Annotated in this window: 97 protein-coding genes and 1 riboswitch (1 of these 98 running past the window's edge); of the genes, 44 read left to right on the top strand and 53 right to left on the bottom strand. The window is 44.3% G+C overall.

The features are described 5' to 3' along the window. The 3 genes from ACTD55_RS03245 to ACTD55_RS03235 all read right to left on the bottom strand — a co-directional run. A protein-coding gene (locus tag ACTD55_RS03245) for a GMC family oxidoreductase N-terminal domain-containing protein (protein WP_438862870.1) crosses the window boundary here: on the bottom strand, nucleotides 1-926 show its 5' portion. It extends 802 nt beyond the left edge of the window; 926 of the gene's 1,728 nt are visible here — the first part of the coding sequence; it begins with the start codon at nucleotides 924-926; its stop codon lies off the left edge, out of view. 67 nt (nucleotides 927-993) lie between these two features. Continuing rightward, nucleotides 994-1,599 carry a hypothetical protein gene (locus tag ACTD55_RS03240; RefSeq protein ID WP_438862869.1) on the bottom strand — a complete coding sequence of 202 codons (606 nt, stop codon included), beginning with the start codon at nucleotides 1,597-1,599 and terminating at the stop codon, nucleotides 994-996. Between the two features lie 134 nt (nucleotides 1,600-1,733). Continuing rightward, a complete protein-coding gene (locus ACTD55_RS03235) occupies nucleotides 1,734-2,789 on the bottom strand; it encodes a hypothetical protein (RefSeq protein WP_438862868.1) in 1,056 nt (351 codons plus the stop codon). Between the two features lie 148 nt (nucleotides 2,790-2,937). Between ACTD55_RS03235 and ACTD55_RS03230 the strand changes: the two genes are divergently transcribed. From ACTD55_RS03230 to ACTD55_RS03220, 3 genes are all read left to right on the top strand, one after another. Further along, a complete protein-coding gene (locus ACTD55_RS03230; RefSeq protein WP_438862867.1) occupies nucleotides 2,938-4,158 on the top strand; it encodes an MDR family MFS transporter in 1,221 nt (406 codons plus the stop codon). Nucleotides 4,159-4,360: 202 nt separating this feature from the next. Further along, nucleotides 4,361-5,029 (top strand): DUF6064 family protein, encoded by a 669-nt coding sequence (locus ACTD55_RS03225; protein ID WP_438862866.1) that lies wholly within the window; start codon nucleotides 4,361-4,363, stop codon nucleotides 5,027-5,029. A 58-nt stretch (nucleotides 5,030-5,087) separates the two neighbouring features. After that, nucleotides 5,088-6,716, top strand: a complete 1,629-nt coding sequence (locus ACTD55_RS03220; RefSeq protein WP_438862865.1) for a diacylglycerol kinase family protein — start codon at nucleotides 5,088-5,090, stop codon at nucleotides 6,714-6,716. 9 nt (nucleotides 6,717-6,725) lie between these two features. Here ACTD55_RS03220 and ACTD55_RS03215 read toward each other — a convergent pair whose 3' ends face one another. Next, the gene (locus tag ACTD55_RS03215; RefSeq protein ID WP_438862864.1) at nucleotides 6,726-8,069 is read right to left on the bottom strand and encodes a sigma-54 interaction domain-containing protein; all 1,344 of its coding nucleotides are present in this window, start codon (nucleotides 8,067-8,069) and stop codon (nucleotides 6,726-6,728) included. A 279-nt stretch (nucleotides 8,070-8,348) separates the two neighbouring features. On the opposite strand from ACTD55_RS03215, the gene ACTD55_RS03210 reads away from it, so the two are divergent. Then, complete coding sequence (locus tag ACTD55_RS03210) at nucleotides 8,349-8,810, top strand: hypothetical protein (RefSeq protein WP_438862863.1); 462 nt, start codon at nucleotides 8,349-8,351, stop codon at nucleotides 8,808-8,810. A gap of 93 nt (nucleotides 8,811-8,903) precedes the next feature. Here ACTD55_RS03210 and ACTD55_RS03205 read toward each other — a convergent pair whose 3' ends face one another. From ACTD55_RS03205 to ACTD55_RS03195, 3 genes are all read right to left on the bottom strand, one after another. After that, on the bottom strand, nucleotides 8,904-9,455 hold the full coding sequence (locus tag ACTD55_RS03205; protein ID WP_438862862.1) for a BON domain-containing protein: 552 nt from the start codon (nucleotides 9,453-9,455) through the stop codon (nucleotides 8,904-8,906). Nucleotides 9,456-9,936: 481 nt separating this feature from the next. Beyond that, nucleotides 9,937-10,131: a hypothetical protein gene (locus ACTD55_RS03200; RefSeq protein WP_438862988.1), complete on the bottom strand. Its 195-nt coding sequence runs from the start codon at nucleotides 10,129-10,131 to the stop codon at nucleotides 9,937-9,939. 61 nt (nucleotides 10,132-10,192) lie between these two features. Next, nucleotides 10,193-10,369, bottom strand: a complete 177-nt coding sequence (locus ACTD55_RS03195; RefSeq protein ID WP_438862861.1) for a DUF1328 family protein — start codon at nucleotides 10,367-10,369, stop codon at nucleotides 10,193-10,195. 307 nt (nucleotides 10,370-10,676) lie between these two features. Between ACTD55_RS03195 and ACTD55_RS03190 the strand changes: the two genes are divergently transcribed. The 3 genes from ACTD55_RS03190 to ACTD55_RS03180 all read left to right on the top strand — a co-directional run bounded on the left by ACTD55_RS03190 (nucleotide 10,677) and on the right by ACTD55_RS03180 (nucleotide 13,956). Further along, entirely contained in the window at nucleotides 10,677-11,618 is a 942-nt protein-coding gene (locus ACTD55_RS03190; protein ID WP_438862860.1) for an SPFH domain-containing protein, read from the top strand. Between the two features lie 3 nt (nucleotides 11,619-11,621). Then, nucleotides 11,622-12,092 (top strand): NfeD family protein, encoded by a 471-nt coding sequence (locus ACTD55_RS03185; RefSeq protein WP_438862859.1) that lies wholly within the window; start codon nucleotides 11,622-11,624, stop codon nucleotides 12,090-12,092. 175 nt (nucleotides 12,093-12,267) lie between these two features. Beyond that, complete coding sequence (locus ACTD55_RS03180) at nucleotides 12,268-13,956, top strand: NAD-dependent malic enzyme (RefSeq protein WP_438862858.1); 1,689 nt, start codon at nucleotides 12,268-12,270, stop codon at nucleotides 13,954-13,956. A 1-nt stretch (nucleotide 13,957) separates the two neighbouring features. On the opposite strand, the gene ACTD55_RS03175 is transcribed toward ACTD55_RS03180, so the two are convergent. From ACTD55_RS03175 to ACTD55_RS03160, 4 genes are all read right to left on the bottom strand, one after another. Then, nucleotides 13,958-16,387, bottom strand: a complete 2,430-nt coding sequence (locus tag ACTD55_RS03175; protein ID WP_438862857.1) for an efflux RND transporter permease subunit — start codon at nucleotides 16,385-16,387, stop codon at nucleotides 13,958-13,960. After that, the gene (locus tag ACTD55_RS03170) at nucleotides 16,365-17,192 is read right to left on the bottom strand and encodes an MlaA family lipoprotein (protein WP_438862856.1); all 828 of its coding nucleotides are present in this window, start codon (nucleotides 17,190-17,192) and stop codon (nucleotides 16,365-16,367) included. The genes ACTD55_RS03175 and ACTD55_RS03170 overlap by 23 nt, the downstream gene beginning before the upstream one ends. 129 nt (nucleotides 17,193-17,321) lie before the next feature. Then, nucleotides 17,322-18,353 (bottom strand): recombinase RecA, encoded by a 1,032-nt coding sequence (gene recA / locus ACTD55_RS03165; protein WP_438862855.1) that lies wholly within the window; start codon nucleotides 18,351-18,353, stop codon nucleotides 17,322-17,324. A gap of 146 nt (nucleotides 18,354-18,499) precedes the next feature. Next, nucleotides 18,500-18,997: a CinA family protein gene (locus tag ACTD55_RS03160; protein WP_438862854.1), complete on the bottom strand. Its 498-nt coding sequence runs from the start codon at nucleotides 18,995-18,997 to the stop codon at nucleotides 18,500-18,502. 344 nt (nucleotides 18,998-19,341) lie between these two features. On the opposite strand from ACTD55_RS03160, the gene mutS reads away from it, so the two are divergent. Beyond that, nucleotides 19,342-21,906: a DNA mismatch repair protein MutS gene (gene mutS / locus ACTD55_RS03155; protein WP_438862853.1), complete on the top strand. Its 2,565-nt coding sequence runs from the start codon at nucleotides 19,342-19,344 to the stop codon at nucleotides 21,904-21,906. Between the two features lie 26 nt (nucleotides 21,907-21,932). Here mutS and ACTD55_RS03150 read toward each other — a convergent pair whose 3' ends face one another. Beyond that, nucleotides 21,933-22,883 carry a DMT family transporter gene (locus ACTD55_RS03150; RefSeq protein WP_438862852.1) on the bottom strand — a complete coding sequence of 317 codons (951 nt, stop codon included), beginning with the start codon at nucleotides 22,881-22,883 and terminating at the stop codon, nucleotides 21,933-21,935. Between the two features lie 126 nt (nucleotides 22,884-23,009). Between ACTD55_RS03150 and ACTD55_RS03145 the strand changes: the two genes are divergently transcribed. From ACTD55_RS03145 to ACTD55_RS03120, 6 genes are all read left to right on the top strand, one after another. Further along, nucleotides 23,010-24,455 (top strand): PLP-dependent aminotransferase family protein, encoded by a 1,446-nt coding sequence (locus ACTD55_RS03145; protein ID WP_438862851.1) that lies wholly within the window; start codon nucleotides 23,010-23,012, stop codon nucleotides 24,453-24,455. Between the two features lie 29 nt (nucleotides 24,456-24,484). Continuing rightward, complete coding sequence (locus tag ACTD55_RS03140) at nucleotides 24,485-24,916, top strand: FKBP-type peptidyl-prolyl cis-trans isomerase (RefSeq protein WP_438862850.1); 432 nt, start codon at nucleotides 24,485-24,487, stop codon at nucleotides 24,914-24,916. Between the two features lie 254 nt (nucleotides 24,917-25,170). Further along, on the top strand, nucleotides 25,171-25,641 hold the full coding sequence (locus ACTD55_RS03135) for a Dps family protein (RefSeq protein WP_438862849.1): 471 nt from the start codon (nucleotides 25,171-25,173) through the stop codon (nucleotides 25,639-25,641). A gap of 243 nt (nucleotides 25,642-25,884) precedes the next feature. Next, nucleotides 25,885-27,516, top strand: coding sequence for a CTP synthase (locus ACTD55_RS03130; protein ID WP_438862848.1), 1,632 nt, complete (start codon nucleotides 25,885-25,887; stop codon nucleotides 27,514-27,516). Between the two features lie 56 nt (nucleotides 27,517-27,572). Then, nucleotides 27,573-28,865 carry a phosphopyruvate hydratase gene (gene eno / locus ACTD55_RS03125; RefSeq protein WP_438862847.1) on the top strand — a complete coding sequence of 431 codons (1,293 nt, stop codon included), beginning with the start codon at nucleotides 27,573-27,575 and terminating at the stop codon, nucleotides 28,863-28,865. 44 nt (nucleotides 28,866-28,909) lie between these two features. Further along, entirely contained in the window at nucleotides 28,910-29,557 is a 648-nt protein-coding gene (locus ACTD55_RS03120; RefSeq protein WP_438862846.1) for a hypothetical protein, read from the top strand. Nucleotides 29,558-29,567: 10 nt separating this feature from the next. Here ACTD55_RS03120 and ACTD55_RS03115 read toward each other — a convergent pair whose 3' ends face one another. Further along, complete coding sequence (locus tag ACTD55_RS03115) at nucleotides 29,568-29,795, bottom strand: hypothetical protein (protein ID WP_438862845.1); 228 nt, start codon at nucleotides 29,793-29,795, stop codon at nucleotides 29,568-29,570. 155 nt (nucleotides 29,796-29,950) lie between these two features. Here ACTD55_RS03115 and ACTD55_RS03110 point away from each other — a divergent pair, with 155 nt between their 5' ends. Then, nucleotides 29,951-31,441: a putative bifunctional diguanylate cyclase/phosphodiesterase gene (locus ACTD55_RS03110; protein WP_438862844.1), complete on the top strand. Its 1,491-nt coding sequence runs from the start codon at nucleotides 29,951-29,953 to the stop codon at nucleotides 31,439-31,441. Nucleotides 31,442-31,468: 27 nt separating this feature from the next. On the opposite strand, the gene ACTD55_RS03105 is transcribed toward ACTD55_RS03110, so the two are convergent. The 9 genes from ACTD55_RS03105 to ACTD55_RS03065 form a co-directional block, all read right to left on the bottom strand. Further along, nucleotides 31,469-33,853 carry a family 20 glycosylhydrolase gene (locus ACTD55_RS03105; RefSeq protein WP_438862843.1) on the bottom strand — a complete coding sequence of 795 codons (2,385 nt, stop codon included), beginning with the start codon at nucleotides 33,851-33,853 and terminating at the stop codon, nucleotides 31,469-31,471. A gap of 13 nt (nucleotides 33,854-33,866) precedes the next feature. Continuing rightward, nucleotides 33,867-35,351 carry a sodium:solute symporter family protein gene (locus ACTD55_RS03100; protein WP_438862842.1) on the bottom strand — a complete coding sequence of 495 codons (1,485 nt, stop codon included), beginning with the start codon at nucleotides 35,349-35,351 and terminating at the stop codon, nucleotides 33,867-33,869. A 33-nt stretch (nucleotides 35,352-35,384) separates the two neighbouring features. Further along, nucleotides 35,385-35,771: a RidA family protein gene (locus ACTD55_RS03095; protein ID WP_438862841.1), complete on the bottom strand. Its 387-nt coding sequence runs from the start codon at nucleotides 35,769-35,771 to the stop codon at nucleotides 35,385-35,387. After that, the gene (locus ACTD55_RS03090) at nucleotides 35,768-37,252 is read right to left on the bottom strand and encodes an N-acyl-D-amino-acid deacylase family protein (protein ID WP_438862840.1); all 1,485 of its coding nucleotides are present in this window, start codon (nucleotides 37,250-37,252) and stop codon (nucleotides 35,768-35,770) included. Before ACTD55_RS03090 ends, ACTD55_RS03095 begins: the two co-directional genes overlap by 4 nt. Before the next feature lies 1 nt (nucleotide 37,253). Continuing rightward, entirely contained in the window at nucleotides 37,254-38,105 is an 852-nt protein-coding gene (locus tag ACTD55_RS03085; RefSeq protein ID WP_438862839.1) for a MurR/RpiR family transcriptional regulator, read from the bottom strand. 17 nt (nucleotides 38,106-38,122) lie between these two features. Beyond that, nucleotides 38,123-39,376 carry an amino acid deaminase gene (locus ACTD55_RS03080; protein WP_438862838.1) on the bottom strand — a complete coding sequence of 418 codons (1,254 nt, stop codon included), beginning with the start codon at nucleotides 39,374-39,376 and terminating at the stop codon, nucleotides 38,123-38,125. Between the two features lie 165 nt (nucleotides 39,377-39,541). Then, entirely contained in the window at nucleotides 39,542-39,799 is a 258-nt protein-coding gene (locus tag ACTD55_RS03075; protein ID WP_438862837.1) for a hypothetical protein, read from the bottom strand. Nucleotides 39,800-39,982: 183 nt separating this feature from the next. Further along, nucleotides 39,983-42,595: a bifunctional aconitate hydratase 2/2-methylisocitrate dehydratase gene (acnB, locus tag ACTD55_RS03070; protein WP_438862836.1), complete on the bottom strand. Its 2,613-nt coding sequence runs from the start codon at nucleotides 42,593-42,595 to the stop codon at nucleotides 39,983-39,985. Nucleotides 42,596-42,816: 221 nt separating this feature from the next. Next, nucleotides 42,817-43,662, bottom strand: a complete 846-nt coding sequence (locus ACTD55_RS03065) for an HDOD domain-containing protein (protein ID WP_438862835.1) — start codon at nucleotides 43,660-43,662, stop codon at nucleotides 42,817-42,819. Nucleotides 43,663-43,961: 299 nt separating this feature from the next. Between ACTD55_RS03065 and ACTD55_RS03060 the strand changes: the two genes are divergently transcribed. Further along, complete coding sequence (locus tag ACTD55_RS03060; RefSeq protein WP_438862834.1) at nucleotides 43,962-45,035, top strand: alpha/beta hydrolase; 1,074 nt, start codon at nucleotides 43,962-43,964, stop codon at nucleotides 45,033-45,035. A 1-nt stretch (nucleotide 45,036) separates the two neighbouring features. Next, entirely contained in the window at nucleotides 45,037-45,759 is a 723-nt protein-coding gene (locus ACTD55_RS03055; protein ID WP_438862833.1) for a hypothetical protein, read from the top strand. Here the strand turns inward: ACTD55_RS03055 and ACTD55_RS03050 are convergent. From ACTD55_RS03050 to ACTD55_RS03030, 5 genes are all read right to left on the bottom strand, one after another. Then, the gene (locus tag ACTD55_RS03050) at nucleotides 45,731-45,976 is read right to left on the bottom strand and encodes a DUF1289 domain-containing protein (protein ID WP_438862832.1); all 246 of its coding nucleotides are present in this window, start codon (nucleotides 45,974-45,976) and stop codon (nucleotides 45,731-45,733) included. The genes ACTD55_RS03055 and ACTD55_RS03050 overlap by 29 nt on opposite strands. Nucleotides 45,977-46,001: 25 nt before the next feature. After that, nucleotides 46,002-49,121: an efflux RND transporter permease subunit gene (locus ACTD55_RS03045; protein WP_438862831.1), complete on the bottom strand. Its 3,120-nt coding sequence runs from the start codon at nucleotides 49,119-49,121 to the stop codon at nucleotides 46,002-46,004. Between the two features lie 10 nt (nucleotides 49,122-49,131). Next, complete coding sequence (locus ACTD55_RS03040) at nucleotides 49,132-50,355, bottom strand: efflux RND transporter periplasmic adaptor subunit (protein ID WP_438862830.1); 1,224 nt, start codon at nucleotides 50,353-50,355, stop codon at nucleotides 49,132-49,134. Nucleotides 50,356-50,414: 59 nt separating this feature from the next. Beyond that, a complete protein-coding gene (locus ACTD55_RS03035; RefSeq protein WP_438862829.1) occupies nucleotides 50,415-50,810 on the bottom strand; it encodes a hypothetical protein in 396 nt (131 codons plus the stop codon). 114 nt (nucleotides 50,811-50,924) lie between these two features. Beyond that, a complete protein-coding gene (locus ACTD55_RS03030) occupies nucleotides 50,925-52,988 on the bottom strand; it encodes a M13 family metallopeptidase (RefSeq protein WP_438862828.1) in 2,064 nt (687 codons plus the stop codon). Nucleotides 52,989-53,225: 237 nt separating this feature from the next. On the opposite strand from ACTD55_RS03030, the gene ACTD55_RS03025 reads away from it, so the two are divergent. Beyond that, on the top strand, nucleotides 53,226-53,786 hold the full coding sequence (locus tag ACTD55_RS03025; protein WP_438862827.1) for a phosphoribosyltransferase: 561 nt from the start codon (nucleotides 53,226-53,228) through the stop codon (nucleotides 53,784-53,786). A gap of 59 nt (nucleotides 53,787-53,845) precedes the next feature. Here the strand turns inward: ACTD55_RS03025 and ACTD55_RS03020 are convergent, their stop codons facing one another. The 6 genes from ACTD55_RS03020 to ampE form a co-directional block, all read right to left on the bottom strand. Then, entirely contained in the window at nucleotides 53,846-55,141 is a 1,296-nt protein-coding gene (locus tag ACTD55_RS03020) for an NCS2 family permease (RefSeq protein WP_438862826.1), read from the bottom strand. Nucleotides 55,142-55,281: 140 nt separating this feature from the next. Further along, nucleotides 55,282-56,703 carry a dihydrolipoyl dehydrogenase gene (lpdA, locus tag ACTD55_RS03015; RefSeq protein ID WP_438862825.1) on the bottom strand — a complete coding sequence of 474 codons (1,422 nt, stop codon included), beginning with the start codon at nucleotides 56,701-56,703 and terminating at the stop codon, nucleotides 55,282-55,284. Nucleotides 56,704-56,818: 115 nt separating this feature from the next. Further along, nucleotides 56,819-58,513, bottom strand: coding sequence for a dihydrolipoyllysine-residue acetyltransferase (gene aceF, locus ACTD55_RS03010; protein WP_438862824.1), 1,695 nt, complete (start codon nucleotides 58,511-58,513; stop codon nucleotides 56,819-56,821). 25 nt (nucleotides 58,514-58,538) lie between these two features. Beyond that, nucleotides 58,539-61,214 carry a pyruvate dehydrogenase (acetyl-transferring), homodimeric type gene (gene aceE / locus ACTD55_RS03005; RefSeq protein ID WP_438862823.1) on the bottom strand — a complete coding sequence of 892 codons (2,676 nt, stop codon included), beginning with the start codon at nucleotides 61,212-61,214 and terminating at the stop codon, nucleotides 58,539-58,541. A gap of 145 nt (nucleotides 61,215-61,359) precedes the next feature. Continuing rightward, entirely contained in the window at nucleotides 61,360-62,106 is a 747-nt protein-coding gene (locus ACTD55_RS03000; RefSeq protein ID WP_438862822.1) for a GntR family transcriptional regulator, read from the bottom strand. Nucleotides 62,107-62,273: 167 nt separating this feature from the next. Further along, entirely contained in the window at nucleotides 62,274-63,098 is an 825-nt protein-coding gene (gene ampE / locus ACTD55_RS02995; RefSeq protein ID WP_438862821.1) for a beta-lactamase regulator AmpE, read from the bottom strand. A gap of 315 nt (nucleotides 63,099-63,413) precedes the next feature. On the opposite strand from ampE, the gene ACTD55_RS02990 reads away from it, so the two are divergent. The 8 genes from ACTD55_RS02990 to yacG all read left to right on the top strand — a co-directional run bounded on the left by ACTD55_RS02990 (nucleotide 63,414) and on the right by yacG (nucleotide 69,537). Next, complete coding sequence (locus ACTD55_RS02990; RefSeq protein WP_438862820.1) at nucleotides 63,414-63,935, top strand: retropepsin-like aspartic protease family protein; 522 nt, start codon at nucleotides 63,414-63,416, stop codon at nucleotides 63,933-63,935. Nucleotides 63,936-63,938: 3 nt separating this feature from the next. After that, nucleotides 63,939-64,778: a carboxylating nicotinate-nucleotide diphosphorylase gene (gene nadC / locus ACTD55_RS02985; protein ID WP_438862819.1), complete on the top strand. Its 840-nt coding sequence runs from the start codon at nucleotides 63,939-63,941 to the stop codon at nucleotides 64,776-64,778. 238 nt (nucleotides 64,779-65,016) lie between these two features. Next, entirely contained in the window at nucleotides 65,017-65,451 is a 435-nt protein-coding gene (locus ACTD55_RS02980) for a pilin (protein WP_438862818.1), read from the top strand. Nucleotides 65,452-65,544: 93 nt separating this feature from the next. After that, a complete protein-coding gene (locus tag ACTD55_RS02975) occupies nucleotides 65,545-66,765 on the top strand; it encodes a type II secretion system F family protein (RefSeq protein WP_438862817.1) in 1,221 nt (406 codons plus the stop codon). A gap of 179 nt (nucleotides 66,766-66,944) precedes the next feature. Then, nucleotides 66,945-67,832 carry a prepilin peptidase gene (locus tag ACTD55_RS02970; protein ID WP_438862816.1) on the top strand — a complete coding sequence of 296 codons (888 nt, stop codon included), beginning with the start codon at nucleotides 66,945-66,947 and terminating at the stop codon, nucleotides 67,830-67,832. Beyond that, entirely contained in the window at nucleotides 67,829-68,443 is a 615-nt protein-coding gene (coaE, locus tag ACTD55_RS02965) for a dephospho-CoA kinase (RefSeq protein ID WP_438862815.1), read from the top strand. The genes ACTD55_RS02970 and coaE overlap by 4 nt, the downstream gene beginning before the upstream one ends. A gap of 61 nt (nucleotides 68,444-68,504) precedes the next feature. Beyond that, complete coding sequence (gene zapD / locus ACTD55_RS02960; protein ID WP_438862814.1) at nucleotides 68,505-69,257, top strand: cell division protein ZapD; 753 nt, start codon at nucleotides 68,505-68,507, stop codon at nucleotides 69,255-69,257. A 49-nt stretch (nucleotides 69,258-69,306) separates the two neighbouring features. After that, nucleotides 69,307-69,537 (top strand): DNA gyrase inhibitor YacG, encoded by a 231-nt coding sequence (gene yacG, locus ACTD55_RS02955; protein ID WP_438862813.1) that lies wholly within the window; start codon nucleotides 69,307-69,309, stop codon nucleotides 69,535-69,537. Between the two features lie 145 nt (nucleotides 69,538-69,682). On the opposite strand, the gene ACTD55_RS02950 is transcribed toward yacG, so the two are convergent. Further along, entirely contained in the window at nucleotides 69,683-70,207 is a 525-nt protein-coding gene (locus ACTD55_RS02950; RefSeq protein WP_438862812.1) for an NUDIX domain-containing protein, read from the bottom strand. Between the two features lie 69 nt (nucleotides 70,208-70,276). On the opposite strand from ACTD55_RS02950, the gene ACTD55_RS02945 reads away from it, so the two are divergent. The 4 genes from ACTD55_RS02945 to prsT all read left to right on the top strand — a co-directional run bounded on the left by ACTD55_RS02945 (nucleotide 70,277) and on the right by prsT (nucleotide 74,982). Further along, nucleotides 70,277-70,915, top strand: a complete 639-nt coding sequence (locus tag ACTD55_RS02945) for a TonB family protein (RefSeq protein WP_438862811.1) — start codon at nucleotides 70,277-70,279, stop codon at nucleotides 70,913-70,915. 52 nt (nucleotides 70,916-70,967) lie between these two features. Continuing rightward, entirely contained in the window at nucleotides 70,968-71,525 is a 558-nt protein-coding gene (locus ACTD55_RS02940) for a sigma-70 family RNA polymerase sigma factor (RefSeq protein WP_438862810.1), read from the top strand. Further along, on the top strand, nucleotides 71,518-72,123 hold the full coding sequence (locus tag ACTD55_RS02935; RefSeq protein ID WP_438862809.1) for a hypothetical protein: 606 nt from the start codon (nucleotides 71,518-71,520) through the stop codon (nucleotides 72,121-72,123). Before ACTD55_RS02940 ends, ACTD55_RS02935 begins: the two co-directional genes overlap by 8 nt. Before the next feature lie 114 nt (nucleotides 72,124-72,237). Beyond that, nucleotides 72,238-74,982: an XrtA/PEP-CTERM system TPR-repeat protein PrsT gene (gene prsT, locus ACTD55_RS02930; RefSeq protein ID WP_438862808.1), complete on the top strand. Its 2,745-nt coding sequence runs from the start codon at nucleotides 72,238-72,240 to the stop codon at nucleotides 74,980-74,982. Nucleotides 74,983-75,141: 159 nt separating this feature from the next. On the opposite strand, the gene ACTD55_RS02925 is transcribed toward prsT, so the two are convergent. Together ACTD55_RS02925 and ACTD55_RS02920 are read right to left on the bottom strand one after the other, a co-directional pair. After that, nucleotides 75,142-76,086, bottom strand: a complete 945-nt coding sequence (locus ACTD55_RS02925; RefSeq protein WP_438862807.1) for a nucleoside hydrolase — start codon at nucleotides 76,084-76,086, stop codon at nucleotides 75,142-75,144. Further along, complete coding sequence (locus ACTD55_RS02920) at nucleotides 76,083-76,979, bottom strand: ribokinase (protein ID WP_438862806.1); 897 nt, start codon at nucleotides 76,977-76,979, stop codon at nucleotides 76,083-76,085. Before ACTD55_RS02920 ends, ACTD55_RS02925 begins: the two co-directional genes overlap by 4 nt. 148 nt (nucleotides 76,980-77,127) lie before the next feature. Here ACTD55_RS02920 and ACTD55_RS02915 point away from each other — a divergent pair, with 148 nt between their 5' ends. Further along, nucleotides 77,128-77,463 (top strand): PadR family transcriptional regulator, encoded by a 336-nt coding sequence (locus ACTD55_RS02915; RefSeq protein WP_438862805.1) that lies wholly within the window; start codon nucleotides 77,128-77,130, stop codon nucleotides 77,461-77,463. 2 nt (nucleotides 77,464-77,465) lie between these two features. Then, nucleotides 77,466-78,419, top strand: coding sequence for a hypothetical protein (locus ACTD55_RS02910; protein WP_438862804.1), 954 nt, complete (start codon nucleotides 77,466-77,468; stop codon nucleotides 78,417-78,419). A gap of 57 nt (nucleotides 78,420-78,476) precedes the next feature. On the opposite strand, the gene mobA is transcribed toward ACTD55_RS02910, so the two are convergent. Together mobA and moaA are read right to left on the bottom strand one after the other, a co-directional pair. Next, nucleotides 78,477-79,007 carry a molybdenum cofactor guanylyltransferase gene (mobA, locus tag ACTD55_RS02905; RefSeq protein ID WP_438862803.1) on the bottom strand — a complete coding sequence of 177 codons (531 nt, stop codon included), beginning with the start codon at nucleotides 79,005-79,007 and terminating at the stop codon, nucleotides 78,477-78,479. Nucleotides 79,008-79,043: 36 nt separating this feature from the next. Further along, nucleotides 79,044-80,012, bottom strand: a complete 969-nt coding sequence (gene moaA / locus ACTD55_RS02900) for a GTP 3',8-cyclase MoaA (protein WP_438862802.1) — start codon at nucleotides 80,010-80,012, stop codon at nucleotides 79,044-79,046. Beyond that, nucleotides 80,009-80,215, bottom strand: a riboswitch (molybdenum cofactor riboswitch). It overlaps the preceding gene by 4 nt. 180 nt (nucleotides 80,216-80,395) lie before the next feature. Between moaA and ACTD55_RS02895 the strand changes: the two genes are divergently transcribed. Then, nucleotides 80,396-81,355, top strand: a complete 960-nt coding sequence (locus ACTD55_RS02895) for a GGDEF domain-containing protein (protein WP_438862801.1) — start codon at nucleotides 80,396-80,398, stop codon at nucleotides 81,353-81,355. Here ACTD55_RS02895 and ACTD55_RS02890 read toward each other — a convergent pair. Genes ACTD55_RS02890 through nirB form a run of 4 tightly spaced genes read right to left on the bottom strand, consistent with a single transcriptional unit; the run spans nucleotide 81,352 to nucleotide 86,148 of the window. Continuing rightward, nucleotides 81,352-82,350, bottom strand: a complete 999-nt coding sequence (locus tag ACTD55_RS02890; protein WP_438862800.1) for a glycosyl transferase family protein — start codon at nucleotides 82,348-82,350, stop codon at nucleotides 81,352-81,354. The two genes, ACTD55_RS02895 and ACTD55_RS02890, sit on opposite strands and share 4 nt — an antisense overlap. Before the next feature lie 12 nt (nucleotides 82,351-82,362). Continuing rightward, nucleotides 82,363-83,241 (bottom strand): uroporphyrinogen-III C-methyltransferase, encoded by an 879-nt coding sequence (cobA, locus tag ACTD55_RS02885; protein WP_438862799.1) that lies wholly within the window; start codon nucleotides 83,239-83,241, stop codon nucleotides 82,363-82,365. Next, complete coding sequence (gene nirD / locus ACTD55_RS02880) at nucleotides 83,242-83,580, bottom strand: nitrite reductase small subunit NirD (RefSeq protein WP_438862798.1); 339 nt, start codon at nucleotides 83,578-83,580, stop codon at nucleotides 83,242-83,244. It lies immediately after the preceding gene. A gap of 9 nt (nucleotides 83,581-83,589) precedes the next feature. Further along, nucleotides 83,590-86,148, bottom strand: a complete 2,559-nt coding sequence (nirB, locus tag ACTD55_RS02875; protein ID WP_438862797.1) for a nitrite reductase large subunit NirB — start codon at nucleotides 86,146-86,148, stop codon at nucleotides 83,590-83,592. A gap of 519 nt (nucleotides 86,149-86,667) precedes the next feature. Here nirB and ACTD55_RS02870 point away from each other — a divergent pair. Both ACTD55_RS02870 and ACTD55_RS02865 read left to right on the top strand, forming a co-directional pair. Continuing rightward, nucleotides 86,668-88,134 (top strand): NarK family nitrate/nitrite MFS transporter, encoded by a 1,467-nt coding sequence (locus ACTD55_RS02870; RefSeq protein ID WP_438862796.1) that lies wholly within the window; start codon nucleotides 86,668-86,670, stop codon nucleotides 88,132-88,134. A 47-nt stretch (nucleotides 88,135-88,181) separates the two neighbouring features. After that, entirely contained in the window at nucleotides 88,182-89,894 is a 1,713-nt protein-coding gene (locus tag ACTD55_RS02865; protein WP_438862795.1) for a protein kinase domain-containing protein, read from the top strand. On the opposite strand, the gene recD is transcribed toward ACTD55_RS02865, so the two are convergent. The 3 genes from recD to recC are packed head-to-tail and all read right to left on the bottom strand — an operon-like array spanning nucleotide 89,880 to nucleotide 98,631. Then, nucleotides 89,880-91,781: an exodeoxyribonuclease V subunit alpha gene (gene recD / locus ACTD55_RS02860; RefSeq protein WP_438862794.1), complete on the bottom strand. Its 1,902-nt coding sequence runs from the start codon at nucleotides 91,779-91,781 to the stop codon at nucleotides 89,880-89,882. The two genes, ACTD55_RS02865 and recD, sit on opposite strands and share 15 nt — an antisense overlap. Further along, nucleotides 91,778-95,377, bottom strand: coding sequence for an exodeoxyribonuclease V subunit beta (gene recB, locus ACTD55_RS02855; protein ID WP_438862793.1), 3,600 nt, complete (start codon nucleotides 95,375-95,377; stop codon nucleotides 91,778-91,780). Before recB ends, recD begins: the two co-directional genes overlap by 4 nt. Continuing rightward, complete coding sequence (recC, locus tag ACTD55_RS02850; RefSeq protein ID WP_438862792.1) at nucleotides 95,374-98,631, bottom strand: exodeoxyribonuclease V subunit gamma; 3,258 nt, start codon at nucleotides 98,629-98,631, stop codon at nucleotides 95,374-95,376. Before recC ends, recB begins: the two co-directional genes overlap by 4 nt. A 265-nt stretch (nucleotides 98,632-98,896) precedes the next feature. On the opposite strand from recC, the gene ACTD55_RS02845 reads away from it, so the two are divergent. The 4 genes from ACTD55_RS02845 to ACTD55_RS02830 all read left to right on the top strand — a co-directional run bounded on the left by ACTD55_RS02845 (nucleotide 98,897) and on the right by ACTD55_RS02830 (nucleotide 100,909). Beyond that, nucleotides 98,897-99,238 carry a PDZ domain-containing protein gene (locus ACTD55_RS02845; protein WP_438862791.1) on the top strand — a complete coding sequence of 114 codons (342 nt, stop codon included), beginning with the start codon at nucleotides 98,897-98,899 and terminating at the stop codon, nucleotides 99,236-99,238. A 33-nt stretch (nucleotides 99,239-99,271) separates the two neighbouring features. Continuing rightward, on the top strand, nucleotides 99,272-99,628 hold the full coding sequence (locus ACTD55_RS02840; protein ID WP_438862790.1) for a Fis family transcriptional regulator: 357 nt from the start codon (nucleotides 99,272-99,274) through the stop codon (nucleotides 99,626-99,628). Nucleotides 99,629-99,706: 78 nt separating this feature from the next. Then, a complete protein-coding gene (locus tag ACTD55_RS02835) occupies nucleotides 99,707-100,456 on the top strand; it encodes an SDR family oxidoreductase (protein WP_438862789.1) in 750 nt (249 codons plus the stop codon). Between the two features lie 132 nt (nucleotides 100,457-100,588). After that, the gene (locus tag ACTD55_RS02830; RefSeq protein WP_438862788.1) at nucleotides 100,589-100,909 is read left to right on the top strand and encodes a hypothetical protein; all 321 of its coding nucleotides are present in this window, start codon (nucleotides 100,589-100,591) and stop codon (nucleotides 100,907-100,909) included. A 139-nt stretch (nucleotides 100,910-101,048) separates the two neighbouring features. Here ACTD55_RS02830 and ACTD55_RS02825 read toward each other — a convergent pair whose 3' ends face one another. Continuing rightward, the gene (locus ACTD55_RS02825; protein ID WP_438862787.1) at nucleotides 101,049-101,897 is read right to left on the bottom strand and encodes an EamA family transporter; all 849 of its coding nucleotides are present in this window, start codon (nucleotides 101,895-101,897) and stop codon (nucleotides 101,049-101,051) included. Nucleotides 101,898-101,900: 3 nt separating this feature from the next. Then, on the bottom strand, nucleotides 101,901-102,371 hold the full coding sequence (locus ACTD55_RS02820) for a CreA family protein (RefSeq protein WP_438862786.1): 471 nt from the start codon (nucleotides 102,369-102,371) through the stop codon (nucleotides 101,901-101,903). A 142-nt stretch (nucleotides 102,372-102,513) separates the two neighbouring features. Here ACTD55_RS02820 and ACTD55_RS02815 point away from each other — a divergent pair, with 142 nt between their 5' ends. The 3 genes from ACTD55_RS02815 to ACTD55_RS02805 all read left to right on the top strand — a co-directional run bounded on the left by ACTD55_RS02815 (nucleotide 102,514) and on the right by ACTD55_RS02805 (nucleotide 104,958). Next, a complete protein-coding gene (locus tag ACTD55_RS02815; RefSeq protein WP_438862785.1) occupies nucleotides 102,514-103,464 on the top strand; it encodes an alpha/beta hydrolase in 951 nt (316 codons plus the stop codon). 98 nt (nucleotides 103,465-103,562) lie between these two features. Beyond that, nucleotides 103,563-104,651: a hypothetical protein gene (locus ACTD55_RS02810; RefSeq protein WP_438862784.1), complete on the top strand. Its 1,089-nt coding sequence runs from the start codon at nucleotides 103,563-103,565 to the stop codon at nucleotides 104,649-104,651. 184 nt (nucleotides 104,652-104,835) lie between these two features. After that, nucleotides 104,836-104,958: a hypothetical protein gene (locus tag ACTD55_RS02805; protein ID WP_438862783.1), complete on the top strand. Its 123-nt coding sequence runs from the start codon at nucleotides 104,836-104,838 to the stop codon at nucleotides 104,956-104,958. Between the two features lie 74 nt (nucleotides 104,959-105,032). Here the strand turns inward: ACTD55_RS02805 and ACTD55_RS02800 are convergent, their stop codons facing one another. From ACTD55_RS02800 to ACTD55_RS02785, 4 genes are all read right to left on the bottom strand, one after another. Then, nucleotides 105,033-105,428: a hypothetical protein gene (locus tag ACTD55_RS02800; RefSeq protein WP_438862782.1), complete on the bottom strand. Its 396-nt coding sequence runs from the start codon at nucleotides 105,426-105,428 to the stop codon at nucleotides 105,033-105,035. Between the two features lie 157 nt (nucleotides 105,429-105,585). Then, nucleotides 105,586-107,901, bottom strand: a complete 2,316-nt coding sequence (locus tag ACTD55_RS02795; protein WP_438862781.1) for a S9 family peptidase — start codon at nucleotides 107,899-107,901, stop codon at nucleotides 105,586-105,588. 190 nt (nucleotides 107,902-108,091) lie between these two features. Further along, nucleotides 108,092-108,406 (bottom strand): pyrimidine/purine nucleoside phosphorylase, encoded by a 315-nt coding sequence (locus ACTD55_RS02790; protein WP_438862780.1) that lies wholly within the window; start codon nucleotides 108,404-108,406, stop codon nucleotides 108,092-108,094. Nucleotides 108,407-108,517: 111 nt separating this feature from the next. Next, nucleotides 108,518-108,880 carry a glutaredoxin family protein gene (locus ACTD55_RS02785; RefSeq protein ID WP_438862779.1) on the bottom strand — a complete coding sequence of 121 codons (363 nt, stop codon included), beginning with the start codon at nucleotides 108,878-108,880 and terminating at the stop codon, nucleotides 108,518-108,520. A gap of 203 nt (nucleotides 108,881-109,083) precedes the next feature. On the opposite strand from ACTD55_RS02785, the gene ACTD55_RS02780 reads away from it, so the two are divergent. After that, nucleotides 109,084-110,826, top strand: a complete 1,743-nt coding sequence (locus ACTD55_RS02780; RefSeq protein WP_438862981.1) for a DUF885 domain-containing protein — start codon at nucleotides 109,084-109,086, stop codon at nucleotides 110,824-110,826. 194 nt (nucleotides 110,827-111,020) lie between these two features. On the opposite strand, the gene ACTD55_RS02775 is transcribed toward ACTD55_RS02780, so the two are convergent. Further along, nucleotides 111,021-113,198, bottom strand: a complete 2,178-nt coding sequence (locus ACTD55_RS02775) for a malate synthase G (RefSeq protein WP_438862778.1) — start codon at nucleotides 113,196-113,198, stop codon at nucleotides 111,021-111,023. Between the two features lie 121 nt (nucleotides 113,199-113,319). Between ACTD55_RS02775 and ACTD55_RS02770 the strand changes: the two genes are divergently transcribed. Beyond that, entirely contained in the window at nucleotides 113,320-114,840 is a 1,521-nt protein-coding gene (locus ACTD55_RS02770) for a DUF3612 domain-containing protein (RefSeq protein WP_438862777.1), read from the top strand. 60 nt (nucleotides 114,841-114,900) lie between these two features. On the opposite strand, the gene ACTD55_RS02765 is transcribed toward ACTD55_RS02770, so the two are convergent. Then, the gene (locus ACTD55_RS02765; RefSeq protein ID WP_438862776.1) at nucleotides 114,901-115,269 is read right to left on the bottom strand and encodes an iron chaperone; all 369 of its coding nucleotides are present in this window, start codon (nucleotides 115,267-115,269) and stop codon (nucleotides 114,901-114,903) included. Nucleotides 115,270-115,343: the final 74 nt, after the last annotated feature.

The following is a 115,343-nucleotide window of genomic DNA, read 5'->3' as shown; positions in this document are numbered from 1 at the left end:
TGATATATATCACGGCAACGCAATAACAACTCGTTCGTACCCAAGGTTCCTGCAGAGACAACCACTCGTTGACTGGTGGCGCTGCACTGCACCTTATTGTTATTCAGATCCAGCCAGTAAACTCGATAGCCATGTGCTCCTTTTTCTTGTGGAGCGTCATTGCCCTGTTCATCTAAGGGCACTATTTTCTCGGCCAGCATTGCCGTTTTAATCTGCGCTTGATAACGTTGTTCTGCCACAAATAAATAATTTAAATCAGTGGTATTTTTAGAGTGAGTATTACACCCAACATCACACTCAGCACAATACACACAAGAGGTTTGTATCGCCCCATAACGATTTTTTTGCTGTACCCCAATATCCAGTGGCTGCTCAAAATCATTACCAAAGAAAACATTAATATCTACCAGCTCAGAATCACGACCTTCATGTTGAGCAAACTGCTTAAATAATTCCGTACGAATGATCTGACGACGAGGGTCATCATTTTGTGGAATAGGTCTGGCTCCTAAAACCGATTTAGCCGCTTTATAATAGGGCTGTAAGTCAGCTTTTTTACAATTTTGTGGCCAGCGCTGATCGAATACCTCATCGGGTGGCTGCAAAAAAACATTTGCATAGATCAGCGACCCTCCACCTAATCCTGCACAAGCAACGGCATCCATATGCTTAAAATGCTGAATATCAAACAAGCCATCCATATCTTTTCCACGAATATTTGCGGGACGAGAGCGAGATTGATGGGCGACATTCCAAAAATTGTTCGCCATATCATGAGGGGTGCGCGGGAACGATCCCATCGGATAGCGTTTACCCCGCTCCAATAACATTACTTTAGCCGGCCATTTTTTAGCGAGGCGACATACATTAACGGCCCCACCAAATCCACTACCAATTACAATTGCTTCAAAATCATATTGAGCCATAACATTCTCCTGTTATATGGCCTGATTGATCCGTTTTGATCTGGATACATTCCAACAAGGACAACATTTAAAAGTGCTTGGCGTAGGTATCCCACAGTTCGCCCATAAAAAAGTGACCAAACTTGCCCACTGTTTTTAATTTATCAGCGCCTGATTCTGCATTTAACACTTTGATGGTAGACACCAGTTTAATTAAGTCGGTGACACCTAAACTCAGAATCCCCGCCCCCACTACCGGGGCGGTTTTATCAGTACCTTGATGCAAGTTGGTGTATAACGTTGTAGTGTCTGACCATAGATCAAACCCCGTATCATCACGCACTTCTTTTTTACCGGCTAAATAATAGTCTTGATCGGCATGGTTAAATCCTAATTCATACACCATCAATTTGGTGGTGGGATCTTCGCTAGGATAAAACAAATTAAATACACCACTGTGGGCTTGCATGGCTTTCCCCATCGGGGGAAAATCGATACTACCGGACAGCCTGCCAGCATGCCCTCTATCTGCAATAAATTGGTCAATGTCATCAATATCCACTTGAGCATGCATGGATAACTCGGTTCCCGCCCATTGGCCCTGATCACAGCCAACTTTATAATCGGTGGCCGATAATGAGAATCCGCCCGTCATGGTTTCTCTGAATTGAATACCTGATTTGCATGTTGTCATTAATTTACTTCAGGATTTAACCATCCTGCTCCTGTAACAATAATCCTCCGACTGTGGAGGGATGAAATAATTTCCACCGACAACAAACTAACAATGGAAGTGCATCAAGCGTTTGTTAATTGCTAATCCATAACTTAGTCAGCTTTGGCCAACTCGGCAAGCATTAACGGAAAAGTATCCTGAGCAGCATTTTTTCCCATAAAAACATCAAGATGACTGTAATTATCAATTAAATTCAATGAATGTTTGCCAGGTTGTATTTGATTAAAGTACTGATAACTGTTGATCTGACTCTGCGGCAAAAAGCACAAATTATCCTGACCGGCAAAAAAAGCGAATCGCGCATCGGTTTGGGGTTCACCGTCCACAAAATCTTTAGGTAATCCGGGTAAGCCTTGTACTGATAACAGGTGGCCTTTTTGAATGCATTTCGCCATCTGGCTAAAAAAACTCATCGGCACAGCAGCAAATTCATCTGATAGCCACTGGTGAGTTTGGTGGTTTAGGTTTTCATGATTCCACAAAGCAGGAAATCCACTACCATAGGTAAAACTAATTTGCTTGCAAACATCATTGTCACATTCGTGATGCGTCAGTCTGATGAACCAGGAAATTATTTTGGCGGTCAATGTCGGCGCTTCAATTCCCCACTGAGGATTCAGGTAATCAGTCAAGCGTTTTACCATGGGCAATAAAACCGACATTTTAAAGTTAGACCATTTAGGCACCACAGGATGTAACAATACCCCGTTGCTAATAATCACCGACACTTGCGGAACGAGGCCAGCGACAGCTGACATCGCGAAACTGGTCGAGCCCTGACAATGAATAATGGCCTTAATATTCGCATAGCCGGTTTGCTCGGTTATCGCCTTTACTGCGGCCGGATGATCGTAACGAGCGGCTTGATCCAGCGTCCACTGTCTGGCATTAAAATCAATACTGGCACGCCAGTTTTCCAGCCAAACGTCGTAACCTTCAGCGATCAGTGCATCAACAATATCAACTTCTACGGGAGCTCTAAAAATATTGGCTCTGACCCCCGCGCCATGCACTAACAATACCGGACATTTATCCGGTGTCTGGTGTCCCCGCACATTAATTAGATTTAACGTTAGCCCGTCTTCAGTGTGGAAGGGAACAACCTTTTGCCGATAGTGTTTACTGGCAACTGATGACTCAACTGTCATGTTACTCTCCTTGCAATTCTCCGATGCCTAAATTCAGTAGCAATTAATCAAAAATAACCGCCCGGTTGTTAGTATTCGATTGTCGATAAAACACTAGTTATATAATCTTAGTACTTTATTTAGCGACTGTATTGGCTAGGCTCACCGAATGTTTTTAACTTGGTTACGCCACTTTCCTGCTTTGATCTGGATCTTGATTATTGGTGTATTTTTTTCACGAGGCACCTTCTTCATGGTGTGGCCTTTTATGGCCATTATTTTATATCAGCAATTCGGACTGAATGAGTGGCAAATTGGCCTGATGCTCACCGTCGCCGCCACCGTGGCGATATTCATCGGCTTTTACAGTGGAGCACTCACCGACAAGTTCGGGCGAAAAAATATGTTATTGGTCGCAGGTTTACTGTCCATTGTAGGCTTTACACTACTCGCCGAAGCCGAACATTTATACCTGTACGGAATTAGTATGATTTTGTGCTCTGTTAGCAAAGAGATATGGGATCCGGCGGCAAAAGCCTTAATCAGTGATTTGTTACCTCAGATGGATATTCGTGAGTTTGCCCTGCAAGTCCGCTATTTTGCCATCAACGTCGGTGCGGCAATTGGCCCATTAGTGGGGGTCTGGTTAGGCATTACAGCGCGGCAAACCACCTTCTACGCAACAGCATTGGTGTTTTTAATCCTAACTCTGACCGTACTATGGGGATTTAAGGCCAGGCCGGGACTCGACAAACAATTTATCAAAAATCCTTTTAGCTTACGTAAAACACTGGGCTTACTCGCCAGAGATCAAATGTTTTTGTTATTGGTGCTAGCCAACATATTGGTGTTGTACATATACGCTCATATGGATACGTCACTGATCCAGTATCTAAATCATGCAGGTATGCCTGAAGTAGTCGAGCTTATTAGTGCCATTATCCTGACTAATGCCCTGACCATCATTATCTTTCAATTTATATTGCTTAAATTGCTGGGCAGATACAGTCTTAATCAGCGTATCTGTTTTGGTATATTGCTATTGGCTACGGGTCAATTCTTGTTGGCAATCAATCCAATCAATCTTTATTGGGGCTGGATTACGGCAATTTTTGTGATGAGTTTAGGGGAAGCTATTTTATTTCCAACCATGAATATTCAGGTGGACAGATTGGCTCCCAATCATATGAAAGGCGCTTATTTTGGGGCGGCTTCGTTATTTTCACTCGGCTTTGCTTTTGCCCCTTATATTGGTGGACTGATATTGAAACGGTGGGATGGACCTACTTTATTTTATTCTAATCTGCTGCTCTGTTTAGCGGTGTTGCTGCTTTATTATCTGAGCAAATTTGCGTACCGCCCCCACTTTTCAACCCAACAAGGTAAATGAATCTCCCCATCAGTAAAGTATCACTATCTCTTTGATTTTTGGCCTGTTTATTGCTTTATATTAGTTGAGTTTAACTTTACCGAACGAAAATGCCGTTTGTTTTTCGTACCTCAATGCTGATGTTAATAACCCATTTATCACCCTTGTTACTTATGTTGTGCCTCATCAAGGCGGTAACCGAAAATGAAGCGGAGCTAAAATTGTGACGGAACCATCAAGTACAATACTGTCAGCTTTTTTTACATTAAAAGGCGATAATTACCTCCAATTTGTGACTGATTTCAATCGACAAAGTTGGCCTTTACAAATATCGTCGCTAATCCTGTGCATGTGGCTATTATGGCTGTTACATCAGAACAATCGCAGTAAGACTATCACCCGAATTTTTGCAATTTGCTGGATTTGGGTTGGCTGTTATTTTCATTACCATTTTTATACCTCTTTAACACCTATGGCGGTTTTTGATGCCATCGCTTTTGCTGTTCAGGGATGCTTATTTTTTCTGCTGTCCGGCAAGATCCAATTCCATTCTCCATACCATGACCGCAACAGCAAAATAGGCTATGCGGGTTTAGCCGCCTGTATGTTATTGCCCACCCTCGCAGCCTCTTTCAGCGGACAAAGCTGGTGGCAAATTTCCTTGGTTGGCATGATGCCAACCCCAACAGCGTTAGCAACGTTAGCCTTACTATTACTCACTACGTCAAAGTATCGGTTCCTCTTGGCTGTGATACCTTTTGGCTGGTGTATTATCGCCGGAGTGACACATTTAAACATCGGAATGCATGACTGGTTTGTCGCTCCGCTAGTGGCGCTGATAGCCTGCGGACTGATGATGTCAGAACACCGTAAAGTAACATCGCAATCTTAAGCCGTTCGGGTAGACTAGTTATTGTCTCCTCGAACAATCAATGCACCCTAAGGATGATATGTTTATTATAAAGTACTATCTCATCGCTTCCCTTCTTAGTCTGACCGCAGCATTTTTGATCCCGAATATTTATTTTAGCCTGTTGCTTGGCTGGATTGGACTCTCCTTATTCTGTGTCAGTGCAGCTTATGTATTTAATGCACCACAGCTGTTTCGTAAAAAACAAAATGGCAGTATTCCCTTTTATATTCGTTGGCTATTTATTCCTTATCTGCTTGGTATCCATTTTTATAATGCCTGGGCAAGACGTACCGACAAAGTGCCACCTATTCAAAAAATTAAACATAATTTATTTCTGGCCTGTCGTTTATTTCCCTCTGATGTAGAAAAACTGACACAACTAGGTGTTAAAGCAATAGTGGATGTAACGGCTGAATTTGATGGATTAGACTGGACCGCCCAATCGGAAGATCTTGCTTATTTAAATGTCCCCGTACTCGATCATCAAAGTCCCTCCGTTAGCCAATTAACCAAAGCCGTCCATTGGATTGAAAACCAGCGTCGGGCCGGGAAAGGCGTGGTCGTTCATTGTGCATTAGGTAGAGGACGTTCAGTGTTAGTGGTCGCAGCCTACTTGCTAAGTAAAAATATGAACCTGTCAGTTCAACAAGCGTTGCATACCATTCAGGGCGTTCGAAAAACGGCTGGATTAAATAAATATCAACTCAAAGCGCTGAGTAAAATACATCAACATAAACATCTCGATTTGCGCGATAAAGCTTGGTTAATTGCTAATCCAGTATCTGGCGGTGGCAAGTGGTCGCAATATCGTGAAGAAATTGAACAACGTCTTAGTCCTTATTTGCAACTTAACATCGTCGAAACAACCAAAGAAACGAGTGCTCGACAATTAGCTCGTGAGGCGAAAGATCATCATGCCAAGACCATTATCGCCTGTGGTGGCGATGGCACATTAACGGATGTTGCCCATGAACTGATCGATAGTGATCTGATTTTAGGTATAATTCCCATGGGTACTGCAAATGCACTCGCCCATGTTTTGCTTGGTTCCAATAGTAAAATAATGCCTATCGAAGTAGCCTGTGAAAATATCATTGAAGGCTCAGTAAGACGTATCGATACGGCTAATTGCAATGATCAATTGATGCTATTGGTGGCTGGTATTGGTTTTGAACAAAAAATGATTGAACTGGCTAACCGTGAACAGAAAGATCAATCTGGACAATTGGCCTATTTACAAGGGCTATGGCAAGCCATGAACCTTAATCAAACCCTGCATTTCCGGATTAAAATTGATGACCAAGAGCAACAAAAAATAGACGTTTGTAGCTTGGTTATTGCCAATGCAGCGCCATTTACCACCGTTTTGGCGCAAGGCGGTGGCCAACCTGATGTGGAAGATGGTTTACTGGATGTTACTTGGCTTCCCCCCAGTACGGGCATTGGTGAAAACGTGTTTAGTTTATCCGAGCTGGCTTTATCCGGCATATCCTCAGAATATCGGTCAGAACATGTTAAGCATACCCATGCACGCAGAATCCTGATTGAATCGGATCAAACTATCGAATTTGTTGTTGATGGTGAAACTTATTCCGCTGAATCTTTGACAATTGAAGTCAACCCATCCTCATTGAATGTATTAGCGCCCCACAAAGAACAAAAGTAATAGAGGAGCTCAACTATCCTGATATTTTTCCAACTTGTTGTAGAGTGTTTTTACACTAATACCTAACTGTTCGGCAGTATCTGATTTATTGCCGTTATTTTCCTCAAGTGTATTTTCAATCGCAATTTGTTCAATTTCATGTAACGGCATTCCAGTTGGAATATCAGCATTAACATGCGCTCCATGACTATCGACCACGTCTTCCAGGATTAGATGTTCCGGCAAAATAATCTCGTCAGCCAAAATATAGGCTCTTTCGATCACATGTTTTAATTCCCTAACATTACCTGGCCAATGATAGGAAGCGAGTCGATTCAGTGCCGTATCAGCAACTTGTTTTACGTGATTTTCTTTGGCGTTTCGATAAGCCAGAAAATGTTTGGCTAACCCCACGATATCACCACCTCTTTCACGTAAAGAAGGCACGCTAATTGGAAACTGAGATAACCTAAAGTATAAATCCTCACGAATAAACTGACCGGCAATTGCTTCAGCAGGATCGCGGTTGGTTGCAGCGATAATACGGACATCAGACTCTATCATTTTACTGCTGCCAACAGGCCGAAATTCTCCCGCTTCTAACACACGAAGTAACTTAACCTGATGCTCCAGTGGCATTTCAGTAATTTCATCCAGTAACAACGTGCCACCTCTGGCTTGCTCAAATACGCCTTGATGATCTCGATGAGCCCCCGTAAATGAACCTTTTACATGACCAAACAGCTCACTATCGACTAATTCCGGACTCAACGCTCCGCAATTAATGGCTAAAAATGGTCCTTGACTACGGTGACTCGCTAGGTGGATGGTATTGGCGACTAACTCTTTACCCGCCCCACTTTCACCAATTAATAAAACACTGGACGACGTTATCGCCACTTTTCGAATAGTACGGTACAACTTACGCATTGGTTTTGATGAACCCACTAACAAGCCAAATTGGTTTAATTCACTGGTTTCAATTTTTTGCGTATTGGCATAAGAGTCGGTTAAGTCCTCATATAAATCAGCAATGGTTTCTTCGATAATCGATAACTCATAAGGACTGCGAAAGTGGTAACTTATCCCTTTAAACATGGCATTATCAATAAAATCATTTGGCTCACCATTACTCAATAAAATCACTTCGGTCTGATTTAATGCCTGACAATCCAGCAAGCACTGGTAATCTTTTTGAGTAAAGGATGCCACTTCAATCAGTGCCACATCCGCCTGAACAACCTTAAGTTGCTCGATCCAACTATCACTATGGTCGCTTTTAGCTAATAAATATTTTTTAGCAATACTAGAAGCCAATATGGACTGTTCAATAGCGTTTTGATGTAAATGAAAAAAAAGTCTGGGACGTGGCATTCAGTAAACATCCTGTTTCGCGGACGAAAAAAGTAAAAAAGCAATCATCATTGCCGAAGATAAGAACCCTGTTTTAATATTTATTCAAGCGATAATTTACTCTGTTAACGAATAATACACATCATGGTTTTACATTATTGCTATGTAAAAATTACCTGTCAGTTCCTAAACTTAGTGCCAAATAAAAAATAAAACGTTATTAATCATAATGTTAACAACATGGCGTAAAGCTTGTATGTAGTAATTGTTATCACTATTCCCCATACCAGAGGAGCTATCATGCTAGATGTATCATCTCACTCATATACGCATATGGATGAAATATCAGCAACCTATTTACTCGCGGTATGTCGCGATGGCAAGTTGTTTTATAGCCATGCCGCAGAATCGGTAGAAAACTATTCCATTAAGCGGGCTTTACAGCAAATGGCCATTACCCGCCAAGAACTGCTGAAGGAAGTTTCAGCCAAACTGGCTATTGATATGCCTGACAACCAACATGATCCTCACTTGGATGGCATTAAATTATGGTATACCGATGCCATCGATCAGGCGTGGGATTTCTCCGATATGATGGTGTTGAGCAAACTGCGGGCACTTGAAAGTAAAAATTTGGACTCACTTATTCAAGCTATAAAAAAAACATCAAACCAATATAGCCGGGAATTAATGTCAAACGTGGCAGCCCGTTTTCAATTATGCCTTGATTTACTTGATAGTATTATTGCCAAACAAAGCTAAACCTCATATCGGCAGTTATTCCTGCTGCTTTCATTCTGTGCTGTGAAAAATGAAAAACCGTTCTCAATATTGAGAACGGCTGATATTTACAGGTTAACTGATCACTGTAAGTTTATTATTCACTTTTGTAACATCGTTGGTATTTTTCGCAATAGCGCCCGCCAAATCACGTTCAGCATCACTATTCACCTTACCGGTTAACGTGACCACGCCATCTTTGACTTCAACTTCTATATCCAGTCCACTGACTTCAGATTCAAACAACAAACGGGTTTTAACTACCGTCTCAACCTTTGAGTCGTTTAGCTTTTTCATCATCTTACCGTCTTTTTCTTGATTCTTTGAGTCATTGACGGTGAGTTGATTATCGACGTCCGTTACTCCATCCAATGATGCAACCAATTCTGACGCCAGTGCTTTGTCAACTTCACTTTCTACTTTACCAGTCAGCGTTACCACGCCATTTTTAACATCGGTATCGATAGTAAATGAATTAAGATTTCCGTTTAGTAACAAGGTGGTTTCTGCTTTCCCATCCAACCACGCATCTTTTGCTGTATCTTTCCATTGATTATCAGCGCTAGCTGATAATGCAACACTACCAAGAACAACTGCGATGACGATAGAAATTAATGAACGATTCATAATGATCTCCTTTTATTAAAGTTCACTATGACTATTGCGAGAACAATGCCAACTTTTAAACAATTGAATTTAAAGGATTATTTTTAACATATTCCATAAACCTGGAATATATCGCCTAAAATCCTCAATAAATGTAATGGATCACAGACAGTTGTAAGTAAGTGAACACTAACAATTAAAAAATTTATAAACCGATACCAAGCTATACAGGGGCTAAAGCGTAAAGACACTATCAAATAACGCTCTGATGCTAACTAGCGACGCATTATTGAAGGTGTTATTCAAAATAGTCTGGATGACCTTGATTGGTAAGATTTAGGGGGAATTAATTTCTAGAAGAATAAGGATAAATATGAATTTTCTGTCTGGTGAGTACCATTCTTACAGATCTACTCACCTATAAATCCGCAAGCAATCTTATTTAGACACAAAAAAAGGGGTTTCCCCCTTAATTTGATAGACATGCTAGCACTGACGCAAATTAACAATCTTTATCTTTGGCATCAACGCTTTCTTTAACGTCTTCACAGGCATCTTCAACTGCGTTGCCTGCATCAGTCACGACTTCGTCAACTTTTTCACCAGCCTCTTCTGCACTATCATCACCGCAAGCTGTCACCAGTGTGAAAGATGCAACCATTACAACAATAGCCATTAATTTTTTTAGAAAATTCATGTATTTCTCCTTGCGATTTAAATTAAGTAAAAGTCACTTTTACTTGTTGATTTAGGTTTAACTAAAGTTTCGGGGCTCTGCCACGTAATGCATTCACCACTAACGACAACAACAACAGTACGACGAAGACAACAAAAATAATTTTTGCGATGCCAGCTGCTGCACCAGCAATTCCACTAAAGCCAAGTACCGCAGCGATAAGTGCGACAACTAAAAAAGTAAGTGCCCAACCTAACATAACGATCTCCTTTGTTTGTATACGAGTGTGTCCATTTCACTAAAGCGATAATCATGCCAACCTATAATTAAATCGTATACCATTGATATTTATGCATTTATTTTCATTTCGAGTAATTTAGCTTTCTTTGCCTAAAAAATACTGATGCAAATCTTATACACTGACTATGTATAAGTTACACATTCATTGCCACTTACCTATCGGGGATAACTGATAGTTAATGATAAAATTGACAAGACTAGGTGAATCGCTATAGAACTAAGCATTGGATTTTTCACTCGGCTGAAATCAGCTAACAGGACATCGCATGTCAATTGAACAGCTCACTAATATTATCTTTAGTTATCAGATGGCCATTATTATTCTGGCTATTGTATTACTTAAATCCTCCGTCAAATTTGTTCCGCAGAACCGGGCGTTCGTCATTGAGCGGTTTGGTAAATTTAATCGAACCTTAGAAGCGGGCTTAAATTTTATTTTACCCTTCATTGATGATGTCGCTTATGACCGCACATTAAAAGAACAGGCAATTGACGTTCCCAGCCAAGGAGCGATCACCAGAGACAATATTTCACTAACCGTCGATGGCGTGTTGTATCTCAAAGTACTGGATCCCTATAAAGCATCCTACGGGGTTGATGAATACAGCTTTGCCGTAACTCAACTAGCACAAACCACTATGCGTAGTGAAATTGGTAAAATGGAGCTGGATAAAACCTTTGAAGAGCGTGACAGCTTAAATGTCAATATTGTCAACGCAATCAACGAAGCCGCGATCCCATGGGGAGTGCAGGTACTTCGCTATGAAATAAAAGATATAGTCCCACCCCATTCGGTGATGGAAGCGATGGAACGGCAGATGAAAGCCGAACGTGAAAAACGTGCCCAAATTCTAGAGTCTGAAGGAGACAGACAGGCCGCAGTCAATGTCGCAGAAGGTCAAAAACAGGCTATTGTATTAGCGGCACAAGCAGACAAAGAGCAACAAATTCTCAAAGCCGAGGGTGAGGCCACCGCTATTTTGCGCGTTGCCGAAGCGCGTGCCGAAGCACTTGAGAAAGTGGGTAACGTCGCAAAAACCGAGGAAGGTCAAAAAGCGATTCAACTTGATCTCGCTACATTGGCCATTGAGGCCAAACAAGCCATAGCCAAAGAATCTTCCGTCGTATTGTTACCGGACTCTGCCACCGATATTTCCTCGGTAGTGGCGCAAGCGACCAGCATTGTCAACACTCTGAATAAAGGCTAAAACATGGAGCTGTTCAGCGAAAATTTACCTGAAACATTAATCGCATTCGGCATTTTAGCTATTGCGATTGAAGCTGGAATAATGGGGTTTGCAACCCTGTTCTTATTCTTTTTAGGTCTTGGCACTTTACTCACCGGTATCGCGATGAACGTTGGCTTACTGGAATCCAATCTGACTAGTGCCTTGATCAGTATCGGATTAAGCTCTGTTGTACTGGCCATTATTGCCTGGCGACCGATGCAGCAATTGCAAGCCAAAGTGCAGCCGCAGGGACAAACGTCCGATTTTATCGGATTAACGTTTACCCTCACCAGTGACTTATCCGCCGAACGACTCTCCTCATATCGCTATTCAGGCATCGTGTGGGCAGTCAAACCCGGTGTCACGTTAAAACAGCCATTAACTCAAGGTACTAAAGTTGTAGTGACGGCAGTTGAAGTGGGGGGATTTTATGTCGCCCCTGCCGAGGAATAACACTAACCTTGTCGATTGCCGCATTTTAGTGCGGCAACTGCTCCGATGTCCTTTAAAAATAGACAATTTTACAATTACATCGTCAGTTTGTGCTGTGCTGAGCTAGTTAAACTGGCAAAATACCGGAATAAATAATTCTGTGTCCTACAACACAATTTTTAAACCGGATAATACAATGATAAAAAAATCGACCAAGCGCCCTCTTTATATCCATCATGCTGGTCCTTCCCTGCTTGAAACGCCACTGTTGAATAAAGGTGCTGCGTTTACCAAGGAAGAGCGGGCAGCATTTAACCTTGCCGGACTGATCCCCCCGCGCTACGAAAATATCGAAGAGCAGGTTGAACGTGCTTATATGCAATATTCCAGCTTCTTGGCGCCCATTAACAAGCATATTTATTTACGCAACATTCAGGACAATAACGAAACGTTGTTCCACCGTTTGGTACAAGAAAACCTCGAAGAAATGATGCCCATTATCTATACCCCTACGGTGGGCGATGCGTGTGAACAATTTTCCGATATATACCGCAGTAATCGAGGACTATTTATTTCCTGGTCGGAACGCGATCAAATTGACGATATTCTGCATAATGCCACCAAACAAAAGGTTAAAGTCATTGTGGTTACTGACGGTGAACGGATTCTGGGCTTAGGGGATCAAGGAATTGGCGGCATGGGCATTCCCATTGGCAAGCTCTCTTTATATACCGCCTGTGGCGGCATTAGCCCAGCGTATACCATGCCGATTATGTTGGATGTAGGCACGAATAACGAAAAGCTCCTTAACGATCCGATGTATATGGGAGCAAGGCATAAGCGTATTGGCCAACAGGATTATGACGAATTTATCGAGCTATTTATTAATGCCGTTAAACGACGCTGGCCTCAAGCAATGCTGCAATTTGAAGACTTCGCCCAACCCAACGCGATGCCTATATTAGAAAAATATAGGGAAAAACTATGCTGTTTTAATGACGATATTCAAGGTACCGCGTCAGTTACGGTTGGCACCTTGTTAGCCGCCTGCTTGCATAAACAACAAAAACTGTCGGAACAAAACATCGTCTTTGTCGGTGCAGGTTCTGCGGGGTGTGGTATCGCGGAACAAATAATTTGCCAAATGATGTCTGAGGGCTTATCCGAGCAACAAGCTCGTCAGCAAGTCTTTATGGTGGATCGCTATGGTTTACTGAGTGATAAAATGACAGGCTTGCGGGATTTCCAACAAAAACTGGTACAGCGCCAAAGTCATTTACAAAACTGGCAGTATACCGATGAATATCCCAATTTGGTCGACGTAATGCATAACGCTAAACCCGGTATCTTAATCGGTGTATCAGGACAACCCGGCCTATTTAGTGAAGAAGCAATTAAAACGATGCATCAATACTGCAGTCGGCCAATTATTATGCCGCTCAGTAATCCCATTAAACAAATCGAAGCACATCCTGAAGATGTAATAGCATGGACGGATGGAGATGCCATTATTGCCACTGGTAGCCCATTTAAACCTATCGAATATAAAGGTCAGCGTTACCCTATCGCTCAATGTAACAATGCCTATATTTTCCCCGGAATTGGTTTAGGCGTGGTGGCGGGAAAAATAAGTCAGATCACCAATGAGATGCTTATTGCGGCCAGTGAAACCCTGGCACAATCGTCACCCGTTAGCACTACGGGTGAGTTACTGCCGCCGTTAACGAAAGTCGCGGAACTCAGCAGAAAAATTGCGTTTGCGATTAACAAAGTTGCTCAACAACAAGGACTGGCACTAGAGATTAGCGACGAAACGTTACAGAACAATATCGAGGCTAATTTCTGGAAACCTGCTTATCGCGAATATCGACGGGTAAGCTGGTAAGTTAGCTGTGAGTGGGTGCTTTGCGGGCACCCACAAATTTATTCAGCATCGCTGGCAGTAAAGTCAAATCCGTTAATAACGCAATTAACATGGCCAATCCCGTCAACAACCCAAACATCACACTGGGAATAAAGTCTGAAAAGCCCAACATACCAAAACCAGTAGTAATAATGATGGTAGTAAATAACATCGCAAATCCCACACTGTGGTATGTGGCTCTTACCGCTTCGTCTTGAGATTGTTGCTCTACACTTTTTAAATAATGGTGCACAAAATGAATCGTATCATCGACTGCGATGCCCATCGCGATAGCGGCAATAGTAATGGTCATTAAATCCAGTGGAATACCAAACCACCCCATTAAACCCAGGATCATCATGGTTGAAATTATATTGGGAATGATGGCGATAATTGCCACCTTGAATGACCGAAATACCGCTAGCAATACCAATGTCAGCGCCAAATAAACCAAACCTAATGTACTCACCTGAGAGTCAAATAAGCGTTGTAAAATATCCTGATAAAGCACAAACAAATTAGTCAGTTGATAGGAGTCGGATGCAATTCCGAGTCCTTCAATATCGCCTCTTAACTGTTGCAAAAAGTCCGCGCGATTAAAGCCTTCTGTACTGTCTTTTATTCGGGTACTAATGCGTAACTGATGATGTTCAGGTGAAAAATACGCCCCCAACAGTTGCTCTGATAGTTCTTTATCTAATAAATGATAAACCGCGGTTAACTCATATTCGGTCAATGGCTTGCCATGATTGAGTTTTTTAGCCAGCTGGGTAAAGTTAACAATCGACATTTCCTTGCCAATAACCGGATATTGATTCATGACATGCTGAATTTTTTGCAACGTCTGTACTGTTTCAGCGTTCAGCACTAAATCCGTATCTTGCTGCTCAGATTTGACGGTGTAGACAAAATCGAGCGGCGTGGAGCCACCGAATTGTTGGTCAATAAATTCAAGTTCCTTACGTACTTTGGTGGATTCACTAAAGTAATGAATAAAGCTATTTTCAACGTCCAGTTTAAGTGCCCCAACCGCACTAGCGGCTAATAAACCGGCTGCGATAAAAAACACCAACACTTTATGTCCCAATATCATGTCAGTCAGCCAACTCATCACTTTAGAGGTGTGCTCACTTTTTGCTGTTACCGGTTTTAGCGGTAATAAATTCAGCAACGCAGGGAACAGCAGTAAACTCACCAAAGTCGACACCAACATCGCAACAATCATCATCCAGCCAAATGCAATAACCGGCTGAATATGACTAAATATCAATGACGCAAATCCTACCGAGGTGGTTAAACCGGCATAAAAACAAGGTGCAATTTTGCTGCTTATGGTTTCTTCTACCAACTGCTGCTGGCTATAGTCGCTGTGTTTTTGCGCCAACTGGCGAAACTGCACGATAAGGTGAATGACAATGGCTAAAGTTAAAATCAGCTGTAAAGCGATGAAATTGGACGATATAACAGTGGTACGCATATCCAGCATACCGAACAAACCAACGGTCGTTACCACACTACCTGCGCAGCAAATAATAGGTAGAAAAACCCAGCGCCACTGGCGAAATAACGCGAATAGCAAAACACAAATGACCAACGCGATCGCACTACCAAATACGAGTAAATCATTCTTGATGATCTTAATTAATTGGTAAGCTAATACCTGGCCACCGCCCAAATAGATCGATGCCCGGTCCTCAACTTGATCAGCAATTTGGTAAATCTTGTCTATTTCTTGCTGACGAACCTTATTTAAGCGTAATTTAATCGGATCCGCTTGTTGACTAAGCTGTTCAATCTCTGCTTTATCCTGTTCACTAAATTCATTGGTCAGATGCTTTTTTTGCAATTCAGTAATTTTATGTTCAATTTTCTCCAGTTCAGGATCAGCTTTAAACAAGATTTGGATAGCAGTGGCGCTTTGCTGTTGATTGACCAATAAATCCGTATAAATAGGGTGATCAGATAACACGTCCTGCATTTGTTCCGGACTATAGTGCTTCGCTTGCCATGTCCAGTCACTGGCTTTCAGACCTGGCTCAAGTCCATCCATAAAAGAAATCAATGGAACATTTAGAATAGAAGTAACCGCTTCAACCCGATCAATTTGCTTAAACTGTTCACTTAACTTGGTAATGTCGCTGAAAGTCTGCTGGCTAAAGAGCGGGCCTTGCTTAGGTTGATAAGCCACCAGAATGAACTCTTGAGGAGAAAAGCGGCTATCCATAATCTGCGTCTGGATGTACAGCTTATTATTTTTTAGCAGTAATGTTTCGGCTGACGCATCAATTCTGAAATTTTTACTAAACCATCCCGCCAACGCAATTAATACAATGAAGCAGGCGATTACAGCCTTGGAATAGCCACTGACCAGTCTGGCCAACCAGATGCCTTTATTCTTCTTTGTATTGCTCATCTCTTAACAATCCTTCTAAATACAAATTTCTAAAAAACAGATATTTATCTTCGCTTTCTGTCGATAGTTTTTCATAGGTTTCTGCTTGAGGCGCAAAATCATGAAAACCACCATAAGCTTGAATATATAGTGTTTGAGGATCATCAGTAATGTTGTTGAGCGGACTTGCAACACTTTCGACAATAGTAGAAAACCCGTTGCGAGTATCGGAAGAGCCTAATAAAGGTAAGACCAAATAAGCCCCATAATCCGCACCATAGCTATGCAACGTGTCACCCAAAGTTGATTTATGCTCTTCAATATCAAACCACGCAGTGGCAGGATCAAAAAAGCCTAACAGCCCCACGGTACTATTAATCACGAAGCGAGCCAGGCTTTTTAGCATATATCCACCATTAGCCTGAGCCAAATGGTTAATAGCATTGAGTGGTTCGCGAATATTGGCAAAAAAATTGGAGACTGATTGTTGCGCAGGTTCCGGCATAACCTTTAAATACCCCTTAGCAGCAGGGATCAAGGCATAACGATAAACCACATCATTAAAAGCAAAAATAGGCCGGTTAATTGATTCCAAAGGATCATCAAAGGTTTTGGGTTGATAGCCGACAACCGTTGGCTCAATGACATCTTCACCATGGGAACTGCTAACAACCATAGGATCCGCTGCGGTCGATTCAGTAATGGCCGATTCATGTTCCTGAACGACCTTTTCGGGCTGGCTGGCGCAACCGGAAAGGCCAAGCAGTAACGATATTACCAAACACTTAATCCATCCTTGCACAGGAAAGTCGCCATGGTTACGCATAATATTCCTTTTAGACAGCATCAATCCGATCATCCTAGCACATCATTATCAACTGTTAACGTCTTTGCGGATGCCGAAAATAAAAAGGAGCCCTAAGGCTCCTTCAAAAAATAAACGTTTTACCGCAGATTACAGCACATCTTCCGATACCGGGGCTTCATCCGCCACTGTTTTGGCCAGCAATAATTTATCACGAAGCTTTTGTTCAATATCTTGTGCCATGGCCACATTATCTTGTAAATACTTAACCGAGTTAGCCTTACCCTGACCAATTCGTTCACCATTACAGCTGTACCAAGCTCCTGCTTTTTCAACAAATTTGTGGGCAACACCCAAGTCAATCAACTCGGCTTCTTTACAAATTCCCGCGCCATACATAATCTGGAATTCAGCCTGTTTAAACGGTGGCGCAACCTTATTTTTGACCACTTTGACCCGGGTTTCATTACCCACCACTTCGTCGCCTTCTTTCACCGCTCCGATGCGACGAATATCCAAACGAACGGAAGCATAGAATTTAAGAGCGTTACCACCTGTGGTGGTTTCTGGCGAGCCAAACATAACGCCAATTTTCATCCGAATCTGGTTAATGAAAATAACTAGGGTATTAGAACGTTTGATATTAGCAGTTAACTTACGCAAAGCTTGTGACATCAAACGCGCTTGTAAGCCCACGTGAGAGTCGCCCATATCACCTTCGATTTCAGCTTTCGGGGTCAGGGCAGCAACAGAGTCTACAATGACCACATCAACTGCGCTGGAGCGAACCAGCATGTCACAAATTTCCAACGCTTGTTCACCGGTGTCAGGCTGAGAAACCAATAGATCGTCAACGTTAACCCCCAATTTACCGGCATAAACCGGATCGAGCGCATGTTCAGCATCAATGAAGGCACAAGTTTTGCCTTTCTTTTGCGCCTCAGCAATAACTTGCAAGGTTAACGTCGTTTTACCTGATGATTCCGGACCATAAATTTCAACGACCCGGCCACAAGGTAAACCACCAATACCTAAAGCAATATCAATGCTTAACGAGCCTGTAGAAATAGACTCAATATCTAACGCCTGACTGTCACCCAGGCGCATAATTGTGCCTTTACCAAATTGCTTTTCAATTTGCCCTAATGCGGCAGACAGGGCTCTTGATTTATTCTCATCCATTTCTCGCTCCTCAACTTTGAGCTTCTATACAGTAGTTAACAACAGTATACTGTACAACCATACAGTTACAAGTGCTAAATTAAATTATTTTCCCGACCCACTATTCTATTGGCCTAATGGAAGATCAGTAAAGCCTAATTAGTCGTTTAACCAATACTATGCAGCATTTTTATACAGTAGTTTAATGCATGATTGATTGCTTGTTCCCGCACCTGATGCCGATTCCCCTGAAAGGATTGCATATCACTGATGGTGGTAGATTTAATGGTTAAACCAAACCACACTGTTCCTACCGGCTTGTCATCACTCCCCCCGTCCGGTCCGGCAATACCGGTAATGGCAATCGCAATGTCAGAATTAGCTTGTTGGCTGGCCCCCAATGACATCTGTTCCACCACTTGAGAAGATACGGCTCCAAATTGTTGCAAGGTTTTAGCCTTCACATTTAGCAACTCTATTTTAGCTTGATTAGAATACGTCAGGAAACCTCTTTCAAACCATTGGGAGCTACCGGCAATACTGGTAATGGCATAGCCTAGTCCACCTCCGGTACATGACTCTGCACAACTAATTGTCCAGTTATTCAAGACCAGAAGTTTGCCTAATTGCTCAGCCAAAACGGTACTTAACTCAGGTAATATCATGGCTTGTCCTTAAAAATGCCAATAGCTAATGATAGGGGCTGTATGTCGTTGAATGTTGAGCATTGTTGATCAATCATAATTCCCGCCCGTGGGACAAACAGTATAGTTGAGTCACTTAAATAAGTCTGTTTGTCGACTGTACTTAATCCCCAATGGGCATGAAATATTGTCAGATTCCGACGGTGCTTAGCGCAACGCATTTTGCGTTTTTATTCGAATAGAAACAACTCCATCAAGGCAAAAATACTGGCCAGTCCGATTGCTCTTAATGGTGCAGATTTGTTACTCTGTTAGGCCGTTCATCCCGAACAGTCCACCAGCATACTAACAATAAAGAAATAATAATGAGTTCATCACAATCTCAGGCACCACACACTCCCATGATGCAACAATATTTGCGGATTAAAGCCGAACATCCGGATATTTTGCTGTTTTATCGAATGGGCGATTTTTATGAGCTGTTTTTTGATGATGCTAAACGGGCGGCGGAATTATTAGGTATTTCACTAACCGCTAGAGGTAAAAGTGGTGGTAATGCCATTCCAATGGCGGGCGTTCCCTATCATGCGGTGGATAATTATTTAGCTAAACTCGTTAAACTTGGCCAATCGGTGGCAATCTGTGAACAAATTGGCGATCCCGCCACCAGCAAAGGCCCGGTAGAACGCAAAGTAGTACGTATCGTTACACCAGGTACTGTCACCGAAGAATCCTTGTTGGATGATAAACAGGATAACGTATTAGCCGCCCTCGTGTGTCACAAAGAGCAATTCGGATACGCCACGTTGGATTTAAGCAGCGGTCGTTTTGCCATCAGTGAACCACAAGATCATGATGCCTTATTGGCTGAAATTCAGCGTACCCAGCCGGCAGAATTACTGTATCCGGATAATTTTGAACACCTTCATTTAATTGAACAACGCCGAGGATTACGCCGTCGTCCAGAATGGGAGTTTGAACAACAAACTGCTATTAATCAGCTAAACCAGCAATTCGGAACCCTTGAACTCAGTGGTTTTGGGGTAGATAAAGCGTTACTGGGATTACGTGCCGCTGGCTGTATTATGCAATATGTCAAAGATACCCAACGCTCAGCGCTACCACATATTCGTCAAATTCAATTAGAAAGGCTCGATGATACTGTCTTAATGGATGCCGCTACTCGACGGAATTTAGAACTCACTCATAACCTGTCCGGTGGCACCGACAATACGCTAATAGCCGTATTGGATAAAACCAGTACGGCCATGGGAAGTCGTTTGTTACAACGCTGGTTACACCGGCCTTTAACCAACGTTAGCCTGTTACAACAACGCCAACAATCTATCGGTGCATTACTGGAACATGATTTCAGTGAACTACAACAATACCTAAAACAGATAGGCGATATAGAACGCATACTAGGCAGACTCGCCTTGCGCTCGGCTCGTCCCCGAGACTTTGCCCGTTTACGGCAAGCATTCGGCCAACTCCATGCGGTTCAACAATTTATTGGCAGTATGGATAATCCATTGTTAATCAGCCTGGCTAAAGAAATCAGCGAGTTTCCCGATTTTCTCACGCTGTTGGAACGAGCCATCATTGACAATCCTCCGGTACTAATCCGCGATGGCGGTGTGATTGCTGAAGGATTTAATTCTGAGTTGGATGAATTGCGTAACTTAGCCAAAGGCGCTACCGATTATGTAGAACAGTTGGAAGAACGGGAAAAACAGCGCACCGGTATTCCCACTCTCAAAGTGGGCTACAACAAAGTACACGGCTTTTTTATCGACATCAGTCGCAGCTATGCCGATCAAGTGCCGGTAGACTATATTCGTCGACAAACCCTGAAAAATAACGAACGCTATATTATTCCCGAGCTTAAAGCGCATGAAGACAAAGTGCTTACCAGCCAAAGCCGTGCCTTGGCCTTAGAAAAGCAACTTTATGACCAACTGTTCGATACCTTACTGCCCCAATTAGCCGAATTATTTACCAGTGCTAATGCCCTGGCAGAGTTGGATGTTCTGACCAACTTGGCCGAACGCGCCGAGACCTTGCAATATCATTGTCCACAATTTAGTTCTAACGTGGGTTTACATTATGATCGCGGCCGCCATCCGGTAGTAGAACAAGTCATGCAACAACCTTTTATCGCAAACCCTATTGCCATGAATCATCAGCGCCGGATGCTCGTCATCACCGGTCCTAACATGGGGGGTAAATCAACCTATATGCGCCAAACTGCATTGATTGTATTACTCGCCTATATTGGCAGTTATATTCCGGCAGAAAATGCCCAGATAGGCCAGATTGATCGCATATTTACCCGGATTGGTGCCTCGGATGATCTCGCTTCCGGACGTTCGACCTTTATGGTCGAAATGACCGAAACCGCCAATATTCTTAATAATGCCACCGCCAATAGTTTGGTGTTGATGGATGAAATCGGTCGAGGAACCAGCACCTATGATGGCTTATCGCTTGCCTGGGCTTGTGCCGAATATCTGGCGCAAAAAATTAACGCCTTTACCCTGTTTGCTACCCATTACTTTGAGCTGACCCAACTAGCAGAGCAACTACCGGAATTAGCCAATGTACATTTGGATGCCGTCGAACATGACGACACCATTAGCTTTATGCACGCAGTTCAGGAAGGCGCAGCCAATCGCAGCTTTGGTTTACAAGTCGCTCAATTAGCCGGTGTGCCCAGAGCGGTTATTCAGGCTGCCAAACATAAACTAGCCGATTTGGAAGCCGGGCAAATGACACCAGTTGCACCGGCACAACGCACAGAAACCCAGTTGGATTTTATTCAAATGAGTGATCCGCTAACAGAAGCCATCGATAACATTGAGCCCGATGAATATACGCCCAAACAAGCATTAGACGCGTTATATAAATTAAAAGCCCTGACACAAAAATAGCAATCGCGCTGGTTTCGCTTGGCAAATCAGCTCGATGACTGTGAGTGTTGACGTGCCAAGCGGACACTTTTGTTACCCAATGCCACTACCGCAATAATTAAGATGGCAAACAACCAGGTCCAGCCATTCAGATGTTCGCCAAACAGCATATCGGCAATCAGCAGCGAAAAGAAAATCTGCAATAATTGCGTTTGGCTAACTAGCGCAATCCCGCCCAAGGCCATCGCTGAATTCCACAAAAAGAATCCCAATAACTGACTGATAATCACCAGATAAGCAAAGGCGATCCAGATGCCCCACTCAATCTGCGACGACTCAGCCGGAAACAAGATAGCTGTCGGCAACCAAAATAACGGCATAACTAATACCAACGTCCAACTAATTACCTGCCACCCCGGCATTTCTTTAGATAATTTCCCCCCCGTTGCATAACCAAACCCGGCAGATAACACCGCCATTAATAATAAAAAATCGGCCCACTGAGGACCTGAACTTTGCTGGGATGCGGTAAACACAAAGACCAACAAAGCTCCCACTAACGCGAACAACCAAAACGATTTTGGCATCCTCTCTTTGGCTAAAATGGCGCCAATAACAGCAGTGGCTAATGGCAATACACCAATCACGATAATCCCCCGCGACGATTCAGTTAAACTCATCGCCAGAGAAATACAAATGGGGAAACCTAAGGTGATCCCCAATGAGCTTAACAGCAGCCATTTAATTTGCTGACGCGTCGGTATCGAAACCCGTTTTTTCCATAAAATTGCGGCGGCCAACACGCCCCCAAAAGCGGTACGCCCCATGCCCACAAACCAAGGGTCGAGCCTTTGCGTCACATAATGACTCAACGGCAACGTAAAACTAAATAACATCACAGCTACCATCCCAAGCACCAGTCCTTTAGTTTGAGCACTCCAGGCATAGCTGATTTTTCGATAAGGCTGAGCTAGAAACGTTTGATACCATTGCTGCATAAGTGATTCCCGTTAATCATTATTTAGTCGCTAAGATTAACGCTTTTAAAAAAGCATAACAGATTCACTTTTTTATAAAAAAACCAGTACAATGATGATTCTTAACCCGTAACTGCTGAGTACATTGTGGCATTTAAATATCAACAACTCGCCCAACAAATTGTCACGGAAATACACAGTGATAAATTAAAGGCGGGCGATCCTTTACCTGCCTTGCGTAAATTTGCACATCAACATCAAGTCAGCCTGACCACGGCTAATCAAGCCTATGAATGGTTACAACGGCAGGGACTAATTGTTGCCAAAGCCCAATCCGGTTTTTATGTTAAAGGACAGCCCAATTCCTTACCCTTAAGTGCCCCGACGCCCAAATCCATCTCCATCCACCATGATCCATCGGATGTGATTTTCGATATTATGCAAAACGCGTTGACTTATGATCGTATCGGGCTAAGTAACGGCTTTTTAGATGAATCCTTACGCCCGTCCCTCGCGTTGCAACGGTCATTAAAACGCACTGCCAAACTGGCCAATATTACCGCCAATAGTTATGGTCATACGCAAGGTGAAGTAAAGCTTCGCACCGCCATTGCAGAACTTATGCGTAGCCGTTTTTGTCTGGTTGATGCGGACGATCTTCTTATCACTAACGGTTGTCTGGAAGCGGTGAATCTGGTGGTAGAGCATATTAGTCAGGTGGGAGAAACGGTCGCCATACTAACGCCCTGTTACAGCGGGTTGCTGACGGCATTACAATACGCCAATCGCAAGATAATGGAAATTCCCTGCGATTCGCAAGGGCCAGATATGCAGCATCTGGCTGAATTATTTGCCCGACGAGCTTTTACCACCCTCATTATTAGTGCAACGGCAACCAATCCACTGGGTTTTAATCTCAGCCATCAGGATAAAAAGCAGCTGGCAGCCCTGGCTAAACAACACCAAATTTATATCATAGAAGACGATACCTTTGGCAGCCTGGCCTATCACACTCAGGAAACGGGTCCGGCTTATGCCTACCAACACGATGGTTTTATCATATATTGCAGTTCCTTTTCTAAAGACTTAACCCCGGGAATGCGCATCGGCTGGATAGCTTCTGACAGGTTAATTCCTGCGCTAATGCGGCGTAAAGTATCGATGAATATTACCTGTAGCATCCCATGCCAACTAGCAATGGCAGATTATCTGTTAAGTGAAAGCTATCCCGCTCATCTTCGCAAATTGCGCAGTACCCTGCAGATACAGGTGATGAAATTACAAGCCTGCATATTAGAAAATTTTCCGACTGGAACCCGAGTATCGACACCTCAAGGAGGATTCTTTATTTGGGTAGAATTACCAGATTCATTGCTGGCGATGGATATATACCGGCAATCTGTCCAGCAAGGGATCTGTTTTATGCCCGGGCATACGTTTAGCATGTCTGGTCAGTATGATCACTGTCTCCGTTTAAGCGTGACCAAAACATGGAGTCATCATTTAGCTCACGCCGTTGAGCAATTGGGTCAAATTGCCGAACAACTAATGCAAAAACAAACCGCATGTAAGACAATAGTCGAATCAAATTAATCAATTATTTACTGTTCGAACGTGAATCAATGGCAAAAGCGAAAAAACTGAATAAAGGCTCCGCTGGACAAAATCGTAAAGCCAGTGAAGCTTATATCGAAAAATATCAGCGTCAGGATGGTGTACAACAAACCGCCAGTGGCTTGCTGTATCGAGTTATCGATAATACCGATGGTATAAAACCCACAATGCAGGACAGTGTGGTCGTTAATCAACGCATTCTCAATGTGGATGGCAGCGTGATCGCCGATACCTACAAAACTGGTTTTGTTGATCGTTTCTCACTCAACGAAGCAATTCCCGGTTTGCAAGAAGGATTGCAATTAATGCCGGTAGGCTCTCGTTACGAATTTGTTGTTCCTGCTGATTTAGCATGGGGAAAACGGGGGGTTGGCAATAAAATCGGCCCCAATGCCGTGCTGTTTTTTGATATACGTCTAATCGAACTGGAACCGATGTAAGTCATTATTGATACTGTCAAAAAGTAATGGCGACTGACGAGGCAATAACCATTCATCCCGACCAAGAGCAAGAATTGCTGAAAGGTCGCTTCATGACTTGAATTAGGTCAACCTTATCTCCATGTATATAATTATGTCGCTCTGAATCCATAATTTTAGGTGACATGGGTATAACTTAAGAGACGATGATTTACCGCAGTAAATTATTATTACTGGCACTAGCCGGTTCGTTTTTAAATAACATGGAGAATTGTATGACTGACATTGATATTGGTATTAACGAATCAAACAGACTGAAAATTGCCGACGGTTTAAAGCGACTACTAGCAGATTCCTATACCCTGTATCTGCAAACCCATAATTTTCACTGGAACGTAACGGGCCCGCAGTTCCGTGAACTGCATCTGATGTTTGAAGAGCACTATCAGGAATTAGCCATTGCGGTAGATGATATTGCCGAACGTATTCGTACGTTGGATGTAGCAGCACCTGGCACTTATAAAGAATTTGCCAAGCTCAGTTCCATTGAGGAAGTTGATGGCGTACCCGCAGCCGGTGAAATGGTCGATATTCTCACCCGTAGCCACGAGATGGTGGTCAAAACCTCCCGTGAAGTATTAAAACTGGCACAACAAGGCGATGACGAATCCACCGCCGCACTAGTATCTGATCGGATGCGCATTCACGAAAAAACCTCATGGATGCTGCGCGCGACGCGTAAATAGGACATTCTTTTCTATCCAGGCCGAACAGCCGTTCGGCCTGATTGGTCAATACCCTGCAATCGCTCTTTGACTTTAGACCGATAAAATATACCTTCCATCGCATAAACTCCCTCGTTAGGCGCATCATTTGCATGTACATTCAAGCCGCTTTGACTTATAATACTTTCCCGTCTTGATACACAAAGATTGGCTCAATTTCTGAGCGGATCTACATTCTGTTAACACCTAAATCTTGGGTTTCGCATGACAAATTATATTTTCGTCACAGGCGGTGTTGTTTCATCACTGGGCAAAGGCATAGCTGCTGCATCACTAGCTGCTATTCTTGAAGCGCGGGGACTAAAAGTCACCATGCTAAAATTGGATCCGTATATTAACGTTGATCCCGGCACCATGAGTCCCATCCAGCACGGTGAGGTATTTGTTACCGATGATGGTGCTGAAACCGATTTGGATTTAGGTCATTACGAACGTTTTATCCGTCGCCACATGTCCAAGCATAATAACTTCACGACCGGTCGGGTTTATGAAGAAGTATTACGTCGCGAACGTCGCGGAGACTATTTAGGCGCAACCATTCAGGTTATTCCACACATCACCAACGAAATTAAACGCCGCGTGGTTGAAGGCGCTGAAGGTGTTGATGTGGCCATTGTTGAAATCGGTGGCACCGTTGGTGATATAGAATCATTACCCTTTATTGAAGCGGCTCGTCAGCTTGGTGCGGAATTAGGTCGTAAACGCGTCATGTTTATGCACTTGACGCTGGTACCTTATTTGGCCGCATCGGGTGAAACAAAAACCAAACCGACGCAACATTCCGTCAAGGAATTACGCTCCATCGGTATTCAACCAGATATTCTGGTGTGCCGTTCAGAAGTAGCGTTACCGTCTAATGAACGTTCCAAAATCGCCCTGTTTACTAACGTAGCTGACAAGGCCGTTATTTCATTACGGGATGTGGAAAGTATTTATCGAATTCCGGCGGTGTTAAAAGCGCAGGGAATGGATGAGCTAGTTGTAAAACGCTTTGGAATTGAATGTCCAGAAGCCGATTTATCTGAATGGGAACAGGTTTTATACGCAGAATCCAATCCTAATTTTGAAGTCACCATTGGCATGGTAGGTAAATACGTTGCCTTACCCGATGCCTATAAGTCAGTTAACGAAGCATTAAAACATGCCGGTTTGAAAAACCGCGTAGCCGTCAATATCAAATATATTGATTCACAAGATTTAGAAAGCAAAGGTTCACTGTTACTTGAAGGGCTGGACGCCATTCTGGTACCTGGTGGATTTGGAGAACGAGGTATTGAAGGTAAGATCCTTGCAGCCCAATACGCCCGAGAAAAACAAGTACCCTACCTAGGCATCTGTTTGGGAATGCAAGTCGCGCTTATCGAATACGCCCGCAATGTGGCAGGTATGGAAGACGCCAATAGTACTGAATTTGACCCACAAAGCCCTTATCCGGTGGTGGGATTAATTACCGAATGGCAGGATGCTGACGGCAGTACCGAAAAACGTACCGATGAATCAGATTTAGGCGGCACCATGCGTTTAGGTAGCCAACTTTGTCATTTGATTCCCGGTAGTAAAGTTCATCAATTATATGGTAACGATGCGATTAATGAACGTCATCGCCACCGTTATGAAGTGAACAATAACTTGCGGCCTGAGATTGAAAAAGCCGGTCTAAAAGTGACAGGATTATCCACCGATAAAAAGTTGGTTGAGGTAATCGAGATAGAAGATCACCCATGGTTTGTCGCAGCACAATTTCACCCGGAATTTAATTCAACCCCAAGAGATGGTCATCCACTGTTTGAAGGTTTTGTTAAAGCCGCCGGGATCTATCATAAAGAAAATAATTAATAATTCTGCCACGCCATTAAGCGTGGCAATTTAACAACTTTGTATGAGGGTACATCATGTCTAGCATCAGCAAAATTCTTGCCCGTGAAATTTTAGATTCACGTGGTAACCCCACCGTCGAAGCCGACGTTTATTTAGCCAGTGGAGCATGGGGTCGCGCCTGCGCACCCAGCGGTGCATCTACCGGAACACGTGAAGCATTAGAACTTCGCGATGGCGACAAAAACCGTTATTTAGGCAAAGGTGTACTAAAAGCCGTTGGTGCTATCAACAATGAAATCCAGCCAGCCTTGCTGGGCAAAGATGCTCTTGAGCAAGCAGAAATCGATCAGATCATGATCGATTTAGATGGTACTGAGAACAAAGAAAACTTAGGCGCTAACGCGATTTTGGCAGTGTCATTAGCCGTCGCTAAAGCCGCTGCGATGCACAAAAATGTGCCGCTTTATCAGCATATCGCTGACTTAAACGGAACTGCGGGTCAGTACAGCATGCCAGTACCAATGATGAATATCATTAATGGGGGTGAGCACGCGGATAATAACGTGGATATTCAAGAATTCATGATCCAGCCAGTAGGTGCTAGCAGCTTTAGCGAAGCCTTGCGTATGGGTGCAGAAATTTTCCATTCACTGAAAAAAGTACTTAACGCCAAAGGTTTAAACACCGCGGTAGGTGACGAAGGTGGTTTTGCCCCTGATTTAGGTTCTAACGAAGAAGCGTTAACCGTTATTATCGATGCCGTTGAAAAAGCCGGTTATGTGATGAATAAAGACATCACTTTAGCGATGGATTGTGCCGCTTCTGAATTCTATGTTGATGGCAAATACGACCTGAAAGGCGAAGGTAAAGTCTTTGATTCTGAAGGTTTTGGCGATTTCTTGGCGGATCTGTCCAAGCGTTATCCCATTATTTCCATTGAAGATGGTCTGGATGAAAGCGATTGGGATGGTTGGGAAAGTCTAACTAAAAAGATCGGGGATAAAATCCAGTTAGTCGGAGACGATTTGTTCGTAACCAATACCAAAATTCTCAAGCGCGGTATCGACAACGGTATCGGCAACTCGATTCTGATTAAATTTAATCAGATTGGTTCGTTAACCGAGACTTTAGCCGCTATTCGTATGGCGAAAGAAGCGGGCTTCACAGCAGTTATTTCGCACCGTAGTGGTGAAACCGAAGATGCCACGATTGCTGATTTAGCAGTTGGTACGGCAGCAGGTCAGATTAAGACTGGTTCACTGTGTCGTTCTGATCGGGTAGCCAAATACAACCAATTGTTGCGTATTGAGCAAGAATTAGGTGACGCTGCCATATACAACGGCCGTAAAGAAATTAAAGGTCAGTAGTTCAAACAGGGGTCGGTACACCGGCCCCTTTTTTGATCTTGCTTATGTCCACCCAGCAAACTGATATATTTGCCAAAAATACGCAGCAATTGCACTTTGCTGAGCTGTGTAATGCTTTATATGAAAGGGAACTGGCGCAATTAGCCTTATCACCCAGTCAGAATATCGATAACCTTAAACGGCGTTTAGCCGGCCTGAGTTATCACATTAGAAAAGCCGCACACTTCTTACTTAACCATAACGCCCCACTGGAAGTAGATTTACATAACGCCAGTTGGCAGGCCAAACAGGCTGCCAAATCCATTGCGAAAAAAGAGTCTGAAGAAAAATCCCGGCACTGGTTCAGTCAATACAGTCACTTCGGCATGCCTGTTGCGGTATGTATTAATGAGCAAGGACTGGAACAGTACGAACTGGATTCTGTAGATAGAATAGACGTCGACAACCAACGGCTGCATTTAAACAAGCATGGCTGGTTTAGTTTTACAGGTCAGGCCGAAATAAAATCCAATGGCGAAGGCCAACCTTTGCAGAAAACCATTTTGCTCCCTTCCAAAGCCAGCTTGACTGCTGCCTGTTGTGGCCATAGCTGGAATTATCGCGGTAAAGCGCAACCCCGAGCGTTATCACTACGGGAGCTATTACTGTCCAGTAAAATCAACTGGAAGAATTTTAAAAAACCGCTGATTTAATTTAGTGCGCCTATTGAGAGCAGGCACAACCTGTTTGCCCATCACTGGTGGGAAACTCTTCAAAATGCCCCTGAACACACTGGTTTTTAATCGCTTGGCAGCGAGCCGGATTATAACTGATTTGGCTATTACTCAATTCACCTAACGCCCCCGCTCCGATTTCCTTGGTGTTATAAGAAAAAGTAGAACATGCACTTAAGGTGATACCGACAAAAACGCTCATGACAAATCTAAACATAAAATCTGCTTATTAATAGTTAACTTGCTTCTGTTGATAAGAATCGTTAATCGGAAGATAGTTCAATCATTGAACGACACAAAGGTTTATTTTTGTTAAAAAATGTTATCTTATACAAACACTTAAATATCGAAAAACATTTTTGACAATTAATTATGAACAGAGCCACCATATCAGCCTTAAAAGTCTCGATTATCTATGCTGTTTTCGCCTCGCTCTGGATCCTGTTTTCCGATATTGCAGTTGAAACCTTTTTCGACAGTCCTTACTTACGTGCCGTAGCGCAGACTTATAAAGGCTTGGCCTTCGTCATTTTGACCGCACTATTACTATTGATACTAGTGCTTAGGGATAATCGAGCCTTGGAGAAAGCCAATGATATAGACAATCTCACCGGGTTGCTCAGTCTCAATATGTTCATTCGCGCGCTCAACTCAACCATAAAACAACTCAACCCCGGTGAACGGATCCTGCTCGGTTACCTCGACATTGATGATTTTAAAAGTATTAATGATGCCATCGGTTTTGAACAAGCCGATCTGTTTTTGCAAGATTTGGCCAATGATATAAAAGAAGCAGTTTTAACCGGGGCGTTTGTGTCACGTTTACATGCCGACCAATTTGCCAGCTTTAACGTATTAGACGAAAATATCCATTTGGATAATCATGTCCGTGATTTTCAACAACTGTTTGTACGCAGAGCCAAAAAGAATAGTATTAAAGCCACTTGTTGTATTGGCGTTGCGCTATACCCCGCCGATGGCGTTAACGCAAAAGAATTAATGGTGTCAGCAACGGAAGCGCTCGGCGTTGCCAAACAACAAAAAAATGCAATCCAATATCATGACAAAGAATTAACCGAAAGAGCCATGCTGCGTCGTCAAATGGTCATCGATCTACAAGAAGCCATTAGCAAAGAACAGTTAACCGTTGTGTATCAACCCAAATATAATCTCAAAACGCTAACCCCTAGCGGAGTTGAAGTCCTAGTGCGCTGGATTCATCCGGAGCAGGGTTTTATCCCTCCCGATGTGTTTATTCCATTGGCAGAGGAACACGGTTTGACCAGTGGCATTTCAAAACTGGTCGTTAACAAAGCTTCCACTGAGCTAGGCAATTCAACATTACTGGGAAATCAAGTTAAACATGTCGCCGTGAATATATCCGCTACGGAGTTTAACAATACCCAGGAAATGCATGAGCTAACTGAATTTATTCAGAGTCAAGTGAATCTGGCCCCCTATATACGCATCGAAATTACTGAAACCGCAACACTTACCGATATGAAAAAAAGTGTTGAGATCATCTCCAGCCTGCAAGCCAGTGGAATCAGTTTCTCAATTGACGATTTTGGTACCGGCTATACGTCGCTCGCCATGCTCAAGGATTTAACCGTCGATGAGATTAAGATAGATCGCAGTTTTGTCTCGGGTGTAGAAGATGATCACCGCTCCAGAACAATAGTGAATGCAATAATTGCAATGTCGAAAAGCTTTGATATTAATATAGTGGCTGAAGGTATCGAAACAGCGCAACAACTGAAAATCTTACAGGAAATGGGATGTCAGGAAGCACAAGGCTATTATTTAGGTCGCCCTATGCCATTAGATGATTTAATAAAACACATTTCACCAACCAGTCATTAATCGCTATTACAATTGTCTATAGAGGCATTATTCATTACACACCAGCATTAATTGCTCCAACATTATCGCGGCTGACACCACTATTTCCTGTTCCACTTCAGTAAACTGCCACAATTGTTTGCGCCATTGCTGATATGCCTCAGTCGACAGTTTTTCTCCTGTTCGACATTGGCCGATAAGCTTATTGCCCAGTTGAATTGTGGACGCTAACTTATCAACGATTGATGACATTGGCTGCAAAGACTCAGCCTTCTCAATTAGCATTTGTACGTTGGGCAAATTGTCTTGCCAATGTCCGAGTTGCGTTTCGATCCGGTCAAGTGCCGTTATATCGCCCTGAGCATAATCCCGTACCTCTCGGTTTAAATGCACCAAGGTTAAACTCTCTACTGGCAAAAAATCCACAAACTGATTCAGGTCGGCCTGCTGATGGTAAAGATCCTGGGTAAACTTAATATGGTGACGGGTATAATACTGCGCAGGTTCTAGCGCCTGACTGAGTATCAGCAACGGTTGAATATCCTGATCTCCCGCAAGCTTTTGCAATCCCGCCTGTTGCTGCTGGTGAGCCTGCAATCCTGCGACTTGATTAGCAAATTGGTCCATTTTTGTGAGCCGCTGATACATCTGAGTTTCATCGGTCATATTAGCTGGCGACCATAATCGTTCGGCAATGGCGTACAATCTTGGCCAAATGCGTAAATCCAGATTATTCGCTGTAACTAACTCCGCCCAGATTGTCGCCTCGCCACCAAGAATATTTTTGGCTTGTTCAGTACTGAGCCGCTCGGCAAATCTTAATAGCGGAGCGCCGTCTTTACCGCGACCCTGTTTTAGCAATTGACCATTAACCGGATAAGGACTATTGCCAAGCATAATACGACCATTAATCCCCTGCTCATCGCTTAAATCAAGTTCAAAGCGGGTTGGTCCCATCCAGGTATCTAACCAGAATTGTTTTATACCGTTGTGTTGGGATAAATCATGTAATTGACGAGTGGGCTTGTTATTCAAACTGATATAACCCTGTTCAACCTGCCCGGGGTTTTGTATCAGGGTGATTAACCCCTTTACTTTGCTGCCTTTAAGACGTGGCATGCTGAATTGCCATTGCTGCCAATGGGTTTGCGCGTTAATTTTCGGTACTGTTACAGGTTGTTGTGGCACCGGATCATTTCGATAGTGGTAGTCGGTCGGCTGAGGCTGATCAATATAAAAACCGGTAGATAAAATGCCCTGATAGCCTTGGCGGGCAAACTGGCTAATGGACTCCAACCCTCGCCAGGACTGGATCAGAATATCCCTTGGTAAGGCCGGATCATAAATCTCATCCCAGCCCATCATCTGCTTGTTATATCGATGGAGTATTTGCTGTATTTGCTGATTAAAATAAGTATGCAGCTGCTGGGTATCAGCTAGTTTTTGCTTGCGCATATAAGCTTGTACTTTATCGCTTTGCTGCCATTGAACTGGATAGATCTCATCTCCGCCAATATGTACGTAGGGATCGGGGAACAGGCTGGCCAGCTCTTGCACCAGTTTGTCGATAAACACATACACCTGCGGATTGGATGGATCCAATAATGGCTCGAATACGCCCCAGTGCCGCTCCATCTGATAAGGGCCGGGTAAACTGATCAGCTCAGGATAAGCCACTGCAATCGCTGATGCATGGCCGGGCACATCCAGTTCCGGTACCACTCTTATTCCCAATAAACTGGCGTAGTTCACCACCTCGCGGATTTGCTGTTGGGTATAATACAATCCGTCTGAAGCCAGTTGTTGCAATTTAGGATAGGTTTTGGACTCAAACCGCCAGCCCTGATCATCGGTTAAATGCCAATGCAATACATTAAGTTTGGCCGAGGCCATGCCCCTTAACTGACGTTTAATATCCTCAAGGGGAATAAAATGGCGAACGCTATCGATCAATAGTCCACGCCAAGGAAAACGGGGTTGATCGCTGATTGTTACCCGCGCAATACGGTGTTTATCCCAGTCCACCAATTGCAATAACGTTTGCACACCGTGCAACGCTCCCAGTTCAGTCGGTGCGGACAACTGAATCCTGTTATGCCCAATGTCCAACTGATAGGCTTCATCCTGATTCAATTCAGGCACAATACTATTGGACGAATTTGTTACCTTGATAATAACCTTGGCCGATTTGGCGGATTCAACCTGAGTCACCTTATCAGACAGACTCTGTAACTGACTCATCATCAGTTGTTGACGTGATTCACTTACCCCCCAAAATGAAACCGTTATTGCATCTGTTAATACGAAATCACCCGGTTTAATATCCACCTGTGCCGGATAAGGCATTAATGCTAGCGGGGTGGTTTCGTTGGCGAAATTAAAAGATGACAAAACCAATAAGGCCAACAGCGCAATCAATTTAACAGGCTTCATATCCATCTCGTTGTTATTTGTTAAGTTGTACTGGTGAAGCCTGCAAATCAGCGCTACTTTCCATACGTTGCCGTTCGGCGTCCAGAATCGCTAACGCCTCGCGACTGCTGATACTGGATTGAGGCGTCAGTAAACTGACCAGTACACCACTGACTAACGCCATGCCTAGCGACGGCAAAACAGGATTACCAAACCAGCTATTCCAGTCAGCATGATTGCCTACCACCAATGCGGTAACACAGCCGGCGATTAATGTTGCTAACGCACCCTGCCAGTTATACCTGGACCAAAAGCGTCCCAATAAAGCGCAAATACATAAACCGGCCATCAGAATTGCAATCATTTGGGTGATATAAGCGATAATATCGTTGGAACTGAGGGCAAACAAAAGCGCCAACCCAATGGTGACCACTAAACTTAACCGCGACAGCCACACTACTTTATCCGGTTGTGGCATACTGCCCGTTGCCAGACAATACAAATCACGCATCACTACACTCACCGCCGCGATGGCGTCAGAGCTGGCGCTGGACAACGTAGCCGAAATCCCGGCAATAATTATCAGTAAACCTAACCCCACTGGCATAAAATGCAGCGCCATATGCGGAAAGGCAAAAGAAGCGTTGTCCAGACTGGCATCCGTGGCAAAAGCCGTCATGCCGATAATGGCGGGAATACAGGAGAAAAATAAATACAGCACACCGGAATACACAAAAGATCGGCGAATACTGCCGACATCACTACCCGAATAGATCCGCTGTCGAAACGAAGGAGTAGCCAATATGCCCACCATAATAGCCAGTGCCAGTGAAATAGCCGGCAACACACCTATTTTATCCACCGCAAACCAGGACAAATTTTCCACGGGTTGCGCCGCCAGCATGGCATCCCATCCGCCAACCGAATAAAGCGAAAATACTGCCATCAGAATAAAACCGCTGAACAGGATCAAGGCCTGAATCGAGTCAGTCCAGACTACGGCGGTATAACCACCAATCACCACATAAATGGCAAAGCTGATGGCGATGATCACTTTGGCCCACTGAATATCCAGCCCGGTTAGCCAGGCCAGATACATACCGCCACCAATAATATGTGCGCCCAACCAGCCGATGCTGGCAACAAAAATAATCACTGCAATCAAATTTTTAATTAACGGATTCGCCCCCACGTAATAAGACAACTCCTCGCTCATGGTCATAAAACGTAGCTGTCTTACGGGCGCAAACCACCAGGCTAACAACAAAATGCCGATGGCGCCGCCAATCCCGTACAACGTACCGGCCCACCCATTCTGATAGGCAAACCCTACCGCTCCCATTGACGACCCGGTGCCTACCATGGTGGCCACTGTGGTGCCTAATGTGAGCAATAACGGCAGACTACGGCCCCCCAGTAAAAATTGCTCACCACTGGTGTTTTTGCGCGATACAAACCAGCCCAAGGCAATCATAGCCAATAGATAGACGACAAAAGCAACAATAAACAGATGTTCCATGCTCACACTCCGGGCCAGTTAAACTGTTTTTTATCAGGGCGCCTTGTAACAGGTCACGTCGACTTCGACTTTACAGTCCACTACTAAATCGGCCACCGCACAAATCCGTGCGGGTGGGTGCTCACCAAAAAACTCTTTAAACACTTTATTAAAAGACTGAAAATAACGGGCATCGGTGAGGATCACTTTGACATGTGCCACATGCTCCATGCCATAGCCGGCCTGTTGCATAATATCGACGCAGTTCTGGATGGCCAGACGCGATTGCTCGACAATACCGCCTTCCACCACCTCACCATCGCGCATTGGAGTTTGTCCCGATACCATCAGCCAGCCACCAGCTTCAACCGCACTGGAAAAGGGTAAGTGCTGTCCCCCGGTACCCACACCGCCACTGCTGCCATATCGTTTAATTGTCATGCTTCACCTTTGCTTTCAAGTTGTTTATGTTTTAAAAATCGGCCAGCACGACCCAGAGTTAATCTGCTGTGTTGACCTGTTGTGTTATAGCTGAGTTGGCCGTTTACCCAAACCATCAAAATGCCTTCGGCAATCTGTTTGGGATCGAGATAACTGGCCCTGTCCTTGATTTTGTCCGGGTCGAACAACACCAGATCGGCAAAATAGTCTGGTCGGATAAAACCACGATTATCCAACTGCATTTCGCTGGCAGATAGGCCAGTCATTTTATGCACTGCCTGACCTAGGCTAAATAGCCCCAAGTCTCTGGCATAATGGCCCAATACTCGCGGAAATGTGCCCCACAAACGAGGATGAGGACTGGGATCGCAAGGCAAGCCGTCAGAGCCGATCATACTGGCGGGATATTGCAAAAAGCTTTGTACGTCTGATTCAGCCATTCCGTGATATACCGCTCCGGCCGGTTGCAGTTTTTCCGCGGTTTCCAGCAAGGACATATGCCAGTTTTCGGCAATTTCCCGCAAGGTCTTTCCGGCCTGTTCGGGGTGCGGATCGGACCAGCTAATAAAAATGTCAAAATCGGCGGTCACCTGACCTAGATCCAGCGTGCTGGAGCTGGCGCTATAAGGATAACAATCGCAACCAATATGCTGATGTTGCCTCGCCTGTTTAACGTGATCCAGAACCTGCTGTGACCGCCCCCAGTTAGCTTTACCAGCGCATTTAAGATGGGAAATAATCACCGCTACATCAACATTACGTCCTAAGGCAAAGGCTTCATCCAACGCATGCAGAATACCGTCAAACTCGGTACGCAAATGAGTAGTATAAAGAGCCTGATAAGCTTTGAGTTCACTGGCTAAAGCCTCCACTTCGCAGCTCGTTGCTGAATGGGCACTTTGATAAGCCAGCCCGGTACTGAGTCCTTTTGCTCCCTGACTTAATGCCTTTTTTAGTTTGGTTCGCATTGCGTCAATTTCAGTGTCGGTTGCCGCGCGATCCAGCCTGTCCATCACTTGTGCTCGCAACGCAGTATGTCCCACCAATGCGGCAACATTAACCGCGCTACTGGCCTGATTAACCGCGTCGATATAATCCTGCAGTTCGACAAATACAAATTCGTGCTGCTTGCCCAATAAATTAAGCGGGTCCGGAACGGCGTTAGTCAACGTCACCGGGCTGGCGCTGATACCACAATTTCCTACCACCACAGTGGTCACGCCCTGGCTGATCTTGCTTAACATGGCAGGATGACGGATCACTTCAATATCATCATGGGTATGCACGTCAATAAATCCCGGGGCTAACGCCATTCCATCAGCGTCAATACAATATTTAGCCGCGCTCGATTCAAACTGCCCCAAGGCGGTAATTTTATTGCCGCTGACCAACACATCCTGCGGCAAACCAGGTGCGCCGGAACCGTCATAAACCGTGGCATTACGGATCAACAGATCCGCCAAGACAGGACTGGGTGACACGTTAGTCTCCTAAAGGTAAACGTTCGGATCCTTTGCGGTGCTGATCCAGATGATGTTTAAGGCGGCGCAGTTTTTCCCGGGACTTTTTCTGATTACAGACAGCTACCTCACTGGCCAGAATGTCGATGGCAGCCAGCATCACATAACGCGAGGCACTGGGTTTAAAAATGTAATCGGCTTCCTGCGTTTCAATCGGCAAATGTACATCAGCAATATTCGCCAAAGGGCCAGCTGGGCAGATAGTGATCACTTGAGCACCATATTCTTTGGCGATTTGTGCCGATGCCATCACATCCGGACTGACACCACTTAAGGATAAACACAACACCACATCATTTTTATCGACGGTGGCGGCGGTCATCCTCATTAGCATGGGGTCTGAATAGGCGTTACTTTTCACTTCCAACCGAAATAGCCGGTAGTGGCTTTCTTCCGCCAGCATAGTGCTGCCGCCGCCAACCCCAAAAATTAAAACATGACCGGCACGAGTGATTATTTTACCGGCTTGCTTAATGGCCTTGTCGCTAATCAGGCCGGCATTAAGATCGAGAATGTCGTGAATAGCCTGATAAATAGCCGGAATTTCTTTCTTCTTAACTGGCTTGCTGGAAATAAACCGCTCACCCACCGCGGCAGATTGGGCCAATAACATTTTTAATTCACGGACATTTTTACAATCCAGTGTTTTAGCCAAACGAGTAATGCTGGCATGGCTAACGCCAGCTTTATCGGCAAGTTCATTAATGGATGCGCTGGCAGCAAAAGACAAATCGTCAAGGATAAAACGCGCAGTCTTCTGTTCTGAGGGACGCAAGTGCCGCATTCGATCAGTTATCTTAGATACGATATCCATAATTTATACCGTCACCGTTAAAAGCAGGTTTCAATCAGGCGACTTACACGAAAATGGTTGTCTACCATGCCGATATAACGCCATTTGTCCATGGTCAAACAGGGGTGTGAAGTCGAAAAGCACATAATATCGCCGGGCTTCACCTCAGCAGATTGTGGAAAACTCAACATGGCGTGTTGGTCCATAATGCGCTGTAACAACCATCGTTCACCTACAACAGTGGGTTGCGACTGCCCTGGTCGGTAATGCAGTTCCGGTGTGGGTAGACCGGCATCAAATGCCACATCACGTTTACCCATTCCCACAATAGCCAGACCCTGCTCGGGTACCGATTGTACATAGGCCCAAATTTGCAGGCCATTAGTCAATTCTCCCCCCAGATCACAGGCTAACTGACTACGTTGCTGGATTTGTTGCTGGGCGTGCTGATAGATGCCAGTATCATGGATCAAATAACAGCCCGGACGGATCACCACTACGAATTCATCCGGTAAACCTGCCGTCCCCAATTGCTCTGCCACCAGATCATACCATTCTGATCCCGCGCCACTAATCAGCACTTGGCCGTCAGCGAAGTGACCAAGCTGGTGCAAATCCAATGCTAGTGCGTGAACAGTTTTAACGAAATCGGTCACCTTGTCCGTCGCATTATGTCCGTGGATCACTCCTTCATAAAATGCCAGCCCTGTTAGCTTGATGGCGGACAGGTTTTGAAGTTTTGCGGCCAGTTCTTTCGCCTTAGCACCGTCACGTACACCGCAACGCCCACCAGTGACACCCATTTCCAGTAAAACATTCAGTGTCAGTCCTTGAGCGGAAAAATAACGATTAAGTGCCTCGGCATTCGCGTAGGAATCGACAAAACAATAGAATTCCAGGTCGTTCTGCTCAATTAACCGGGCAATAATTTGCATATTGCGCAAACCAACCAGTTGATTAGCCATGATAATTCGTTGGATACCCGCCTGACTAGCGGCTGCAACCTGAGGAGCTGTGGCCAGACTCATTGCCCAGCATCCCGCCTGCTGCTGGGCCAAAAACAGTTCCGGTGCCATGGTGGTTTTGCCATGGGGTGCCAACTTCACTTTTGTCCTGTTGGCATAATTCATCATCCATTCCAGATTATTCTGTAATGCTGATTCGTTTAATACAGCAATCGGCAGGCTGACTTCTTCGGCCAAAATATGCCATCCATCCTGATGCAACGTAGCAAGATCACCAATACCTTTGGTGCTAAACGGCAATGGATTAGGGGATTGTTGAATAGCCATATCTACCGATTTCCTCAAATTTGATAACGATACTTAATAACATATAAATTATTTTTTAATGTTACTAATTAACATTTGGAGACAATTTAAAGGAGCTGATGTAGTTTGTCAATCAATCTGAACGTAGAAAAAAGGCGCCAATATGGCGCCTGTAGATTAGATAGGTTAAAGGTTTACACAACTACTGGTATTACTGTTGTACCAGCTTTTGCCACCGGACGCGGAACAGGAGTTTTTGGTCACACTCCAGGCGCTTTCATCACCAGAGACACAACCCCGGTTATCGTAACAAATACCAAATATAGCCATTTGTTGTTCCGGTTCTTCCTGCATGGCACCTTCTTCCTTTGGTGTTGTGTTACAGGCTTGTACAACTGCAACAACTGGAAATACATACAATAATTTTATCAATCTGGATTTCATAACAGCTCCTTATTCATGCGATGGGTTGAATAAAAAGCAACAGCCACACTGCGGTGCAAACTTAATTGTAGTTTCCTTATCTTCAATGACCTAAATATTTAGGTACAATCAGCCTAGACATAAAAAAAGCCGGTCAGAATACTGACCGGCTTTAAATTATCCGTCTATATGGTTTAAATCAGGTTAAGCCACATTCAATGTTGGGATAATATTTTTCTTCGCTTCAGCTTCAGCTTGCTTAAATGAATCCATCTTATCGAAGTTAAGATAACGGAATACATCCGCGCTCATCGATTCAATTTTGCTGGCGTACTGCATGTATTCTTCAGCCGTGGGTAAGTGACCAACAATTGCACCGACAGCGGCTAATTCAGCCGAGGTCAGATACACATTCGCACCATCACCTAAACGGTTAGGGAAGTTCCGCGTCGAAGTAGACAATACCGTTGCACCTGGCTCAACCCGCGCCTGGTTACCCATACACAAAGAACAACCCGACATTTCCGTACGTACACCGGCTTTGGCATAAACGTTGTAATAACCTTCTTCACGTAACTGCGCTTCATCCATTTTAGTCGGTGGCGACATCCATAAACGCGTCGGTAAAGTACCATCGTACTGATCAAGCAATTTACCCGCAGCACGGAAATGACCAATATTGGTCATACATGAACCAATAAACACTTCGTCCACTTTATCACCGGCAACGTCCGATAAGGTTTTTGCATCATCAGGGTCGTTCGGGCAGCATACGATAGGCTCTTTGATTTCCGATAAGTCTATTTCGATGATTTCTTTATACTCAGCATCGGCATCGGCACGCATTAATTGTGGATTGGCCAGCCATTCTTCCATTTTAAGGGCGCGACGTTCTAACGTACGTGGATCACCATAACCTTCATTGATCATCCAACGCAGCATGGTGATATTGGAGCGCAGATATTCGCTAATGGATTCTTCGGATAACTTAACCGTACAGCCGGCTGCTGAACGTTCAGCCGAGGCATCAGATAATTCAAAGGCTTGTTCAACCGTTAGATTTTCAACCCCTTCGATTTCCAGAATCTGGCCAGAGAATACATTCTTCTTGCCTTTTTTCTCTACGGTTAACAATCCGGCCTTAATGGCATACAACGGAATCGCATGCACCAAATCACGTAAAGTGATACCGGGCTGCATTTCGCCTTTAAAGCGCACCAGAATTGACTCTGGCATATCTAGAGGCATAACTCCGGTTGCCGCAGCAAACGCCACCAAGCCAGAGCCGGCAGGGAAAGAAATACCTAATGGAAAACGTGTATGTGAATCGCCACCTGTACCCACGGTATCAGGCAACAACATACGGTTTAGCCAACTGTGGATGATACCGTCACCAGGACGCAAGCTCACACCACCCCGATTCATAATAAAATCAGGCAGGGTATGCTGGGTATCAATATCCACCGGCTTGGGATAGGCAGCGGTATGACAGAATGACTGCATGGTTAAATCCGCAGAGAAACCCAGGCAAGCCAAGTCTTTTAATTCATCACGGGTCATCGGGCCGGTGGTATCTTGCGAACCAACGGTAGTCATTTTAGGCTCACAGTAAGTCCCGGGGCGAATACCTTCTACGCCACAGGCTTTACCCACCATTTTCTGCGCCAAGGTATAACCTTTACCGGTATCTGCTGGCTGCTCCGGTTTACGGAATAAATCAGATGCACCTAAACCTAATGATTCGCGAGCTTTATCAGTTAGGCCACGGCCAATAATAAGATTAATACGGCCACCGGCACGTACTTCATCGAGTAACACTTCCGATTTGTATTGATATTCTGCGATCACTTCACCGCTGTCGGCATTTTTAATCACGCCTTCAAAAGGCAAGATCTCAATCACATCACCCATGTTCATTTTTTCAACATCGGCTTCAAATACTAATGCACCGGCATCTTCCATGGTGTTAAAGAAAATCGGCGCAACTTTAGAACCAATACAAATACCACCACCACGCTTATTAGGCACACCAGGTAAATCTTCACCGAAGAACCATAAAACCGAGTTAGTTGCGGATTTACGTGAAGAACCGGTCCCCACAACATCACCCACAAACGCAACTGGATGGCCTTTGGCTTTCATCTCTTCGATTTGCGCTAACGGGCCGACTTCACCATGCTTTTCTGGAGTTAATCCGTCACGAGTCATTTTATAAGCGGCACGAGCATGTAATGGAATATCAGGGCGTGACCAGGCATCAGGGGCTGGCGACAAGTCATCGGTATTGGTTTCACCGGTAACTTTAAATACGGTGGCCGTAATTTTTTCCGGCATATCCGGACGTGACGTGAACCATTCGCCTTCAGCCCAGCTTTCTAGCACATCTTGCGCGAACTGATTTCCAGCCTTAGCTTTTTCTTCCACATCGTGAAATGCGTCAAACATTAACAATGTGTGTTTTAGTTCTTCAGCTGCCAGTTCAGCCAACTCAGCATCATCTAATGCTTCGACCAAAGTAACGATGTTATAACCACCATGCATGTTACCCAATAACTGGATAGCGGCATCTTTAGAAATTAACGGTGATTGGGCTTCGCCTTTAACAATGGCGCTTAAAAAACCGGCTTTTACATAAGCGGCTTCATCTACTCCGGGAGGAACTCGCTCTGACAGCAATTCTAATAAAAATTCTTCTTCACCTGCTGGTGGAGCTTTTAACAACTCGACCAGACCGGCAACTTGCTCTGCATTAAGTGGCTTAGGTGGTATACCTTCAGCGGCACGCTCAGCGACGTGTTGACGATATGCTTCTAACACAACATTGTCCTCTTGGTTGACTGCAACAGTTAAACTAACAGCGGTGACCAATAATAGGCATTCCTTTATTAGCCAGCGTTAATTCGATAAATAATTTACGCAGTATAGAAATGAAACCGCAGAAGTATAAAGGTTGGGAGCCTTAATTAACAACTATCTACTGTTTTGTTTAATTATACCCGGTATAAATGCAATTGATGTGGTTAAATAATCAACACACTTTAGTGAATCAGAAACAATTCCGGATTCATAATAACCAAAATGTTATAGGCTTCCATACGGGCATACTGAGTGGCTTCCACCACGTCTTCTGCATGTAGTCCGAAACTTTTAATAATTTCCGGATTAAGAATTTTAGTCTGACTGTATTTTTCGGGGTGAATAATCGATAAAGCGATTCGAGAAGCCGCATTCAGTATCGCGGTATCTTGATCATCCAGCGCATACATGACCTCATTAAAGTGCTCAATTGGACGGTAAAGTTCCTCTGGCAACCCCCACAATTTCAATATCTCCGCTGACACATTGGCATAGGTATACCCCAAAATTGTCCTTTGTTGCTGCCACGGTTTCATTTTTTCGGTGTATTGTTCACACAACATGGCTTTTTCTGGAGATTGCACCGCTACTGCCAGCTCACCAAAATTATGTAAAAGTCCCAGCAGAAAATATCGCTCAATATCCTTTAATTTGGCCTGACTGGCTAACTCTTTAGCGATCAGGCTGCAATACACACTTTGCTGCCAAAAACGCTCTAAATTAATAGCGTTATTTTCAAAATGACGGAAAGCACTGGACGCGGTTTCAGTGATCACCAAACTATATAAAGCCTTACCGCCAATCACATTAACGGCTTTGCCGATAGTATTAATGGCAGATGGAAAGTTATATAAGGCGCTATTGGCTAATTTAAGTAATTTGATGCTTAGCGAAGGATCAAGTGCAACCACTTCAGCTATATCATCAGCAGTTGAACAATTATCTTCTAACAATTCTTTTATTCGGGTACAAATATCCGGTAGCGCAAACGATTCCGTTACATTTTTTGCATAATCAATGGCTTGCATTAGTCAGTCCTTTCCAACTATTGAATCAATCATTTCAACTCTTTGAGAATAGACGAGTTTTAACTCAATTACCTAGTAATAAATATGGATATATTCTACTCAATCGACATCCAGAGCAATCGCTAAACTTTTGCCAACTATTATAATCGAAATTATTATTGTTCAAATTTTCTATCGGCTTACTTTATTTAATTATTAGTCGCGAAACCTTTGTTTTGTCATAAATTTATTTGCTAGGCTGGATAAAAATCCAACGGCCTTATAGTGCGTTGCCACTATCGCTTCAATGGTATATACCAATGAAAAATAAATTAATCATTCTGCTCGCCTCACTCCTGTATGGCCTTGTCGTTAATGCAGAGCCTGTCTCAATTCCGGGAACAGAAACCAAGCCAATCTATTCAGACATTGTGCAGCAAGATTATCAGCTATTGGTCAATCTGCCAGCCGGATACGCTCAAGGCAAGGAACATTATCCAGTACTTTATCTGCTCGATGCTCAATGGGATTTTCCTTTAATCAGCAGTATTTACGGTGAACAATACTATGATGGTTTCGTACCCGGTTTGATCATAATCGGTATTACTTGGGGTGGTAAAAATCCCAATCCCGATCAACTGCGGCGGCGAGACTTTACCCCCAGCGATGTCGATCAGGATGGTAGTTCCGGTGGAGCCGAAAAGTTTCTAAACTTTATTCAACAAGAGCTTATCCCATTCGTAGACAAACACTATCGTACAACTGAGCAGCGTACACTAATGGGTAGCTCATTAGGCGGGCTGTTTACTTTGTATACCTTATTTAATCAGCCTAATTTATTCGCTAACTATATTCCGTCCAGTCCAGCGGTAAATTGGGATAACAATGTTTTATACACCTATACAAAAAACTTTGAGAAAAAGCTCACCCAACAAGCCAAGTTATTTATGCCGGTTAGTGAATTAGAAGGCCTGTACCAACCCGTTATGCAATTTGCTGAGTTTTTACAGCAAAAACACTATACCGGATTACAATGGCGGAGCCACACCGTGATGGGGGCCGGACATTCCGGGGTTAAAGCAGAAGGTAATACTCGCGGGTTACAATATGTGTTTCAGCCTGCGGATATAGACTTAACTCATCAGCAGCTATCGCGATATATCGGCCAATACCAATCTCATCAACATAACCAAGTGATTAAATTCACTATTCAAAGCAACAAGCTACAGTTACATCTAGATCAAAATAAATTAACTCTTTCGGCAGCGGACACACTCAATTTTTATCATCGTGGTGAATTCGTAAAACTCCATTTTGACGTCAATACTAACAACGACATTACTGGAGTGGAGCTACTTACTTATGGTCAATCACAACATTTTGACAAGCAATAACATGATGAAATTCACGCTACCTATTATCGCGATATTATTGACTGGCTGCGCCAACACCATTGAGCAATCCATTATTCCTGATACTGCAACTGAAAAGCCGTTGTATCAACTCCACAACACCCATTTTGATCGATTTGTCGTGCACTCGAGGGATGAATTTAAGCAGTACAACAAGCTAATTTTGTTTAATATGAATGTGGAAAGGCTCATCGTTCCTCCTACCAGCGATGAACAAATAAACCGTAGTTGGCAAAAGGCTAAGGCAGCGGATATTTTCGAAATTGCCGATCAGTTTGATGAATTATCCCACTTTATTTTTGGCAATGGTAAGGCATTTGAATATACCCAAACCGGTGGCGACGATGTACTGGCAGTAGAATTCCGTTTAATGCGTTACAATCCTTTAGTCACCAAGGATGGCGCATGGGACAACCCCACCAGCATGGATCGATATGTCAATTCATTTGGTGAGGCGTATATACAAGTCGTACTGGCCAACTCAAAAACCGGGGAGTTGGTTGCCGTAATAGAAGATGCCGTCAATTTGAATTTGGGCATTGCGGCAAGGTCATTTTCAACCGAAGCCGCGATGGGCTCCACCAATAGCCAGCAAAATCAAAAAGCCGCGTGGCGCAGAGCATTTAAACAATGGTTAACTAATTTACGAGATGATTTGAAAACCCTAAAACAGCAAGCTAGTCCCACAACGATCGCTGCGGGTTAACTTGTTCCGGTTCGGTTTTCTTTCTTTTTGCCATCTCGGCCCGACGTTTACGTCCAGCACAAGCCTTAATAATTTTACGTTTGACATCGGGTTCAAGCTTTATCCAGTAGAGACGTTCATCACGAGTGCGATAACAGCCAAGACAATTGCCGTTGGTGTCTGACTGGCAGACACCAACACAAGGGCTTTGAATTTCGAATATCTCTAACTGTTGCATCCGGCTATTTTATACCTATGCGGATTTAAATCGCTAATTTTCGCTTTTCCAGCCACATAAATGCCACCGGAATAATCAATAATGACACCAACGGAGCAACAATCATACCGCCGATTAAAGGCGCAGCTATGGGCTGCATTACCTCATGACCGGTGCCCTGATTATACATTATGGGTATTAAGCTGATTAAAATCGTTAGTACTGTCATGGCTTTGGGGCGAACCCGCTGAACAGCGCCATCACGCACGGCATTAAGTAAAGTTTCAGCTGATTTTTGTGATTGCTGTTGCCAAGCTTGATTCAAATATAAATACATCACCACCCCAAACTCAGCTGCCACACCGGCTAATGCAATCATCCCCACCGCAGCCGCAACGGACAGGTTTAATCCTAACCCCCAGATTAACCATAAACTCCCCGCTAAGCCTATGGGTAAAGTGAACATCACTATCATACTCTGTTGCCAGCTACGTAAGGTGATCGTTAGCAGAATCAACACAATCAATAGCGTCATTGGCACCACTTGCTGTAATTGGTTAGCCACTCGTTGCATCGATTCATACTGCCCGGACCAGCTCAGTGAATAACGAGCCGGAAGTTCAATCTGTTGGGCAAGTAAAGACTGTGCCTGTTGCAAATATTCACCCACAGAAACATTCTGAATATCAATAAATATCCAGCCTACCCGCCGAGCATTCTCACTTTTTAGCATTGCCGGCCCCTGCTGAAAACTGATTTTGGCTAATTGACTTAACGGAATATACAGTCCACCAGGGGTACTTACCGGTAAATCGCGCAAGGCTTGCAAATTGTCCCGGTAATGGCGAGGAAATCGCAAATTAATCGGATAGCGTTCATTACCACTTACCACTTGGTCAATTTGTGCTCCGCCAATCGCAAAACGCACCAGATCATGTAACTTATCCATGGTTAAACCATATTCACCTAAAGCTTGCCTATCTGGCTGAATATCAATGTAATGACCGGCGGCCGTTCGCTGGGCAAATACCGATCGGGTATTAGGCAGAGTTTTCAGCATACGTTCTACCTGCGTGGCGATATGTTCAATTTGTTTAACATCATCACCACTGATTTTAATCCCCAGCGGGGTTTTAATTCCGGTAGATAACATATCAATGCGGGTTTTAATCGGTTGTACCCATGCATTGCTCAAGCCCGGAAATTGGATCTTGTGTTGTAACTCGTCCGTTAATTTATCCAGTGTCATCCCTACCCGCCACTCGTGTTTAGGCTTTAACTGAATGGTGGTTTCCAGCATGGTTAACGGTGCCGGGTCAGTAGCTGTTTCGGCGCGTCCCACTTTACCAAATACACTGTGAACTTCAGGCACCGATTTAATCAATTGATCCGTTTGTTGCAATATTTGCGCAGCTTTACCGGCACTAATTCCGGGCAAGGTCGTTGGCATATACAGCAAGGTGCCTTCATCAATTTGCGGCATAAATTCATATCCTGTGCGGTTAAGTGGATAAAGTGCACTTAGCATCAGCATTATCCCCACCAACAAAGTCACTTTAGGAAAGCGCAGTGCCGCATTTAATACCGGTAAATACAACCATACTAATAAACGGGATAATGGATTACGCCGCTCGGGGATAATGCGGCCTTTGACCCAAAAACCCATTAAGACTGGAATTAACGTCACTGCTAACAAGGCCGAACCGGCCATAGCAAAAGATTTAGTCAAAGCTAAGGGAGTAAATAAGCGCCCTTCTTGTCCTTCTAGTACAAAAATGGGGAAAAAACTGACGGTAATAATCACCAATGACCAAAAAAGAGATGGCCCAACTTGTTGAGATGCATTAATGACCAGTTGCCAGTGCTCGCTACGATTAGGCTGACGTTGCTGAGTATCGCTAAACTCCTCTCGGTGCTTATGCACATTTTCAACCATCACAATAGCCGCATCCACCAGTGCCCCGATGGCAATCGCAATACCGCCCAAACTCATAATATTGGCCGTAATACCAACTAAGTTCATTAATATTACCGAGAATAATAACGATAAAGGTAGAATCACCAACGCCACTAAGGCCGAACGGAAATGTAACAGGAATAAAATCAGCACTAATGCCACCAGAAGCATTTCATCCAGTAACTTATCTAACAAATTGTCCACCGAACGCTGAATAAAATCAGCTCGATCATATACCGGAATAATTTCCACACCCTTTGGTAAACCCGGTTTTAACTGTTCTATCTTACTTTTAACTCTTGCGATGACATCGCGAGCATTTTCACCACTGCGCATTACCACAATGCCACCGACCACTTCTCCTCGCCCATCTAAATCAGCGATACCTCGGCGTAATTGCGGACCTAAATGAATACTGGCAATATCGCGAAGTGTTACCGGAACATTAGCCTGATTACGTACTCCCAAGGGGACATTGGCAAAATCGTCTACGGTGTGTAAGTAGCCTCTGGCCCGCAGCATAAATTCGCTTTCGGCCAATTCAATCACCGAGCCCCCAGTCTCACCATTATTCGCCAATATCGCTTGACGTACCTGCTCGGTATCAAGGTGATAAGCGGCTAATTTAAGCGGATCGATTTCGATTTGGTAAGTGCGCGTCATACCACCAACCGTGGCAATTTCAGCCACTCCTGCAACGGATTGCAATTCCTGTTTTAAAAACCAGTCCTGTAAAGATTTTAGATCGGCCAAGCTATGCTGACCCGTTTCATCTTTGAGCGCATATTGATACACCCATCCCACGCCAGAAGCATCGGGACCCAAAGTGGGCTCAACGCCATCAGGCAGCTGTTGTCTGGCCTGAGTCAGATATTCCAATACCCGCGAGCGAGCCCAGTAAATATCGGTACCTTCATCGAAAATTACATAAATATAGGAGTCACCAAAAAAGGAATAACCTCTTACCGTTTTGGCTCCCGGTACCGCCATCAGTATATTCGACAAGGGGTAAGTGATTTGCTGTTCCACCAGTTCCGGACTCTGACCGGCATAGCTGGTTTTAACAATCACTTGCACATCAGATAAATCCGGAATTGCATCAACATTAATCTGTCGGATAGCATGAAAGCCGGTCAAAACCAGCATAAAAGTGGCAATAATAACCAAAGCACGGTGTTTAACCGATAAGGCAATAAGTTGTTTTAACATCACTTACTCCTTAATGGTGTTGCATGTTGGCATGAGGGTTCATACGCTCAAAACTGGCATTCAAACTAGCCTCGGAATCAATCAAAAACTGACCGGAGACCACTAACACTTCCCCTTCTTGCACGCCTGACAGTACTTCAACACGGTCTCCACTTTGCATACCAGTTTCAATCTGACGCACTTCAAATTGCTGCTGCGAGTTTTGTACTATTACCCGACTGCCTTTCTCACTATTAATCACCGCTTGCAGGGGAATATTGAGTACCGCAGACTTCGGTCCACCATAAATCACCACATCAGCGGTCATACCCGGTTTAATCCGCTTCGTCGGATTGTCCAGATCCATACGCACCTTAATACTGCGTGTCACCGGATCCAGTTGCGGATATATATAGGCAATACTGGCTTTAGCATCATGCACACCGATACTGGGCAGATGAATTTCGGCAGGTTTACCGATTTTTAACCAATCAAACTGATTCTCAAACACATCGGCTAACACCCACAAACGGGTAAGATCGGCAATAGCGAGTATTTCTTGTTGGGGCTGAACATACATACCTTTACGCACATTCAGAGCGGTAACAATACCGGATTGCTGCGCATAAAAGGGAACCGTATAGCGGGATTGCCGTTGCTGTTCCAGTTGTTGAATAAAATCATCTTCGACCCCCAGTAACGATAACCGTTTACGTGCTTGGGTTAATAAGTATTGATTTTTACTATCTTCAAGATTATTTAGGGCTTGAATAAAGTCATCTTGTGCCACGACTAAATCCGGTGAGTAAAGGGTATACAACAGTTGACCTTGTTGAATAGTTTGTCCTTCAGTGTCCACATTTAAGGTTTCAATCCAGCCCGACAAACGTGGATGCACATGGCTAATCTGTGCCTGATCAAAATCCACTTGACCCAGCGTTTTAATCTGTCTCCACATATCACTACGCTGCACCGCTTTAGTGACAATATTCATGGCATGACGAGTTGACGGACTGATAGTTACTTGTGCCACTGAAGCAGAAGCAGCCATTGGCATTTGATGTGCCTCCAGTGTCATACCACAAATCGGGCATTTGCCGGGGTGATCTTTAATAATATGGCTATGCATGGGACAGACATAGCGGGTGACACTGGCAGAGCCTAGCGGATTAGATTGGCTAGGATCCGACGATGAAGCCTGGCTCCAAGCTGGACTGGTTAAAATACTCAACAACACATACAACAAAATGCGCATACACACCTCAAAAATAATAAATTCTGATCTAAAAAAATTAACTTAAGTTTGTTTATTAATCAGATTATTGGAGGGCGATATACCGAGGTTGGGGGTAGAGAAATGTGGCCAACACTGTTATCAAACAATGCTAATGAATGAGGGGGAGTATCAATAAATATAGGCATGCTACTGATTGCCAATGTGGCAACAGCGGCACAATAACAAGGCTCCGCACTACAACCATCATCAGACTGACAGCAGGGTGGCGGCACAGTATCACAACAGTCATTATCATTGTGCATAGCCATATTTGCTGCACTATCCATTGGGGTCATCTTCATGTGCTGCGTATGGAATGACTGACTGATAGGATGCATATCCAGCATTTTTAGCGGCATCACCACAGCCTGAGCCGAGGTAAATACCCCACTCATCATCAAGATCAACATGAATAAATAGCTTGCTGTTTTCAATCAATAACTCTGTGCGTTGCTAATTCTAATATTTGTTTAGATAACTAATATCACGAGGCATTGTAGCATAAAGGCCGCAACAGCGGCCTTTGTCTTGGTTACAAAATATGACAATTACCAAATATGTACGCGATCTTCCGGCTTCACATACATGGCATCTCCCTCTTTAACACCAAAGGCTTTATAGAACGCATCAGAGTGCACCACAATACCATTAGTGCGGAATTCACCAGGTGAATGTGGGTCACTTAATAATTGCGCCCGTAACGCATCATCACGGGATTTACCACGCCAGACTTGCGCGTATCCCATAAAGAAGCGTTGATCACCGGTTAAACCATCAATTACTGGTGCTTCTTTGCCTTCCAACGACATTTGATAAGCTTTATAGCCAATGGTTACACCAGATAAGTCTCCAATATTCTCGCCCAGAGTCAGTTCACCGTTAACATGCTGATCTTCCAAGGGTGCAAACTGATTGTATTGATCCACTAACTTAGCCGTTAACTTCTCAAACGCAGCACGGTCTTCATCAGTCCACCAGCTACGTAAATTACCATCACCATCGTATTTAGAGCCTTGATCATCAAACCCATGACCAATTTCATGACCAATTACGGCACCAATGCCACCGTAGTTCACCGCATCATCTGCATCCATATTGAAAAATGGCGGTTGTAATATAGCCGCTGGGAATACAATTTCATTGCGGGTTGGGCTGTAGTAAGCATTGATAGTTTGTGGTGTCATGCCCCAATCGGCTTTGTCGACCGGCTGACCAATACGATTGTTGTTGTAGTCGGTTTCAAATTGATAATAACGTTGATAATTACCAACTAAATCATCAGCTTTAATTTCCAAAGCAGAATAATCACGCCATTTATCCGGATAGCCGATTTTAGGTGTAAACTTGGATAGTTTTTCCAGCGCAGCCTGCTTGGTTTCATCGGTCATCCAATCAATGTCTTTGATACTTTGACCATAGGCTTTAACCAGATTACCCACCAGAGTTTCCATTTTCGCTTTGGCTTCTGGTTTAAAGTGACGTTTCACATATTGTTGACCTAACACCTCACCTAACACACCACTGGTAGCAGCAACTGCACGTTTCCAGCGTTCACGCTGTTCAGGTACGCCACGTAAGGTTTTTGAATAAAAATCGAAATTCAAATCAACAAATTGCTTACTTAAATGTGGAGCGTTGTTATCCACCAGTCGGAAGGTTAAATAATCTTTCAATGTCTGCAAATCAGTATTAGCTAATATTCCGCCAATTGCTTCAAAATAAGGGTATTCACGAACCACCATTTTATCGACCTGACCGATGCCAGATGCTTGTGCATAGGCATTCCAGTCAAAGCCGTTTAGCAATTCGCGGACTTCTTCAACACTTCGTTTATTGTAATTTTTCTCTGCATCACGACGCTCTACACGACTCAGATGTTTGTCTGCTATTGCGGTTTCCAACGCCATAATATTTTGGGCAGCTTGTTCAGGATTGTCGTAACCCACCGCACTCAACACGTCTTGTACATATTGCACCATCGCGGCACGGAATTTTTGGAACTTTTCTTCGTCTTTAAAGTAATAATCTTTATCTGGTAAAGTCAGGCCACTTTGCACTAAATATGCCGCATAAATCCCCGGGTCTTTTGCATCGGGCGAGACATAATAACCAAAAGGTGCATCAACCCCAATGACAGATAATTCACCCATTTTGGCAGCAAACTGGCTGGCATCATCAATAGCAGCGATAGCATCTATTTCATTTTGAATGGGTGTATAGCCGAGTTTTTCCGCCAGCTCTTCATTCATATAACTGTTATATAAATCACCTAACTTCTGATTATTGCTCCCCTCTGCATTCTGCATGGCGGAAGCATCTTGAATAATCTCTTTCAGCTGCACCTGACTGTTGTCATACAGGATATTGAATACGCTGTAGCGGGATTTATCAGCGGGAATTTCCGTTTTGGCTAACCAGCTACCGTTAACATAGCGGAACAAGTCATTTTGTGGACCGACTTGGGTATCAATAGCATTTAAATCAATACCGGATTGCTTAGCTGTAGCCGTTGCTTGAGCTTCAGCGGAAGTTTGAGGAGGTTGTGCTGGATTACAGGCTGCCAATCCCAAAGTGGTTGAAACGGCAAAAGCAATTAGGGTTATTTTATTCATTTTCTTCCCATCGTTTTATAGTTATGTAAATAAGCAGAGTGTGACTCTGCGTTGGATATACCCGCTCCACTTGGAAAAGCAAAAAATGAGTAGCTTGATATCACACTAGTGCCCGAGTTTACGATCAAGATGGCCTAGAGGCAAAATTGATCCACTAGCAGAATGTAACAAAGTTTGAGTGAACAACTTTAGGGTGTGTATTATACTTCGCGTCTTTAAATTTTAGCTGGAGTCAGCATGTCGGATAAACACTTTATAACCTCACAGCAACTGCTACAGGATGCGTTTCGTTTAGCATCTATCGTCTATGAGGACGGTTTCAGACCAGATTACATTATCGGCATCTGGCGAGGTGGTGCACCGATTGGGATTGCAGTACAAGAATATTTTGACTTCAAAAAAGTGGAAACCGATCACATCGCAGTACGTACTTCCTCCTATTATGGTATCAATAAACAATCCAAGGAAATCAAAGTACATGGTTTGCACTACTTAATCGAAAATGCCAACGCGGAAGACAAGCTATTAATTGTTGATGATGTATTTGATTCAGGGCGCAGTGTTGACGCGTTGATAAAGCAAATCAAAAAGCTGTCACGTTTGAATACCCCCGGTGATATTCGCGTTGCCTGTCCTTGGTACAAACCACAGAATTCCAAGGTTGACATCGTGCCTGATTATTATGTCCGTCAAAGCGACGAGTGGTTAGTCTTTCCCCATGAATTATCCGGCTTAACCCCAGATGAAATAATCAATGGTAAAACCGAACTGGCCGAGATTATGGATTTATTAAAATAACTCGCTAGACGCAGAAACAAATGGGAGCCGATGCTCCCATTTTTGTTTATCAACAGGGATTACCCGACAAAGATAATCTTTAATACAAACAACAGGGTTAAGATCCATACACTCGGTGTCACTTCACGCCATTTTCCGCACGTTGCCTTGGTAAAGGTATAAGTAATAAAGGCCAGTGTAATCCCGTTAGCAATTGAAAAAGTCAGCGGTGTAAATAGCAGTACGACCGTCACTGGTGCGGCTTCAGTAATATCATCCCAATCAATATCCTTTAGACTAAACAACATTAAAATAGCCACGTAAAATATCGCTCCTGCCGTAGCATATACCGGGATCATTGCCGCCAAAGGAGCAAAGAAAATACTCAGCAAAAACAATCCGCCGACGACCACCGCAGTCAGTCCTGTACGTCCACCAGCTGCTACGCCGGATGCACTTTCGATATAACTTGTGGTGTTGGAGGTGCCCAACGCTGCTCCTGCCACCGTTGCCATGCTGTCGCTTAACAACGCTTTACCGAATCCTCCCGGCATCTGCCCATCTTTATTCGCTAAACCCGCCTTTTGAGTTACTGCTATCAAGGTGCCTGAGGTATCGAACAAGTCTACGAACAAGAATGCAAAAACCACACTTAACATAGAGAGTTCCAGGGCGGCTTGAATATCCATCTGCAAAAAAGTGGGGGCTAATGAAGGAGGAGTAGAAATAACCCCGTCGTAGCTAACATCACCGCTCAATAAGCCTATTAGGGTCATAATCAAAATAGCGAGTAATACTGCTCCTGGCAGATTACGCGCCGTAAAAGCGGCCACTAGGAAAAAGCCCAAAATACTCATTAATGGGACGAAATCTGTAATATTACCTAGCGTCACCAACGTCGCCGGATGAGCCACAATAATACCGGCATTTTTTAGCGCAATCATTGCCAGAAAGGCTCCAATCCCCGTTGAAATACCTTTTTTAAGGGTCAGTGGTATTGCCTGAATAATCCATTCACGGATTTTAAACGCACTAAGCAAAAAGAACAGGATACCGGATAAAAATACCGCCCCCAGCGCCGCTTGCCAGCTGTACCCCATCGACATTACCACACCGTAAGTAAAAAACGCATTCAGTCCCATTCCCGGTGCAAGAGCAATAGGCAAGTTGGCCACCATGCCCATAATCAAACAACCCACCGCAGCAGCTAAACACGTTGCAACAAATACCGCACCATGATCCATCCCGGCTTCGGCCAAAATTGATGGATTAACAAAGATGATATAAGCCATGGTTAAAAAAGTTGTCAGCCCGGCGATCACTTCGGTTTTTACCGTACTGCCACGCGCATTGACTTGAAATAGTTTTTCCAGCATATGAAGCCTTAAAGTCAGAGGTAATCAGAGATGATGTCTTATCCTAATGAATAAAAAGCGTTTTTTCACCTGACAAATATGTTTGAACAATAAAAAAGGACCTTGCGGTCCTTTTTAGTATTATAACGCGTGGCGCTAAATTACTTTTTCTTGGCCTTTGGATTAGGCAAGTCTGTAATGCTACCTTCAAAGATTTCAGCCGCTAAACCGATAGATTCATTCAAGGTTGGGTGAGCGTGAATAGTTAGCCCCACATCTTCTGCATCGGCGCCCATTTCGATGGCCAAACCAATTTCACCCAGCATTTCACCGGCATTGATACCAACCATCGCACCACCGATAACCCGACCAGTATCTTTATCAAAGATCATTTTGGTCATTCCTTCAGTACGACCAGAAGCGATAGCACGGCCTGACGCAGCCCAGGGGAAGTTAGCCGATTCAAAGTTGACACCCTGCTCTTTGGCTTCTTTCTCTGTTAAGCCCACCCATGCAATTTCCGGATCGGTATACGCGACAGATGGAATACACTTAGGATCGAAGTAATGCTTCTTACCGGCAATCACTTCAGCGGCAACATGACCTTCATGTACTGCTTTATGAGCTAACATGGGCTGACCAACCAAATCACCAATAGCGAAGATATGCTCAACATTGGTTTTCATTTGCTTGTCTACATTAATAAAGCCGCGGTCATCAACCTTAACACCGGCTTTATCAGCATCCAGTAAAGCCCCATTGGGACGACGGCCAACAGCGACAAGTACTTTATCGTAACGCACCGCTTCAGATGGAGCCTGTTTACCTTCAAAACTGACATATAAGCCGTCTTTTTTAGCTTCAACAGCAGTCACTTTGGTTTCCAGCATGACGTTAAATTTGTCTTTAACGTACTTCTGATAAATTTTAATGATATCTTTATCAGCCGCCGGAACTAGTTGATCAAGGAATTCAACCACATCGATTTGGCTACCTAAAGCACGGTATACCGTGCCCATTTCCAGACCGATAATACCACCACCTAACACCAGCATTTTTTCCGGTACATCAGCCATTTCCAAGGCACCGGTAGAATCAATAACACGATCATCATCTTTAGGAATAAATGGCAATGATACTGGCTCAGAACCGGCAGCAATAATGGCATTGTCGAAAGTGATGGTAGTTTTACCGTCTTTACCTTCAACCTCCAGTGTATTGCTACCAGTAAACTTGCCATAGCCTTGTACATGGTTAACTTTACGCATTTTCGACATACCCGATAAGCCTTTGGTTAATTGGCTTACTACGCTGTCTTTCCAACCACGGATTTTGTCCAGATCAATTTTTGGCTCACCAAAAGATACGCCATGAGCGGCCATATCTTTGGCATCATCAATCACTTTAGCCACATGCAATAAGGCTTTTGACGGGATACAGCCGACATTCAAACACACACCACCTAAGGTATCGCGGGCATCGACAATAACTGTTTCAATTCCTAAATCGGCTGCACGGAAGGCAGCTGAATAACCACCAGGTCCTGCGCCTAATACGACTAGCTGGGTTTTAATTTCGCTCATGAGTAACCTCAAATTGTCCTATTTGTGACAGCATGCTCTATGTTAAACATGCTGCGATTAAATTCTGTATACATTCGTTAAAATCGGTAACTGGCGTATGCTACCGATTTCTTGATTAAAGTACCAACCTTCTTAAATCAGTTAAGTTTGCCGCGACTTCAGTAGAGAAACGTGCGCCTACTGCACCATCGATCACTCGGTGGTCATAAGATAAGCTCAACGGAACCATCAAACGAGGCTCAAACTCTTTGCCATTCCACTTTGGCTTCATCTCTGATTTTGATACACCTAATATCGCCACTTCCGGTGCATTAACGATTGGCGTAAACGCAGTGCCACCAATGCCACCCAAACTGGAAATAGTAAAGGTGCCACCTTGCATATCAGCAGCTTTCAATTTGCCATCACGGGCTTTTTTAGAGGTCTCGATCAGCTCTTGAGAAAGTTGTTCAATACCTTTTTTGTTCACATCACGGATAACCGGTACGACCAATCCGCCCGGTGTTTCCACCGCGATACCAATATTAATAAACTTCTTCAGTACCAAGCTTTCGCCATCGTCAGACAAAGATGAATTAAAGGTGGGGAATTTTTCTAAGGCCTTCGCCACCGCTTTCATCACAAACACCAACGGCGTGATTTTCAGACCAGATTTAATCTTGGCGTGATAATCATTTTGTTCTTTACGAAATGATTCAATATCTGTGATGTCAGCTTCATCAAACTGGGTAACATGGGGGATTGTCGCCCAGTTACGATGTAAAAACGGCCCAGATATTTTCTGAATACGGCTCAGTGGCTGAATCTCAACTTCGCCAAATTTACTGTGATCAACCGGTTTAACCGGCACGATTTGCAGTACATTATCGCCCGCCACACCACCTGCCGATTTGGGCTTCGCCAATTCTGCTTTAACATACTCTTGCACATCTTCACGTAAAATACGGTTTTTACGGCCAGAGCCTTTAACTTGAGTTAAATCCACACCAAATTCACGAGCGATACGACGTACCGACGGTGAACAATGTACCAAGCCATTATTAACGGTTTCTTGACTAGATAGCGGTGGCGCGGGTGGCGCTTTAGTTTCCGTAGACGCTGTTTCGGTTGGCTTTTGAGCGTCTGATTTATCTTGTTTAGCCGGCGCTGATTCTTTTGCCGCAGGCGCTTTTTCTGTCGAAGCCGCCTGACCTTGTACTTCTAACAAGATAACCAATGAACCTTGAGAAACTTTATCACCCACGCTCAATTTAACTTCTTTAACCGTACCCGCTTTGGGCGACGGCACATCCATGGTGGCTTTATCAGTTTCTAGAGTGACCAGACCGGTTTCCTGTTCGATCACATCACCGGCCGCGACTAATACTTCAATCACATCAACATCAGTATCACCACCAATATCCGGTACGGTGACTTCAATAACCTGAGCTTCACCACTGCTGTGTGTTTCACTTGTTTCTTGTTCTGCTTGGTCTTCAGTAGCAGGAGTATCTTCGACCTCGGCGCTATCCTGCGCTTGCGGTTCAGACTTTTCTGCTTCAGGCGTTTCGCTTTCGGTTTGTTCAGCAGCACCCGCAGCTTTAATTTCACCGATGACATCGCCTTCTTTAATTTTATCACCGACGCTTACCGATAAGCTGACTAATTCACCGGCAAAAGGAGCGGGAATGTCCATAGACGCCTTGTCCGTTTCAACGGTAACAATACCTTCATCCGCTTCCAACGAATCACCGACAGCAACACAAATTTCAATAATTTCAACTTCTTCACCGCCCACATCAGGGACTAGAATTTTTTGAATATCAGACATATTGGGATCCTTATCTAGTCACTAATTATGCGTACAGAGGATTGATTTTGTCGGTTTTAATACCGAATTTTTTAATCGCTTCTGTCACTACTTTTTTATCGACTTCGCCTTTATTGGCTAATTCATATAATGCAGCGACCACCACATAACCAGCGTTAACTTCAAAGTGTGTGCGCAAATTTTCGCGGCTATCTGAACGACCAAAACCATCGGTACCTAAACAACGATACTCGGTATCGATAAAGGCACGGATCTGATCTGAATATGCTTTGACATAATCTGTTGCAGCAATCGCAGGGCCCGCATCTTTAGTAATGATGGTGCCGATATAAGCTTGCTTTTGCTCGGCTTCCGGATTCAACATATTCCAGCGAGTCACATCCTGACCTTCACGAGCCAACTCATTGAAAGAAGTCACTGAATACACATCTGAAGAAACATTATAATCGGTACTTAAAATCTGCGCGGCTTTACGCACTTCATTCAAAATAGTCCCAGAACCCAACAACTGAACGTTTGATTTAGCCTTTTTGCTTTCAACCCGCTCTAACTTGTAAATCCCTTTAATGATTTGCTCAGCAATTGCAGGATCTTCTGGTATAGCCGGGTGTTGATAGTTTTCATTCATCAATGTCAGGTAGTAGAAAACATTCTCGTTCTCACCGTACATACGACGTAAACCATCCTGAATAATCACCGCCACTTCATAACCATAAGTCGGATCATAAGTAACGCAATTCGGAATCAGGTTGGCTTGCACATGAGAATGACCATCCTGATGCTGTAAACCTTCACCATTTAGTGTGGTACGCCCAGCCGTGGCACCTAACAAGAAACCGCGAGCCTGACTATCACCAGCTGCCCACGCCAAATCTCCCACACGCTGGAAACCAAACATGGAGTAGTAAATATAGAAAGGGATAGTGGTTGCATTACAGGTGGAATAAGAAGTACCGGAGGCAACCCATGAAGCCATCGCCCCTAATTCGTTAATACCTTCCTGTAATACCTGACCTTTTTTATCTTCACGATAATAAGCCACTTGATCAGAATCCTGAGGCACATATTTCTGCCCCTCACTGGCATAAATACCAACCTGACGGAACAAACCTTCCATACCAAAAGTACGGGCTTCATCGGGAATGATAGGCACGATACGCTTGCCGATTTTCTTATCTTTCAATAAGGCCGTCAGTACACGTACGAATGTCATGGTAGAGGAAACTTCACGATCACCGGAACCTTTAAGAATCGAATCAAAGGCAGATAATTCCGGAGTTTCCAATTGCTCTTCAGCCTGAACACGACGCGCGGGCAAGGTGCCACCCAAGGCTTCTCTGCGCTCTTTCATGTACTTGTACTCAGCGCTATCTTCGGCAAACTTAAAGTACGGTAGATCGGCAATATCCGCATCAGCGACAGGAATATTAAAACGATCACGGAAATTTTTGATCGATTCCACATCCATTTTTTTAACGTTATGGGCAATATTCAATGCTTCACCAGAAGCACCTAAACCAAAACCTTTAACCGTTTTAGCCAAAATAACGCTTGGACGGCCTTTGGTATCGATGGCTTTTTGATAAGCCGCAAATACTTTAACCGGATCATGACCACCACGGTTTAAACGGAAAATATCTTCATCAGACATGTTCGCCACCAAAGCAGCGGTTTCCGGATACTTGTTGAAGAAGTTTTCACGAGTATATTTACCGCCTTTGGCTTTACAGTTCTGGTATTCACCATCCACTGTTTCAGCCATTAACTGCATTAATTTGCCGGATTTGTCACGCGCTAAAAGAGGATCCCAATAGCTGCCCCAAATAACTTTCAATACTTCCCAGCCTGCGCCACGGAAGGTACCTTCCAACTCTTGAATGATTTTGCCGTTACCACGAACCGGACCATCCAAACGTTGCAAGTTACAGTTAATCACAAAGGTTAAGTTATCCAATCCTTCACGAGATGCTAAACCAATGGCACCCAATGATTCTGGCTCATCACATTCACCGTCACCCATATAGCAATAAACACGTTGGCCAGAACAATCCTTAATACCACGATCTGTCAGATATTTTAAAAAGCGTGCGGTATAGATCGCTTGTAACGGACCTAAGCCCATCGACACAGTGGGGAACTGCCAATAATCATTCATCAAATGCGGATGAGGATAAGAGGATAAACCATTGCCATCACATTCTTGGCGGAAGTTATCTAACTGCTCTTCAGTTAACGCCCCTTCGACAAATGAGCGGGCATAAATACCCGGTGAGATATGACCTTGGGAGAAGATGAAGTCACCACCACCGGCAGCATCTGGACCTTTGAAAAAATGGTTGAAACCCACATCGTACAACATCGCTGATGAAGCAAAACTACCGATGTGACCACCCAATTCCAGATTTTTCTTGGACGCACGCAATACAATCATCAGTGCATTCCAACGAATAGCAGCACGAATTCGCGCTTCCATGGTTCTGTCGCCAGGCATTGTGGGTTCTTGAGACACTGGAATAGTATTGATATACGCGGTAGTCGCGGTATAAGGTAAATGAGCACCGCTACGGCGGCCTTTTTCAATCAGGCTTTCAAGCAGGAAATGGGCACGTTCTGGACCTTCTGCTTCCAAAACGGCTTCGAGTGCATCTAACCATTCTTGCGTTTCTTGTTGATCCAAGTCTGGTTGCATCATTTCTGACATGTTGCTTTCCTATTGTTGGTTAAATCGATGCCGGATAAATAGTGTTTAAAGATAGCTTATCTTTAGCACTTTCTCAGTGATCCAACATATTCATCTTATTGGTGACTAATCAATTGATTGCCAAACAAAAAACTAATTAGCGGTTTTATAATTCGATTCTTCGTAATGTTCGCTGCATACGCGAATTCTGGCGGTTAATATCCAGCAAGGTTTCTTCGATAAAAGCCAAATGCTCATTACTGGCCTGTCTCGCGCCTTCCGGATCAGCGTCACGAATTGCTTGCAAAATTTTGAGCCGTTGCGTACGCAACTTCTCACCACAATCACTGTGTTCGGCCAATACTTTGAGATTTCGTTCAATGTTGTCTAACAACATTGGTTGCATCGTGCGCACGACATGCAATAGCACTGCATTATGGGAACCTTCTGCCATGGCCACATAAAACTGCACTAATGCTTCGGCTTGGACTAAAAATTCAGCTTGCCAGCTACTTTCTACCTGACGATAAGCCGCTTCTATCTTATCCAAGTTAACTTGCTCGGCTCGCAACGCAGCATAATAAGCGGCAATCCCTTCAAGGGCATGACGAAATTCGAGCAAATCATATTGTGATTCGGGATTAGCACTAATCAAAGCCATTAATGGCTGATTAGCAACGGGATCGGCAATGTCTTGTACGTAAGTGCCACCACCTTGTTTGCGTTGCAACAGGCCTTTGGCTTCCAGCTTTTGGATAGCCTCACGCAATGAAGGACGTGACACATCAAAACGTGCCGCCAGATCGCGCTCTGAAGGCAGTTTTTGGCCCGCAATCATGCTGCCACTGAGGATCATTTCCTCCAGCTTTTGCATAATCACATCCGACAATTTTTGCGTTTTTATTCGCTGCATTGCTAACTAGCTTTTCCCAAATGGTAATACCAATTTACCTATTAGGGTAACCGATCTCCAATGATGGTGACAATCGCTATTCCACAAATATAGATTAATGCATTGTTTTATATGGATTTAAATTAAAAATTTACGATTAGAAAACAAGCCTGTAATGGTCTAACCATTCAGCTTATCAAACCGCCTAATGTCAGTACCGAAATCAGTACCAAAATAAATAACAGATTACGTTTCGCTAAACGTACTAGCGTACAAGGCTCTTGAGTCAGATCCGTTTCATCAATCGGGGCTTCTTCTGCGGCTTTACCCACATCACTCAGTATTTTCAACGCACTGGGTTCAGGCTCTACCAGATAAGCAACCCAAACCGGAAATGCCTTAGAAAAATGCCCCATAAAAACAAAGCCTAAGGTGGTGATTCTAACTGGCACCCAATCCAGTATTTTAACCCAGTCGTGCAAAGGGTTCGCCACAACTAATTGCTGTTGCTCGGCATATTGCAGCATATTGCGGCTAACCACATACAATAAGGCCCCTGGCGCGCCCAAAACGGCAAACCAGATTATGACCGCACTATAAAAACGATAATTAACCCAAACCAGTGTTTGGCCGACACTCATTCCTCGTTCAGGATCATGCCCCAATTGTTCGGCATACAAATAGCACGCTTCAGTATCACCGCGATTAGCCGCCTGTAAATAGTTTTTGTACGCCGCACGTTGTTGCGGACAACCTATGCATACCATCAAAACGGCAGCACTTAACACCAGTTCAATAACCCCTTGATTCACCAGTACAATAATCAATTGGAGTAATACTGCTGGAATAACAGTGATACCAATCACTTTCCACGTTGGCGTATTTTCATCTAACCATGAGCGCTGGGTAATTCCACCAACATAGCGCTGAAAGTAATATTCAAAACACCATAATGGAGTTTTAACCGTAACGCGCTCTAGAGCTAACACCAATAATAAACTGACCAGAATCATTCGATATTCCTATGCAGACTTCTGCTTATTGCCATTTAGGGCATATTGTTCGCGTGATAAGAGTATGCGTCTGCAAGATGTTCGTCAATCAGACCAGTCAGGATAAAATCAAGCCACGAGTACCGGGCTTCGAGCAACAAGCTAAAACCATACTCACGCAAAACGCGCAAAGAAAAACCCTATTTTAGTATTGATATACACCCAAAAAGTATGGATGCCCGTTGGTGCAGCCAACAAAATACAACTCGTCCTCGCCAAGCCCCTGCCCTTTTGGGTATCATTGGAATTTCCTGTATTGATTAAACAAGGCTTTTGATGTCCGACGCACAACCGCATAAATTCGGTAAAGGTATGTTTGTACTGGCCTGGCTGAGCGCTTTGTTACTATTAAGCTTGTGGTTTGACGACCTACTGGATGAGCAATTTAATCCTAATCAACACCCCTCATCAACTTACACGTCCAATCAGGTGATGGTTACCTTGCAACCTAATAAGCAAGGACATTATGTGGCCACTGGCAGTATTAATGGCTATCCGGTAACGTATTTATTAGATACCGGTGCAACACAAGTCTCAATCCCGGCCCATTTAGCTTCCAAGTTAGGCTTACAAGCCGGTTATCCGCAGCAAGTTAATACTGCCAATGGTGTCATTCAAGTCGCCAGTACTCGTATTAATACGCTGAGTTTAGGCGAAATTGAATTGCATGATATTGCAGCACATTTGAATCCGGCAATTGCTTCAGATGAGATTTTACTTGGCATGAGCGCCCTTAAAAAACTCGATTTCCAGCAGCGCAATGGCGCACTTATCTTAACTCAAACAACGAGAAACTAATTTATGCTAGACAGCGATATTACCCGTTCCGTCGAAGTCGCTTTGCAAGAAGATTTTGGCTATTTATCCTTTGAACAAGCTGACATTACCGCTTTGCTGATCCCCGAAAGCCAGCAGTCAACCGCCAACGTTATTACTCGTGAAGATTGCGTCATTGCAGGTAAACCTTGGGTAGATGAAGTATTCCGCCAATTGGGTAATGAGGTCAAACTTACTTGGCACTGTGACGATGGTGATCATTGCTGCGCTGGAGACACATTATTTACTTTGCAAGGACCGAGTCGCCAAATATTAAGTGGGGAACGTACCGCGTTAAATTTTTTGCAGACCTTATCCGCCACAGCAACCGAAACAGCCCGTTATGCAGCCTTATTAAAAGGCAGTCATACTAAAATACTCGATACGCGCAAAACCCTTCCCGGTTTACGTACTGCTCAGAAATATGCGGTTAAATGCGGGGGCGGTCAGAATCATCGTTTGGGTTTATATGACGCCTACCTAATTAAAGAAAACCATATTGCCGCCTGCGGTTCAATTCAGGCAGCCGTGTCGACAGCCCGCTCGAATGACAGTACTAAAACCGTTGAAGTCGAAGTGGAAAACCTAAACGAATTACAACAAGCGTTAAACGCAGGTGCCGATATTATTATGCTGGACAATTTTAGCCTGGAAGACGTTAAGCAAGCCGTATCACTAACCAAAGGTGCCGCTAAATTGGAAGTTTCCGGTAATATTGAACAAGATCGCTTAGTTGAATTAGCCGCTACCGGAGTCGATTTTATCTCTTCAGGGGCATTAACCAAGCATATAAAAGCGATTGATTTATCTCTGAGGTTGGACTAACTTAGTCTGGATAATTTATTTAAACCCCTGTTAAATAAACTATTTTTTTAACACAAATGGAGTTGGTTACAGCTTTTTAACACTTAAGTATTCATCCGCATACTTGTTACCGAGGCGATCGGATCTATACTGGAATTGTCCAAACAAGATGTGCCAACACAGCTTTTTTGTGAAACGCCAGATTTTTTGAAAACTTAAGCAAACACTTTGCGTTCCGGGAATGCATCAGGAGATACACATGAAAATGACTCAACTTAACAACAGCAAGGGTTTTACCCTAATCGAATTAATGATCGTAGTAGCAATCATCGGTATTTTGGCCGCCATTGCATTACCTGCGTATCAAACTTATACCAAAAAAGCCCGTTTTTCTGAAGTAGTATTATCTACCGCTGGACACAAATCAGCAATTGAAGTGTGCGCCCAGACTGAAGGTGATATTACTAGTTGTGCTAAAAATACCAATGGCGTACCTGATGATTTAGGTGCTTCTGGTATGTTGTCTAGCCTGACTTGGGATGCTGCCACTGGGAAATTAACTGCTACTGCAGTTGGTGCTTCAGGTGCTCCTGTAGATGGACTTGAAGGTGAAGTTTATGTATTAACTGGTACATTAAACAACGGTAAAGTAACTTGGACTGAAGATTGTTCAAATGCCGGTGGTCTGTGCTAATTCAAGCATAAAGAATCAGCCCAGGCATGCCTGGGCTTTTTTTTCTGTAAATTTTATCTACTGTCGTCCCCTACTTAATCAGGCAGGCTCGTTATGGCAAGTGCAACAAAAAATATCCTAACTTACGAATGGTCAGGCATGAATCGTCAGGGACAAAGCGTTAAGGGCGAAATTACCGCAGGAACGCTTAGCGAAGCGCGTAATATGTTGCGTCGCCGGGGTATTTCAGCCTCCAAAGTCAAAAAACAGTCCAAACCATTATTTGGTAAAGGCGCAGAAAAAATTAATGCCCAAGATATTTGTGTCGTATCAAGACAAATCGCCACTATGTTAAGCGCTGGTGTCACAATCATTCAAACCATTGAAATGATTGCACAAGGTCACGCTAAAGCATCAATGCGCAAAATGCTGGGTGAAGTGGCTAATGAAGTGAAAGCGGGAAATCCTTTATCATCAGCACTGCGTAAACATCCTCAACATTTTGAAGATCTATATTGCGATTTAGTTGAAACTGGCGAACAGTCAGGTGCATTGGAAACCATATATGATCGAATCGCGACCTATAAAGAGAAAGCTGAAGCACTTAAATCGAAAATCAAAAAGGCTATGTTTTACCCTATAGCAGTAGTAACAGTGGCCTTTATTGTAACAACAATACTACTTTTGTTTGTGGTGCCGCAGTTTGAAGAAATTTTTAGCAGCTTTGGTGCTGAATTACCCGCATTTACCCAAATGGTCATTGGAATGTCTCGTTTTTTACAAGATTATGGGATATTTATCGCAGCTGGTTTATTTGCCGCTGGTGTACTATTTGCCAGGCAATATAAAAAGTCGGCTAAATTGCGCGACTATCTGGACGCCAAATTACTTAAAGTACCGGTCATCGGTGAAATATTAAAAAAGGCCTCTATAGCCCGTTTTACCCGAACCTTAGCCACCACCTTTGCCGCTGGCGTGCCATTAATTGGAGCCTTGGAATCAGCTGCTGGGGCAGCTGGTAACGCGATATTCCGCGAAGCTATTTTATTTATGCGTAAGGAAGTTTCTGGTGGAACCCAGATGAATACCGCCATGCGTGCCACCGAAGTATTTCCGGATATGGTGACTCAAATGGTCGCCATTGGTGAAGAATCCGGCTCTGTAGAAGATATGCTTAGCAAAGTCGCTACTATTTATGAACGTGAAGTAGATGATATGGTCGATGGCTTAACCGCATTGCTGGAGCCCATGATTATGGCAGTATTAGGGGTAGTGATTGGTGGATTAATTGTGGCTATGTACCTGCCAATTTTTGAAATGGGTAATGTGATTTAACATACGAGCTACGAGCTACGAGCTACGAGCTACGAGCTACGAGCTACGAGCTACGAGCTACGAGCTACGAGCTACGAGCAGATTGTGAAAGGGAAATCAATTTCATTACCAACTGATTAGTGCATACTTCAAAATAAATCTAATACCAAACTAATTTAACAACAATGGATCATTCTTCTATGCCCGCAATTTTTCAATTACTGGCTGATAACTCAGCCTTTTTCCTTTCTGTTCTGTTTGTATTGGGTCTATTGGTCGGTAGCTTCCTGAATGTCGTCATTCATCGTCTACCTATTATGCTCGAACAGGGCTGGCAACGAGAATTCCAGCAGTATTTCAACCCTGAAGAATCTTTACCGCCTAGTCAACAAGACGAAGAAACCTATAACATAGTAACGCCAAGATCTCGTTGCCCCAAATGCCACACAGAGATCACCGCACTACAAAATATCCCGATTATCAGTTGGTTATTGCTACGAGGAAAATGTAAGCAATGCCAAAACCCTATTTCTATTCGCTATCCCATAGTGGAATTGATTACCGGTTTAGTTTCCATCGCTGTGGGTTGGCATTTTGGTTTTACTGCCGCCTGTGGATTAGCCCTTATCTTTAGCTGGTGCATGATCGCCTTAACCGCCATTGATATTGATAAAATGCTGTTACCCGATCAAATCTGTCTACCTTTATTATGGTTAGGTTTATTGGCCAGTATTAATGGCGTGTTTATCAACAGCACTGATGCCCTCATTGGCGCTGCAATCGGTTATATGAGCCTGTGGAGTTTATATTGGGCATTTAAACTGCTTACTGGCAAGGAAGGTATGGGCTATGGTGATTTTAAATTATTAGCCACAATTGGCGCCTTTGTCGGCTGGCAGCAACTCCCCATTGTAATTATTTTGTCTTCTTTTGTGGGGGCTATCATCGGCATTATCCACTTGAAATTGCAGGGCAAAGATCAAAGTCAGCCGATTCCTTTCGGCCCCTACCTGGCCATTGCTGGCTGGCTCACACTTTTGCATGGCCAATGGATTGCTGATCAATATTGGCAATGGATGCTAGCTTGAGTCGTTTTATTGTCGGATTAACCGGCGGCATTGGTAGCGGAAAAACCACAGTCGCCAACCTGTTTGCCGAGCAGGGTGTTGACATTATTGATGCCGATATTGTTGCCCGTGAAGTGGTGATGCCAGGCACACCTGGATTGAAAGCGATTTGCATCCGATATGGCGAAAAGGTGTTACTGGATGATGGCAGTTTGGATCGCAAACAGTTACGCAATTTAGTTTTTTCGGATACAGAGGAAAAGCAATGGCTGGATAACCTGCTTCATCCACAAATCAGGCAACGAATGATCGAACGCTGTGCTCAAGCAACTTCCTGTTATGCCATATTAGTCGTGCCATTATTATTAGAAAATGACATGACCGGTATGGTAAACCGAGTATTAGTCGTCGATACCAGCGAATCATTGCAACAGCAACGCACCGCGCAACGGGATAATGTTAGCCTGGCTCAAGTGGATCAAATTATGGCCACTCAACTGACACGCCAACAACGATTATCCCATGCCGATGATGTTATCCATAATGATGCGAAACCAGATAAGTTAAAGGAACAGGTAAATAAACTGCATCAGCAATATCTGATTTTAGCAAAAAAGGATGCAAAGGCTTGAAATCCCCGCGCTTTTGCGGTCTAGTGCACAGATTCGAATTGCAAACTAACTATCTAAATTTATGTCTGTGGCTGTTTATGAGTTCCCGCTCAATGAAAAGGTACGTACCTATTTGCGCCTTGAGCTATTGTTCAAACAACTTGGACAATGTCACTCGTTAACTGAAGACTGGCAATTCACCGGATTTTTTGAATCTTTTTTCACCTTATTAGATTTGTTGGAACGTATCGATATTCGCACCGATATTTTAAAAGATATTGAAATACACGAACGTAATCTGGTGCACTGGTCGCAACATCCACAGATTGATAACAATGCGCTTCAAGCGACCCTTAGGCGTATTGTGAATTTACGTGATCAGTTAAAATCAGCACGTAAAATTGGTGGCAACCTCAAAGACGATAAATTTCTTATGTCGATTCGGCAACGCTTTTCAATCCCCGGTGCGACATGCAGTTTCGATCTACCTAATTTGCATTTTTGGCTCAAACAACCTCGCGCTATCATTCATCAGGATATTGATCGCTGGATGCTGGAATTTCATCTGGTTCATCAAGCCATCGATATCACCTTATCTTTTTTGCGCGAACGAGGACGGCTCACCGATACCGTGGCAGAAAAAGGCTTCTATCAGGGTGTTGCAGATAGCAAGAATGAGTTAATCCGGGTCGAATGTCCCACTGACCAAGGCTATTATCCGGTGCTGAGTGGTAATAAACATCGTTATGCCATTCGCTTTATGCGATTTGATCCTGTGCCTAATGGCCAAATATCACAAGAGACAGATGTTAATTTTTGCCTGGCATGTTGCTAGCTCTGTTATAATCTCAATCATTATTTTCTGATTAAAATTAGTCTTTGTTATGCAAGTAAACTGTCCACAATGCCAAAAGCCCGTCGAATGGGTACCGAGTAGTGAGTTTCGCCCTTTCTGCAGTAAGCGTTGCCAATTAATTGATTTAGGCGAATGGGCCAATGAAGAAAAAGCCATTCCGGCTGGCGCCAATAAAGATGCCGAAACCAGTCCCCCGGAAATTGATATTGAAGATATAGAAGCCATGCTAAGTCAACAAAGTGATGACTTTTTCAAATAACGCTGTGACAAACTAAAACCCTAGTCACACCAAAAAATATTGATATTAAGCACCGAAAAACCGGCCTATCAACGGCTCATTTAAGGTGCTTTTCTGCCAAAGTCTCCAGCGGTAATTTATACGCATTTCAAATCGACGGTTAAATTTATTCCGCGCCCCAGCGCGTTAACGCATCGCGGGCAGAGCAAAAAGCTAATTGTCCAATATCCAATTCCTGTTTACTCCACCACACCACTTCGCTGACTTCTTCAGCTTGTAAACGCATCAATGGACGCTGGGTTAGCTTGATTCGGAAATATAAGTCCTGAGTATGATAATTAACATCACGGTAGCGGTACTGATTTGGCCAACTGGCAAAATAACGTAAGTCACTTAGGCCAACCGTCACACCTATTTCTTCCTCAATCTCCCGTTGCAATGCCTGTTCTGCTGTTTCATACGGATCCACAAATCCACCAGGCAAACCCAATAATCCTTTACCGGGATCCCGGGCACGACGAATTAATAACAGTTGATCATCCACCTCAATCAATGCCGCTACCGCCGTTGCTACATTATGAAAATAAACGAAACCACAGCGTGCACAGCGAAACTCCTTACCATCAAGACAAGTTAGTGACTTTTCGCCACATGTGAGGCAATAAAACGGTCCATCAGCTAAAAAATCCAAAATAATTTAACCCTTTTTTGTTTTCCCAATCGTTATAGCTATGAATCCTCCAATAAAAAGGAAAATAGCATGCATACCAGCCCGATGAACCGTATCAACCTTCAACCTGTTAGCAAAGCTTTATCGATTACATTAGTGGCAAGTACCATCACTTTTGCCCTATTCCTGTTAATGCAATATCTGATTCAATCTGATGCTGAAATGCCCGTCGAAACCCAACCTTATACAATTATTGATCCGGTCTTTGCCAAACAGGATACCCCGGAAACGACCCGTAAAATATTACCACCACTGCCCAAAATGACTGAGCAGCCCAAAACCCAGTCACTGCAGGAAACATCTAATGATATGAATCCGAATGATTTCGCTATTAACACTAAATTTAATATCGAAACGGCTAAAACAGTGGCGTTAACCGACTTTATTCATCAAGATGCAGAAGCAAAACCAATTTTTCGGGTTCAGCCCAAGTATCCGCTGGACGCAGCCAGAAAAGGAATAACTGGATGGGTTAAATTGTCTTTTGACATTAATGCCGCAGGGGCTGTTGAAAATGTTGCCGTAATTGATTCAGAACCTAAACGAGTCTTTGATAACGAAGCCAGGCGAGCACTGCAAAGATGGAAATATAAACCTCAAATGGCCAACGGCGTGACACAAACACAGTATAATCAAAGGGTAATGTTAAGTTTTAATCTGGAAAATTAGCAACAAAAGGGTAAGCGCAGATTAACTTTATAGGTACATTGAAGGAGTACAGATGAGTCTGACTATCGCTATCAAGTCACTGTTTAGTGTTGAAATAGATAATGACGACCTGATGCAAATGTACATTGCCAGCGACGATCCAAAGTTGTTGGCAAAATTATATGATAACTGTGGTAACGACTTGTTTCACTTTTTGGTCACTCAATCCGGTTACGAAATGGCCAAAGATATTAGCCAAAAAACCTGGTTAAAGGTGATCAATAATAAACAGATGTACCAAGCAAATGGCCATTTTAAAGCATGGCTATTTGCCATAGCACGTCATTTATTGATTGACGAAATAAGACAGCAAAAAAACCACAGCGATGAAGCGGTAAATAATCTTGCTGTGACTGATATTTCACCATTTTCTGAAATATTGGAAGAGGCTTTCGATCACGCGCTGCTAGACTTGCCCTTCGAACAGCGCGAAGCCTTCGTATTACAACAAGAAGGGTTCGGTATTCAGCAAATCGCCACTATTACTCATAGCGAACCTGAAGCGGTTAAAAGCCGTTTGCGTTACGCCAAGCAAAGCTTGAGAACCAAATTGGATATATATCATGACTAACCATAATGATGTCGAGCCATTGCAACAACACTATGAACTACGTAAGCGTCGGCATAAGGCGCCCAGATCAATTCGGGAAGTGGTGATAAGTAAAGCTCGCAACAATCAGCAGCACGTCTGGCAGCGTTTCAATCTACTAAACTGGACGGTGGGTGTAAGTGCCTTGAGCGCGCTGTTACTGCTCTATCAGTTCGTTACCATTTATCTTGAACCAATTCATGTGGCCCCCACTCAATATCAAGTGATACAGATCCACCGCTTACATCAGGAAACTTCACCCACACTGAGTGATATAGATAGATTACAACAACAGATGACCGTACTGCATGCCGACAATTATGCCCGTTATCTGCAAACTCATCATATATTAACCAGCCATCACAGCCAGATTGCTAAATTACTCGACACCAATGGTGGCTGGGAATTACAAACATGTGATGATCAGATAGTGCAAATCACTCCACAACTGGTCAACGCGATGTGGAATGCTCAGTTGTTTGATAAAAGTATCCAACAAGGTCAGTTGGTTAATATTCAATTTGACCAGCAGGGCAGGATCACCAGCATACATGCTGCCCAAACGCCTTATAGTTGCTAGCAGTTATTTTTACTGGCTAGAATTAGTCATCGCTTAAAATAGCCTGTTGCCAATGGCCTGAATGTTCAATACTCTGGTAAAGGTATAAAACGATGTTACATAAGGGAATAACAAGTGAAGAAAATATTTCTAATTCCGTTGGTCATAATGATGTGGGGTTGTTCACAAATGACCGCGGAAGAACATATTACCAGCGCCGATCAACTGATTGAAAAACAAGACTTCAAAGGCGCTATCATTGAACTTAAAAACGCCATCCAAATTGCCCCCGATAATAGCAACGCACGCTTTAAATTAGGTAAGATTTATCTTCAAACCAAAGAATATGGTGGTGCCGAAAAAGAACTAAATCGCGCCATGGAATTAGGTTATAGCGCTTCCCAAATTCTTCCCTTACTGACCATTGCCTTGGAAAAAAGCAAAGCCGATGTGGCACTAAGTAAAATTGATTTAGAGCAACAGGGCATGACGGACGACGAGGCCGTTCAAGTCGCTTATTTTAAATTACAGTCACTATTGAGGCTGGATAAACAAGAAGAAGCCAAACGCTTATTACGTCGAATTAAACTGTACAACACGGATTCTCATTATAAAAAATTGGCACTGGCTTATGAACAAGCCATTGATAAAAATCTTGAAGGTGCGCTGACATTAATTGATGAAGTATTAGCCAAAGCGCCAGGTAATCCACAAGGTCTGCAACAAAAAGCCTTACTACTGCTGCAAATGCAAAAGCCCGAAGAAGCGGCAAAAACCTATCAACTGTATTTAGATTACACTCCTGATGAACCAGAAGTGATGTTTATTCTGGCGAAAATTTGGGTCGATTTAGGCAAAACGGACTTGGCTGAACCTATTATCGATAAATTGTTAAAACTAAATCCGCAACATGGAGTATTGAATCACTATAAAGCCATAGCACGTTTTAATGACAAGGATTATCAAAATGCACTTAAATACGCAGAAAAAGCCATCCTACAGGACGGTGCCTCAACCCCGATTAGACTTGTTGCAGGCTATAGCGCTTATGCTCTGAAAGATTATGAAACGGCGCAAAAACACCTCCAATTTGCCGCCACACAGCTGCCCGAAGGACATCCTGCACTTAAAGTACTTGCGGCCAGTCAGCTCAAACTGGGTAAAAATATCGAAGCAGCAGATACCATTGGCAAGTTAGGCGATCCGAATCAAGACGACTTGTCGCTGTTTACCAGTACCAGTTATGAACTGTTAAAAGAAGGACGGGTAAAAGAGGCCAAAGAACTTATTGATCGTTCCGAACAACTGGGTACATCTGCTAATGATCTTACCAAGTTTGGAGTGTTGCAGTTGTCGCTCAACAATCCGGAAGGTATAGAAAAACTAGAACAAGCAGTAAAAATGGATCCGTCACTCGAAGAGGCACAATCGAGCTTGGCCGTTGCTTATTTAAATACTAACCAGTTAGACAAAGCCCAAGCATTAGCAGAACGCTGGCAAGCCACTGCACCAGATAATATTAAACCTTATTTACTCAAAGGGATGCTTGCCGCGAAGCAAAACGATCTGGCCGCTGCCAAACAAAATTATCAGCAAGCATTAGCGATTGAGCCCGATAGCAAATCCACTCAGTTACTGCTTATCGAATTAGAGTCGGCCCAAGGCAACAAAGACAAGGCATTACAACAATTAGAAACCTTTATTGAACAAAAACCACCTTACATGCCAGCCGTTTCCCGTTATTTTGCTTTGATGCGTCAACAAAATAAAACGGAACAAGGTGTCGCTAAACTCAAATCACTATTCGAGGCAACACCCGACAATCTCGGCATACGTTTAATATATGCGGCAAGTTTATTGCTGACGAATGACGTCGACAACATGCTTAAGATTCTTAAAGAAACGCCCGAAATGGAGCATCCACCAGAATTGTACAATCGCTTAATGGGAACCGGATTATTACGTAATTCCCAGATTGACCAAGCATTAGCACATTATGACAAATGGCTTCAGAATGAACCTGAAAATGCACAGGCACTATCGGGTAAGTTATCCATTCTTGAAGCGCAAAATAAAAATGCAGAAGGCTTGGAATTAGTCAATAAAACCGCTGAAACTTACGGTATTAACACTCAGTTAATGGTAATGCGTACCCTGTTCGAACTGCGCTTAGGCAATTATCCAGATGCCCAAAAAAGTTATGATCAGTTACCTAAAAATATACTGGAACAACCTATCGTTCGTGGCTTTCTAGCCCAGTTGCAAATGCATAATAAAAACTTTGCCGATGCATTGCCTAATGCGTTGGCGGCTTATCAAAGCAAACCTAATTCATACAATGTCAGATTGGTGGTATTTTGTCAGGATGCATTAGGCGATAATCAAGCCAGTGCTGAATTTATAAAGCAGCACTTAGCCAAACATCCTACTGACCAAATCACTAAAGTCATGTTGGCAGAAAGGCAAATTAGCAGTGATAAAGAGGCGGCGATTCAATCCTATGAAGAACTGGTAAAAGCGAATCCGGGAAACTTTTTAGCACTAAATAATTTGGCTTATTTATACAACGAACAAGGTCGTTTAGATGACGCAGAAAAATATGCCAAACAAGCCGTTGCGTTATTGCCGACTCATCCCGATGCACTGGATACTTTGGCTCAAATACAACTAGCTAAAGGCAATACAGACCAAGGTATTCGTAATTTAGCCAAAGCTACCGACACCGGTAAAGCCAGTGAAGAAGTGTGGCTAAACTATATTGAAGCCTTGCTCAAGGCAGGCAAAACAGAACTGGCCAAGCGGAAAATTGCTGATCAGGATTTTAAACAGCCGGCTTCATCAAAACGACTGGAACAGATAAAAACCCAATATTCGTTATAAAACCAGCTCAGAAACGAACAAGGGACTCCATATCATATATGTGAGTCCCTTTTTAATACCTACAACAATCAATATGTCGATTATCTATTCAATCTTCCGCCAAATACTCCTACCAACGGAAGATTGTGAACTCGGCAGAACTTAGCTGTCAATAATCAGTTAAAGTGCGTATACGGTTTTATATAACTGATTAACCTTGTCTTCATCGACTTTCAGAGCGACATTAGCGTATGGCCCTGATGTCCAAGGTTCACTGATGCCTTTGCCTTTTGGACAACATACTGTCTGACCACGAGTCAATTCGTCAGTTGAAACCATCACCTTGCATTGTTCTACTTCAAACCATTCAGGATGTAGTATGTAGGCCAAGGTAATTACATCGTGAAAACGGCATTCTCGCTGTGCTTGACCTTGCGAGTAAAAATCCATGTAAAACTGGGAGATTTTATTCACAAAACCGCCCAGAACGGAATTACCCTGCTCCAAAGCATCCAGAAAATCCTGATTGAAACGCAAGGTATCAGTGATATCTAAACCAATCATGGTCAACGGCCACTCAGCAGCAAAAACGATTTGTGCTGCATAAGGGTCATTCCAGATATTCGCTTCTGCCACTGGGTTCACATTACCCGGCGCTCGAGCTGTTCCGCCCATCAATACCACTTGTTTAACTTTGCTTGGTAAGGTGGGATCAAGTCGCAAAGCCGCGGCAATATTGGTCAGTGGTCCAATGGGCACCAAAGATACTTCACCCGGATATTGGTTGACCATATCCACAATAAATTGGGCTGAACTGCGCGGATCCAGTTTTCCTTTGGCAGGTGGATGATTAATATCACCAAACCCATCATTTCCGTGCACAAAATGGGCATAAGTCGAAGGACGCCCGAACCAGGGACGTGACATTCCCAAAGTGACTGGAACATCGGTCTTGCCTGCCAGCTCACATAAAATTAGTGCATTGTTTGCCGACATATCCACTGGCACATTACCAAAAACCGTGGTTAAGCCCAGCACGTCAAATTTGGGTGACTGGAATGCAAAAAAGATCGCCATCGCATCATCAATGCCCGGATCCGTATCAATAATTATTTTTTCACTCACTTATAATTCTCCTTAATAAAATTTTGTACATCGAGCAACAACGGAATAGAAGGAGCTGCACCGGCTTTTTGTACCGCTAACGCAGCAGCGGCACTAGCCTGTTGCATTGCTTGTCCCGCTTCCATTCCCTGCCCATAGGCAGCAATAAAATAGCCGATAAAAGTATCCCCCGCTGCCGTGGTATCAATCGCATTTACCGCGTATGCATCCACACTTAATATGCGGTTTGAGGTAATCAATTTGGCTCCTGACTGCCCCAAGGTTAACAACACTTGGCTATTTGGCCATTGGTTCTGAAAGAAATGTATTTGTGCTTCAAGTTCATCACACCCACTCACCGCTTGGGCTTCAGTCTGATTAACAATTAACAAGTCCACCCAATCAGGTTTAACCTGTTGAATGACATCGGTAATCGGAGCTGGGTTATAAGCGACGGAAAGTCCCTTTTGCCTGGCCATTTGCAACGCTTGTGGCACTAAGGTGGTTTCATTCTGGGTCAGAAACCAGTCATTACTATCAGCCTCATCCACAACCTGTTGAATATCTTGCTGGTTGATAATTTGATTGGCTCCACCGAATAGCACAATGGCATTCTCACCACTGGGGACCACCTGAATAATGGCATGACCTGATGGTTCGTCGGTCATTTTAATTGCATCACAATCAACCGCATAATCATTCATTTGCTGTTTAAAATCCTGATCCGAATGATGTAATGCGCCAATATGCTTAACCTTGGCCCCAGCCTTTGCCAAAGCAATAGACTGATTCGCTCCTTTACCACCCAGTACACGTTGATAGGCGCTAGACGCCAAGGTTTCTCCGGGTTTTACAAAATGTTCGACCTGATAGACATGATCAATATTGATCGAACCTAAATTAATAATTGCCATAACATTCCTGATTTTATGTTAACTCAGCAAGTCTACCGCACAGTGCGCGGAAAGCTTGTATTTATCTTAAACAACTAAAAAATAATTTGCATCCTGTTACTGTGTAACATACAGTGTATACTATGCAATACACAGTATAAGACTCATCATGCCGATAGATCCTGAAAGACTAAACAAATTAACCATGGAATTGCGCCGCGGTGTGCTGATTTTAACCGCGCTATCGTCACTAAAGCAGGAACATTACGGCTATTCGTTGCGTAAAAAACTGGCCACTGTTGGATTGGAGATTGATGAAGGCACCCTTTATCCGTTGCTGCGTCGCCTTGAAGACCAAGGCTTATTGCACAGCCATTGGCGCGAGGAACAAGGCCGTAAACGACGCTTTTATCAAACCTCACCTGACGGACTCGACGCCTTGCAACAAATGACCAATGAATGGCACAACCTAAACAACGCCATGCTTAAATTAATGGAGAACTAATAATGAACTGGTTAAAACGTTATGTCAGCGCAGTCAAAACCTATTTACCCAATAAACTCAAAGAAGATATAGGGAACGAACTGTATTCAAGCCTACAGGATCAATGTGATGAGCAATCGGAACAATTGGGGCGCTCGCTAACCGATGAAGAAGTCCAGCTAATATTGCTCGAAAGAGGCCATCCAATGTCAGTTGCCGCTTCCTATCAACCGGGCAGAACGTTAGTCAGCGCAGAACTTTTTCCGGTCTATTTACAGGTATTGAAATGGGTGTTTCTGATTATTTTTATTGTTCAGTCTAGTGGTACCTTACTTGACCTGTTTGATCAAACAGCACCCAGCTATGTTGGTGCATCAATTCAATTAGTCGGCAATCTGTTTGAAGCCGGGCTGCAAGGTTTCGCCTGGGTCACGATAAGTTTCTATCTAATTGGAGAAACCATGTCCCGCAAAGCTTTCATTAAAGGCTGGCATCCCCGCCAATTACCTAATGTGACCCATTCAGGCGAGCAAATCAGTCTGTTTGAGAGTGCTGTCGAGTTAATATTCCAATTACTCTTTATCGGATTTATTAACCAACTCTTTGGCCCCTATGATCATGGCGAGCCTGCGCGCCTGACAATTCATGTTAGTGAGCAACTTTTATCACTGTTACCCTGGATTAACGTGGTGATGGCATTATCGGTCTTGTTCAGCCTAAGTAAATTGATGGCTCCCTACTGGACCCGACGCAAAATCATTGCGGATTGGCTAATTTACGCCATATCGTTTGTGCTATTAATCACCATGTTCCAGTTAAACAACCCCATTGATGTTTACTGGGGAGCTCAAGACAATACCAATCTGTTTAAAACGGTATTTCCCGACAACTGGTGGCAAAATTTTATCTTTATATTAGGATTTATTTTTCTAGTTGATATTGGATTCAAAATCAGAAAATTCCGTCAGTTAACATAAAAAGTCAGCCCGTGGCCTCACCAATTGGGGTGAGGCAGTAAGCTAATATCAGCATAGTTAAATCAACTGATGCCAGTCTTCCATACTATTTAAGTTTTTAAATTTTTCCGGAACAGCACAGGGCAATTTATGATGCTCAAATTGTTCAAGCATATAGGTAATGGAACGTTTACCGTCGTTTTGCAACTGTTGCTGAATAAAGCTCACCACGGTCGTTGAATAAGGGATAAAAATAGGTAAACAACTCGCCTGGTAACAACAGATATTCTGTGACGACATCCCCGTTTTTAGTAGCGTAATCATCAGGTTTTCAGTCAATAGTGGCATATCCACCGGCACAAACAAATATCCGTCAAAGCGGTGCTGACTCATTACCGCATGTATCCCGCCCAAGGGGCCAGATTGAGGATAAATATCACCAATAAAACCCGGTTGGTTGCGGCTGACCAATACGGATTCAACCTCACAGCCAATCAATAGCTGTTGCGCTCGGGCTAATAAACTTTGACCATGCCAATCCATATTGGCTTTATCCTGTCCCATTCGGCGGGACAAGCCACCGGCCAGAACCACTCCAGCAATGTTCAATTAAAGACCCACCTTGCTTATCCGATTACTGTTGCTTCATCCACCTAGCATGGCTAGATTTTTCGTTGCCCCGGTATATCCGTCTTGTAACCAGTGAGTAGCCTGTTTATTACCCAACAAATTAACCAATTCATTTTGTAATGCTTGCTGATCACCTAACTGGATAAGCGGACGTAATTCCAATCCTTGCTCAGCAAACAAACATAAATGTAATTTGCCGGTAGAAGAAATTCGTAGCCGGTTGCAACTGGCACAAAAATCTTTGCTATAAGGCATGATTAAACCAATTCGGCCAACATAATCCGGATGCATAAATTCCTGCGCAGGACCGGCAGCCTTATCACGAATAATTTGACTCCATCCTTGTTGCAATAACTGCTGTTTAATCGGTTCTCCAGATAAATGATTAGCGCGGAAAAAATCCTGATTATCACCGGTTTGCATTAGCTCGATAAAACGCAATGTAACCGGCTGTTGCTTAATCCATTCCAGAAAACGCGCTAATTGATTGGTGCTATAGGGTTTTAACAACACCGCATTAATTTTAACTTTAATTCCCGCCTTAACCGCTTTTTCGACGCCTTGTAAAATCGTTGTCAGCTTATTTTGCCCGGTAATATCAGCAAACTGGCGCGGATCCAAACTATCGATACTAACATTTAGCGCGGTCAAGCCCGCCTTGCACCAAGCGTCTATATCCCGTTCTAATCGAAAACCATTAGTGGTAATCGCCACTTGTTCAATCCCCGGAGTTTGGGCACAAATAGCGATAATTTCGGTAAGATCTTTACGCAAAGCCGGTTCACCGCCAGTAATGCGTATTTTACTTGTGCCTAACTGCGCAAAAGCGCTAGTGATATGACGAATTTCATCCAGATTTAAAAAATCGCGGGAACTATCACACTGATAGCCATCGGGCAGACAGTAGTTGCAACTGAAGTTGCATACATCGGTTATGGACAGGCGCAAATAATGAAAGCGTCGCCCCAGCTTATCTTCTAACATAGTACTATTTTCATCCTTTCCAAAGTCAATGCTTAACGTTTGTTACGCATATCGGGAAGCTGGTCGATTTCTCTTGCAGCCCGGCCATCAGTCGAATAATCGTAAACAGGATCCATTCATCTTTATGGCGGCCAGTTCAGCTTGTTTGATCAATTTAAAACAACACCAAATTTAGCTAAAAAGGCTAGGAGTTAACGATTTCAGTATCGCTTATTCAGCGCGATTTATCATCCCTTTCCTGCCAAATAGCCGGATTAAATAATTGACTCTCAAACATTTTTAAACAATTCTTGAAGTGAGGGGCCGTTGAAAGGCGCAAGGTCACCCCCCATGGGCTAAACGCCTTGTTTAACAGTTGTTTCAGCATTAAAAAGGATAATAAAATGCTTAGTGATCTGTTCGATGGTAGTTTTATGCCACATGGCCATTGTTTATTATGGCGTTGGGATCTGTTATTCCTGCATGTCGGCGGAGACTTACTTACCGCCATTGCCTATGCCCTCATTCCGATTGCCTTAATCCATTTGGTACGTAAACGCGACGATTTAAAATTTGACCGGCTTTTCCTAATGTTCGCCGGGTTCATCGGTTTTTGCGGTATTACGCATGTATTCGGCTTAATCAATATTTGGCATGGTTATTATTATCTCGAAGGCATAGTGAAACTTTTCACCGGCCTCATCTCGATGACCACCGCCATTGTGTTATGGAAGCTCACTCCCAAAATATTGCAGCTGCCGAGTGCAGCCATGTTATCCCAACGTAATGCCGAACTTGTCGCAGCCCAACAGGAACTGCGCGAAATCAACGCGACGCTGGAAACTAAAATAGAAGAGCGTACTCAAGAATTACGTATTCAGGCTCACACTGATCCATTAACCAACATCAGCAACCGGCGTGCCATTATGTCTGACCTGCAAAGAGAAATGGAACGCTGCAAACGCTATCAACGCAGTTGCTCCATCCTAATGCTGGATGTAGATTTTTTTAAACACATTAACGACAACCATGGTCATCAGGTTGGCGATGAGATTCTGGTTCAAATTGCGCAAAACATCTTAACTACCTGTCGCCAAACCGATTATGTTGGGCGTTATGGTGGTGAAGAATTCCTGATTGTTTTATGTGAAGTGGATCAACAGCAAGCCTATGAATTAGCCGAACGTATACGCACTAATATTGCCGGACTAAAACTGTCCATCGACGTCAACCTCACTTGCAGCATCGGCATTGCCGGGCTGGTTGATGGGCAAGATATTGCGACGTTTATCAAACAAGCTGATGATGCCGTTTATCTAGCCAAAAAGCGCGGCCGCAATCAAGTTGCTTACTCCGAAAGTTAAGCTGTTGCCTCTAAAAATAAGCCTTGTTTATCACGCTCCTTCCACAAGGTTTGTGCTTGCAGGTGCGCCTGTGACCAGTCCAGTTTTTCCAGTAACACCAACTGCACAGCAAGAGTGCCAATCACCGCAGTATAAGCATAATCAGAAGCAAATTCGCCTTGCCAGTAACGTTGCAATTGCTGTACATCAAGCGCCTTATCTTTGACTTGCCATTGTGGTAACAATAACGGCACTTCGATGCTCTGATAACCACCGTGCCGCACCACATGCAGCGTTACATTACGTTCAGGATTAAACTCAATTTCCCCTCCTTCACCACGAAAACACAGCATATTGTTATGCTTGGTCAACAAAGCGGTATCCGCATGTTTTTGATCTACATGATGGTGATAAACCCCTTGCAACGAATACGCTGCTTGACTGGGGTTTAGCATTCTGGCCAAGGTATTTGCACAACTGCGTAAACCAAACTGGGCACGTAACTGAATAAGCTCATCCAGCTGTGGATTGATCTGGGACAAGTTCATATAGGTCATGCCCCACTGCGCCAGTTGCACCTTTGCTTCGGCGACTGTTTGCGCGGGTGAAAATCCGAGTTGTGGTAATACTTCGGTTAAATATAAACGCTGTGAATCCGGCTCTTCACTACCATGCAAAAAAATCCGTTTACCCTTTTGGGCCAGCACTCTGCAAGCCAGCAAAAACCAGGGAAGATGACGACGTTTACCGGCATAACAGCCCATATCCAAATCAACCTTCAAATCGCTCAATTCAGTTTGATTAAACGCTCGGCAAGCTTGTACAAAACCGGCCAGTTCCTCGGCCGTTTCTTCGCGTACCCGTAATAACATTAAAAAAGCACCGCGCTGTTCAGCGGTAGCTTGACCTGCTAACAGTAAACTAAATGCTTCATAGGCTTCAGCTTGGGTTAAATTACGACCAGCGCGTAAGCCTCGGCCTAGGGTTTTCAAATGTTGTTTAAACTGTGCTGACATGGATATGGCTGATTAAGAAATAAAGGCTGGCGATTCTAACATAGACAAATTGACCCCTTGTCGTTTTGTCACCACTTCACCGACAATAATTAAGGCTGGTCCGGTAAAATCTTGTTGAGCTACCCGATTTTCGATATCAGCCAATGTACCAGTACACACCTGTTGATTGGCAAGCGTAGCGTGATCAATCACCGCCACCGGCATATCTGCATTCATTCCATGCTGTATCAAGCGCTGACTAATAATAGTTAACCGCGACAACCCCATATAAAATACCAGCGTCTCATTCATCGATTGCGATGCTTCAGGCACCAATGCCGACCAGTCAGGTTCCTGCTCAATATTCTTCATATGGGCGGTAATAAAACGCACTGACTGAGCGCAATCGCGATGGGTTAGCGGGATCCCCGAATAAGCCGACATACCGGATGCAGAGGTAATACCCGGCACCACGGCGAAATCAATTTGATGCTGGCTGAGAATGTCACACTCCTCCGCCAAGCGGCCAAAAACGGCAGGGTCTCCTCCTTTTAAGCGCACAATATTTTTACCCTGCAAGGCAGTGTCGACCATTAACTGGCAAATATCCGCTTGCTTCATACTGTGTTGGCCGCATTTTTTTCCCACAAATATCCGCTGCACGTTAGGTGGGATCATCTGCAAAATATCCGGATTCACCAACCAGTCATACATCACCACATCGGCTTGTTGAATTAGACGGTGAGCCTTTAAGGTTAACAACTCCGCGTCACCAGGGCCGGCCCCAATCAACCATACCTGTCCATTAGAGTGTCTCGGCAACTTGGTCTGATGTGCTGCACGAGTGTTACCCACGCGACCTAAACCATAAGGTAAACGACTAAAAAACTGACTGGCGAGATTGGCAATCATTTAGTCAACCCATTGCAACTGAACATCATTGTTTTCAATTCTGACTTGATAGACCTGTACCTGTTGTTCGGCATCCTCCAAACAGAGTCCAGTACGCAAACAAAAATGCTGTTTATATAAAGGGGATGCCACCACCACATTGTCACCCGACGATCCCAACAAACCACGACTTAATACGTTCGCTTTGCCAATTGGATCCCAGTTACTGATCGCAAACACTTGCTGATTCGCTGCTTGCTGTACACAAAATAACGCGATTTGTTTTCCTCTAATCAAGGCACAAACGCCTGAATTGTTGACCAAGTCATTTACTTCACACACTTTTATCCAGTCGCTCATTATCTGCTCCTACACCAATTCGATGGCTAATTCGTCTGCCTTGGATTTATCCATTTGGGCTTTTTCCTGTTCAGTTGCCGGGCGAATTTGATCCCGTTGCTGGACAAATATCACATTTTTGTCCTGTTCAGGACTGTTAACAAACTGACGGAAACGTTTTAATGAGCTGTCATTCTCCAGCGCTTTTTTCCATTCACATTCATAGGTTTCTATCACATGCTGCATCTGACTTTCGAGCTCATCCGCAATACCCAGTGAATCTTCAATAATCACCTGTTTGAGGTAATCGAGACCGCCTTCCAAGTTATCCATCCATACCGAAGTGCGCTGTAAACGGTCGGCAGTACGTACGTAAAACATTAGAAAACGGTCAATATATTTAATTAGCGTATCGGTATCTAAATCGGTAGCAAACAGGTCAGCATGGCGTGGTTTCATCCCACCATTGCCGCACACGTACATATTCCAGCCGTTTTCGGTGGCAATAATACCCACATCTTTGCTCTGTGCCTCGGCACATTCTCGAGTACAACCGGACACGGCCATTTTGAGTTTATGTGGCGCACGCAACCCTTTATAGCGGTTTTCAATATCGATTGCGGTACCTACACTATCTTGTACCCCATAGCGACACCAGGTACTGCCCACGCAGGACTTAACTGTTCGAAGAGATTTGGCATAGGCATGACCGGTTTCGAATCCGGCATCGATTAATTCGTTCCAAATATCCGGCAGTTGCTCCATGCGTGCGCCAAACAGGTCAACCCGCTGGCCACCGGTAATCTTGGTATATAGCTTGTATTTTTTAGCCACCAATCCCAATACAATTAACTTATCCGGGGTAATTTCGCCCCCTGCTACCCGTGGCACAATGGAATAGGTACCATCTTTTTGCATATTGGCTAAATAGGTGTCATTGGTATCTTGTAGTCCCACATGATCGGGAGCCAGAATAAAGTCATTCCACACCGACGCTAAAATCGATCCTATGGCCGGTTTGCATATATCACAGCCCAATCCATGACCATGTTTGTCAATCAACTCATCGAAGCTTTTGATCCGGTCAACTTGTACCAGATGAAATAATTCCTGACGGCTATAGGGAAAATGTTCACAGATGTCTTTTTTAACTTCCATGCCCCGTTTGCTGAATTCACAATCCACAACATTTTTCAATAACGCGGCACAGCCACCGCAGCCAGTGGCTGCTTTAGTACAGGATTTAACCGCAGGTAAATCACAACTGCCGGCATCAATACTGGCAATAATGTCGCCTTTAGATACATTGTGGCAGGAACAGATCGTGGCGGACTCTGGCAACGCGTCAGCGCCCAACGCAGGAGGCCCGCCAGCACTGGTGGGTAAAATCAGACTTTCTGGCGCATCGGGCAATGCAATGCCATTTAAGGCATATTGCAACAGATTATCGTAATCACTGTTGTCGCCCACCAATACGGCACCAAGCAGATGCTTTTTATCCGCATCCACCACAATTTTTTTGTAAACGCCTTCCGGTTGATTCTCAAATACATATGTCAGCGCCCCTGAGGTACGGGCATGAGCGTCACCAATTGAGCCCACATCGACCCCCATTAATTTGAGCTTGGTGCTCATATCCGCACCCGTAAATGCAGCTTCTTCACCAACTATATGGCTGGCAGCGGTACGCGCCATGGTGTATCCCGGAGCCACCAGACCAAAAATAAAATTGTTCCATAAAGCACATTCGCCAATAGCATAAATATCCGGATCCGATGTCTGGCACTGGTTATTGATCACAATCCCGCCACGTTCACCAAGTTCCAGCTTAAATTTGCGCGCCAGTTCATCTTGTGGACGGATGCCAGCAGAAAACAGGATTAAATCGGTTTCCAGCGATTCACCGCCCTTAAAGCACAATTTGTAACGGTACTGTTCTCCGACTTCAATCATTTCTGTTGCTCGATTGGTATGTACTTTAACGCCTATTTCTTCAATTTTACGCTTAAGTAAATTACCCCCTCCGGTATCAACCTGAACCGCCATCAGTTGAGGAGCAAATTCCACCACATGGGTTTCCAGACCAGCTTGTTTGAGCGCATTAGCGGCTTCCAGGCCTAATAGCCCTCCACCGATAACAACCCCGACTTTACTGACCGCAGCAGAAGCACTGATTGCTTCAAGATCTTCAATAGTGCGATATACCAAGGTATGTTCACGATCTTTACCGGGAATAGGGGGAACAAAAGGATAAGAACCTGTCGCCAGAACAAGCTTGTCATATTCAAACACCTCACCTTGTTCGGTAGTGACGGTTTTTGCCTGCTTATCAATATCGATGACTTTTGCATCAGTCTTGTAGTACACACCGAGCTGATCATATTGTTCCGGTGTGGCCATGGCTAAATCATCAGCGGTTTTCCCGGAGAAATATTCAGATAGATGTACACGGTCATAAGCCAATCGGGATTCGGCAGATAACACCGTAATCTGTATATCCGTGATCGCTTGCTGGCGCAGCTGTTCAACAAAATGGTGTCCAACCATACCGTTTCCGACAACCACAACTCTAATTGTTGGCTTTGACATCTGTGATCCTTGTTCTTACAAATAAATAATACGAGATGTCTATTACTAGCAGTGTTGATGCCACATTTTTTTATTTAATAAATTCAAATGGTTAAGAATATAACTCATATTAAAAATGAGTAATTTGTGTTCTTATCAGTGCATTGTGCACAAGTTTAGTGCGCAGCATTTTGGACGCCCAATTATGGTGCTTGCGCACCAATTAAATTCAAAATTAACGGCTAAACACCAGTCTGGCCAGCTCATAAATTCACGCTTTGAATTACCTTTTGAATATTTTTTAGGCGCCCTGAGAGCAGACTAATTTTTCCCCTCACGGGTTATTGTAGATTTGCGTTCTGATGATACGTTTCGGGCAATACAACCACATTGACTGACTGTGGCGAGGATTTGCTAAAGTCATTTCGAACCAGTCTAAAATAACCATCGTCAAAACCGGCATAACATCAAAATAACAATACTTGGCCTACAAATTGCGAATGGCTCACTGTCCATCAACTCAAATTTAAGGAAAGTATTTTGTCTACTGAAAAATTTAACTTAGCTTCCTTCCAAGGCAAGATGAAAATACTACATCTATCCTGGATGGCCTTTTTCATCACTTTTGTGGTGTGGTACAACATGGCGCCATTAAAGGCCGTCATCGTGAATGACCTGGGTTTATCCAATGATGAATGGAAAACCCTACTCATTTTGAATGTGGCCTTAACCATTCCAGCCAGAGTGCTAATTGGCACCCTAACCGACAAATTTGGACCTCGATTAGTCTACTCAAGTTTACTGGCTATTTGTTCGATTCCCTGCTTCACCTTTGCTTTAGCTGAGTCTTACACCCAATTAGTCATTTCTCGTTTCGCACTGGGCTTTATTGGTGCTGGCTTTGTCATCGGTATTCGCATGGTAAGCGAGTGGTTTCCAGCCAAAGAATTAGGCACCGCAGAAGGCGTTTATGGTGGCTGGGGCAACTTCGGTTCTGCGGCGGCGGCCTTTACCTTACCCACCGTAGCGGTTTTATTTGGCGGTGAAGATGGCTGGCGTTATGCGATTGGCATTACCGGCTTAATGAGCCTGATATTCAGTGTGGTTTACTATAAAAATGTTAGCGACACGCCTAAAGGCTCAACCTATTTCAGCCCTAAAACAATGGGGGGCTTAGAAGTAACCAGCAAAGGCGATTTTTTCTTTTTACTCGTCATGAAACTGCCTCTGTATTTTGCCTTGGCATTGCTGAACTGGAAGTTATCTCCCCAAGGCGTATCCATGCTCAGTAGTAACGTCGCAACCATTATTTATATCGGCCTGATGCTACTCTTTTTCTATGATTCCTATGGCGCATTTAAAGTAAATAAAAATGTCTTTAAGCAACCGGTACCCGAGATCCACCGCTATGCATTTAAACAAGTCGCGGTGCTCAATGTACTGTATTTTGCGACCTTTGGTTCCGAACTGGCGGTGATTTCCATGCTCCCAGCCTTTTTCGCTGAAACCTTTGATTTAAGTATGGCGGTAGCTGGCTTATTAGCCGGTATGTATGCCTTTATGAACCTGATGTCACGCCCCGGTGGTGGTTATATTTCAGATAAATTCGGGCGTAAGAAAACCCTACTCATTTTAACCGCGGGACTGGCAATGGGTTATTTTGTTGTTAGCCAAATCAATGCAGCGTGGCCAATATGGCTAGCCGTGTTGGCAGTGATGGCCTGTTCCTTCTTTGTTCAAGCGGGTGAAGGAGCTGTATTTGCTGTCGTTCCTCTGATTAAACGCCGTTTAACCGGACAAATTGCCGGCATGACCGGCGCATACGGCAACGTAGGGGCGGTGACTTATTTAACCGTTTATTCGCTGGTCGATGCTTCCACCTTTTTTATGGTAATTGCGGCCACAGCCGTTATTGGTTTCGTCGCATTATTAATGATGGTTGAACCCAAAGGGACTATTACAGAAGTGAGGGAAGATGGTACAGTAGAATTAATTACCGTGGGGTAGTATATATTGAGTGCTAACCCACAAATAACCATCCAATGAGTGATAATGTGGAAAGATTACAACTTGAATTTGGTGGTTATACTACTGCCGGCAGCAAAAGTGAGAATCAGGATGCTTTTGCTGCTTATCAACCCGATGGGGAAATACTGGAACATAAAGGGGCATTGGCTGCGATAGCCGATGGGGTGAGCGCATGCCGTCAAGCACAGTTGGCTTCGGTGACATGCGTCACCAATTTCATTGATGATTACCTCGCTACACCTGAAACCTGGTCAGTAAAACGCGCGGCCGCCCGAGTCTTACGCGGACTAAATCTTTGGTGTCTGGGGCATCGCAGTACCTATTACGATCAACAAAGCGACATGATCACCACCTTCAGCGGCATTGTGTTTAAATCCACCAGTGCCCACCTTTTCCATGTGGGTGATAGCCGGATTTATCGTTGTCAGGACGGCAATCTCGAACAACTCACCCGTGATCACAAACATTTTCAAGGCAGCAATAGCTATCTAACCCGAGCTGTGGGTATCGATCCTCATTTAGATGTGGACTACCGGGGAGTCGATTTACAGCGTCATGACCTATATTTATTTACCACCGATGGGGTACATGACTTTATCAGTGACAAGCAAATCAATCAGTTAATTCAGGAAGATTCAGCCGATTTGGAAGGCTTAGCCAAACGTATCGTGGCGCAGGCAGAGCAAGCCGGTAGCGATGATAATCTGACTTGTCTAATCGTCAGAGTGAACGAACTTCCCGGCTACGACATTGATGAAAACTACCGGCAATTAACCCGTTTAGCCATTCCACCCCCATTGGAAATAGGCATGAAACTGGAAGGTTACCGGGTGTTGCAAATATTGTTCAACGGAACCCGCAGCAGTTTATATAAAGTGATCAATGAAGATGATGGCAAGATTTACGGGCTAAAAGTCCCGTCCGAAAACTTTGCTGATGATCCGGTTTATTTAAGCGGATTTGCCCATGAGGCGTGGATTGGCGAGCGGATTGAGCATCCCAATGTGATGCGCATTTACCATCGGCCAGAAAAAGCCAAGTTTTTGTATCATGTTTGCGAATATATTGAAGGCCAAACGTTAAGACAATGGATTATCGACAATCCTCATCCAGGGCTGGAACAAGTACGCAGTATTATTCAACAAGTGATCACCGCCTTACGCACTTTGCAACGGCTGGATATGGTACACCGCGACTTAAAGCCGGAAAATATCATGATCACCTCACAAGGACAGGTGAAGCTAATCGATTTCGGTACGGTTTTTGTGGCCGGATTGGCCGAAAACCAGCAACATGTCAAAGATGAACAACCCCTTGGTTCGGTTAACTATATCGCCCCTGAATATTTAATCGCCAACAATAGCTCACATCAGTCGGATATTTTTTCGCTGGCGGTGATTTGTTATGAAATGCTCAGTGGTGAGCTCCCCTACAAGCCTTTTGCTTACAAGGATTACATTCCCAAATCCTTTAATGAATGGCAGTATCAGGCCTTAAACAAACACCGCACCGATTTACCATTATGGGTTAACTTAACGCTGAAAAAAGCATTACAACCCCATCCTGATAATCGTTATCAAGCCTTTTCCGAATTCGAAATGGACTTGTTAAAACCCAATGAAAGCATGCTGCAACAAGTTGAAAACGCCCCCCTAATAGAACGTAACCCGTTACTATTCTGGAAGCTGCTGTGCGGTATGCTGCTAATAGGTAATCTCGCCCAGCTAGTCTGGGATTAACCGGTGCTTTAAGCCGGAATAACGATTAGCTGGGTTGCTAAATGCCGCTAGCCAACTGGTTTGATTGGCAAACAGGTAAACATGCTGTCTGGCGCGGGTAATACCGGTATACAACAACTCTTTACTCATGACCCGGTTATTCCTTGGGGGTAACAACATTGCCACTCGTGCAAACTCCGATCCTTGAGTTTTATGAATAGTCATCGCATACACGGTTTCCACTTTGGGCAGACGACTCAACGAGACTCTTTTAAATCCTTCAGCCTGTTCAAAGTAGGCAATCAGTTGTCCCGATTCCGACGGCCAAATTAACCCGACATCACCATTAAACAATCCATTAGCATAATCATTTTCGGTGACCATAATCGGCCGACCACGATACCAGCTCGAACCACGATAAGCGGTGCCATGCAGTACCTGTTCGATTTGGTGATTAATTGCGTCGACACCGGATTCACCTACCCGGGTTGGCAATAAAATTCTGAATTGATTCAGTGCGTTAAACGCCTGTTGAATATCTTTCGCCTGTGCCACGGGGCGAAAATATTGTTTAGCCAACATCGCCAATTCAGCCGCTAAACCTTGTCCATTGCTGGCGTGCTCAATATCAAACAGCGATAATTGGCCCTGATCAAATCCAAGCTCTTGCTGTGTATTTCCCTGTTCTTGATTCTCAGTGGGCAAACTTTGCTGCAACAGCGCCCAACTTTGTTCAGCCTGATCATTAATCACCAAGCTGGCTAGATGACTAATATTCTGTAGATTAGCCGTCTCAGCCTGACGATGGGTTTTATTTAAAATGGTGAGATAATCGTAATTCGCGCGAGCTGATGCAGCCTGTAACGAGTCCAGCCAATAGGGTGCACTCAATAAATCGACAATATGACCAGCGGTTGGGTTTGAATAACCGGGGTGGGGCACGCAACTGATATCGCGCATCACCTGCCCCACTTCCACCGAGGCCAATTGCTGGGCGTCGCCCAATAAAATAAGTTGCGCAGCATCCGGTAATGCCCGTAACAAACGGGTCATCATGGGTAAGTCCAGCATCGACACTTCATCGATGACCAGTACATCACAATTTATCTGTCGCTGTTTATGATAACGGGGCGCAACCGGATTGCGGCTAATGCCCAGCAGCCGATGCAGTGTCGACGCTTCGGTGTTTAGCTCTATATCGATTTGCTGGCGTTGCTGAATGGCAGTTAGGTTATTGCTGATGGATTCTTTCATGCGCTGGGCGGCTTTGCCGGTTGGCGCGGCCAGTTTGATGTTCAGTTGATCGCCATACAACCATTTTAGTGCCAACAATAATTTAGTTACCGTATAGGTTTTACCGGTGCCGGGGCCTCCGGAAATAACACTTAACTTGCGTTGCAAGGCGTTGGCCACTGCCACGGCCTGATAATCCATTTCATCGCTTTTCTGCTGGGTAAACAGGCTGGCTAATGCCTGTTTAGCCAATTGCTGCTGCGGCTCGGTCAGTACCATTGTTTGCTGAATACGCTGAGTTAAAGCTTCACCCACTTCCTGTTCAAATTGCCAATAACGGCGCAGATACAAGCAACCATTTTCCAGCACAATACTGGCATCATCCTCTGGCAAAATGGGGAGTGCAGCGAGCTGTTGCTCAAGGCTGGCTAAGTCTGCAAAACGGTAGCCTTTTTTGCCCATACCATCGGCCCACAGCGTTTGCCCGGCCAATACCGAAAGCGGCACACAACTGCTGCCATTGCGCAAAAACTGGCTAAGGGCAATAAACACATGCTGTAAATGGCTGCTGTCTGTCTGTTCAAATTCAACCAACAATTCGCTGGCAACAAAAAAGTCGATGGCTTCCACCTCGGCCAACGCATTCATGCAATGCTGACTGTTGCTATAACTCATGCCGTTTCTCCGGCAAACACCTGTACCTTAAACAGGTTGTCCAGTTTTCTGATCTGTTCAGGGGTTACCTGAGTTGCATAAATACCATTGTCGCTGCCGGGAGACATGCCACGTAGATACAAGTAATACACGCCACCCAAATGCTGATATGGATCATAATCAGGCAAGGTAGCGCTTAAATGGCGATGTAACGCCAACATATAAATCAGATATTGCAGATCATAAAAATGCTCCTGCATATCGGCTAAGATATTATTATGTGAGTAATCACTTAGGTTATACCCAAGATGAGTAGACTTGTAATCGGCTACATAATAGCGACCTTGATGTTCAAAAATAAGATCTATAAATCCGTGCATCATTCCCTGCAGTTCATCCGGCAAATTAAAATCGGCATTGTCTTGCAAGCGATACTCGGCCAAAAAGCGCCCTAACGCACCACGTTGATGGGTGTGCATATCAAAATAAAATTCACTCTCCCGACTGGTTTGTTGGATGCTGAGATCTTGCAATCGCAACGTTGTCTGTGGTTCATTCAATGCGGGAAGCTTAGTGGCTAAGCATTCAGTTAACCATCGTTGCAACGCACTCACATCCAGCTCAGGATCGGCATACGCCTGCACCGGTAACGCCAATGCCTCGTCCCAATTGGTTTGGTTATCCGGTTGACTAAAATCAAGATTTTCAAATGTATCGTGCAGCAAATTACCGGTGTGCGCGCCTTTAGCCAAGGTAAAACGCAGCGGTGCCTGCTCGTCGATCAATTCAGCTTCTGGCTGTTCTAGCCCTGCGACTGCGGCCTGATCGGCGCGTTCTTTTTGATCCAGTCGCGTGTTATGACTAAAACGGGTAATGGCCGAGAATGAACTAATCCGCCAGGCTGCGCTAATTTCGCCTGCAAAACGACTTACTGACAGTAAGCCAGATGATTCGTCGCGGTTTGGGTTAATTTGCGCTTGTGTGGCATCCCATTTTGCCTGTAATTGCTGGGCTTCCATCACCCCCATAGCCGGTTCGGCTGCTGCCATTTGTTGCAATGCGTTAAATAAACTAGTCTGAGCGGACACATTCGTTTTAAGGTTAGCCACCAGTCCTAACGGGGTTGCGGAAATATTTTTATCCCCTTCAGTAGCGCCCACATAACAGCGATAAATCGCCCGGGTCACAGCGACGTAAAGTAAACGGGCTTTTTCGGCGTTATCTTCCTGTGTTACCCATTGGTTAACCTGATCATCCGTTTGCAAACAAAAGCGGTTTTCTCCCGCCTCATGGTCATAATATTTCAGACACTCACTGGCACTATTACCGCGTTTTAGCGGATCACGGTATTCCGTTGCAAAAGGTATAAAAACAAAAGGGTATTCCAGGCCTTTAGAACCATGCAGTGTGCTGATTTTAATCAGGTTAGCCTCACTTTCCAGCCGTTGTTCACTGGTTTCGGCACGATCCTGTAATTGAATTTGTTGCACAAACCAGTTTTGCAATTGGGCCGGGTAACGAAATTGCTGGGCGGCTTTTTGTAGCAATTCCAGCAAATGCAGCATATTGGTTAATGAGCGTTCGTGCCTATCCGGATCGGGGCGAAAAGACTCATGTACCAGCCCCATCAACATGGGTAAAAAACCCTGTGTATCCCACTGATGGCGTAATGCAGCAAATTCATCACGCTTTTGCTGCCACAACTCATCGTTATCCGGCTGCTGTAAATCAAATAACAACTGGCTATCGCCGCCAAACAACCGGGTCGAGAGTGCTGCCACCAGTTTACGATCATCATTAAAGGCCAGAATGCCGTCCAGCACTCGTTTGAGTTCTTCGGCTTCAACACTTTGATACACCGACTGACGATCACTTAAATATACCGAGTTAATTCCCTGTTCACGCAAGCTGTCCTGCACCCGTTTTGCCAGTGTCCCCTTGGGCACCAAAATGGCTATATCACCAGCCTGTAATGGCTGTTCTTTAATGCGCACCTGTGCCAATAAACGCTGAATCTCGGCCACCATCGCATCCACAATATGTTGATGGGATTGATCCTTTTCGTCCCGGCTTAAGCCTTTATCTGGTTTTTGTGCCTCGGGTCTGTCCACAATAAAATTAAGCGCCGTGATGCTGTTGTCCGGATCACTAATATGCTCATCGCTGCTACGTAACTGCTCGGGACCAGGGTAACCAATATCCAGATATTCAATCCCCTGCCCCAATACCGCATCCCCCTGATTGGCAGCTTGAAACAGGCAGTTATAACCGGTTATCACTGATGGCGTGGAACGCCAGTTAGTATCCATTACCCAATGGTAGTCCGCTGCCTGTCGGGCTTTTAAATAAGTGAATATATCCCCCCCGCGAAAACGGTAAATCGCCTGTTTGGGATCGCCAATCATAAACAAGCTTTTATCGCGGCTACCAGCTGGATACAAGCGTGCGAAAATACCGTACTGATGGGCATCGGTATCCTGAAACTCATCCACCAACGCCACCGGATATTGCTTGGCTAACGCCTCGGCCAGCTTATCTGCATTGGCTGATTGTAACTGCTGGGCAAGTAGCACTACCAAATCATTCACATCCAGCTTGGAGGCCGCCAGTTTAGACTGGGCAAAGCGCTGACGAATATTCTCAATACCGCTAGTAATGAGTTGACGGGCAGGAATAGAGGCTTTTTGATTTTGCAGTTTTTCAATCTGTTTAAACAACTCCAGAGCTCGCTCGCTAATAAGCAGCGATTTAACCTTTTCGAGCGCATCGGAGTTAGCAGACTTTATTGCGCGATCTTTTTTGAAAAAGCTTTCGTAAGCTTTTTTAAGCTCTTCAACGCTGCAATCCGGTAACTCAAGCCATTGGCTTACTTGTTGCCACTGTTCGGCACGATTGGGATTCTTGGGTGCCTCCTCCACCAGCACTAACTGGATATCGTCGGCTAAAGGTGCCAGTAAGTGAGCAAGTTGCTGTTTAATTTCTTGCTGTTTGGCGACAATGCCTTGCTCGTCTAGTACGGGTTGAATTTGAATTGTCGATTCAATCGCATCACGATAGGTTTTATAAAAATCATCCGGATCTTTTTTGTTCAGCAACGCCAATTGCGCAGCTGATAAACTACGTAACCAGTCCCGAATGGTGTCCATCAGTATATCGGAACAATCCACTTCCAAGTTAGCTTCCGGGGGCACCCCATTTAAATACGCCTGTTGGGTCAACGCTTGCTTACAAAAACCATGAATAGTGGAAATTGCTGCCTCATCCATATGCAGCAAAGCTTTATGCAGTAAGTCCCTACTTTCTTTTAAAGTAAGGTATTCCGGCGACTCTATTTGCTGATCTGCCAGTTGAAGTTCGGTTTCCGCTAATACCGTGCGAATTTCGCTACCAATCCGGCCACGCAGTTCTTCGGTAGCGGCTTTGGTAAAGGTCACCACTAAAATTTGTTGTACGTCGAGCTTTTTTTCCAGCAACAAGCGCAGATACAGCTTGGTAATATTGTAGGTTTTACCGGTGCCGGCACTGGCTTCAATAATATGACGGCCATGCAGTGGCAGTTGATCAACCTGCAAAGGGCGCATATTGATTGGGGTAGGGTTGTTCAACAAATCGCTCATGATTTTTTCCCCCTGCCAGTTTGTTTTTTCAGGTGCTGATAAAGCGGCGCATAAACCGATTTTAGCGATTTGAATAGGGTTTCATCTAGCGGCGGAATCTGCGGATAAAACCAGGGCAAATAACCGTCACGATCCAGTGGGGTATTTTGATCAGCAAAACGCGCCAACCAGTTTTCCTGACAGTCTTGTAAAGTGGCAACTTGTGGCTCGGCAACAGGTTCAAACAAGGCTCGGCCCAACTCGGCATGTAATAACAATGGTTGCTGACTGGCCTGACGCCAAACCCGCAAAATATTGCACAAATGCTGCTCTGCGGCCGGTTTATCCAATACGGCATCGATCATCACCGGATTCTTTCGGTCTTCACACCAGCCCTGCGAGCGTATCGGTTTATCCAGCGCAATGGTCGCTAACAGATGTTGTAACCACAAACGCACATCATCCTTACCCTTGCGTGAGGCTGGTCGCCAATACACCAATAAGTTGTCATCATCACGATAATAAAACTCACCGTTAAGGGTAACGCGTTGCTTTTCATCTATTGCCAGCGCTACCGTTACCGATTGCATCTCTGTGTTGGCTAAACTGGGCGACATCAACTCAAAAAAGTCCTGCATTTTGGTTTGCAGATCGGTTAATTTGTCCTGGCTAAATTCGGCGCGGGGTAATCTGCCAGCAATTTGCTGTTGATGAATAAAATCACCATCATCCTGATCCAGATTGGCTTGTAACAGATGATCTTTAACTGAATAACTGGTTAACGCGTCCAACGCAAAAGGTTCATTGTCATCCAGCTGCACCGTTTGATCTTTAAGCCACATATTCAGTCGTTGATTGGCAAAAAAGGCTAACGGATTATCCAGCGCTCGCACCAATTCACTAATATTCAGGGCTTCATCAGGCCAATCTAATGGCTGAATCGATTGCACCTGTAAATTATTACGCCCGGCTTGCTGGGCGATGGCCAACTTCAACCAGCCCTGATCAAAGCTACCTTGCGGAGCAATAAAATTATCCCTGCTAAAAGGATGCAAAGGTTGCTGATCAATCTGACCTTTAAGATTATTCTCCTCTAACCAGCCATAACCTTTATGCAGATAATCGAGTAACTCTTGCAACACTAGCGAGGGCTGCTTGGGATTGTTGTTTTTAATATCCCGCCCCACATAACTTAAATACAGTTTGTCGCGGGTTGATAACAGCGATTCCAAAAACAAATATCGGTCGTCGTTACGGCGTGAACGGTCACCGGCACGACTACCCAGTTCCAGCACATCAAAACTGTTAGGTTGACTTTGACGGGGAAACTGGCCGTCATTCAAGCCTAAAATCGCCACGACTTTAAAGGGAATACTGCGCATTGGCACCATAGAGGAAAACGTCACGGCACCGGTTAAAAACTGGTTGTAATTATCCGCCTGACTAAAGCGTTTTTGCAGGGCATGACGAATAACCGTAAGCGGGATTTTTTGCTGACTGTTGGCTAAATCATGCTGTTTACGTAAGTCGGTAATCACTTTGGTGATTATCTCATCGGCTTCTGAGCTTTGTTGCGGTTCAGCAAAAAATTGCTGCTTCAGCTCTGTCAGGCACGTTTGCCAGCCTTCGCTACTGCGTGGGGTATTCAAGCGTTGCTCATAATATTGCAGGTTTTCCAGCAACTGCATTAGTCGGCCAAGTAGCAACGAAGACGCGCCCTCGACAGTGGGCAGCACCAGCCATTCACGTTGCTGTTGGTCAACTCTGATATGTTCATGATCGGCACGCATAAAGCCCATCAATAACCGGCGTAATCCCCAGCGCCAGCTAAAACGATCATCAACTTGGGCAGAATCGCTACCGAGCAACTTTTGGTTATGTTGCTGATCGAGCCCCCAATGCACGCATGCTTCGGCCAACCAACGGGATAATGTATCCACTTCACTTTCATCAATACCAAAACGCTCGGCAATGGCTGGCAGTTTCAGGTAGCTGATAATTTTACTCACCGAAAAACGACTGTCGGGTAATTCCAGTAAATCCATATAAGCTGCCACCAACGGCTCGGCATCCAGCGGCGCTCTATCGGCTACCGAACAGGGTAAACGTGGCGAATCGGCATTCCATTCTGCATAGGGATGGCGAAATACCGACAACACATAAGGCGCGTAATCTTCAACTCCGGGGCACAAAATCAGCACATCACGGGGGCTGAGTTCCGGATCCTGATTAAATTGATGTAATAACCAGTCATGCAGGGTTTGCACTTCACGCAAGGCACTATGGCAGGACACCAGATGAATACTATTATCGATTTTGTGTTGCGGCATCTGGCGGGCATCCACCAGTTCCAGAATATCCTGCTGAATTTGTTGCAACACCGAGGGTTCGGCTTCCGCTGGAATATGATCAGCCTGCAAACTAATTTCGTTGTGTCCACCTTCCAACAGGCGATTAAAAAAGTCTTTGCCCTGCTGGCCCAAGTTAGCCAATAACGGATTGCTGATTTGCTCACCATCGACTTCATCGGGCTGACGACGGCTGCGCATTTTATCGGTCACCACATCACCCCAAAATTCAAAACAGGGATTGAGGTGAAATAGGTGGATATTGATGTTAGTCGACAGGGTTTTAAACAATTCCAAGGTTTGTGGGGGCATATGATTAATCGCAAACATCATCAGATGTTCGGGCAAATCGGCCTGAGTCAACTTGCTTAACAAAAGTTGCTGCACCGCCAAGGGGTGTTGCGCATCCTGTTCCACCAGAGTTTTCCATAAATAAGCTTGCCAATGGGGGCTATGTCCCTGACTCCAGTCGTGTAATTCCTGCGGCCGAAACATTAAGTACTGTTCAAACAAATCGGCCAGTTCCGAGGCCAATTGAAAACGCATCATCGCGGCAATACTGTTATTGCGCTGCCAATAACCGCGCAGCTCTGCCTCAATCACCAGTGGATGTTGGTTAAAGGTATCCGAATCCAGAATTTCATCAATCCGCCAGCGCAATACATCGCGGCTATAGGTGGTATCGGTGGGAACGTTGTCCATCACCCGTCGTGCTGTTTGCCAGATAAACGCCGAGGGCATTTTAAACTCGAACTGCATGGCAATCCCGGCACGCTTGGCAATTTCCATCTGCAACCAATGCTGCATGGCCTTGTTTTCCACCAGAATAGTCATCGGCTGCAAGGGTGAAACCCGCACGCTATTCAGCAGCGCCAGCAATACATCAACATGGTGTTCCAACTTATTCGAGGGATAAACGGTGAGCAAAAATAGCGTCCTTTAATTTGCGAATTTGCGGTAAAAAAATATCAGGCCTTAGCCTAGCATTTTGCCTGTTAAGGTGGGTAGCGGCATTATTACTTTTTTGCCGAGTACGATTCTGTAATAGTGATTATACATCTCAACAGGCGTGAATTAGCTGCCATGATATAGACTCACAGAATAACCATGTTAAGGTTTTGAGGCACAACAATAATCTACTCATAAAAACTAAACTGACGTTTAGCATCAATTACATATCAAGGAAAAGACCGTGCAAAAAATCAGATTAAATATATTCGCTTTGTTATTCATTCTGCCACTCAACGTGATGGCAAAAGGCAGTATCGGCATGGGGGCCGATGTGTCGGTAGATGGAATATTTAGTCCAGAGGTGGTCGAATTTAAAGTAAAATCAGTCGTGGAGGGTTCTGCTGCAGACAAAGCTGGTGTGACGGTAGGTCAACTTGTTATCGCCATTGATGGATGCAAAATCCCTGGCTGCTCTACCAGCAAAGCCCAAGACCTGATGGATAGGGAAACAGGTGATGTACTGCCATTACGGGTTAGAAATGAAGATGGTAGCGAAGAATTGCTTACCATCCATGTAGAATAACAAGTTCCCACCTCATTTTGGTTAAAATCGTCGATGAAAAAAACCGTTAAAAAACTGGATAACAATGTGGTTAAGGCGCTGACCTTGGCCTGTGAAACGGCCAAAGACAAGGTGCAGGGCTTTAGCTGGTTAACCCACACTGCCAGTTATGACCGTTTTCCCGGCAGTTTAATGATTACCTGCATTTTTGATACCGATGAACAGTTACAACAGGCTTGTGAACAGGAGCAGGATCGCTATATGCGCAAGTTGATTCAGGGCCACTTGCTCAAAGTTGGCATTGTGGTCAAAGATATTCGCCAGCATGTATTTTTTGATACCGAGCAACAATGCGAGTTACAGCACAATGGTGACTGGCATACCCGTATCAATAATAAAACGCTGCACTAATGCCGTTACGCCCCATAAAGTGGATAAGGCAAACCATTTTAGCCAACCGATATAAACGGTTAATCATCGAGGAAAATTATGAGCAACGCTAAAGTCGCACTGATCACGGGTAGCAGCAGAGGTATTGGTGCCACCACCGCCAAGCTCTTTGCCGAAAGCGGCTACGCGGTTGTGATCAATTACCAGCACTCTCGAAATGACGCCGAACAACTCAAACAGGAAATTACCGATATGGGTGCGGCGTGTATTGCTGTTCAGGCAGACGTGTCGAATGAATCCGAAGTCACCAAGCTGTTCCTTGCCGCAGATCAACTAGGGGAACTGTCGGTATTGGTTAACAATGCCGGAATTCTGGATACCCAGGCAAGGCTGGAAGACATCAGTGCAGAACGGTTTAAAAACATATTGGAAGTTAACGTACTGTCTTGTTTTTTATGTACCAAAGAAGCGATTAAACGCATGTCCACCAATCATGGTGGAGTGGGGGGAACCATTGTCAATGTTTCTTCTGGCGCGGCTAAAACCGGCTCCCCTAACGAGTATGTGGACTACGCCGCATCGAAGGGCGCGATGGACACCTTAACGCGCGGCGCGGCAATGGAACTTGCCAGCGAGGGAATCAGAGTCAATTCAGTCAGACCGGGGCTGATTTATACCGACATGCATGCCTCTGGCGGAGAGCCGAATCGGGTTGATCGTTTAAAAGAAAAAATACCGCTTAAACGAGGCGGTACCGCACAAGAAGTCGCCGAAGCCGTCCTGTGGTTAGCAACAGATAAATCATCCTTTGTCACCGGCAGTTTTATTGATACCACCGGTGGTTTATAAGGTTTTAAAATAACCGTTTTTTATTTTGCTTTAGTTCGATTAGTCTATGATTTAATGCAGGTTTTAATGATTACAGAGAATTAATATATCAACCTTACAAGGTCGATATATTAAACGTTATGAGTACAGGGAATGAATAGAGTCATCGGTGGTAATTTAGTTGGGATTGAGACACATCAAGATAAAAAATTCCTAAAATTTCGAGTTACAGAGTTCGAAGACACAGCCAAAATACACGATGTAATTTTCTCAAATAGTGATAACACTGCTGTAAATATTGACTTCAGTTATCTTGATATCGGTGTTATTCACGATCCAGATGATCGTAGTTATACTTTTGGTGAATTTGAGTACGTAAAACCATTTGAAGATGGATTTGAAGTGTTTGGTGATTTTGGAATAATTTGGGTCTACTGTGATAGTTGCTCTCTGCCTGTCGAACAGTACTCATAACAAGTTGCTTAATATCGTTCGTAAACTCACTGGGAAAATTACTGCTGGCCGTTCCGGCCAAAGCGCAGTATTTTCCCATTAGAAAAGCGTTAATTCCCACGCTGGAACAAAATCAAGTTAAGTGTCAGCATCTATACTCTTAACCCCTAATTTGCCACTGCTTATTTAGCCACAGTGCGACTAAAATAATCCCACCACCTAAAGATAAACGCAGAATATCAGCGTTGTGGTTCCAGATAAGTAAATTCACCAAAATCCCTGCCGGGATCAGCAGATTATTCATTACCGCCAGTGCGCCGACGTTAACCAGCGTTGCGCCTTTATTCCAACCAAAAAAGCCAAGGCCAGAGGCGATAGTGCCCAGATAAATCAGGATCCCCCATTGCAGATGGGTTGTAGGTAACTTGGCCGGATTACCGAAAATGACATAACAAACAATTGCCACGATCAAGGCACCAATAAAAAACCAGCCGAATACGGTTTTTTGATCGAGACTGGCATCCTGCATTAAGCGCTTATAGCCTACCTGCCCGGCAGCAAAACACAGGTTGGCGCACTGCACCATGGCAAAACCCAGTACAAAATTACTGTCGATACCGTTATAACGGATAGCCACGGCACCAGCGGTGGCGATGGCAGCAACCAGTAAAAAATTGGCATGAAAACGGCGTTCAGCAAAATCATTGATCAAGGTGATATAAATAGGTGTCATCACCGTAAATAACAGCACTTCCGGCACCGATAAAAACAGAAAAGACTGATAATAAAAGCCGTACATTAGGCCCAGTTGTATCGCACCAATCAGCATCAATTTAACCGCGGTTTTACGATTCACCTGACGTACGCGCAAAAAGGGTAAAAACACGATTGTTGCGAGGGCAATGCGCATCAGTACTGCAAACCAGGGACCCACCTGTCCGGCCAGATATTCACCAATTAAGCTAAATGAAAATGCCCACAGCAGGGTAACCGCAATCAGATACGCCAAAATTTATTCGCCTTTAGGTGCCTGTTGTTGGTAGGCCTGTGTTCCCCACAACGGCACGGTGGACAAGCTATGTTTAAAACTGCCGGAGGTTTCTTTGGTGGAATAGGACACATACATCAAGGTTTGGGTTTCGGGATCAAAGATTCGCCGTACCTTCATGTTTTTAAACAATACGCTTTTGGATTTGGTAAACACCACTTCACCGGATTTGGACTTATCGATTTTAGCGATCATCTGGGCGGTGATCTCGCCAGTCTGGCGGCAGGCAATGGAGCTATCCGACGGATCGGCCAAACTCAAATTGGCCTCAATGCTGGCGACATGGCAGGTGACTCCGCTGACTACCGGATCAATCAGAGTATTGAGCTTAATATCTTTGGTGGTAAACAAGCCTAACGAAATATCCCCCACCTCATTTTTATCGCAGCCGGTCAGTAATAGTGTCAAACAAACTAATCCCAATAACTTTTTCATCTGCCGTTTCCTTTTTAAGTTCGTTGCCTATTCTAAAACAAGATACAACGCTCTGTACGACTGAATTTGGCAAAATTGTTATAGATAAAGACGATTAAACCCGATTAACTAAGCCAGTAGCGACTCAAAAGGATGGCTCACCATGAAACATATACTGTTGATACTTGCCTTACTAACGTTATTCAGCGCCAATGCTGCCGAATTACCGATTAGAACCGGACTAACACTCACCGCCGATCATTTCCCGCAACAAGGTGTGCCCAAGGGGGAATTAAAAGGACCATTTGAATTCCATAGCCAGATTATTGCCAATACGGTGCGCCGCTACTGGTTGTTTATTCCGGCCCAATATCAGTCCTCAAAGCCTGCCAGTGTCTTGGTGTTTCAGGATGGACAACGAGCCACCAATCCACAAGGTTCATTGCGGGTACCCCAAGTGATGGAAAACTTGATCGCCAAAGGCGACATGCCAGTCACTATCGGGATTTTTATTACGCCGGGTAACCTGTCCGAACATTATCCGCAGAATCTGGGCATGAGTAACCCGGATCATCGCGCCCCCGAATACGATGCCATGGATGATCGCTATGCGCGCTTTATTGTGGAAGAAATGCTGCCCACCGTTAGCAAGGATTACAATCTAACTCAGGATCCGGAACAGCGGGCGATTGGCGGCACCAGCAGTGGTGCCATTGCTGCGTTTACGGTGGCCTGGCATCGGCCCGATGTATTTCGCAAAGTGTATAGCTCTATTGGTAGTTATGTATCAATAGGTTTTGATGCCGACAGCCAGCCGATTAAACTGGGCGGGCAGGATTATCCGGCGCTGATCCGCCGTGAAACCATTCGCCCGTTGCGGATCTTTATTCAGGACGGCATCAACGATCTGGATAATGAATGGGGCAACTGGTTTTTAGCCAACCAACAAATGGTTAAGGCGCTGGAGTACGCCAACCGCATTGCCGACCAACAGGCGCTTGAAGAGGCACGTTATCAACTGCACAACGTCTGGACAGACGGCGAACATAACGACCAGCATGGTGGTGCACTGCTACCGGAAGGATTACGCTGGTTATGGAAGGAAAATAACTAAACCTGCATTTTTTACGCAGCCGTCACTGACATCATTCTGTCACAATTGATTGCAATGCTTATTGATCGGCTATTCCGATCCAATCCGAGAGGTAGGCAATGCAGCAGTTTAACTCGATAAAATATCGGCTGGTGTTGATCATTTTTGTTTGTGTCGTGGGAATGCTGGTGCTGGTAATCAGTCAAATTCACTATACCAATCAACTCATTAGTCTCAATCAACAAAATAAATTACTACTCGGATTAGCCAACGACTTATTGCAGCTACGCCGCCATGAGAAAGACTTTTTGCTGCGACACGACAAACGCTATGTTGAGCAATTTCAGCAACGTGCTGAACAGTTTGAAGCTAATCTCGCCAGTTTAAACAATGCTTCGAGTACGTTTTTTCCCGAGCAGGATATTTTTACCGATATACAGCGCGGATTTCCGCTCTATCGCGATCAGTTTCTAAAACTCGTTGGGGTGCATCTGCAAATTGGTTTAGATGAGAATAGCGGCTTTCAGAAGCATTTCCGTAATGCCATTCATGAACTGGAAGCGTCTTTTAACGCTAAAAATTTGAGTCAATATCAAGTGATGTTGCTGCAAATTCGCCGCCATGAAAAAGACTTTATGCTGCGTAGACGAATGGAATACGTAAACCGCGAACAGACGATGTACAATCAGCTCACCCAAGCAATCTCGCAGTATAAAGGTGCCAACCAAGCGCACTTGCAGTCCTTGCTAAATAATTATCAAAGCAGTTTTATTGCATTGGTTAATGCATACCAGCAGGTAGGGCTAACCCAAAATGAAGGGATGCAAGGGGATTTTCGCCAACAGGCGCACTTGGTGGAAAAACAGCTCACACTTATTGAACAAACACTGACTCCCATGGTTGAGGTAAGGGAACAACAGGTTAAACGTAATGGCCTGTTAATTGTCGGGTTAACCTCACTGATACTGATAGTTTTACTGATCCGCAGTTTTATCACCTTTCAAAAAGCCTTCTCCAATTTTGTGATGTTCTTTTATCGCTGCAAGCGCGAATATCAGCGGCTGGATGAGAAAAAGCTGGGCTTTGCAGAATTTCAATCTTTAGCCGCGGTGGCCAACGAAATGGTCGAGGCACGCCGGGAAATGGAAACAAGACTGCAACAAGCTAATCAGAAATTGGAAAAAATTAAGGCTCACAATAACCAGTAATCCATCAATAATAGACTAAATTATTGCACTGTTTTTGAATGCAGATTATATTCAGACCATTGAAAATTAAGTGGTTTTTCGCTCTCTGTAATGTTGTATCAGTTTAATGACTTTAGCCTGGATGCCGCTCAGTTGCGCCTGACAATACAGGGTAATCCAGCCAACGACGATAAGCGGTAACAGCTTGAGTTTATTTAACGGACAATTGACCGGAACCATCAGTGAATCCAGTGTCAGCTATTACATTCCGCCTGTCACCAGTGATGGTGAAACCGTACTCGGCCAATATCAGGGCAGCCGGCAATAACATTACCAACCGTTAGACAAAGCCCGGACGAATCCGGGCTTTGTTTTATCCCTAGCCAAGGGGTCAATCACCTTTTAATCTTTGGATTCAGTCACTCTCTTATGTTGTTGCTGGCGTCCAATGCGATAAACATCGATCAAACCCACGAACCAGCATATTAACAGCACCATGCCCATGTATCCCATCATCGGATCTTCGGCTTGTTGGGCAAGTGCGGTAGTAATAGCATCGATATTCGGGGCAATTTCACCGGCCAGAATTTGATCGGCGATGGCTTGTGCACGGTCAAAGGTTGTCGACACTAATCTCCAACTGGCTAACAAGGTAATCATTACCAACGCACTGGCCGTCATGGGCCTCTTCAATACAAAATGACCTGCCCCCGGACATAACAGTGCCGAAAACAACATCGCCTTGGTGACTTTACGCATGGTAGAACTGACTCCATCGTCTAAAAATAGATAAGACAATGATACGGTTGATCCGTTTAATAATCTGTAAAGAAATTATATTTTTACGGGGTGTCATCGGAGGGAAAGCAAAACTGTTGCTAATAGTGCGCTACAAGCTAAAAGAGATTGGATCCCCGCCAACAACATGCGGGGATCACAAACTAAAACGGATTAATTAATGACTGTTTTCCAGCAAGTTCTTTTTAAAGAAATTCGCCATCATGGTCATTTGATGCAAGCTGGTGCCTTTACCTTCACGCAAGGAATGTGAGCGGTTCGGGTAACTCATAAACTCGAACTGCTTATTGTATTCCACCAGTTTATTAATCAGCCGTTCAGAGCCCTGATAATGCACGTTGTCATCGCCAGTACCGTGGATCAGCAATAATTTACCTTTGAGGTTTTCAGCAAAGGTAATGGGCGATGCCTGATCATAGGCTTCACGACCCGTTTCCGTGGTGAACGTATCAGGTAAGCCCATGTAGCGTTCCTGATAAATGGTATCGTACAGGCGAATATCGGGTACCGGTGCACCGGCAATACCTACCTGATATTTATCCGGATAGCGGAACAACATATTCAGCGTCATGGAACCACCACCAGAATGGCCCCAGATCCCGACACGTGAGGTATCGATATAGCTCCAACGCTTGGCCATTTCGTCCAATGCTGTTGCCTGATCTTTAGCCGCCAAGGTACCGATATGACGATAAATCTGCTTGCGCCATTCACTACCGCGCGGTGAACGAGTGCCACGGTTATCAATCGAGGCAACGATAAAGCCCTGCTCGGTCAGGTATTCAAACCATAATGGACCGCTGCGACCCCAGCTATTTTTAACTGTTTGTCCAGCGGGTTCACCGTAGACATAAAACAAGATTGGGTATTTTTTAGTTGGGTCAAAATCAGCCGGACGCATAATCATGCCATCCAGTTGCGTGCCGTCATAACTGGGTACCCGGAAAAATTCCATATCACTCATGGCAATACCAGAAAGTGCTTCGGTGACTTCATGGTTATCAATCAGAGTGCGAATGTTTTTATGATCGGGCAAGCTGATGATGTGGTACTGAGTCGGCGTGCGGAAGTCAGAATAAGTCTGCACGGCCAATTTGCCATCAGGAGAAATCTGGTAACCATTACTGCCTTTCCATTTTTCCGGCGTGACTCGCTCAATGTCGCCACTACCGTCTAACTTGGCACGATATAAATATTGCTCAATGACATTATCCTTGCCAGAAGTGAAATAAATCTCACCCTGCTTTTCATCCACATGCACGATTTCGGTAATGTCGAAATCGCCCGGCGTAATATCCTTGATTTGCTTGCCATCGCGGCTCACCAGATACACATGGCGCCAACCGTCACGCTCGCTGATTTTTAAGAATTGTTTACCGTCATTCAGCCATTTCACATCGTAATAGCGCTCGATAAAGGCTTTGTCTTCATCAACAAAAATATTACGCGCCTTACCGGTGTTCACATCCACCAAATAGTGATCATTATGGTTTTGTAAGCGATTGACTTTTTGCACCAGAATCTCGTCGCTATTACCTGACCAATTCATCCGTGGAATATAAAAGTCGTCAGTATCAGCGGGGATCTTGGCCCACTGAGTTTTGCCGTTATCCAGCTTAACTACGCCAATACGCACGGTGGAATTTTTCTCTCCGGCTTTGGGGTAAGGGAATACCGTTAATGTAGGGTACAAGGAGTCGGTATTGTTGATCATGGTAAAATCTTTTACCGCGCTGGTATCTAACTGCCAATAGGCAATGCGCTTGCTATCCGGGCTCCAGCGGAAACCATCGGCAATGGAGAATTCTTCTTCATACACCCAGTCAAAAATGCCATTAATAATGTGGCCTTTACCGTCTTGGGTCAGTTGCTGAATAGAATAATCAGCCAGGGATTGCACGTAGATATTATTATCACGCACATAAGCGACCGATTTATCATCCGGAGAAAACTTGGCGAACATCATGGTAGCCGGTTCAGTTTCAATGCCTTGGCTTTCGCCCAACTGGGTTAACTTGCCACTGGCAATATCCAGCAACCAGTAATCACCACGACTATTACTACGCCATACTTTTTGACTGTTGGTATACAACATTAACTGGCTTTGATCGCTATTCCACTGATAGTCATCAATTGCCAGAGGCTTGTCCTGACCTTGCGGGATCAATGATTCAGCACTCACCAGAATTTGACGTTCGTCGTTTCCGGCCTGATAGCGCACGATGTCTTGTGCTTCATCATAATTTGCTGACTTTTCTACCGCGGTATAAGACACACCATCTTGCATCCAGCGCACAGAACCCAGCTTTTTAGTCACGTAAGTTTTGTTTTTATACAAGTCTTCAAGGGTAAGCTTAGTGGGAGTTTTGGACATCTCGTCATTCATTGAATTAGTTTGGGTATTTATTGTAGAACTGCAGCCTGCTATGGATAACATCAATAGCAAACCCAGCACCGGACGCGGCATACTCATCAATTGCCTTCCTTTTATTATTGGGAATACGAAAATTACATATTTTGCCGAGAATACACAAATTCTCAGGCCACAAAAATTAACCGCAGGAGTATTACACGCTTTACAACAGGGATGAATGGCAACAGGTTAAAATTACCAATAACAACGATGAAATGCTGATGGTTTGCCACCATCAGCAGGGAGGCTGTTAGTCTAAATAGGAACAGCAATAATCAGTTAACTGCTTTACTTTAACCTGAAATTTGGCATTAGCAGGCACATGGAAGGCTTCTCCGCCTTTAAAAGTTTGCCATTCGCTGCTGTCTGGTAACATCACATCCAGATCACCGGATTGAATTTCCATTAATTCTTTTTTAGCGGTACCGAATTCGTATTCACCGGGATTCATCACCCCCAGGGTTTTAGTCGAACCATCGGCAAATTCCACCGTACGGCTGGTAACGCCGCCACCAAAATAGACATTCACATCTCTGACTAGCGTGACATTTTCAAACTTGGACATTGTTTTTCCTTATATAAAAAATCTGACCAGCAATATATCACGCTTAATCAACGCGTTATGTCATCAATCGGAATATCAAAGTCACAATTCTGCTAACCGATATTACTTAGGCTATTTAGCGAAGCGACCCTCAAGATACTGAATAATATCTGATGATTCGTACATCCAGCTGACTGATTCCCCTTGTTCAATACGCAAGCATGGCACTTTAAGTTTGCCGCCTTCGCTAAGCAATTCGTTCCGATAGCTAATATGGCCTTTGGCATCACGGGTTTCAATGTTAAGCCCGTTACGCTTCATGGCGCGACGCACTTTGACGCAAAAAGGACAGGCTTTAAATTGATACAGCGCCAATTGAGCGGTTTGTCTATCGATATGAGCTTGAACAGCGGCGTCACGCTTGACGCTTTTAGGCGTAAATAGCCAATCAAAAAATAAGATTAAAGAACCCAACAACCAACGTACAACTACCATACAAAAAGTCCTCAAACTGCGAGTGTGTATTTTCAGGGCGCGAATTATCGCATGTTTCTTACAAGTCTGACTACGGCTGCATGTTTATACAGGCTTACACTGCTGAAATGACTTATTCGCTGTATGATTTTGTAATCAAAAATGATTGTGAGAATATCAAGGGCTTACCGTTCTGCTCTTCAACCCAAGGAACCACCGCAATGATGTTCGGAAAAAGACTGTATAGCACTATTTTAACCTTGTTACTCAGCGCTTCAACCTATGCCGCAGACAGCACCAGCGCTTTCCACCAGTTGCTGGATGAGCACTGGGCCAATGCAAATCAGGAACAACTATTTTTCCGCAAGGATCCTGATGCATTTAGAATGAACGGCAAACTGCCGGATGTCTCTGCCGCGGGGCGTGAACGTCGGGCTAAGTTTAATCAGCAAATGCTGGATAAACTGGCCAAAATAGATCTCAATGATTTATCCGAGCAGGATCAACTCAGTTATCGTCTGTTTCGCTATGAACGCCAAACCGAAGCAAAAAGCTACCAGCAATTTGACTACATGTTCCCGATGAATATTTATGCCGGGTATCACACCTATTTTGGTGGTGCGCCGAATAACATGTCGTTCTTAACCAAAGCGGATTACGATAACTACCTGATCAGTCTGGCTGACTTCCCCCGTTACAACCAACAACATATCGTCAATCTAAAAGCCGCCATTGATAAAGGCTATACCCATTACTGCGGCGCCTTTGCCGATTACGATAAAACCATCAGCCATTACATTGTGGATGATGTGACCACCAGTGAGTTTTATGCTCCGTTTGCTAATATGCCAGCGCGTTTTTCGGCCGCCGATAAAGCCGCCTATGAATCTAAAGGCCGTAAGTTAATTCACGATACTGTTATTCCGGAGTATCAACGCCTGTATGATTTTTTCACTCAGCAATATATGCCTAACTGTCGTAAAAATGTCGGGATCAGCCAACTGGAAGACGGCAAGGATTACTATCAATATTTGATTGAGTATTACACCACGACATCAATGTCTGCCGATGAAATTCATCAATTAGGATTGGATGAAGTGAAACGCATTCGTCAGCAAATGGAGCAAATAATCCAGCAAGTCGGCTTTAAAGGTGACTTTAAACAGTTTGTCCAATTTTTACGTACCGATCCGCAGTTTTACACCACCACCGCTCGCGACTTGTTGGAAAAAGCCAGTTATATCAGCCGCAAAATGGCCGGCCAGTTACCCAAGTGGTTTGGCAAATTACCACGCAATACCTTTGATATTAAATCCAGTCCCAATGACGGCGCGTTTTATGTCGGTTCCGACGGTAGCGGTACCACATCCGGCACCTATTTTGTTGGCACCACCAATTTAAAAGCCTCGCCGTTGTATAATCTTGAAGCGCTGACCTATCACGAGTCTATCCCCGGCCATCATTTACAAGGTGCGCTGGCTAAAGAAATGGCTATTCCTGAGTTCAGAAAATCACTGTCACATTCTGCTTTCAGTGAAGGTTGGGCTTTGTATTCGGAAAGTCTGGGCAAGGAAATGGGCTTTTATCAGGATCCCTACAGTGATTTTGGCCGCCTAACCTATGAAGCCTGGCGTGCCTGTCGGTTGGTGGTGGATACTGGTATGCATGCGATGGGATGGAGCAGAGAAAAAGCTATTGATTATTTAGCTGCCAATACTGCGTTAACCATGCCAGAAGTAACCAACCAGATTGATCGCTACATCACCTGGCCAGCGCAGGCACTTTCGTACAAAATCGGTGAGCTGAAAATACGCGAGCTGCGTAATAAAGCCGAAGCTGAGCTAGGTGAAAAATTTGATGTACGCGCTTTCCATGATCAAATCCTCAAAAACGGCAGCCTGCCGCTGGATTTGCTTGAAGAACTAACATTGGAATGGATTGAGAAGGCGAAATCCAGCAGCGAGTAACGAGCTGCGAGCTGCGAGCTAACACATAATAGAAAAAATATAGGCTTCGCCAACGTCATCATGGCTTTATTCTCCCCGCATCCATGCGGGGCGAGCCCCTTTTTTAAGGACAATAAAGGGGCGAAAAAGTCCATTTCTCCACTAATTTTCTACTCCAAATAAAACGATGGCTTTAATGACGAAACCTAAAACTCTTAGTTAACCTTAACCTGTTTAGCCAAACAGCGATATTTGTGCAACAACGGTTCGGTATAACCGGATGGTTGTTGCAGTCCTTCAAATATCAGCGCTTTGGCCGCCTTAAACGCCAGGTTGTTGTCCAGATCTTCAGCCATTGGTTGGTAGCCGGCAACACCACTGTTTTGCTGATCCACCACTTCGGCCATGCAATGCATAATATTCAGCACTTGTTGTTGGCTACAAATACCATGGTGCAACCAGTTGGCAATATGTTGACTGGAAATACGCAGCGTAGCTCGGTCTTCCATTAAACCAATATTATTAATATCCGGCACTTTGGAGCAGCCCACACCGGCATCAATCCAGCGCACCACATAGCCTAATAATCCCTGAATATTGTTTTCCAACTCTTGTTCCACTTCATGAGTCGACAACCCTGCGTCTTTGGCTAACAGGGGAATAGTTAACAAATCCGATAAGGGCGACTCATTGCGTTGTTTAAGACGATTTTGCACATCGGTCACATTAACCTGATGGTAATGCATGGCATGCAACACCGCCGCAGTGGGAGAAGGCACCCAAGCGGTCGTCGCACCGGCCAATGGATGGTTAATTTTCTGCTCCATCATTTGCTGCATTTCATCCGGCATGGCCCACATGCCTTTGCCAATTTGCGCTTTACCTTGCAAACCACATTGCAAACCAATATCCACATTCCGATTTTCGTAAGCCTTAATCCAGGGCTCGGACTTTAAGCTACCTTTAGGTAAAAATGCCCCAGCCTGCATACTGGTATGAATTTCATCTCCGGTTCGATCCAAAAAGCCGGTATTGATAAAGACCAGACGCTGTTTGGCCATACGGATACACTCTTTGAGATTAACCGAGGTACGACGCTCTTCATCCATAATGCCAATTTTAATGGTATTGGGTGCCAGCCCTAACATGGCTTCGACTCGTGTAAACAGCTGGCAACTGAACATCACCTCGTCCGGTCCATGCATTTTCGGTTTAACAATGTATATACTACCGGTACGACTGTTACGGATCCCCTGCTGTTTTTGTAAATCCAGTGCCCCAATTAGCGAAGTTACCACCGCATCGACGATACCTTCAGGCGCAAACTCGCCATTTGACTGCTGAATTAAATCCGACTCCATTAAATGCCCCACATTACGTACCAGCAACAATGAGCGGCCATGCAGCCAATAATCTTCACCATCTGGTGCAGTAAACAGTTTGTCCTTATTCATTTTGCGCACACAGGTTTTAGCGTCTTTTTCAAAGCGGGCTTGCAGGTTACCCTGCATCAAACCGAGCCAATTGCGATAAACTTCAATTTTGTCTTCGCTATCCACTGCCGCAACGGAATCTTCACAATCAATAATGGTACTCACCGCAGCTTCAAGCAGAATATCGTCGATATTGGCAATATCAGTGGCGCCGTTAAAACCGTTGCGGTCAAATTGAATCTCTACATGTAAGCCATTATTTTTCAGTACAATAGTTTCAGGTTCACTCTTGTGACCGCTTAACGCCACAAACTGACCAGGCTGTTTTAAGCCGCTGTTACTGCCGTCAGGAAAAAACGCCATTAAATGCTGGAAATACACCACATAGCTGGTGACATCGTGGTGCGATCCATTCGTTAATGGAAATGCCTGATCGAGAAAGTCTTTGGCATAAGCAATAACATGTTTGGCACGCGCCGGATTATGGGTATTACCGGGCTTAAGGCCATTGGATTTTGGGATGACATCCGAGCCATACAAGGCATCATATAGACTGCCCCAGCGTGCATTAGCCGCATTTAACGCAAATCGGGCATTTTTGGCGGGCACCACTAATTGCGGGCCAGCTATAGTGGCGATCTCGTCATCGACATGTTGCGTTTCAATACAAAAATCATCGCCCTGTTCAATGATGTAACCAATCTCATGCAGAAAAGACTGATAGGCAGCCGCATCGAAAGGTTGTCCTTGATGACGTAAATGCCAATCATCTATCTGATTTTGTAGCGTTTGCCGGGTTAACAGTAATTGACGATTAACCGGAGCCAAATCCTCTATCAACTGGATAAAGTCATCCCAAAATTTACCGGGATGAAGATGGTGAAGGGGTAGGACTTCCTCATTGATAAAGGTATAAAACTCTTGATTGATTAAGCCGTTTTTTTGTTGAGGCATATTCATTGCGTTCCCCTTGGATTATCGAGTAAATAGTTTTAAGCACTTCGTTATTGCTTGATTTGTAGTCTAGTGAAAACTAAACTAAAATTTCACAATAAAAATTACACAGTGTAAATTTTACAAAATGAAACCTAATAAAAGTCTGATCCGCAAAGCCCATTTTCTCGGTACTAAAATCCGCAACCTGCGTAAACGCAATCGTTTGACCATGGAAGATCTGTCGGCTCGTTGCGTCAAGGTCAATGCTGATGTTGCTCCGTCGGTATCTTATTTATCCATGATTGAGCGCGGTAAACGGGTTCCCAGCGAAGAAGTGCTGGAGATTATTGCCGAGGTTTTTCAAAAGGATCTGAACTGGTTCTTAGATGATGTCCCCGAAGAAGCGGCCATTACTCCCAATAAAGGCAGCCGCGGCGGCATCAGCGGCATGGCGTTAGAGCCCAACTTTCTGTTTTCCAATGAAATTTTACAAATTGCTATACCGGAAATGCTGTCACAAGCGGGTATTACCGGTCGCCAGTTTGCCCATTTACTGATCCGTGCCCATCAGGAACACCACCAGAATCACTTTCCGGATCTGGAACGTTCAGCCGAAGAAGTCGGGCAAAAAAGGTTACCGTTGAGTGTGGATGACTTAGTTGCAATCACGCGCAATATGGGGCTCACCATTAAGTGGTTTAACAAAACGCCGCAGACCGTAATGGATGGCATGGGGATGGACACCAACAGTGTGGTGACCTCATTTTTTGAGCCGCCCAACCAGATCCATATTAACCAGCTGATGAAATCACAGCCGCAGCGGTTAAAGTACGATTTGGCGGTGCATATTGGTCATTGTGTATTACACGACAAAGATGGATTAAAAAACGTGATGGTGGCTGGCCGCAATGAAGTGGTGCCACTACCCGATGGTAATCAGCTGAACACCTCTTCGGTAGTCGAAGCTCAGGATATTTTGCAGGCATGGCGCGATTTTGAGTGTAGCTTCTTTGCTGGTGCATTGTTGTGCCCCAAAGTGCCGTTCCGGCAAATGCTGGATCGGCATGGTTACGAAATTAGCACCGGCAAACTGGCCGGCGTCTCCGAGTCGGTCGCCATGCGCCGCATGACGGCAGTATCACCTTACCCGCACTGGCATTATTTTGATGCCTACGCACCGGGCAAACTCAAAGCGGTGTACCGTGGAAACGGCATTCCACTCCCCTGGGGCAATATGCGTATGGTGGAAGATCCCTGTCAGCACTGGGCAGTGTTTCGCATGATCAATGCTCCTTTGCAGGGCACTTCATCACAAATTTCCATTTTAAATGTGGGGGACGAACCGCGTATTTATTCCTGTGAATCTATCAAGGTAGAGGATATGGCTGGCAACAAACACGTGCTCTGTGCCGGTATTGATCTTAACCCCGCCATTGAAGCGCAAGGTAAAGATGCGCTGTCGCTGGCAACCGATTTAAAACAGGCCTGTGTAGGCAGTGGTGGTTCGGCCAATATTCCACCTAGCGTCAAAAAAGATTTAATGAGTGTGGCCAAAATACTGAATATCAGTTGGGTAGAACGGGGAATTGAAAACCCTGCCCGATTAATTTGTTCAAGAGGCGCAGTGTGTCCCCGTGATCCCAGTTGCTATAAATCCGCAGTATAGGCTGATAAGGTAAAATGACTCCATCAGCGGTGTAATCGTCTACAAGTGATTGGCCGTTGGTTATTTCCAACCTATACCTTGCTGGTTTTTTTGATAAACCCGCAGTTCGGCGAGCTTTAGTACCAGCTCTTTGGGAATCGGTTGTTCAATAGGAAACTGAACCGTATTACCTGACAATTTATAAGACGATAATTCCTGCTTGAAATGCTCAATAACCGACGGTGTTGGATGCAGGCTAATATGATGTTTAAACGCGGCATAGACATACAAAATACCTTCATTGACAAACGCTGGCTTGCCCCATTTTAGTTCTTCACTGGCGTCTTGATCAGCCAATTGCAAATAGGTTCTAAGCTCATTTAATCTTGTCTGTGCCTGATCAGATTTGGATAAAATATATTCACTGATTGAGTTGGGTTTACCTGACATGGTCGTTCCAGATTGTATGCCTGTTAGCAAAATTAGCATCGAATATCAGCATCAGCAACAGACCATGTTTAAGG

The organism is Neptunicella sp. (assembly GCF_048268085.1).
Classification (GTDB): Bacteria; Pseudomonadota; Gammaproteobacteria; order Enterobacterales; family Alteromonadaceae; genus Neptunicella.
The sequence above is the reverse complement of the archived record's forward strand: the minus strand, read 5'-3'. Positions and strand labels throughout refer to the sequence as shown.

What these genes read in the sequence shown, in the direction of transcription:
- ACTD55_RS03045 (WP_438862831.1), bottom strand. Translation starts at nt 49,121, where the DNA reads ATGTTAAAACAACTTATTGCCTTATCGGTTAAACACCGTGCTTTGGTT.
- ACTD55_RS02915 (WP_438862805.1), top strand. Translation starts at nt 77,128, where the DNA reads ATGCCGATAGATCCTGAAAGACTAAACAAATTAACCATGGAATTGCGC.
- ACTD55_RS03185 (WP_438862859.1), top strand. Translation starts at nt 11,622, where the DNA reads ATGGAGCTGTTCAGCGAAAATTTACCTGAAACATTAATCGCATTCGGC.
- eno (WP_438862847.1), top strand. Translation starts at nt 27,573, where the DNA reads ATGTCTAGCATCAGCAAAATTCTTGCCCGTGAAATTTTAGATTCACGT.
- ACTD55_RS03190 (WP_438862860.1), top strand. Translation starts at nt 10,677, where the DNA reads ATGTCAATTGAACAGCTCACTAATATTATCTTTAGTTATCAGATGGCC.
- ACTD55_RS03060 (WP_438862834.1), top strand. Translation starts at nt 43,962, where the DNA reads ATGAAAAATAAATTAATCATTCTGCTCGCCTCACTCCTGTATGGCCTT.
- ACTD55_RS02775 (WP_438862778.1), bottom strand. Translation starts at nt 113,198, where the DNA reads ATGAATATGCCTCAACAAAAAAACGGCTTAATCAATCAAGAGTTTTAT.
- ACTD55_RS02765 (WP_438862776.1), bottom strand. Translation starts at nt 115,269, where the DNA reads ATGTCAGGTAAACCCAACTCAATCAGTGAATATATTTTATCCAAATCT.
- ACTD55_RS03110 (WP_438862844.1), top strand. Translation starts at nt 29,951, where the DNA reads ATGAACAGAGCCACCATATCAGCCTTAAAAGTCTCGATTATCTATGCT.
- ACTD55_RS02980 (WP_438862818.1), top strand. Translation starts at nt 65,017, where the DNA reads ATGAAAATGACTCAACTTAACAACAGCAAGGGTTTTACCCTAATCGAA.
- ACTD55_RS02790 (WP_438862780.1), bottom strand. Translation starts at nt 108,406, where the DNA reads ATGTCCAAGTTTGAAAATGTCACGCTAGTCAGAGATGTGAATGTCTAT.
- ACTD55_RS03025 (WP_438862827.1), top strand. Translation starts at nt 53,226, where the DNA reads ATGTCGGATAAACACTTTATAACCTCACAGCAACTGCTACAGGATGCG.
- ACTD55_RS03080 (WP_438862838.1), bottom strand. Translation starts at nt 39,376, where the DNA reads ATGGCTATTCAACAATCCCCTAATCCATTGCCGTTTAGCACCAAAGGT.
- aceF (WP_438862824.1), bottom strand. Translation starts at nt 58,513, where the DNA reads ATGTCTGATATTCAAAAAATTCTAGTCCCTGATGTGGGCGGTGAAGAA.
- ACTD55_RS03120 (WP_438862846.1), top strand. Translation starts at nt 28,910, where the DNA reads ATGTCCACCCAGCAAACTGATATATTTGCCAAAAATACGCAGCAATTG.
- ACTD55_RS03140 (WP_438862850.1), top strand. Translation starts at nt 24,485, where the DNA reads ATGGCAAAAGCGAAAAAACTGAATAAAGGCTCCGCTGGACAAAATCGT.
- ACTD55_RS03030 (WP_438862828.1), bottom strand. Translation starts at nt 52,988, where the DNA reads ATGAATAAAATAACCCTAATTGCTTTTGCCGTTTCAACCACTTTGGGA.
- ACTD55_RS03210 (WP_438862863.1), top strand. Translation starts at nt 8,349, where the DNA reads ATGCTAGATGTATCATCTCACTCATATACGCATATGGATGAAATATCA.
- ACTD55_RS02820 (WP_438862786.1), bottom strand. Translation starts at nt 102,371, where the DNA reads ATGAAAAAGTTATTGGGATTAGTTTGTTTGACACTATTACTGACCGGC.
- ACTD55_RS03200 (WP_438862988.1), bottom strand. Translation starts at nt 10,131, where the DNA reads ATGAATTTTCTAAAAAAATTAATGGCTATTGTTGTAATGGTTGCATCT.
- ACTD55_RS02810 (WP_438862784.1), top strand. Translation starts at nt 103,563, where the DNA reads ATGCAGCAGTTTAACTCGATAAAATATCGGCTGGTGTTGATCATTTTT.
- mutS (WP_438862853.1), top strand. Translation starts at nt 19,342, where the DNA reads ATGAGTTCATCACAATCTCAGGCACCACACACTCCCATGATGCAACAA.
- ACTD55_RS03180 (WP_438862858.1), top strand. Translation starts at nt 12,268, where the DNA reads ATGATAAAAAAATCGACCAAGCGCCCTCTTTATATCCATCATGCTGGT.
- ACTD55_RS02940 (WP_438862810.1), top strand. Translation starts at nt 70,968, where the DNA reads ATGAGTCTGACTATCGCTATCAAGTCACTGTTTAGTGTTGAAATAGAT.
- ACTD55_RS03160 (WP_438862854.1), bottom strand. Translation starts at nt 18,997, where the DNA reads ATGATATTACCTGAGTTAAGTACCGTTTTGGCTGAGCAATTAGGCAAA.
- ACTD55_RS02785 (WP_438862779.1), bottom strand. Translation starts at nt 108,880, where the DNA reads ATGGTAGTTGTACGTTGGTTGTTGGGTTCTTTAATCTTATTTTTTGAT.
- ACTD55_RS03170 (WP_438862856.1), bottom strand. Translation starts at nt 17,192, where the DNA reads ATGCGTAACCATGGCGACTTTCCTGTGCAAGGATGGATTAAGTGTTTG.
- ACTD55_RS03240 (WP_438862869.1), bottom strand. Translation starts at nt 1,599, where the DNA reads ATGACAACATGCAAATCAGGTATTCAATTCAGAGAAACCATGACGGGC.
- ACTD55_RS03215 (WP_438862864.1), bottom strand. Translation starts at nt 8,069, where the DNA reads ATGCCACGTCCCAGACTTTTTTTTCATTTACATCAAAACGCTATTGAA.
- ACTD55_RS02910 (WP_438862804.1), top strand. Translation starts at nt 77,466, where the DNA reads ATGAACTGGTTAAAACGTTATGTCAGCGCAGTCAAAACCTATTTACCC.
- ACTD55_RS03065 (WP_438862835.1), bottom strand. Translation starts at nt 43,662, where the DNA reads ATGCAAGCCATTGATTATGCAAAAAATGTAACGGAATCGTTTGCGCTA.
- ACTD55_RS03135 (WP_438862849.1), top strand. Translation starts at nt 25,171, where the DNA reads ATGACTGACATTGATATTGGTATTAACGAATCAAACAGACTGAAAATT.
- ACTD55_RS03040 (WP_438862830.1), bottom strand. Translation starts at nt 50,355, where the DNA reads ATGCGCATTTTGTTGTATGTGTTGTTGAGTATTTTAACCAGTCCAGCT.
- ACTD55_RS03000 (WP_438862822.1), bottom strand. Translation starts at nt 62,106, where the DNA reads ATGCAGCGAATAAAAACGCAAAAATTGTCGGATGTGATTATGCAAAAG.
- ACTD55_RS03235 (WP_438862868.1), bottom strand. Translation starts at nt 2,789, where the DNA reads ATGACAGTTGAGTCATCAGTTGCCAGTAAACACTATCGGCAAAAGGTT.
- ACTD55_RS02815 (WP_438862785.1), top strand. Translation starts at nt 102,514, where the DNA reads ATGAAACATATACTGTTGATACTTGCCTTACTAACGTTATTCAGCGCC.
- ACTD55_RS02835 (WP_438862789.1), top strand. Translation starts at nt 99,707, where the DNA reads ATGAGCAACGCTAAAGTCGCACTGATCACGGGTAGCAGCAGAGGTATT.
- ACTD55_RS03100 (WP_438862842.1), bottom strand. Translation starts at nt 35,351, where the DNA reads ATGGAACATCTGTTTATTGTTGCTTTTGTCGTCTATCTATTGGCTATG.
- zapD (WP_438862814.1), top strand. Translation starts at nt 68,505, where the DNA reads ATGTCTGTGGCTGTTTATGAGTTCCCGCTCAATGAAAAGGTACGTACC.
- nirD (WP_438862798.1), bottom strand. Translation starts at nt 83,580, where the DNA reads ATGAGCGACTGGATAAAAGTGTGTGAAGTAAATGACTTGGTCAACAAT.
- ACTD55_RS02970 (WP_438862816.1), top strand. Translation starts at nt 66,945, where the DNA reads ATGCCCGCAATTTTTCAATTACTGGCTGATAACTCAGCCTTTTTCCTT.
- moaA (WP_438862802.1), bottom strand. Translation starts at nt 80,012, where the DNA reads ATGTTAGAAGATAAGCTGGGGCGACGCTTTCATTATTTGCGCCTGTCC.
- ACTD55_RS02895 (WP_438862801.1), top strand. Translation starts at nt 80,396, where the DNA reads ATGCTTAGTGATCTGTTCGATGGTAGTTTTATGCCACATGGCCATTGT.
- ACTD55_RS03220 (WP_438862865.1), top strand. Translation starts at nt 5,088, where the DNA reads ATGTTTATTATAAAGTACTATCTCATCGCTTCCCTTCTTAGTCTGACC.
- ACTD55_RS02795 (WP_438862781.1), bottom strand. Translation starts at nt 107,901, where the DNA reads ATGAGTATGCCGCGTCCGGTGCTGGGTTTGCTATTGATGTTATCCATA.
- recA (WP_438862855.1), bottom strand. Translation starts at nt 18,353, where the DNA reads ATGGATGAGAATAAATCAAGAGCCCTGTCTGCCGCATTAGGGCAAATT.
- ampE (WP_438862821.1), bottom strand. Translation starts at nt 63,098, where the DNA reads ATGATTCTGGTCAGTTTATTATTGGTGTTAGCTCTAGAGCGCGTTACG.
- ACTD55_RS03150 (WP_438862852.1), bottom strand. Translation starts at nt 22,883, where the DNA reads ATGCAGCAATGGTATCAAACGTTTCTAGCTCAGCCTTATCGAAAAATC.
- recD (WP_438862794.1), bottom strand. Translation starts at nt 91,781, where the DNA reads ATGAGTTATAGCAACAGTCAGCATTGCATGAATGCGTTGGCCGAGGTG.
- ACTD55_RS03130 (WP_438862848.1), top strand. Translation starts at nt 25,885, where the DNA reads ATGACAAATTATATTTTCGTCACAGGCGGTGTTGTTTCATCACTGGGC.
- ACTD55_RS02830 (WP_438862788.1), top strand. Translation starts at nt 100,589, where the DNA reads ATGAATAGAGTCATCGGTGGTAATTTAGTTGGGATTGAGACACATCAA.
- ACTD55_RS02990 (WP_438862820.1), top strand. Translation starts at nt 63,414, where the DNA reads ATGTCCGACGCACAACCGCATAAATTCGGTAAAGGTATGTTTGTACTG.
- nirB (WP_438862797.1), bottom strand. Translation starts at nt 86,148, where the DNA reads ATGTCAAAGCCAACAATTAGAGTTGTGGTTGTCGGAAACGGTATGGTT.
- aceE (WP_438862823.1), bottom strand. Translation starts at nt 61,214, where the DNA reads ATGTCAGAAATGATGCAACCAGACTTGGATCAACAAGAAACGCAAGAA.
- ACTD55_RS03230 (WP_438862867.1), top strand. Translation starts at nt 2,938, where the DNA reads ATGTTTTTAACTTGGTTACGCCACTTTCCTGCTTTGATCTGGATCTTG.
- lpdA (WP_438862825.1), bottom strand. Translation starts at nt 56,703, where the DNA reads ATGAGCGAAATTAAAACCCAGCTAGTCGTATTAGGCGCAGGACCTGGT.
- ACTD55_RS02975 (WP_438862817.1), top strand. Translation starts at nt 65,545, where the DNA reads ATGGCAAGTGCAACAAAAAATATCCTAACTTACGAATGGTCAGGCATG.
- ACTD55_RS03105 (WP_438862843.1), bottom strand. Translation starts at nt 33,853, where the DNA reads ATGAAGCCTGTTAAATTGATTGCGCTGTTGGCCTTATTGGTTTTGTCA.
- ACTD55_RS03020 (WP_438862826.1), bottom strand. Translation starts at nt 55,141, where the DNA reads ATGCTGGAAAAACTATTTCAAGTCAATGCGCGTGGCAGTACGGTAAAA.
- ACTD55_RS03205 (WP_438862862.1), bottom strand. Translation starts at nt 9,455, where the DNA reads ATGAATCGTTCATTAATTTCTATCGTCATCGCAGTTGTTCTTGGTAGT.
- ACTD55_RS03175 (WP_438862857.1), bottom strand. Translation starts at nt 16,387, where the DNA reads ATGAGCAATACAAAGAAGAATAAAGGCATCTGGTTGGCCAGACTGGTC.
- ACTD55_RS03195 (WP_438862861.1), bottom strand. Translation starts at nt 10,369, where the DNA reads ATGTTAGGTTGGGCACTTACTTTTTTAGTTGTCGCACTTATCGCTGCG.
- ACTD55_RS02935 (WP_438862809.1), top strand. Translation starts at nt 71,518, where the DNA reads ATGACTAACCATAATGATGTCGAGCCATTGCAACAACACTATGAACTA.
- ACTD55_RS03055 (WP_438862833.1), top strand. Translation starts at nt 45,037, where the DNA reads ATGATGAAATTCACGCTACCTATTATCGCGATATTATTGACTGGCTGC.
- ACTD55_RS02890 (WP_438862800.1), bottom strand. Translation starts at nt 82,350, where the DNA reads ATGTCAGCACAGTTTAAACAACATTTGAAAACCCTAGGCCGAGGCTTA.
- yacG (WP_438862813.1), top strand. Translation starts at nt 69,307, where the DNA reads ATGCAAGTAAACTGTCCACAATGCCAAAAGCCCGTCGAATGGGTACCG.
- ACTD55_RS02770 (WP_438862777.1), top strand. Translation starts at nt 113,320, where the DNA reads ATGAAACCTAATAAAAGTCTGATCCGCAAAGCCCATTTTCTCGGTACT.
- ACTD55_RS03050 (WP_438862832.1), bottom strand. Translation starts at nt 45,976, where the DNA reads ATGCAACAGTTAGAGATATTCGAAATTCAAAGCCCTTGTGTTGGTGTC.
- ACTD55_RS02945 (WP_438862811.1), top strand. Translation starts at nt 70,277, where the DNA reads ATGCATACCAGCCCGATGAACCGTATCAACCTTCAACCTGTTAGCAAA.
- ACTD55_RS02780 (WP_438862981.1), top strand. Translation starts at nt 109,084, where the DNA reads ATGTTCGGAAAAAGACTGTATAGCACTATTTTAACCTTGTTACTCAGC.
- ACTD55_RS02920 (WP_438862806.1), bottom strand. Translation starts at nt 76,979, where the DNA reads ATGGCAATTATTAATTTAGGTTCGATCAATATTGATCATGTCTATCAG.
- ACTD55_RS03095 (WP_438862841.1), bottom strand. Translation starts at nt 35,771, where the DNA reads ATGACAATTAAACGATATGGCAGCAGTGGCGGTGTGGGTACCGGGGGA.
- ACTD55_RS02840 (WP_438862790.1), top strand. Translation starts at nt 99,272, where the DNA reads ATGAAAAAAACCGTTAAAAAACTGGATAACAATGTGGTTAAGGCGCTG.
- ACTD55_RS03075 (WP_438862837.1), bottom strand. Translation starts at nt 39,799, where the DNA reads ATGAAATCCAGATTGATAAAATTATTGTATGTATTTCCAGTTGTTGCA.
- nadC (WP_438862819.1), top strand. Translation starts at nt 63,939, where the DNA reads ATGCTAGACAGCGATATTACCCGTTCCGTCGAAGTCGCTTTGCAAGAA.
- recB (WP_438862793.1), bottom strand. Translation starts at nt 95,377, where the DNA reads ATGAGCGATTTGTTGAACAACCCTACCCCAATCAATATGCGCCCTTTG.
- cobA (WP_438862799.1), bottom strand. Translation starts at nt 83,241, where the DNA reads ATGATTGCCAATCTCGCCAGTCAGTTTTTTAGTCGTTTACCTTATGGT.
- ACTD55_RS03115 (WP_438862845.1), bottom strand. Translation starts at nt 29,795, where the DNA reads ATGTTTAGATTTGTCATGAGCGTTTTTGTCGGTATCACCTTAAGTGCA.
- ACTD55_RS03085 (WP_438862839.1), bottom strand. Translation starts at nt 38,105, where the DNA reads ATGGATATCGTATCTAAGATAACTGATCGAATGCGGCACTTGCGTCCC.